This is a genomic window from Paenibacillus sophorae (assembly GCF_018966525.1).
GTDB lineage: Bacteria > Bacillota > Bacilli > Paenibacillales > Paenibacillaceae > Paenibacillus_AQ > Paenibacillus_AQ sophorae.
The window spans coordinates 4,602,245-4,716,581 of record NZ_CP076607.1 but is presented as its reverse complement, the minus strand read 5'-3'; the positions used below and the strand labels follow the sequence as shown (position 1 = coordinate 4,716,581).

The following is a 114,337-nucleotide window of genomic DNA, read 5'->3' as shown; positions in this document are numbered from 1 at the left end:
GCTGTGGGGCGGCATATTGGCTGCAAGCGCAGCTTTGGCATTTACCGCCGGCATTCTCAGTTCTTTTTTCGCCTCGCATGCCAGCCAGGGATTCGGGTTCGATCTAAGAGACAAGCTGTATACGAAGGTGCAGTCTTTTTCATATGAAGCGTTTAATCGCTTTACCGCGTCCACGCTGATTACGCGCCTGACGGGAGACGTGACACAGCTGCAGGATATGGTCTTTATGGGCCTGCGGTTTATGTCCCGCATTCCGCTTATGGTGGTTGGCAGCGTCATTATGGGTCTGGTCGTGCAGTGGAGACTTGGGCTTATTCTGGCGGTGACCGTGCCGGTTATGATCGCCTTCCTGTTTGTACTGATGAGAAGATCTTCAAGAATGTTCCGTACGGTCCAGAGCAAGCTGGACGGGGTGAACGGCGCCTTGCAGGAGAATTTGACAGGTATCCGGCTGATACGGGTATTTGTGCGGATGGCCCATGAGATTGGACGGTTTGCCGGCTACAGCAAGGATCTTATGCGCAGTACGGTGTCTGCACTGCGGCTTACGGAGACGACAATGCCGTTCATATTGCTGATGATGAATGGCGGCATTCTGGTGCTGCTGTGGCTGGGCAGAATTCAAATCACTGCGGGGGCGGCCACGCAGGGGCAGACCGTCGCGGTGATCAATTACTCGCTGCGGACGATCGGAGGATTGTCGGCTTTGTCCGGGGTTGTGGCGGCCTATTCCAGATCGCTCGCTTCTGGAATGCGTATCTCGGAAGTGCTCACGGTGACCGCCACGGAAGAGACGGAGAACCGGCAGGAGCCTGCGATACCAGAACGCATCCGGGGCGACGTGCGATTCGAGGGAGTGGGATTCCGCTATCCGGGCAGTGATATCGCTGCCTTGTTGGAAGTGTCTTTTGCCGCCCGGCCGGGAGAACGGATTGCCATTATGGGTGCGACCGGCTCCGGCAAATCGTCGCTGGTCTGCCTGATTCCAAGGTTGTATGAACAGACGAACGGTACAATCACGGTCGACGGGAAGGATACGCGGCAGATGGATTTGGCTCTGCTGCGCGGCACCATCGGCTATGTTCCTCAGGAGGTGCTGCTCTTCTCAGGGACGGTCCGCGAGAATATTGCCTGGGGCAATGAACGCGCAAGCCAGGATGAGATTGAAGCTGCGGCGCGGGCGGCGCAGATTCACGAAACGGTACAAAGTCTGCCAGGCGGCTACGACACCATGCTTGGACAGCGGGGAGTCAATCTTTCGGGCGGACAGAAGCAGCGGCTAAGCATCGCCAGAGCTCTTGTCCGGAAGCCATCCATCCTGATTCTTGACGACAGCACAAGCGCCCTTGACGCGGTGACCGAAGGCGCGCTGCTGGATGCCCTGCGAAGCATGTCATGCACGACATTTATGATCACGCAGAAGATTAGCTCGACTGTGGGTGCCGACCTGATTCTGCTGCTGGATGAAGGGCGGCTGATCGCAAAAGGCAGTCACGAGGAGCTATATGCCGGCTCCGGATTATACCGGAGCATATGCGAGTCGCAGAGCGGGAGGGGGATGACCCATGTTCAAAGCCTTACTTGAGCCGTTCCGCCATCCGCGTCCCGTCATCGAGCTTGGTGAAAGCAGGGGATTATCGTCGGGACGGAAGCCCAAAGCGGCTGGTGCGAAGGACTGGTCCAGCACGCTTCGGCGGCTGTGGAGCTATCTGGCCGAGCGCAGAATCAAGCTGATTCTGGTGCTGGTCATGGTCGTGTTCAGCTCGGGCCTCTCGCTGCTTGGGCCGTTTATGATCGGCAGGGCGGTGGACCGCTACCTGGAAGGGGGCGGGAGCCATTGGGGGCTCTTTTTGACGGGACTGGGTGCGGTTTATGTACTGTATTCCCTTACGAGCTGGCTGCAAAATATATGGATGATCGAAATTTCCCAGGAAACGGTGTACCGGATGCGGACCGAACTGTTCTCCCATCTGCACAGCCTGCCTATTTCCTTCTTCAATCGGCGTCAGCAGGGCGAAATCATGAGCCGCCTGACCAACGACATTGAGAATGTCAGCTCCAACCTGAACAGCTCGGCCATCGACATCTTCTCCGGCGTTCTTACCTTGGCAGGTACGTTGACTGTCATGCTGTGGCTTAGTCCTCTGTTGACTCTTCTTACCTTCATAGTAGTGCCGATTATGGCCCTTGGAATGCGCTGGATTACACGGCGGACGGGGCCACTGTTCAAGCAGCGGCAGCGGAATATGGGGGAACTTAACGGCTATATCGAAGAGACGCTGTCGGGTCAGCGGGTGATCAAGGCGTTCGGGCAGGAACATCGGGTCATCTCCGGCTTTCAGGATCGCAACAACCGGATTATGCTCTCCGGGTTCTGGGCGCAATCGATCTCCGGGTTTATTCCGAAGCTGATGAATGGGCTTAATGATCTGAGCTTCGCCATCGTTGCCGGGTTCGGTGGGATTTTGGCGGTGCGCGGTTCAATTACGGTCGGGGTGATCCTTGTCTTTGTGGAATATACACGCCAATTTACCCGGCCTCTGAACGATCTGGCGAATCAATGGAACAGCGTGCTGTCCGCCATTGCCGGAGCCGAGCGGGTATTTGAAGTCCTTGACGAGAGGGCGGAGGCCGAGGATGAGAGTGACGCGGCTGCGGTTGAACATATCCGGGGAGAGGTGCGGTTCCGCGAGGTATCCTTTTCCTATAATGGAGAAAGCGATAATCTAAAGGACATCAGCTTCGAGGCGAAGCCCGGCGAGATGATCGCGCTGGTCGGCCCTACCGGAGCGGGCAAGACAACGCTGATCGGTCTGCTGTCCCGGTTCTACAATCCGTCCAAAGGAATCATTACGATTGACGGAAGGGATCTGGCATCCATCCGCAGGGAAAGTCTGCGCAGCCAAATGGCGTTCGTGCTGCAGGACACCTTCTTGTTCAAGGGGAGCATACGAGACAATATCCGCTATGGACGGCTGGACGCTTCAGACGAAGAGGTGGAGCGGGCCGCCAGATTGGCCAATGCCCATTCCTTCATCATGCGTCTGCCGGGAGGGTATGACCGGATGCTGTCGGTTGAAGGAGGAGGAATCAGCCAGGGGCAGAAGCAGCTGCTTGCCATCGCCAGGGCGATCCTGGCCGATCCGGCCATGCTGGTGCTGGATGAAGCGACCAGCAGCATCGACACGGTAACTGAACTAAAAATTCAGGAAGGTCTGCAATCCTTGATGAAAGGGCGCACCAGCTTTGTCATCGCCCACAGGCTGAATACGATTCGCCAAGCCGACCGGATCCTTGTGCTTCAGGATGGCAGGCTTGTTCAACAGGGCAGCCATGAGGAGCTGCTGGACAAGGGCGGGTTATACAGCGAGCTGGTTAAGGGCGCGGTGAAGGTCTAGGAGAAACATCCGTCGCCATAATCCGCCCTTAGCAGGGCTCATTCATATGCGCCTTACTTTTCCGGATAAGTCTCCCTCAGAAATGATACCGATTGGTTAATCAGCGCTTCTAACACTTCAACCTTAATATCAGCGATTTTATTGATGTAGACGCAGCCTTTTCCTGCTGTATATTTTCCCAAATCCGCGAGCAAAGCTTCCCGTTCCGGATTATAAGCCGCTAAATAGAGGCTGATCTTGGCCTTTCGGGGTGAAAAACCGACGAGCGGCGCATCGCCCTCATGGCCCGTGGCATATTTATAGTGATAGGACCCGAATCCGATAATGCTCGTTCCCCACATTTTTGCCGGGAAGCCGGTCGTTTCCGTAAAAATATCGAGCAGCTTGTACGCGTCTTCACGCTTCTGGGGATGCTCCACATTTTCTATAAACTCGATAACACTGCTGTCGTTTTCTTTCGTCTTCAATTCATACATAGCAGAAACTCCTTTCGCCTTCGGAACTGGAACCGGCAGTCCAATTAAACGGCTTCTTTCGCTTCCTTCAGCTTGCGGAGGGGGCCGCTTGTCCATTTTTTCCCCAGTTCAATTGAAGGCTTCTCGATAAAATAGTACGACAGGCTGGAAGCCAGAAGCGACAGACACACAGCGATGGAGAGTGTCGCCCACATGGGCAGCAGATTGTGAAAAGCGTAAATGCAGGAGAACAGTGCCACCGAATGGTAAAGATAAAGGCTGTAAGAGATCGCCCCCAAAAATTTGACCGGCTTTTTCTCGAGCAGATTTGAAATCTTGGGTGAAGACAAGGTCGACGTAATCAGGATACACACGCCAACCGCGATTCCCCAATCAGCGGCCAGAGACAGCCAAACCCCGCTTACGGAGAACAACCGTTTGAATACAGCATCGCCGATCCCGGCGTAGGTATACACGATCAGACCCGACAACAATAAAGCATATTTCATTGTAACACTTAAACCTAGCACTTTTGAAATGAGAATTACCCGGTTTTTGGCAAGCAGGGCACCCAGGATAAAGAATGAAATGTAGTGGAGGGTAAAGTAGAGGTTGGAGGAAATGGGATGTGAATTAGCCGGATGCGCCAGATTGTTAAGCAAGAGGGCCGTACCCGACAAGAGTATGCCCAGAGCCACATTTGACTTCCAACCGAATCTCTTGATGAAGAGCATGATGAAGGGGAAGACGAGGGAGACTCGTAGTTCGACGGACAATGACCACAGGACGGGGTCCAATGCGTAATCCTTAAAGCTGCCGATCAGAATAATATGATCCACAATCAGCCCTAAGGACAAAGGCGTGCTCCATACATCATGAAAAAAAGAGCTGGACCCGGAGCCCAGTCCCGGATGATAAAAGGCCAGATAAGCCAAAATTGAGCACCCGACGGCCACGATATAAGGAATATAGATTCTGCACAGCCTCTTGATAAAAAAATGCGGGATATTCACTTTTTTTCCATCGGAATAAAAGGGCAGCGACAGGACAAAACCGCTTAAGACAAAGAAAAAGATGACCGCCTCATGCCCCGCTTTGAAGATTCGCAAAGGTGTGTAATTTAACGCATCCAGCCACAGCAATCCTGTAAAAATAAATACAAAATGATGGACAACTACAGTCAGCGCCGCCAGCCCTCTTAAAGAGTCCAACTGATGGTATCTTGTCAACCCAGCACCTCCGCGATATTCATTATTGAAATTATTATCCGGAATATAGGCCTGTGATTTGCCGGAAATGGGATCAGGAAGCGGGTTTGGAAGGTTGTCTTGGTCCGGCCCTATGTTTCTCCTTGAAGCGGGGTCCGACATAATTCCGCTTGCGGTCCCGGGTCAGAATCCAGCCGCCCAGAAAGCTCATGCCCGCCGCGAACATGACAAGTCCTCCGGCAAAATGAAGCCAGGCGAAAGCAGGAGCCGCCGTCATGTCGCCGTGCATCGCAAGATAGTCGAACAGATCGTCTTTCATCATGAGGAAGCCCTTCATGGCCAGCAGACCGGGCAGAACCAGAATAAGGATGGCAATAAAGCGGGAGAGCAGCAGTTTCATAACCGTTTCCTTCCTCTCTATAACCTATTTCTGGGGATGAGCGGAACGTTTTAGCCTCTTCTTAATTAACAGCATTTTGCAAAATACTCATTTTTATGATAACGCTTCGAATTTTAAATGTCCATGGCGCAAAGGCATTTTGTGATATGGGAAAAAGGGAGTACAATAGAATGGATTATGCGAATGATGCGTAAAGAACTGGGGGATACATATTTATGACCATTTCATGTGATGTCGCGGTGCTCGGGGGAGGAACCGGGGGCTATGTGGCGGCGATTCGGGCCGCTCAGCTCGGCAAGTCGGTTGTCATCATCGAACAGGACAAACTGGGCGGAACGTGCCTGCATCGCGGCTGCATTCCAAGCAAGTCGCTCCTGCGCAGCGCGGAGGTCTACGCGGATATTGCGGGAAGCGAGGAATACGGGATTGAAATTTCCGGTGTCAAGCTGGCGTTCGGCAAAGTGCAGCGCCGCAAGGAAGCGGTTGTAGAGCAGCTGCATCAGGGCGTCCAGTATTTGATGCGTAAAAATAAAATTCAGGTGCTTAAAGGGAAGGGACGCGTTATCGGTCCTTCGATCTTTTCTCCGCGCAGCGGGGCTGTCGCGGTGGAGCTTGAGGACGGTGAGATGGAGACGGTAGTGTCGGTCAACCTTATCATCGCTACCGGGTCGCGCCCCCGGTTCATTCCGGGGCTTGAGCCGGATGGGCAGTATATTCTAAGCAGTGAAGAAGCGCTTCGGATGGAGGAGCTGCCGGCATCAATGCTGATCGTTGGCGGCGGAGTTATCGGCGTGGAATGGGCGTCGATGCTGGCTGATTTCGGCGTACGGGTCACTGTCGTCGAAGCTGCTGAGCAGCTGCTTCCCCGGGAAGACATCGAGGTAGCCCGGGAACTACAGCGCCTGCTGAAAAAACGCGGAGTAACCGTAATGACGGGCGTAACGGTGAACGCAGGCACATGCCAGGTGACTGGAGAAGGCGTCAGCGTAGAAGTGACCAAGGGCGGCAAAACCGAGGTGCTGACCGCCGGCAAGCTGCTGGTATCGGTGGGAAGAGAGGCCAATATCCACAATATCGGCCTGGAGAACACGGATATCCGCTTTGATAAGGGCGTCATCGAAGTGAACGCCAGCATGCAGACGAACGAACCGCATATTTATGCGATCGGAGACTGCATCGGGGGACTGCAGCTGGCTCATGCCGCCAGCCATGAAGGCATTATGGCGGTCAATCATCTGGCCGGAGAGCGGCTGCATCCATACCATACCCACCTTGTCCCGCGCTGCGTGTACACTCGGCCGGAGGTGGCGAGCGTAGGCTACACGGAGAAGGAGGCCAAAGAGCTTGGCCGCGATGTCGCAACCGGAAAATTTCCGTTCTCGGCAATTGGCAAAGCGCTTGTGTACGGTTCGAAAGACGGCTTCGTGAAGGTTGTCGCCGATAAGACAAGCGGAGACATTCTTGGTGTGCAAATGATCGGGCCCCATGTGACCGATCTGATCGGCGAGGCCGCATTAGCCCAGCTGCTGGATGCGACGCCTTGGGAAATCGGCGAGGCGATACATGCGCATCCCACGCTCTCTGAAATTGTCGGCGAAGCGATGCTTGCCGTGGATGGCAAGGCCATCGGCATTTGACAGGGGCCGAAGTTAAATCACGGAAAAGTCCTGCAGCGCCCGCATACGGGCCGAAGCGGGGGACTGCTTCACCCGGTCCCGCGTCATTCGGTGTAAACGGGCGCTGATCGGCTTTTCTTTTTGAAGTCAAACGCTATATAATAGACTTATACCCGATTAGTACCAGGTTTTAAGATCAGATCAATAAACGGTCTGCCTGTGGCGGGATCGGGCAAGAACTAAGGAGGTACCTCTACTATGGATACGCAAGGTACTGCAAATAAAGTGAACAGGCATGAACCGCTTGGATTGACCGACGGCCAAGTGATCGACATGTACCGACATATGATGCTTGCGCGCAAATACGACGAGCGCAGTCTGCTGCTCCAGCGGGCCGGGAAGATCAACTTCCACGTCTCGGGCATCGGCCAGGAAGCGGCGCAGGTGGCGGCCGCCTTCGCGCTCGACCGGGAGAACGATTATTTTTTGCCCTACTACCGTGATTATGCATTCGTACTGACTGTCGGTATGACGACCCGCGAGCTGCTGCTGTCGGTATTCGCCAAGGCGGAGGACCCGAACAGCGGCGGACGGCAGATGCCCGGCCATTTCGGCAGTAAGCGGCTGCGTATCGTTACCGGCTCAAGCCCCGTTACAACGCAGGTTCCTCATGCGGTCGGCTTTGCGCTGGCAGCCAAGATGCAGAAGAAGAAATTCGTCTCTTTCGTCACGTTCGGTGAAGGCTCCAGCAATCAGGGGGATTTTCATGAAGCGTGCAACTTTGCCGGAGTGAATAAGCTTCCGGTCATTATTATGTGCGAGAACAACCAGTACGCGATCTCGATTCCGGCTCACCGCCAGCTTGGCGGCAAGGTTAGCGACCGTGCGCTCGGCTACGGATTTCCGGGCGTCCGCGTGGATGGCAACGATCCGCTGGAAGTATACCGAGTCGTCAAGGAAGCCCGCGAACGGGCGATAGCGGGCGAAGGCCCGACGCTGATTGAAGCGATGATGTACCGCCTTTCCCCGCATTCCACCTCTGATAACGACCTTGCATACCGTACCAAAGAAGAGGTCGAGGAGAACTGGAAAAAAGACGGCGTAGCCCGTTTCCGGGATTATTTAACGGAGCTTGGCCTGTGGAGCGAGGAACAAGAACGCGATCTCGCCGCCCAGTACAATCTGGAGCTCAAAGAAGCAATCGAATACGCCGACAATGCGCCGTTCCCGAAACCGGAAGATACGCTGCTGCATGTGTACAGCGAATCCGAAGGAGGGGTGTAATTTATGGCAATGATGGAATATATCGATGCCATCCGGCTGGCGATGAAGGAAGAAATGGAACGCGACGACTCCGTCTTCGTACTTGGCGAGGATGTCGGCGTTAAAGGCGGCGTGTTCACCACGACCAAGGGGCTGCAAGAGCAGTTCGGCGCAGAGCGCGTGCTTGATACGCCGCTTGCGGAATCGGCGATTGCGGGCGTGGCGATCGGCGCGGCAATGTATGGCATGAAGCCGATTGCGGAAATGCAATATTCCGATTTCATGCTTCCGGCGACTAACCAGATTATTAGCGAAGCGGCCAAAATCCGCTACCGCTCCAATAACGATTGGAGCTGTCCGGTTGTCATCCGTGCGCCGATTGGCGGCGGCATTTTCGGCGGTCTGTACCATTCACAGTGTACTGAATCGATATTCTTCGGCACACCGGGACTAAAGATCGTCGCGCCTTATTCGGCATATGACGCGAAAGGGCTGCTGAAAGCCGCCGTCCGCGACCCGGACCCGGTTCTGTTCTTCGAGAACAAGAAATGCTACAAGCTGATCAAAGAGGACGTTCCGGAGAGCGACTATACCGTTCCGATCGGCGAAGCGAACCTGCTGCGCGAGGGTGATGATATCACAGTCATCGGCTACAGCCTGCCGCTGCATTTTGCGATGCAGGCGGCGGAGGAATTGGAGCGCGAGCAGGGCATTACAGCGCATATTCTCGATCTGCGCACGCTGCAGCCGCTGGACCGCGAGGCGATCAAGGCAGCCGTGCGGCGGACAGGCAAGGTGCTGATTGTGCATGAGGACAACAAGACGGGCGGCGTAGGCGCCGAGGTTGCGGCGATTATCGCCGAGGAGTGCCTGTTCGAGCTGGACGCGCCGATCTTCCGCCTGTGCGGGCCTGATGTTCCGGCAATGCCGATCAGCCCGCCGATGGAGAAGTTTTTTATGCTCAGCAAGGACAAATTGAAAGCGGAAATGCTGCGCCTTGCGCAGTATTAGGACCCGGAAATGGTGGTAATTAAGAAACCATCTTGCGAGTACAGCACGTTTAAGGAGTGAAAGTATGACCGACAACAAGAAGTTGACGGATGTTGCGATGCCGCAGCTCGCGGAATCGCTGGTATCGGCAACAATCGGCAAGTGGCTGAAGAAGCCGGGTGATCCGGTGGAGCAGTATGAGCCGCTGTGCGAAGTGATTACGGATAAGGTCAACGCCGAGCTGCCGTCCACGGTGGACGGAGTCATGGGCGACATTTTGGCGGAGGAGGGGCAGACGGTCGCGGTCGGCGAAGTGATTTGCCGGATCGAGGTATCCGTTCCGGCGGCCCCCGCCGAAGCCGCCGCTCCCGCGCGCGCCGAGGCGCCGCAGCGCGCGGCCGTAGCCGCCGCGCCTTTAGCGGCGGCGCAGCCTGCGGCATCCGGCGCAGCCTATGCCGCGCAAGACCCTAACGCGCCGATGCGGGCGCGTTATTCCCCTGCTGTGCAGAGCCTCGCGGCGCAGCACAGCATTGATCTGTCCGCCGTGCCGGGCACCGGCCTCGGCGGACGCGTCACGCGCAAGGACGTGCTGGCGTTCCTTGCGAGCGGACCTGCGGCGGTGACTGCGCCGCAGAGCAGCCCCGCGCCGCAGCAGCCGGCGGCTGGCGCAGCCGCGCAGCCGCAGGGCGCGGCGTCCATCACGCAGGCGGTAAGCGCGCCTGCGCCGGTGGAGACGCTGCCGCCCGTCCGGCATTCCGGGCTGCATCTATCGGAGCTGCCGCGCATCCCCGAAATTGAGGTGGAGAGCGGGCGTTCCGAGTATTTGATCGACGTAACGCCGATCCGCAATACGATCGCTTCACGGATGCGCCAGAGCGTCTCGGAAATTCCGCATGCCTGGACGATGATCGAGGTGGACGTGACGAACCTTGTGCTTCTTCGCAATAAGCTGAAGGATGAATTCAAGCGCAGAGAAGGGATCAACCTGACGTATCTCGCTTTCTTGATGAAGGCCGTCGTCAGCGCGATCAAGGATTACCCGATTATGAACTCCGTCTGGGCGGTTGACAAAATCATTGTCAAGCGGGACATTAATATATCGCTGGCGGTCGGCACCGAGGATTCGGTCTGGACCCCGGTTATCAAGAAGGCGGACCAGAAGAACGTGGCGGGTCTTGCCCGCGAAATCGAAGAACTGGCGATGAAGACGCGCGAAGGCAAGCTGCGTGTGGAGGATATGCAGGGCGGAACCTTCACCGTTAACAATACCGGCTCGTTCGGCTCGATTCTGTCTTATCCGATCATCAACTATCCGCAGGCAGCCATTTTGACTTTTGAATCGATTGTGAAAAAGCCTGTCGTCATCAACGATATGATTGCTGTCCGTTCGATGGCCAACATTTGCCTCTCGCTGGACCACCGGATTCTCGACGGCGTTATCTGCGGACGCTTCCTGCAGCGGGTGAAGGATAATATCGAGAGCTACAGCCTGGATACGAACGTCTATTAAGCGCGCGTGCCGATACGAATGCCGGCCTGACCGGGGTCCGGATAACCGCCGGGTCACAGGATAGGCCGGCTTTAAGGGCTTCGTAAGAATCAAGGGCAAAGGAGATGTTTAAGCATGGACAGCACAGAACCTCGGAAGCTGGAAATATCCTATGTTCCCATGATCGAATACAGCCAAGCCTGGGATATGCAAAAAGAGTCGGTCCGCGCCATTGACGCCGGTGAGCGTCCGGAACGGCTGATTCTTTTGCAGCACCCGCCAACCTATACGATCGGATCGCAGAACCATCCCGAGCATCTTCTGCTAAACGCCGAGCAGCTGCGGGAGGAGGGAATCTCCTTGTTTGAAATCGACCGCGGCGGGGATATCACCTATCACGGACCGGGACAACTGGTCGGTTACCCGCTGCTAAGAATCGGCGAGCAGGGCAGAGTCGACCTTCACGGATATCTGCGGTCACTGGAGCAGGTGATCATCGATTACCTTGCCACCTTCGGCATCGAGGGCGGAAGAAAGCCGGAATATACGGGAGTTTGGGTAGGCGATGTGAAGATTTGCGCCATCGGCGTGAAGTTCAATAAGAGCCGCACGCGCAAAGGCTTCTTGACCAGTCACGGCTTCGCCTTTAACATTCGGGAGGGCATCGCGGAGGAAGGGTTCCGGGGAATCATCCCCTGCGGCATTGCCGAGTACGGCGTAACCTCGCTGGAAGAATGCACCGGCCGCCGGTTCGAAATCGAAGAGGTTGCAGCGGAACTCGTTCCCCATTTTCTAAACCGGTTCCCTTATGACGGGATCGTGTCGGATTGGGAGAAGGCCCTGGCCGAACAATAAACGAAGAGCAGCGCAAAACAGCGGCCCGGAATATCCGGACCGCTGTGTAATTAGCGGGGAAAGCCGCCAAGTTTCGTTATCCGGCTAGAAAAGGCTCAATAACAATCATCAGCGTGGAAGCTACCATTGCGATCAGCATTACATAAATAAAGATGCGGAACCATTTTTGACGTTGCATGTGTGACTCCTTTGGAATTAGTTTAAGTTTAGGGCATACAGCGCTTTTGCCGGGGAACCGGCTACAACTTATTGTAACGTATACTTGAAAGCGAGGGAAGTCCGGTGGTAGTACAAGACCGATTGATTCAGGAATTTATAGAACTTGTCCAGATCGACAGCGAGACGAAGAATGAACGGAACATCGCCGATCACCTGATCGGCAAATTCAAGGAGCTGGGACTTAAAGCCGTAGAAGACGATTCACAAGAAAGAACCGGGCACGGCGCGGGCAATCTGATTGTCACATGGCCTGCGGAGAATGCGGAAGACGCTCCCAAGCTGCTGTTCACCTGCCATATGGATACGGTTGTTCCGGGTCAGGGAATCAAGCCAACGCTCGGAGAAGACGGCTGGATCACGAGCGATGGCACGACCATCCTCGGGGCGGACGACAAAGCGGGTCTGGCCGCGCTCTTTGAAGGGATTCGCGTAATCAAGGAGCAGAACCTTCCGCATGGGCAAATTCAGTTCGTCATCACGGCGGGCGAGGAGTCCGGGCTGGTCGGCTCGCGTTCGCTCGACCCGAAATATTTGGACGCGGATTTCGGCTTTGCGCTTGATTCCAACGGCGAAATCGGCGCCATCGCGGTAGCCGCTCCGACTCAGGCGAAGATCTCGATGCAGATCTTCGGCAAATCAGCTCATGCCGGCGTCAATCCCGAAGACGGCATCAGCGCCATCCAGGTGGCAGGCAAAGCGATTGCCGCGATGAAGCTTGGCCGCATCGACAGCGAGACGACCGCCAATATCGGCAGATTTGCAGGCGGCGGCCCGACGAACGTCGTCTGCGATCATGTGCAGCTGGATGCGGAAGCGCGGAGCATTGTCCAGGAAAAGGTGGATCTGCAGCTGGCGCAGATGCGCGAAGCGCTTGAAACTACAGTGCGCGAATATGGGGCGGAATGCGAATTCCGCAGCGAGATCATCTACCCGGCCTTCAGCTTTAACGAGCATGACCCCATTGTGAAGCTGGCTGAGCGGTCCATATCCTCGATCGGGCTGACACCAAGGCGTTTCCCGTCGGGCGGCGGCAGTGACGCCAATGTGTTCAACGGACTGAACGTGCCGACGCTCAACCTGGCCATTGGATATGAGAATATTCATACGACCAAAGAGCGGATCAAGGCGGCTGATATCGTCAAGGCGGCCGAGCTGGTAGTGGCGATTGTCAAAGAAAGCGTAAATCAATAACTCTGGGAGCTGAACAACCTCCTTTCGGCGGTAATCCCGACGGAGAAAAACGGCTGACGAAGTAATTGTCGGCAAGGAAAACGATCAGCTGCGGAAAATCTCTGCACGCAAAAGCGCTCTGCCGGGGCAAGCATCCGAGTCGTTCCGGACGCTTGTCCGGCGCAGGTTCCCGCGGATATTTCAAAAATTAAAGCCGATCTTGCCTGTTCCAGGCATGGAGATCGGCTTATTCCCGTTATTGCTCTTCATCCTGCTCAAACTTAACTCTTCTTCGTCAGCCCTATTTATGCACTATAGATATGCTTGATGACCTGCTCGATTGGGATATTGGTGATGTTAATGTCGGCCACTTGGAACCTGTCAAGGATTTCGTAAACGGAACGCTTAATATCATTCTTCGTCAGATCAATCTCGATTTGAGCGGACTGCTGCCCCCATGCAATCACGTTGTATCCTTCCAGTTTTGATGGATCGAGCGGTTTGTTGAATTTTACTTCAATGATCTTGCTGTTGGCAAAATAAGTGCTTAGGGTTTCCATGCTGTCGTCGAAAACGACCTTCCCCTTGTTTATGATCGTTACGTTGTCACACAGGTTCTCGAGATCGGCCAGGTCATGCGTTGTGACCAGGAAAGTCGTACCCTGCTCTTTGTTCATTTGCTTAATGAAACGGCGGATCGTTTCCTTGGAGACGATGTCCAGGCCAATTGTTGGTTCATCTAAGAAGATCAACGCGGGCTCATGCAGAAGCGCGCACACCAGCTCGCATTTCATGCGTTCGCCAAGCGACAGGGTACGGACGGGCTGGTTCACGACATGGCCAATTTGCAGCAGTTCCTTGAAGTAAGCCATTCGCTCTTTGTATTTTTCATCCGGTATCCGATACATTTCCTTGTTCAGCGCAAAGGTATCTATTGGCGGTAAATCCCACCACAGCTGCGACTTTTGGCCGAACAGTACTCCTAGATGCCGCACGAACCGTTCCCGTTCCAACCAAGGAGTAAAGCCAAGTACGTTGACCGTACCCTCAGACGGGTGGAGAATGCCTGACATCATCTTGATCGTTGTCGATTTGCCAGCGCCGTTCGGGCCGATAAGCCCTCTGATTTCTCCTTTCCGGATGCTCAGATTCACATCGCTCACACTGTTTACATGCTCGACTTCCCGGCTGACCAGTGATCGGATGGATGACAGGAAACCTTCCTTTTTCTTTATTTTCTTGAAGGTCTTTGTCAAACCCCGTACCTCTATGATTGTGTCGTTCAACCCGTTATCCTCCCGCACTCGTGTAATTGCGCAGACAACGGTTCCATGCTGCGATGCTCAGCCAGAACAGCGCCACACAGCAAACCGAAGCCGCCCATATCAAGCTGTCCAACCTGCCCAGCAGAATCTGTGCCGGATAATACGTCCAAATGGCAAATGGCAGAAAAGTAACCATCACCATGCGAAGTGCGACAGGAAAAATGTTGGTTGGGTAGTTCCCGAAATCGGTAATCCGGTCGAACATTTCATCAATCCTCCCCATCTGCACAATCATGATGACGATAGCGCTGTAGAAGATGTTGACAGCCATGAACAAAATGACGCCGCATACCAAGCTGACCATCATCATCAGTAGCTTGGTAAAAGTCAAATCAATATGCAGCCGGTGAAAGGCCAGGCTGGTAACGGTCAAACCGGCAATACAAGAGCCGATGCCGTTCAACTGAAAGCCGCTGCAAAGCAGCACGCCGATCGGCGGATACGGCTTAAGCAGCAGCCGGTCGAACTCGCCTTTCCAGACCATTTGCATGACCGAATGGCGAAGATCTCCGAATAGCAGTTCGCGAATACCGAACCAAAGGAGCAGGATGCCTTGGAACAGCAGGATTTGATCCAGCGTCCAGCCAGGGTAACCGCGCGTCTGTGTAAAGAAAATATACTGGACGAGCGGCCCCAGACCCGAGACGATAATAGATATCAATAAGTTAGTCAAGAAGTCAAAGCGGTAGATCATGGCGCGTGACAAGCTAAGCTTCATGTGCCAAATGTACAATCGCATAAGTCCAGATAAAGTTGCCACCTGCTACCCTCCCGCCACGACGACTTTTTTGATTAGAACTGCCCAGATTATGCGAATTGCAGCATAAAAGATGGCTATCCATAGCAGTTGCATCAAGAGCACATGCAGCCATATACCCAAAGGGGCGGTATCCGGGTGGTTAATAAAGATACGGATCGGTTCATAAAATATGTACTGGAAAGGAAGCGCATCGCAGATATGTCTCAGCCATTCCGGGAAAAATTCAAGAGGAATCAGCGTACCGCCAAGAAGCTGGAGCAACGCATATTTGAGCCGATGGATGCCCTCGTTGTTATGGGTTAGAATCGCGGTCATGCCGATAAGATAGTTCATAAGGAAGTGAAGTATGAAAGCAGGCGCGATAATGGATAGAAATTTGCCGAACGAAGCAAGCGTCATGAACGTCGGAGGCAGAATCAACGAATAAATAATCATATCGGGAATAAATTCGAATAAAACACCCGCGGTGCGCAATGCAATCGCGTTCGCAAGTTCGAAGCGGAACAGAGAGACTGGCCTAAGCAATAGCGGACCTATATCGCCAGATAAAATGTAATTTGACATTCGCCTGTCCGTAAAGTTGAATGTGAAGATCCAAACGAAAGTGCCGACCGCATAGTACCAGATCATCTGTGTGAGGTCATAGCCCTTGATATGAGAGCTGCCATTATAAGCGTAAATGCTGTGGAACAGATAAATGTTCAGAATGAGCATAAACGGATGGATCACAATGGAAATCAGAAATCCCCTGGGGTAAGCCAGGAAAACTTTCAGATTCAGAAGAATCATTTTCAAAAATAGGCGCAAGGCATTCCTTCCTTTCCATTGGATTAGAAAAAAAGTGTGAGTGTTAACCATATTACTTTAATGTTTAATTTTTAGCAATTACAATTTGAACATTTTGCTTCACCCCAACTCGGCGAAGTTTTTTTGGCAACGCCACTAAAACTACTCAAGAGAAGAACGTACTTTTTTGTATATTATCTTCTTCAGGAAAGTTTTTCGTAGAATGTGGGGGAGTTACAATGAAAACGGGCCTTGGCAAATAGACAGTTTATCACCAAATAGAAAAGAAGCGCTCCCTTGAATCCGCGGGGCGCTTCCAGCTTGAAACGAATATGAAGCAATCCTGATACGAATAAAATGGAGCACAGCAGCCTCATTCAATATGAAGCGCTTTCATTCGATTCGAACCGTTAGCGCATCTATCCCGCCTGGGAGGTTTCGGACGGTTTGATCCGGTTCTCCGCGCCGATTTCGAGACGGAGAGCCATTTGCAGCGACAGTACATATTTTAGCGGCATATCGGGACCGAACCGCTTCTGCAAAGCGAGCAGCCCTTGACGAATTTGTTCCGGTTTTCCCGCGATCAACAACCCCGTACGGCCTACCCTGTTATTCATGACGATTTCCTTCTTTCTCTTGAAGTTTGCTATAATACACCGTATGCAGACCAGAGACAAAGGAGACCTGAAAAATATGGAAAATCAAGGAACTGAAGTGAAGAAAGTATGGCCGGCCAATCCGGCGCTGGACGAGACTACGGTATCCACCCAGCCTATTTTTGAAGGCAAAATCATTACGCTTCAGGTGGACACGGTGACGTTGCCGGACGGTAATACTGCAACCCGGGAAGTGGTTAAGCATCCGGGAGCGGTCGCGGTTCTGGCCCTGAATAAGGGCAAAATGCTCGTTGTCGAGCAGTTCCGTCAGCCGATGGGACGAACGGAAGTGGAGATTCCAGCAGGTAAACTGGACCCCGGCGAAGATCCGCTGGCAGCCGCCGGGCGGGAATTGCAGGAAGAGACGGGCTTTCACGGCGGCGATCTGTTCCTGCTGAAATCGTTCTACACCTCTCCGGGTTTCGCCAACGAGATTATTCATCTGTATGTGACGGAGAATGCGCAGAGCGGAGAGATGGCGCTTGACGAGGACGAGTTCCTTGTTGTGACGGAGCTGACTCTCGAAGAAGCGTACGAATACATTGCCGACGGGCGGATTGCCGACGCGAAGACCATGATGGCGGTTTATGCCTGGCATCTGTACACGCTCACCGGGAAATGGAACTAGAACGCACGGAGGCTCTTATGGGCCGGAATGCTTCTGCGGAGGAGCCGGATGTTAAGGCGTACGGTTCGAAATCCGCCGGGGAACCGGAGCTTGTCCGCTGCTATTGCGACCTGCATGTCCATATCGGCAGAACGTCCGAGGGACAGCCGGTCAAGATCAGTGGCAGCCGCGATCTGACCTTTGCGGGAATCGCCAAGGAAGCGGCGGAGCGCAAGGGAATCGGCTTAATCGGCATTATCGACAGCCACTCCCCTGCCGTTCAGCGGGATATTCTGAACTGTCTCCATGATGGAGAGATGACGGAGGCCGAAGGCGGCGGCATCGCGTACCGCGGAACGGCAATCATACTCGGTACAGAGATCGAAATCCGCGAGCCCGGGCGCAAAGAATGCCATGTGCTGGCCTTCATGCCCGATCTTAAGACGATGACCGAATTCAGCCTCTGGATGGGGCGCCATATGCGGAACGTTAACTTAAGCTCCCAGCGTATCTATGTTCCCTCCCGGGAGCTTCAGGACGAGATATACGGGCGCGGAGGGATATTGATACCCGCCCACATCTTCACGCCGCATAAAGGCTTGTATGGCTGTGCCGCCGAGCGGATGGCCGAGCTGTTCGACCTCCGGCGGATCGCCGCCGTGGAACTCGGTCTCAGCGCGGATTCGGAAATGGCCGGCTATATTTCCGAACTCGATCCGTACACGTTTCTGACGAATTCGGATGCTCATTCGCTGGGCAAGATCGGACGCGAATACAATGAAATGGAGCTCGCCGCCCCTTCGTTTGCGGAGCTGCGGCTTGCGCTTGAAGGCCGCGAAGGCCGCCGGGTTACGGCCAATTACGGGCTGAACCCCCGGCTTGGCAAGTACCACCGCACGTACTGCGCCGGCTGCGGCAGCATTATCGACGAAGCTTATGCGACCTCGCAGCGCTGTCCGTACTGCGGCAGCGTAAAGCTGGTGCAGGGTGTGCTGGACCGGATTCTGAATATCGCGGACAGGAAGGAACCGGTCGTTCCGGCTCGCCGCCCGCCTTACCGTTATCAGGTTCCGCTGGAGTTTATTCCGGGCCTCGGCAAGGCGAAGATGAATCTTCTGCTTCAGGCCTTCGGCACCGAGATGAATATCCTTCACGAAGCCGGCGAGGAGGAACTGGCTGCGGTAGCCGGAGCGGAGCTTGCCGCGAAGATCGCCGCCGCCCGCTCCGGAAGCCTGGAGCTTACCGCCGGCGGGGGCGGAACTTACGGCAGAGTAGCCCTTACGCCTAAGGACAAGTCATAGAGCGGGGCATTTCTTCATATGGTGTAACATGTGACCATGAGAGGAGAACGTCCCCGATGCGGAACTTCCGTCATATGATTAAGGAGCAGACGCCGCTTTATATTTTTGTCGCCGTATTATTCTTGGTTGGGGTCGTCTTCGGTGCCCTGATCATCAGCGCGCTGACGATGGACCAGCAGCAGGAGCTCAGCGACTATCTGGGCAATTTCTTTATGACCGTGGATCAGCACGGGCTTCCCGCAGCGCCGGAATCGTTCTGGAGCATTGCGGGTCTTCATCTGAAATGGATCGGCCTGATCTGGATTCTCGGCCTGTCGGTTATCGGGCTTCCCGGCATACTTGTTCTGGATTTCCTCAAGGGTGTGCTCATCGGCTTCACGGTCGGCTGCCTGGTAAGCCAATATTCATGGCATGGTCTGCTGTTCGCGCTTGTGTCCGTCGCTCCGCATAACCTTGTGGTGATCCCGGCGCTTCTCGTATGCAGCGCTGCGGCCATCGCGTTCTCGCTGCTCATGATCCGCAGCAGGGTGACCGCGCGTCGTCCGCTTCGCGTCGGGCGTCCTTTTGCCATGTACACGCTGCTGTCCTTTGTTATGGCCCTCCTGATTCTCGGCATATCCTCCTTCGAGACATGGGTTACGCCGACGATGATGCGCTGGGTGACTCCATCTTTGGTGCAGGCGACGGCGGAATATAACGGCCAGTAAAAGCGTTTGACTTCTCAAGTTTACTCCCCCTATAATGAAAGAAGTGACTTTAAGAGAACGCAGAGCTATTTTCCTGGGGGGAGGGAGAATGATTATGGAAGACAAGATCGATAAAATTAAGCAGCAACTGCAATCCCAAGGATACAAGCTTACACCCCAACGGGAAGCGACCGTACGTGTACTGCTGGAGAATGAGGAAGACCATCTCAGTGCCGAAGACGTGTTCATGCTCGTAAAGGAGAAGGCTCCCGAGATCGGTCTCGCCACCGTATATCGTACCCTTGAACTCCTCAGCGAGCTTCATATCGTGGAGAAGATCAACTTCGGCGACGGCGTCGCGAGATATGATCTGCGCACGGATACCTCCAAGCACCATCATCATCATATGATATGCGTGCAATGCGGCAGCATGGATGAGATCCGCGAAGACTGGCTTGGATCACTGGAAGAGAAGCTGGAGAAGGAATTCAATTTCGCGGTAATCGACCACAGACTCGATTTTCACGGGATTTGCTACCGCTGCAGGGAGAAGAACAATTCGGAAGGCAACCGTACCGAGTAAATTCATAGACTAATTAAGTTAATAGAATCAAGTTAATAGAAGATACACCCAGCAGCTCTCCCCGGCACTTTGCCGGAGAGAGCTTTTTGGTGGCGTCAGCAAGCGTGTTCATAGCGCCGGGATATACATAAGCGAGCCTGAAGTTGCATAGAGTGAAGGAAAGGGATTGTCCGTATCAGCGGCAAAGCATACGGGCATCGGATTTTGCACGGGTCAAAAGTTCTTCACGGGAGGCATGCAAAATGATCTTTTCCGTACCCAAAGCGCTTCGACGGCTCTGTTACATTGTGATATTTGTCGCATTGAGCTGCCTGTTCTATAATATAATGGACCTGCTTCACAGCTGGATCAATCCCGTACCCGATCCGGACATACCGGAAGGCTCGGCGGTTCGGGCGTTTCACGAGATTCAGCCCGGGGGAGAGGCAATGAATCCGGGAGAAAGGCTTCGCCTGTACTATTGGTACGGGGAGTGAATCCGCTTCGGGCAGGAATAGTTACAAATTATGTCGAATGAAATGTTTAGAACGGGAGTTATTCCGGTGACTGTAAGTTTGCGCGGCGTGGCGCCTTTTGCGCCGAATCTTTGACCGCATCTATGCGGCGTGCTGTGGTGGGAGCGTGGACTAATGAAGTCACACTTGCAGGCCTTTTTGCAGTACCTTTCCCGTGAAAAAAACGTGTCGCCCAGCACCCTGGAATCCTACGGACGCGATGTTTCACAGTTTTTGGACTATGCCGCAGGGCGGGGCGTCCTAACTGCGGACGATATCCGAAAGCCGCTGATTACGCTCTATCTCGGCGGGCTTAAAGCGGCGGGCCGGGCGGCGGCGACCATTAACCGGAACAAGGTCTCGCTCCGCGCCTTTTTTCAATTTCTGCTAAAAGAAAGGCTGATCACCGTGGATCCGACGCTTGAAATGGAAGCGGTGAGGTCTGAGAAGAAGGCTCCGATGGTACTGAGCGTTGAAGAGGTGGAGCGGCTGCTGGCAGCGCCCGATCTCTTGACTCCGCACGGGCTGCGTGACAAGGCGATGCTGGAACTGCTGTATGCGGCCGGAATCCGGGTATCCGAGCTGATTATGCTTGATGTTGGCGATGTGAAGCCCAGCCTGGGATTTGCACGGTGCTCCGGCTTCGGCGGCAAGGAACGGGTGGTGCCGATTGGGGTCATCGCGTCGGAATGCGTGGAGGCTTATACCAGGGACAGCCGGGACAAGCTGCTGCGCGAAGACAAGGACCAACCGGCGCTGTTTCTAAATAGTCTAGGCGGCAGGCTTACCCGGCAGGGCTTCTGGAAAATAATTAAAAAATACGCGAGGGAGACGAATATCCGGCAGGATATTACGCCGCATACGCTGCGGCATTCGTTCGCCGCCCATCTGCTGGAAAGAGGGGCCGATCTGCGCTCCGTGCAGCAGATGCTCGGACATGCCGATATCTCTACGACGCAGATGTATAGCGGCATCGCCCGCGCAAATATGAAGGAAGTTTATGAAAAGCATCATCCCCGGGCGCGGTAATGTCTTTTTCCGGGGAAACATATCAATCATTACCATTACTTACGCTAAAGGGAGCGTGGACGAAAGTGTCCTCTTTTAAACGGATTTGCTTTATTGTACTTGACAGCGTCGGCATCGGGGAGGCTCCGGACGCCGCCGGCTTCGGCGATGCGGGCGCGCATACGCTCGGCCATATTCTGGAGCGGAACCCCGGGCTGAAGCTGCCGAATATGCAGCGTTTGGGCCTGGCGAATATCGCCCCGCTGCCGCCGCTAGAGCCGGCTTCGGCACCGGAAGCCTATTATGGAAAGATGCAGGAGGTTTCCGTTGGCAAAGATACGATGACCGGCCACTGGGAACTGATGGGCCTGAAGATCGAGACGCCGTTCAATACGTATCCGGACGGATTTCCGGCGGAGCTGATACAGAAGTTCGAAGCTGCCACAGGCCGCAAGGTGCTTGGCAACAAACCGGCCTCTGGCACCGAAATTCTTGTGGAATACGGCGAAGAGCAGATGAAGACGGGAGCATGGATCGTCTATACCTCGGCGGACAGCGTATTTCAGCTGGCTGCGCATGAGGAGATCATTCCGCTGGACGAGCTGTACCATGCTTGTCATATCGCCCGCGAGCTGACGATGGCGCCGGAATTCTCAGTGGGCCGCGTTATTGCCCGGCCCTATGTCGGTGAGCCCGGAAGCTTTACCCGGACGCCGAACCGGCATGATTATGCAGTGAAGCCGCCGGAGCCGACAGTGATGAACGCGCTGGCAGATATCGGCAAAGATGTAATCGCCGTTGGCAAGATCAACGATATTTTTACGGGCGAGGGCGTGACGGCTTCTTATCCGACCAAGAGCAATGAACATGGTATCGAAGTGACGATTGAACAGCTTCGTGAGCCTTTTGACGGGCTGCTGTTTACGAATCTGGTCGATTTCGATTCCCTCTACGGACACCGGCGCGATCCGGAAGGCTACGGCCGTGCTCTTGAGGTGTTCGATAAGGCACTGCCGGATATTATGTCCGCCTTGGGCGAGGATGATCTGCTGATTGTGTCCGCCGACCACGGCAATGATCCCGTACACAGCGGAACCGACCATACCCGTGAATACGTGCCTCTGCTCGTATATGGTCCGAAGCTTAAGACCCCAAGCAGTCTTGGCGTTCGCGCAACCTTCTCCGATGTGGCGGCGACAATCGCCGAGAATTTCGGAGCGGCGGCGCCGCAGTACGGGACCAGCTTCCTTGGAGAGCTGAAGTAATCCGCCGGACGGGCGGCATCGATTTTTTTGGAATCTGCATCATAATTACGCACACGCCTACATTTAAGGAGGAGCATACATGACGAACACAGTAAGCCTCAGCGCGATTCAGGAAGCAGCAGGGTACATCAAGAGCAAAGGGGCGGAAGCGCCGGAAATCGGGCTGATTCTCGGCTCCGGCCTCGGCATTCTGGCTGATTTGATCCAGGACGGGATTAGCATTCCTTATCAGGACATCCCCCATTTTCCGGTGTCCACTGTGGAAGGACATGAAGGGGAACTCTTGATCGGCACGATTGAAGGCCGCAAGGTCGTGATGATGAAAGGCCGCTTTCATATGTATGAGGGCTACGGACCGGAGACGACGGCGTTTCCTGTCCGCGTGATGAAGGAGCTAGGCGTGACCAGCCTGCTCGTGACCAACGCCGCCGGCGGAGTGAATACGGATTTCTCGGCGGGAGATTTGATGCTCCTCACCGACCATCTTAACTTGACCGGCCGCAATCCGCTGATCGGACCGAATGATGCCAAGCTTGGCGTGCGCTTCCCTGATATGTCCGAGTCGTACAGCCGCCGGCTGATCGCTGTGGCGCGCGAAACGGCGAAGGCCCAGAACTTCACGTTCAAGGAAGGCATCTATGCGGGCCTGCTCGGGCCGTGCTATGAGACGCCTGCCGAGATTGTCATGCTGCGCCGCCTGGGCGCCGATGCGGTCGGCATGTCCACCGTATCCGAGACAATCGTCGCCCGCCATGCCGGTATCGAAGTACTCGGCATCTCCTGTATTACGAACATGGCCGCGGGCATTCTGGACCAGCCCTTGTCCCATGATGAGGTCATGGAGACGGCTGAGCGTGTGCGTGAGCGCTTCTTGAGCCTTGTGCTTGCTCTAATTCCGAATATGTAAAAGGAGGAATCTACAATGACACAATCCGCAAACAACGCATCAGAGGCCGCTTACGGCGTACAAGTAAAGGAAGCCGCCGCCTATGTCGAGTCCAAGCTGGGGGCTTATAAGCCGGTCATCGGCCTGATCCTCGGTTCCGGCCTTGGCGATCTGGGCGACCAGATTGAGGATGCCGTATACTTGCCTTACGAAGAGATTCCTCATTTTCCGCGCTCGACGGTGGAAGGACATGCCGGACGATTCGTCATCGGCAAGCTGGAAGGCAAGGACGTTATCATCATGCAGGGACGTTTCCACTATTATGAAGGCTATGCGATGCGCAAGGTTGTGCTGCCCGTATACGTTCTGGCCAAGCTCGGCATCGGCACGCTCGTTATCACCAATGCGGGCGGCGGCATGAACCGGGCGTTCAAAGCAGGCGACCTGATGCTGATCACCGATCATCTGAATATGACGGGTGACAATCCGCTGATCGGACCGAATGATCCGGAGCTTGGCGTGCGTTTCCCGGACATGTCCCGCGCCTACGACCCGGAATATATCGCGCTTGCCAAGAAGCTGGCGCCGGAAATCAAGGGAGAGGACGGAGACAGCCTGAAGCTTCAGGAAGGGGTATACGCAGGCATTAGCGGCCCGACCTATGAGACGCCTTCCGAGCTTAATATGCTCGCGCTTCTCGGCGGCGACGCCGTCGGCATGTCGACTGTTCCCGAAGTGATCGCCGCGAGTCACAGCAGACTGAAAGTGCTGGGCATTACCTGTATTACCGACATGGCGATCGGCGACGAATTGGAGCCCTTGACGCATGAGCAGGTAGTCAAGGTTGCGAATCTGACCAAACCGAAGTTTATCGGCCTCGTCCGCGCTTTCGTGCGCGAGGTACAGATTTAATATGCGGGCGATCGACATTATCCATAAGAAAAGAGACGGAGGCGAGCTGAGCCGCGAGGAAATCTCTTTCCTCATCCAAGGCTACAGCCGCGGGGAAATACCTGACTATCAAATGTCCGCTTGGGCGATGGCCGTCTATTTCCAAGGTATGAACGCCCGCGAGACCGGTGATTTGACCCTGGAAATGGCCAAGTCCGGCGACCAGGTCGACCTTAGTCCGATCGCGGGCATCAAGGTGGACAAGCACTCTACCGGAGGCGTGGGGGATAAGACGACCGTCGTTCTAGCTCCCCTAGTGGCATCGGCTGGCGTGCCGGTCGCAAAAATGTCCGGGCGCGGCCTCGGCCACACCGGCGGCACGCTGGACAAGCTGGAGTCCATCTCCGGCTTCTCCGTCGAGATGGACCGCGAGCGCTTTTTCGCCCAGGTCGGCGAAATTGGCGCGGCGGTTATCGGCCAGTCCGGCAATATTACCCCGGCTGACAAGAAGCTGTACGCCCTGCGGGATGTGACAGCTACAGTGGAATCCATTCCGCTCATCGCCAGCTCCGTCATGAGCAAGAAAATCGCCGCCGGCGCGGACGCGATCGTGCTTGATGTCAAGACCGGCAGCGGCGCGTTCATGAAGACGCTGGATGATTCCATCGCGCTGGCGCAGGCGATGGTCGATATCGGAACCCAGCTTGGCCGCAACACGGTCGCCGTCATCAGCGACATGGACCAGCCGCTTGGGTACGGCATCGGCAACGCGCTGGAAATCAAGGAAGGCATCGAAACGCTGCGCGGCAATGGTCCGAAGGACCTCACTGAAGTATGCCTTATCCTTGGCAGCCAGATGCTGGTTCTCGGCGGCAAGGCGAAGGATACGGAGGAAGCTCGCGCGATCCTTCGTGAGCACATCGCGGACGGCAGCGCGTTTGAGAAGCTGAAGGAGATCGTCGCGGCCCAGGGCGGGGATGCGGCCCAGATTGAATCGCCTTCGATGCTGCCCGCCGCCCGGAAGCAGGTAGAGGTTAAAGCGGCAGCAGATGGCCATATCGAAGCGATCCAGGCCGAGGAAATCGGCATCGCCGCCATGCTGCTCGGCGCGGGACGGGAGACTAAGGAATCCGTCATCGACTTGGCCGTCGGCATCGTGCTGTCGAAGAAGGTTGGGGACGCCGTCTCCGCCGGAGACATATTGGCCGTCCTGCATGTGAACGACGCTTCCGAGAGCAAGGTAAAGGAAGCCGAGGACAAGGTGCTTGAAGCCTACCGCATTACGGCTCAGCCGGTAACGCCGCCGCCACTCGTTTATGCCATCGTTACAAAGGATGGCGTAACCCGGTATTAATGGAGTATACTGGGATTGATTGTATTTCATGTGGTGGAGGAGAAGGAATGAGCCAAGCGTTTAAATTGTTGGATCCGCAAGAACTGACGGATAATGTGTTCAAGTTAATTGGGCAAGACTGGATGCTGATCACGGCTGGAGGAGCGCAGCGGTATAACACGATGACAGCCAGCTGGGGCGGACTCGGCATCCTCTGGCACAAAAACATCGCTTTTTGCGTAGTAAGGCCAACCCGCTATACTTACGAATTCATGGAAGCCGCCGACACGTTCTCTCTGTCGTTTTTTACGGAGGAATACCGGAGTGCGCTGGAAATCTGCGGAAGCGCTTCGGGAAGAGATACGGATAAAGCCGAGGCTGCGGACATCACTCCTGTGGAAGACACGCCGGGGATTGTATATTTCCAGGAAGCCAGACTTGTGCTCGAATGCCGCAAGCTCTACTATCAGGACTTGGACCCGGCTAAGTTTCTGGATGAAAGCATTCATCAGATGTACCCCAAAAAAGATTACCATCGTTTGTATGTTGGAGAGATTACGCAGGTCCGGATCAAGGAATAAATTCGATTGACGGATTATTCTTGACCCGGCAAGGACGGGGGTATCCCATAAGTCATTTCTACTATGGCTTATGGGATACCCCCGTTTTTTCATAGGTCAATCATTGGAACTTCTGCCTTCCAAGCCAGTTCCTCTGTAAGCAGTTCCTCTTCAACCATCCGCATCATACGGTACGCTCCCATGCTTTTGTTGCAGGTTACGGCCAGCGCGAGGCCGGGCCCGGGATAGAAGGCGGAGCGAAAGGAGACGCCCGGATCGGATCCCATAATATGGTATTTTACTGATATGTCGTCCCGTTTCGTAATCCAGATGCCATAGCCGTAATATTCACAATCTTTATCGGCGATCTGCGGGGACAACAGGCATCCGAGCAGATCCGCCCCCAGCAGGCCGCCGTTCATTAAAGCATCCCAGAATTTAAGCATATCCGGGGCTGCCAGGAATACGCCGCCATCCGCGCCCCCTTTGACGGGAATAGAGTAGATATTGCTTCTCCACGTACCGTCCTCCTCATCAATGTAGCCTGTTGCCGTATCCGCCGGCAGCCTATCCAATGGATAGTAACCTGATCTTGTCATCCCGCAAGGCTGGAAAATCCGGCTTTCTACATAATCGGCAAATGGCATGCCCGATTCCCGCTCAATAACAAGCCCAAGCACGATGTACCCCGCATTATTATAGTGAAACCGCCCGCCCGGAGTGAATTTTATCGGCAGATCCCGGATTAGTGGTACAAAATCCCCGAGCGTCCTAAGCCTATACATCGGGTGCTTCTCCCACAACTGCTCGAAATCGTCCATTACTTCTTCATCGAAATAGTCGCTGATCCCGGAGGAGTGGGTGAGCAGATGGTGGATCGTAATCTCTTTATTGAAATGGGGAAAATCTTCCTTCAGATTGAGGTAGTCCCCGATCCGTCCGTCAAGCTTCAATTCGCCTTGTTCCGCAAGCTGACAAATGGAAAGCGCCGTAAACAGCTTGCCGCCGGAAGCGGTCCCGAACGAAGTGCAGGCTTTATTCGGAATCAGGTTCTCTCTTTGTGCGAAGCCATACGGCAGTACAAGCGGGTCGCACCAGGGCATTTTTAGCGCAACGGTCCCCGAAAAACCGATTTCCTCCGCCGCCTTGTTCAGTGTGTCCGTTAATTTGTGAGTCTTCAACATTTTTCCTCCATACTATTTTTTTCAATCAATGTATATAACAGGATCGAGCTGGTTTTCCTTAAAAAAATTCCGCCTGTACAGCAAATAATCCTGCTTGCCAGCAAAATTATGGAATATTTCCGCCCTTTTCTGACGAAACTGGAACACAGTACCTGCGATAAGAAGGTTAACGTTCAGGAGGGGAACTTTGATGACAAAATTTCGCTTATGTTTGCTGGCGTTGTGCATCGTCTTTAGCGCTGTGAGCCCGGTCACCGCGGCGTTCGCGGAGGAAAAGGGGCAGAAGTCCGGCGGTGCCGCCAAGGCGGCCGATCTGGCGCCGCAGGCGCGCTCGGCCATTCTGATGGATTCCGGGACCGGCACCGTCATTTACGAGAAGAACAGCCATGATAAGCTGCCTCCGGCGAGCATCACGAAGATTATGACGATGCTGCTCACCGTTGAAGCGCTGGATGACGGACGGCTGAAGCTGACCGACAAGGTCCGGACAAGCGATTACGCCGCGTCGATGGGGGGCTCGCAGATTTTTCTGGAGCCGGGTGAAGAGATGACTGTGGACGAGATGCTGAAGGGCATCGCGATGGCTTCCGGCAACGACGCGTCCGTGGCGATGGCGGAGAAGCTCGCCGGTTCGGAGAGCGCTTTTGTCGACCTGATGAACAAACGGGCGGAGGAGCTCGGCCTGAAGGATACGCATTTTGCCAACTGCAATGGGCTTCCTGCCGAGAACCACTATTCCTCTGCCCATGACATCGCGGTCATGAGCCGCGAGCTCCTGAAGCATGACCGGATTATCAAATATACCGGTTCCTACCAGGATTATCTTCGTAAGGACTCGGAGAAGCCGTTCTGGCTCGTAAATACGAACAAGCTGGTGCGCTTCTATACCGGGGCGGACGGGCTGAAGACCGGATATACTTCGGAGGCCAAATTCTGTCTGTCGGCAACCGCGTCAAGAGACGGGCTGCGGGCAGTCGCCGTTGTGCTGGGAGAGCCCAATACAAAGACGCGCAACAGCGAGGTCTCGGGCATGTTCGACTTCCTGTTCTCGCAGTACAAAGTCCATACGATTCATAAGGCCGGTGACAAGCTGGGCACGCTCAAGATCGGGAAGGGCGTCAAGGCCGAACTGCCGATCACAGCGCAAGAGAACTATACTATTTTACTGAAAAAAGGAATTACCCAGGAAGGTGTCCGTCATGAAGCCGTCATTCTGGACAATGTCAAGGCTCCAATATCCAAAGGCCAGACGATCGGCAAGCTGGTCGTTTACCAGGGCAATACGGTAGTGAAGCAGTATGAACTGAAGGCGCCCGAGGAGATTGCCAAGGCCGGCTGGTGGAAGCTGTTCAAGCGGACGGCGGGCTCAATGTTCAAGGTGAACTGACGGACGAGCAGCGCGTAACACTGCGGAACTCGTCTTCCCATGCTTAACCGGACATGAGGCGGTTTTTGCCGGCTTGTCCCGATCCTTTTGTAGAACGATGAGAGTTTTCTTCTAGTTTTGTCGTGAGGCAGGAATCGCTCTCCACCGCGTAGAAATCGTTGTCCTTGAAGACGTTGTAAGCTGCCAAAGGCCGTTTCAAAGCAACGAAGAGGAGAGTGGCGAAATGAATTCTCATGTGCAGTTGGAACATCACAGGGGTGTGCTGGTCGTTCGTCTGACCGGGGAGCTGGACCATCACGCAGCCGATTTTGTGAGAATGGACTTGGATGAAGCGATTCTGCGGAAGCAGGTGGAGCATCTTGTACTGAACTTGAAGGATCTTCAGTTCATGGACAGCTCGGGGCTGGGCGTTATTCTGGGACGGTACAAGCTGATTCGCGGCAAAGGCGGAAAAATGGTCATCTGCGATGCCAATCCGCCGGTCAAGCGGCTCCTGGAAATGTCGGGTCTGCTGAAAATCATGCCGCTGTATGAGGATGAGAGCGCAGCGCTTTCGGATTTGGAGGTGGCGTTATGACACAGGAACAATCGGAAAATTACATGAGCGTCCAGTTTGCGGCGCTGTCGGAGAATGAGTCGTTCGCGCGCGTAGTCGTCGCGGCTTTCGTCTCCAGGCTCGATCCGACTCTGGATGAGCTGAACGATCTGAAGACGGTTGTGTCGGAGGCGGTCACCAACTGCATTATTCACGGCTATGACAGCGATCCGTCGGGGATTGTATACATCTCTGCGGTTATCAAAGGGGAGACGGTGCATCTTGTGATCGAGGACAAGGGTAAGGGCATCGACGATCTGGAGCTGGCGCAGCAGCCGCTGTACACATCCAAGCCGGAGCTGGAGCGTTCGGGCATGGGCTTTACCATCATGGAGAACTTCATGGACGAATTTGAAGTCACCAGCGAACCCGGACAAGGGACCTCAATCCATATGAAGAAGACGATCGTCTCAAAAAAAGCTTTATATAATTAGGGGATGGAGCCATGGATGCAGAATCAAAAAAAGCTCCGCAGACCTATTTGGACGATGCGGAGGTCAAACGGCTGATCGCGCTCAGCCAAGCCGGTGACACGACTGCCCGCGACACGCTGGTAAGCTGCAATATCCGGCTTGTCTGGTCGGTGGTGCAGCGGTTTATGAACCGGGGATACGAGCCTGACGACCTGTTCCAGATCGGTTGTATCGGTCTGCTGAAGTCCGTGGACAAGTTCGATCTCAGCTATGACGTCAAGTTCTCGACCTACGCCGTGCCGATGATTATCGGCGAGATCCAACGGTTCCTGCGCGATGACGGTACCCTGAAGGTCAGCCGGTCGCTTAAGGAAATGGCCAACAAGGTTCGCAAAATGAAGGACGAGATGTCTAAAACGCATGGCCGTCTGCCGACAATCGGCGAGGTGGCGGAGGCGCTGGGCGTCACGCCCGAAGAAATCGTCTTCGCCCAGGAGGCCAACAAGCCGCCGACCTCGATCCACGAGACCGTGTTCGAGAATGACGGCGACCCGATTACCCTGATCGATCAGATCGCTGACGAGTCCCAGGAGAAATGGTTCGACAAGCTTGCGCTGAATGAAGCCATCGGTTCCCTGACCGAGCGTGAACGGTTGATCGTCTACCTTCGCTACTACCGCGACCAGACCCAGTCCGAGGTTGCAAGCCGCCTTGGCATTTCCCAGGTCCAGGTGTCGCGGCTGGAGAAGAAGATTTTGCAAAGTATCAAGGAGCAGATTGCGCAGTGAATGGTTACCGAACGGACAACCCGTAAGAAGAAGCCTTGGCTAAGGCTGCTTTTTGCGGGTTTTGTTTTTCTGATGCTGAATTTAGTAGTGGACAGTCGCAAAAACATAATTTACAATGGGTGCATATTTGAAAATATAGGATAAATTATAAATATTTTATCAATATTTTTAAGGAGATGAGGGTGTTGGTCGGTATTTATGGCGTGAAAATCCCCAAGTCACCAGGAACAGATTATCATGAGGTACTGAATCGTCTGTCGGAAGAGAGGAGAAACCGTACGCTCCGCTTTTCCAGAAAGGATGACCGTATCCGAAGCGTAGTAGCGGAAGCCTTGATTCGAACCTTGTTCCTTCGAGAACATAGAGTTGACAACGAATCTCTTCGGTTCACGGTTAATCGGTACGGCAAACCTTTTCTTGTCGCATATCCGGATTATCATTATAATCTATCGCATTCCGGAGACTATGTTCTTTGCGCCGTTGACCAGCATCCTATAGGAATCGACATAGAAGAGATCAAGCCTATAGACCTAACTATAGCCGACCGCTTCTTTTCCGGCAGGGAGAACAAAGAAATAAAGGAAATACCCGAAGATAGGCGTAACGATTATTTCTATCAATTGTGGACCGCCAAGGAGAGCTATATCAAGTTTAGAGGTAAAGGACTGTCCATGCCGCTCAATTCTTTCTCTATCCGGATTGACGATAACGGTATTGAGCTGTCCGAAAAAGACGGCTTTCCGGTCAAAGAACCGGATTGCTATTTCAAAGCGTTCCATCTCTTCCCCCAATACAAGGTCACACTATGCTCTGAAAACCCAAATCATCCCGAAGAGATACAAAGGATCGATTGCCTTGAACTATTCAAGGAATTTGTTGAGGTATCGGGAGGGAATTATGCAACGCGTTAAACTGCTGTGTTTTCCTTATGCTGGAGGCTCAGCCTCATCGTTTAACACTTGGCGCAAATTTATTGATCCTTCCATCGAATTGATTCCAGTCGAGTTGGCGGGAAGGGGAAGAAGATTCAAGGAACCGTTCTATGAAACTTTCGATGAGGCGGTTCAGGATGTTTACCAGCAAATCAAGGCTTACATAGAGGATGGCTGCTATGCATTATTCGGACATAGTATGGGCAGTTGGCTGGCCTATGAAGTTTATTACGCAATTCGGCGCGCAGGAGGAAAGCATCCGCTGCACCTCTTTGTGTCAGGCAGACAAGCGCCCCAACTAGAATCAGAAACGAATTATTCAGGTATGGCTGACAGTGACTTTATTAATGTCCTTAGGGCATTTGGGGGGACACCCGATGATATTCTTGATAATCCCCTTATTCTTGATGTAATTCTGCCTATAATAAAAAACGATTTTCAAATTATTGAGAACTATAAATTTGTAGAGAAAGATGAGTCTATTGCCTGTGACATGACGATATTAACGGGCAGAAGCGATAGTAACATCAGATTCGAGGATTTGCTTTTATGGAAAAATCTCACTGATTGTTCCTCTCCTATTTACGAAATGAACGGAGGACACTTCTTCATTACTGAATATCCGGAAGAAGTGACAAAGGTCATTAATCAGGTTCTATCAGCTAAATCCTTTAACTCTTCCGTGGGTCGTACTGTCTGAATATTTTTCTCGCATTCGTCATGTTTTTCCTCTCCCATGTCAGGCATTGAAAATAGACTTCATGATATGATAGAGGGGAAAATATAAAAAAGGATGGAGTGTGGTTACATGCAAGAGGAACTGGCAAAAGCGCTAAATGAGCAAATGAATTTTGAGTTTTATTCGGCGCATGTGTACTTGGCGATGGCGGCGTATTGTTCCGGCGAAAGTCTGGACGGGTTCGCGAACTTTTTTCTGATTCAGGCGGAAGAAGAACGTTTCCATGCGATGAAGATCTACAAATTCCTGAACGACCGGGATATCCGGGCTACGCTGGCGGCACTGCCGGAGCCGAAGAATGAATATGCTTCCGTTCTGGAAGCTTTTGAGGCAAGTTATGCTCATGAGCAGAAGAACACCAGCAAATTCTACCATCTGGCCGATCTGGCGCTCGATGCGCGCGAGCATGCCACGATCTATTTCCTGAAATGGTTCATTGACGAGCAGGTCGAGGAAGAGGCGCTGTTCAGCAGCATTATTCAAAAGCTGAAGCGGATCGAGAACGACAGCAATGCTTTCTTTATGATGGATGCGGAGTTTGCTGCCCGCACATTTACTCCTCCGGCCGAGTAAATCCGGCGACCCAATATCTGAGGGGTACATACTTAAATCAATCAAGCCCGAGCCCGAGTGCTCGGGCTTTTTGTGTTGCCACAAGGGGCTGTTTTCGGATACAATTCTAACGATAATGATTATCAATATCAAATATTTAGAGGAATTTATATATGTACTCACTGGAGGAGAGCGATGGGACATCAACCGGACTTATACGATGTAACGATTATCGGCGGGGGGCCTGCCGGTATGTATACGGCTTTTTATAGCGGCATGCGTGACCTGAAGACCAAATTAATTGATGCAAATCCAGAGTTGGGCGGTAAAATGCTCATATATCCCGAGAAGGTCATTTGGGACGTAGGCGGTGTCACGCCTGTACTTTGCAGACAGCTAATCGATCGGCTTAAGCAGCAGGCGGCTACCTTCGATCCGGCCATTGTGCTGGGGGAGCAAATTATCGCGATGGACCGGCAGGAGGATGGGACTTATCTATTGACCTCCTCGGGGGGTAACCTCCATTGGACCCGTACGGTAATTCTGTGTATCGGATACGGGATTCTGAAGATGGACAAGCTGGAGATTGAAGGAGCGGACCGATATGAGATCTCGAACCTGCATTATACCGTTCAGGAATTGGAGCCATTCAGAGGCAAGCATGTGCTGATATCCGGCGGCGGCGATTCTGCGGTGGACTGGGCAAACGCGCTGGAGCCGGTGGCGCAGCGGGTTACCATCGTGCATCGGCGCGAGCAGTTCGGCGGACATGAGAAAAATATTGCCAACATTAAAGAGTCCTCGGTAAATGTGCGCACGCCTTATTTGGTGAGCCAACTGCACAGCGCCGGGGGTGAACGTATAGAGGAGGTTACCATCTGTCATGTGGATACCGGAGAAACCGAACGGCTTAAGGTGGACGCCGTCATCGTCAATCACGGGATGAGATCCGATTTCGGACCCGTGCGGGACTGGGGGCTGGACATGGGGGAATGGACTGCGAATGTCAACGAAAAGCTCGAAACGAATCTGCCCGGCGTGTTCGCCGCGGGGGATTTTGTCAGCTATGGCAGCAAGGTGAGGCTGATTGCCGGTGCATTTACGGACGCGGTATTGGCTCTGAACAGCGCCAAGCTGTACCTTGATCCGGAAGCCCCGAAGGTCGCCTACGTCTCTTCGCACAACGAACGCTTCAAAGAGAAGAACAAGGCGCTGGGCCCACTGGAATAATCGGCATAGGTTGACAGCCCGCAGGTTATTCGCTAAGTGAGAGGAAGGCTGCACTGCCCTTATTGGGGAGGTACAGCCTTCCACCTTATTGCAGCCTGTTCGCCTGGGGCGGAAGTTCCGGGGGGGAGATACAGCATTCTAACGGGCAGGATTCTGCAATAACCCTTCCAATTCGCGTTGTAATTCTTTGCTTATTGGTCTCATCGGTAAACGAAGGGTGTCCGACGACAGGATACCTTGATTAGAAAGGACCCATTTTAAGGGGGAGGGGTTTGACTCTTGAAAAAGTCCTTTGATCAAAGGAACCAAGGAGTCGAACGCCTTTTTCGCCTGGCCAAACTCACCCTGATTGGCAAGCTGGTACACTTGCAAGAAATGGTCTGTTTGGATATTCGCTGAAGCCAAAATGCCACCCGAGGCCCCATGTTCTAACATGGAATAAAAATGAAGGTCATCCCCGCATAGTATAGGTTTTGTATCAGATATGGCAAGTTCGGAGATAAGATCGATGCCACCGGAACTGTCTTTTAATCCGATAACGCCATTCAAATCCAAAATTCTTCTTACCGTATCCGTGGATAAACGAATGCTCGTGCGCGAGGGGATCTCATAAGCTATTACTGGGACTCCGACTTGTGCCGCCCTACGGAAATGTTCAAGTACACCGTCTTGTGGGGGTCGATTATAATAGGGCGTTACAACGAGGACAGCATCCGCCCCCAGCTCTCCCGCCAGTTCCGTCCGTTTCACAGTAGATGCGGTGCTATTTGTTCCTGTGCCTATGACTACGGGTATCCGTTTATGAAGTTTGTTCAAGCAATCTTTCGTCATTTGCACAAGAGCCGTTACTTCTTCCCAAGATAAAGTCGGAGATTCACCCGTGGTACCATTGATCACCAAGCCTTGGATGTTATGGCTCAATAGCTTTTCCAAATAATGCTGGTATGAATCCAAATCTAACTCTTCGTTAGGTAAAAAAGGTGTAACGGTTGGCACATAAATCCCCAATAAATCTCGTTCATGCAGCATTGCCTTATCCCTCCCAATATTCCTTATGATTTTACTTATGCTCAGTCCAGCGTAACGATGCAAATTCAGAAATTAGAGCAAGTTTATGGAGTAAAGCTGTTTGAACGTTATGGAAAAAGTCTTCGCCTTACTTCCGCAGGGGAAGAACTACTGAAAATTGCTGTTCAGATGCTCAATCTTTATCAGCAGTCGAAGGAAGCTCTGACCCTCCAGGGAGGAGGCACTCTTACTATAGGAACAATTGATTCGCTGGCTTCTTACTATCTCCCCTCTTTGATTCAACATATTCGCCAGCAATATCCCACTCTTACTATTAGGCTTCAGCCGGATCGCGAAACATCCATTATAGATAAGGTCAAGGAAGGTGAATTTGATATTGGGCTTCTGCTTGAAAGTAAGCCATCTGATCCGGCTTTACAGTGGGTAAAAATCAGAGAAGAACCACTGGTTCTAATTGCAAGTCCCCAGCATCCTTTATCAACTCTCGATACAATAAAACTCGACCAACTTCATGATGTGGAATGGATTATGACTGAGACAAGCTGTAACTACCGGATTATGTTAGAAAGGGTTCTTCGGGATCAAAAAATTCCGTATAGGGTCGGTTTGGAATTAGGGAACCCTGAAGCGATTAAACGTTGCTTGATGGCAGGCTCCGGTATTTCATTACTTCCACGAATGGCAGCTCACGAAGAGATTCAACGAGGGGAATTAGCCGTCCTTCCATTTACTCATCCAGACATTAGGCTGGACTTGCAAATGGTTATTCACCCTAAGAAATGGATTTCCCATTCACTAAAAGATTTTATTGAACTGTTAAAATAACGGAACACGAAAGCTGAACAACTTAAGACCACGAGGCTAACGCGGAAAAGAATCGGTAGCCTCGTTCCGTTAACATCAGCGGTTGGGCGCGGGGATCTAAGCGGAAGCAGCCAGCGCATGAGATTCCGGACTCGGGCGCTGCACCATCGACAATTGACGTTATTCGCTTGGAAGGGGGGGATTGGAGCTTGGCCTCTTCCTCAGGATTAAGCCAAAAATGCCCGTCTCCTAAATCCAGGAAACGGGCATTTATATGGGCGTACGTGTTAGTCATTACTTTAGCGCGCCGTAATATATCCTTCAGCTTTCAGCAGCTCGGCGATCAGCACGGCGCCTCCGGCGGCGCCTCTAAGCGTATTGTGGGATAGTCCGACGAATTTGAAGTCGTACAGCGAATCTTCGCGCAGACGGCCGGCGGAAATGCCCATGCCTTTCTCGAGGTCACGGTCCAGGTTCGTCTGCGGCCGGTTCTCCTCTTCAAAATAGGTGATGAACTGCTTCGGCGCGCTCGGCAGCTCCAGTTCCTGCGGGCGACCTTTGTAGTTCTTCCAGCTTTCCAGAATCTCTTCCTTGGAAGGCTTGTTCTCGAAAGAGACAAATACAGTGGCCAGATGGCCGTCCGTAACCGGGACGCGGATACATTGGGTAGTGATTTGCGGAGCGGACGCTTTTACAATCTCTCCATCTTCAACGGTTCCCCAGATGCGGAGCGGCTCCTGCTCGCTCTTTTCTTCTTCTCCGCCAATATAAGGAATAACGTTGTCCAGCATTTCCGGCCAGTCGGTGAATGTCTTGCCCGCCCCGGAAAGCGCCTGGTAGGTGCTGGCAACAACCTGCGTCGGTTTGAAGCCGCGCAGGGCGGTCAGCATCGGCACATAGCTCTGAATGGAGCAGTTAGGCTTGACGGCAATGAAGCCGGTTTCGGTTCCGAGACGCTTGCGCTGGCTGGAGATAACCTCCAGATGTTCGGGATTGATCTCCGGAACGACCATCGGGACGTCCGGCGTCCAGCGGTGGGCCGAGTTATTCGAAATAACGGGAACACCCGCTTTAGCGTAGGCTTCTTCGAGGGCCTGGATTTCATTCTTCTTCATATCGACGGCGCAAAAAATCAGGTCGACCCCGGAGGCTACTTCCTCAACATGCGAAGCGTCCAATACGGGAATATTCTTAACACTTTCGGGCATCGGTGTGGAGAGCTTCCATCTGCCCTTTACTGATTCTTCGTACGTTTTGCCCGCAGAGTTCGCGCTGGCGGCGATTGCTGCAATCTGAAACCACGGATGATTTTCCAAAAGAGCGATGAAGCGCTGGCCGACCATGCCGGTTCCGCCGACAATACCGGCTCTAAGCTTTTGTGTCATGACGTTTTTCAGTTCCTTTCGAAGGCCGTAAAATAGCGGCATATAATGTACTGAATTATAAAGGATATGCCGGGAACGTTCAATATGAGAATGCACCCAAGCGGCATAATTATTTCATAATGTGTAAGGATTATGACGGATTTTTAGATGCCAATTGCATGAAGGGTTTGGGTGACGAACCATCTGTGTTTTTCATACATCGAGTCCTCGGTGACTTGATCCAGTCCCCAATCGGGAAATTTGGACAGACGTAATGCGGCGCATAAATCCCAGTAAGGAAGATTGGTGAAATCAATGTTCGTCATCATGGATTGATATTGCCCGGTGAATGCATTCATGGCCTCTAATCCAAAATGAAACAGGACTTCGAGCCGGCTGTTGGCAAGATCCGCCAAAGGATCGCCTATTGCCGCGTCTTCCCAATCGATCATGCTGGCAAGCCTGCCGTCCTTCCACAAAATATTTCCCGGCCAATAATCTCCATGCAGGATGACATCTTTATTGGTCCGAGGTAAGGGCCAAACGGATTTCAACATATCCCGGATCAAGCCCTCGTTCAATGATTTGTCCATTTTCACAGGAATATCCAGCATTTCCGTGATTATTTCTTCTTGTTTAGGCAGAAAATCCAACTGAAGTTTTGAGCAATCTACGCTGTGGATATAGGTCAGATGGGTTGATAATTGGGACAGATACTGATTTAAGTTGGAAGGATTGAAATCCGTCTTGCCTTCCATAAACTCCATGACTAAATAAGGCTTCTGGAATATCTCGCAGGATAGGTCGAGAAAGTAAGGCGCCGGCACAAGCAGTCCTTCGGACTTCAGAAGTTGTAAAAGCTTGTATTCGTCAGCCGCAATCTGCGGATTTCGCCTAAGATCAGCCTCGCCGTGCTGACGGATAATCATTGTTGCAACTTGCCCGTCGCTCAGTAAAATCTCAAGCGCTGTCACCTGAGCGGATACTCCGCCTTCCATCTCCCTTATGCCAAGCAGTTCGCCTTCGGTATCGATCCGGTGCACCACTTGCTCAAACTTTGTATCTTTACCGGATTTAGCCATAAGTCCCTCCAAGTAAGCTTGCCATTGCTGCTCATTCGTTTTTCCCTCTATAATAAAAGAGTATAGCATAGTGTGGTACATTGCTTTTCCCTCGTCTAAGGGACATCAGGGTTATTAAGGGGTATTAATAGATATAGAGAGGAGTGAAGGTTATGACGACATGGAATTTGCAGGGTACGGCATGCCATTTGCTTGTCTGCGGGGGGAGCAGCTGCAAGAAACGCAAAAGCGGGGAGATTGCCCAGGCGATCAAAAAAGAAATTGAGAAGCAGGGCGGGGAGGCTCTGATTCATACGACGTTTACCTCCTGCGCCGGACGGTGCGGAGATGCGCCGGTCGTTATTTCCTATCCCGAAGGGATCTGGTACGGGGATATGTCGCCAAAGCGGGTCAAGATGCTTGTCAGAAAATCGCTGCTGGGCAAGCGGTTCAAAAAAAATATGCTGTACACGTTCGGGAAGAATGGCATGAGAGCTTCAGCCAAAGAGGGAATGAAGGGAAAGAAAAAGGGGAAAAATTAGAGTATTACAGGTCTTCGGCCTTACCCGCACTCGGCAAAATAGCCGTCTGCGGGTTATTTCTTTTTGCCGCGCGGGGCATTATCATCGAGTTGTTGGAAAAAAAAGAAAAGAATAGAGGTGAACGAACCGGATGTTCGTAAAGCTTGCCGACCGTGATCCCGTCCTAAACGGAAAAGTGTTCTTGAAAGACGAGATCCGTTTTAATCTGCTGCATCTGATTTGTGGGAGTCCGGAAGCCCTGCGAATCAAGACCAAGAGCGAAGATCTGATATTTGCCCAGACTCCGGGCTTCAATCCCTGGCTGTGGATTTCCCCAGAGCTAACTGAAGAGCGACAGGATGAAATGCTCCGGAAGCTGGCGGAGCATGTGCGCTCCCAAGCGTTTCCGGGGATATCCTCCGATTCCGGGACCGCATTGTCTTTTGCACGTTATTATGCCGAAGGCCGCGGGCTTAAGGTTGAGCCATATATGATACTGGAAGCGTACATATGTCCCCAGGTTAGGCCCCCGGCAGATGTGAATGGATATATCGAACGGGCGAATGCGCGGCATACGGAAATGGTTGCGGCGAATATGTCCGCTTTTTCAAAGGAAGTATTCGGTGTCACGCCCATGCCGGACGAGGTGTATAAAGCGGCCACAGCGGCTATTGGAACAGGAGGGTTATATCTGTGGAATGTAGACGGCGTACCGGTCGCTATGGCGAGAATCGCTCACCGTACGGCCCGGCATGCCCGGATTAACGATGTGTATACGCAGCCGGGCGAGAGGAAGAAAGGATATGCCAGCGCCATTGTGGCTGCCATTTGCGGTTACTGCATACGGGACGGCTTGACTCCGCTGCTGTATGCGGACGCCAAAAACCCGGACTCCAATAAGGTGTATCAGTCGATCGGCTTTGTGGGCGCAGGAAGGATCGCGGATATAAGGTTTCGGTAATTTGGCTGCTGGATTTGACTTGTCTGCCGCATGTTGACTATGCTATTAAAAAACCCGACTTACACTTACTTGATCGCCGCAATGGGAGGCTTCAATATGCAAAGATTCCAAATCTGGCCGGAAAGATTCCGCAAATTTTTTCTGAACAATAAATTCGTCGTTTTTCTACTTGTGCTGCTGCTTATCGGACTTAATGTACTTGTATTCGCGAGGATACCGTTCATCTTCATACCGTTATCGGTGCTGCTTCATACGGTGGCGCTGCCTCTTATTTTGTCGGGTGTCGCCTATTACCTGTTGAATCCGCTGGTGGACCGGCTGGAGCATAAGAGCAGGGTTAAGCGCGCCTATGGGATAGTGATTTTGTATCTTCTTATTATCGGCGTCATTACCATTATTCTGCTGACGGTCATTCCGATTATCCGGGATCAGCTCATGGATCTTATCGACAACTTCCCCCACTACAGCGCCCAAATCCAGGAGGAATTCAGGGATTTAACGGGCAGCCGGCTATTCGATCAGCTTCAGCAGAACATGGGAACAGACGTCAGTTCGCTGACGGGGCGAGTGACCGAATGGCTCACCACCTTTCTACATAACGCTCTAAATGGTGTGGGCAGCTTCGTCGGAACGCTTACCGAGATCATTCTGGGGATTGTAACGACGCCGTTTATCCTTTTTTACATGCTCAGGGACGGCAAACGTTTACCCGACTACATTCTGCGTCTGGTGCCTACCGCGCTGAAGCCGCAGACCCGGATGGTCATGTCCGAGATGAACCAGCAGATTTCTTCCTATATCCGCGGGCAGATTATCGTTAGCTGTTGTATCGGAGCGCTGCTCTACATCGGCTATCTGATCATCGGCCTTAAATATTCGCTTGTGCTCGCAATTGCTGCAGCTTGTACGGCAGTTGTTCCTTATCTGGGTCCGGCCATCGCAATTACGCCTGCGCTTGTCGTGGCACTGGTCACCTCGCCATTCATGCTGCTGAAGATGATTATTGTCTGGACGGCCGTTCAACTGATTGAAGGCAAGTTCATCTCTCCGCAGATCATGGGCAAGACGCTGAAGATTCATCCGATTACGATCATTTTCGTGATTGTTTTTGCCGGAAAAATGTTCGGTGTGATCGGCATTGTTCTGGCCGTGCCCGGTTACGCCGTGCTGAAGGTAGTGGTCACGCATATTTTTCAGTGGTTCCGTTTTCGTTCCGGACTGTATGCCCCGTCCGAGGACGGCAAAGAACAGCCATAAGACAACTGAGGAAAGGATGAACGCTTGTGAGACAGCCTGAAGCTGCAACGATGTACGGAAAAGTGCGGGGCATACAAGATCAAGGCATTAACGTCTGGCGCGGTATTCCTTTCGCCGCTCCTCCTACCGGCGAACTGCGTTTCAGAGCGCCACAGCCTCCGGTAAGCTGGAACGGGGTGCGGGACGCCTTCGCCTTCGGCCCGGTATGCCACCAGCCGCCTGACCGGAAAGGCACCCGCTTTCCCGGAGGAGCGCCGGTCTACGATGAGGACTGCTTATACCTGAATGTATGGGCGCCTGCCGCGGCAGAGTCTCTACCTGTAATGGTATGGATTCACGGCGGGACGTTTCTGACCGGAGCGGGCAGCCAGCCGCTGTTCGACGGAACCGCTCTTGCCTTGAGCGGGAATGTCGTTGTCGTATCGGTCAATTACCGTCTGGGACCGTTCGGATTTCTTCATTTGGCGCCGCTGGGCGATGACTACTCATCCAATGCGGGATTGCTGGATCAGATCGCCGCGCTGGAATGGACGCGCGGCAATATTGCCGGTTTTGGCGGCGACCCGCAGCAGGTAACGGTATTCGGCGAGTCGGCGGGGAGCATGAGCATCGCCGCGCTGCTGGCGATGCCGGCCGCGCGCGGCCTGTTCGCGGGAGCAATTATGCAGAGCGGCGCATCCCAGGCGTTTCGTCCCGAGCAGGGCGAGGCAGTTGCCTTAGGGCTGCTCGCCGAGCTGGGCATAGACCGGGCGAACGCAGCCTGCTTACGGGAACTTCCGGCCGAGGCCATTATGGAGGCGGCGGGAAGTTTAGTGCAGCGGCTGACCGGAGGTTCGCCCGCCATGATCTTTCAGCCGGTGGTCGATCCCCTGACACTGCCGGAAGAGCCGCTTCGGGCCGTCGCGAACGGTTCTGCGGCGGGCATTCCGCTGCTGATCGGAACGAACCGCCATGAAGGCCACTATTTTTTCCGTGAAGGAGCGCAGGTACCGGCAATCGAGGAGTCGCTGAAGGCGCTCCAGCAAGCGTTGGGTACTCCGGATCTGTCAGGGTTTGCCTCACATTATCCTGCGAACTGGGAGGGGCCTGCCGGGATCTTGACCGATCTGTTCTTCTGGGGCGGTGCGATTGCGTTTGCGGAGAGCCAATTGGAACACGGACCGGTCTGGATGTACCGCTTCGATTGGGGGGTGGAGGAGCATCCGCTGCTTTCCAGAGCGGTACACACCGCGGAGATCCCCTATGTCTTCGGCAATATGTCGCATTTGCGGCGCTTGGGACTTGCAATCAGCCCGTCGATGAAGTCGCTTTCGAGTGCGATGCAGAGTGCATGGATCGCATTTGCCTATGGCGGAAGTCCGGATACCGGAGAGCTCGCGTGGCCGGAGTACCGGCTTACGGAGCGCGCTACCCTTATTTTTGACGAAATCGCATTCGTGATAAAGGACCCTGACCCGGAGAAACGCCGGCTGGTGTTCAAATATATTTCGTAAGAAGCATATCGTTTGCACAAAACTCTTTACGAATCAGGGAAAAAGGAATATGCTGGGTTTGTGAAAAAAATTACGGAATACAAGATTCTCGGGGTAAGGTGAAATTCCTGACCGGCGGTGAGGTTCGCGAGGGCGAGCCGCAGCCCGCGACTCCCTTGTTCCAAGCTGGAAAGAAGGGACTGATCTGGTGGAAATCCAGAGCCGACGGTAAAGTCCGGAGGAGAGAGGATCAAAGGATAGGAACGACTTTTTTGCTATGGACGTTTTTATCGGTATAACCCCCGAGATGGCCTGAAAATGGCACTCCGGGGGTTTTTGGTCTTAATCGGGATTTTGTATCGACAAGGAGAAATGATCGATGAGTAATGTAACTGCTTCTTCCCACACGGTACGTACGGCGCCGCTGCGCGGCGGATTCTGGCTGGTGGCTCTTGGCGCGGCCCTATGGGGCGTTGATCCGCTGTTCCGCATACTGCTGCTGAAGTCCCTGACTTCGTCGCAAATTGTGCTGCTGGAGCATGTGGTGCTCTTTCTGGCGGCCGCTCCCGTGTTATGGCGCCGCCGGGCGGAGCTAAAGGGAATACGCCTTCGGCATGCGGCTGCCTTGATCTTTGTATCCTGGGGTGGATCGGCCGTGGCGACCATCCTGTTCACAAAGGCGCTCTCAAGCGGTGACATTAACGCTGTGGTGCTGCTTCAGAAGCTGCAGCCGCTGTTCGCTATCGGCCTTGCCGCCCTGCTGCTGAAGGAACGGCTGCCCCGCTATTTCGGCCCGCTCGTTCTGCTTGCGCTCCTTGGCACCTATTTGCTGACCTTTGGCTGGAGCATGCCATTCGGGCAGGCCGCCAGCTTCATCGGAATCGGCGGCATAATGGCTCTTGGAGCAGCTGCGCTGTGGGGCGGGTCGACCGTCATGGGCCGCTATCTGCTCGGCACAATGAAGTACGAGACCGTTACTTCGCTGCGTTTTGTTCTCGCGCTGCCGTTTCTATTCGTCCTTACGTCGATGGAAGGAGCGCCTTGGCAGCTGCATGGCGGACTTGGTTCCTCCGCCGCCGTGGCGGTCAATCTGCTGCTGCAGGCGCTGCTTCCCGGGCTGCTCAGCATGCTGCTGTACTACAAAGGACTGAGTACAACCAAGGCCTCCTTTGCCACACTGGCAGAGCTAAGCTTCCCGATGACCAGCCTTGTACTGAACTGGATCGTCTACCGCCAGCTTGTCACCTTGCCGCAGGTTCTGGGCTTTGCGATGATCTGGACCGCGCTGTTCTTCATCTCCAGCCAGCAAAGCGAATCGCTTGAGGCGGCGAGCCAGCCGAATTCATGAGAGATGATTTGGAACGCCTGAGGGGACAGCCCCAGGGCAATTGTTCGAATACAGAAACGTCCAAGCCCGGTTATCGCCGCCGGCTTGGACGTTTTTTTCTGCTCTTTGAAAAGTCAGTTGGTATGGGGAACCAGCTTTATGGACCCGTGGCCAAGCGCTGCCAATTGGCCCGGGGTCATGAACAGCCCGCCGCCAGTGCTGAAGCTGTTTGAAGGTGTGAGGGTGATTTTTGCCTCTCCCTTCGAAATTGTATATTGATAATTCGAGGCTTTATAGGATGTTCCCGGCTGATCCAAGAGCTCCACCCTCCAACCCAGAGCTTTCGCGAGAGGCCGTACAGGAATCCAGCGTTTGCCGTCCGCCTCAAATACTGTACTTACCGGGATGCTAAGGCCGTTGATTTCCGCCGTAAACTCATATTCTTCTATAACGGGAACCGGGACGACGGGTAGTTCTGCAGGGTTAATGCCAGTAGGAAGGGCCGATGCCGGTCTGGAAAGGAAAGAAGGATAGATGGCCGACCGTTCTGCTTCACTCGTGAGAAGATGGGAGGTAGACGTCTTCAGATCGTACACCCGCAGCAGCCGGCGCGGCTCGTTTTCCACATACAGCAGTTTGGAGATGGAATTGTTGAAGGCATACATTCGGCCTGCAAGGACGGTTGATCTTTTGTTAGTTTCGGGATTGTAGGCAGTAATCATACTCTGCCTGGCCTGGTTGTCATACCCGGACTCCAGCAGCGTGTGTTGATCATACCAACCCGTAAGAAAGCTTGTCCGCGTAGTTTTGTACAATGAAACATCGCCTGTCTTCATATTTTTTAAATAATAATCGTTAAGCTTGGCAATGTAGTCGCTGTATGGCGATAGACTCTTTACATAAAGATAGCGGGAACGCTCCAAAAGTCCCCATTTCCCGTCAGGAGACAGCGAATAGATATTTTTATGGACAATGGCTTGGCGATCCGGATCGTATACGTAGCCGCCTTCGGGATCATCCGAACCTCCGATTATCAGTGAGCCGTCCTCAGCTGTTCTGAAAAAACGGAATGGTTCCTGCCATTTGGCAAAAGTACCGTCCTGCCGTTTGTAGACCACCGCATGTTGATAATTCCCGTCCACTGAGTAGCTGATCGAGTAAAGCTCGACTCCTTTGGTGGCATCTACCACGTAATCCTGCACGCTGTTTTCGGATTCAGCGTGTACGGAAGGCAGGACTTGTACACTAAGGGTCAGCAGCACCGCGGCGGCCAGGATCGATCGGAAAAAGGCTTGGGATGATAACTTCATTTTTTTGACTGTTCCTCCTTCTTTTTCAATATTGAAGTATAGACTCATTCAACCACGATAAGTTTCGGGAAATTCCGCATATAAGTATTGTCAGTCTGATGAATGCCCATGAATAAGAGTAAAAATAAGCCTTTTTATCCATACTACCGTTAATCTGGCATACTGCGTTAGTTTGAACTAGGAGGACAAGCGGATGAAGACCCATTCTGGCTCCGCCATCTATATACAACTGAAGAATCGGGTGACGCTTCCTCAAGGTAAGGGTGTGAAGCTTGGCGACATTGCATACCTGATCGCCCCACCGGAGTGGGAGGAGCCGCTGAAATCGCTGCTTCTGATCCAGCCGGAGTACAGTGACGGCAACCTGATTCTCATCGATCTGCTGAAGGTCATTCCCCTGGTAAAGAAGCTGGTGCCGGATGCCGATATCGAGCCGATTGGAGAAGGCAGGACGATTGTCCAGATCAGCGAATCCAAGGGCGGGAAGAAGCCGTCGTATGCGATGTTCGCGCTTGTCTGGCTGCTGCTGTTCTTCGGCGCGGCGCTGACAATTATGAATTTCCATGCGGACGTTAGCATGCAGGAGGTCCAAATCCGGATTGTGGAGATGCTGACCGGCCGCAGGGACGAGCATCCTTATCTGTTCCAACTGGCTTATTCAATCGGTATCGGGTTTGGCATGGTCATCTTTTTCAATCATCTTTTTAAGAAAAAATGGAATGAAGAGCCGACCCCTCTTGAGGTGGAAATGTTCCTGTATCAGAAAAATATCGACCAGTACGTCATTCATGAGGAATACCGGAAAATGAAGCTGGGCGAAGGTGGAACAAGCGAAAGGGAGGAAGTGTAAATGACGGCTCCGATCGAAGTGGGCCTGAATTTAATCCTTGGCATTGCGGGAGGCATCGCCGTCGGCGGCGGGGTGATCGCCCTGTTTGTCGTACTCGACATGATTCCGCGGTTGGCGCAGCTGACGAAATCTTATGATAAGGTTCACTGGTATGAGGGCGCAATGGTCAGCGGATCGCTGCTTGGCACGGTGAGCGATTTCTGGAACTGGCAAATTGCAGCGGGCCCGGTGGCCGAAGCGGCGGTCGGCCTGTTCGGGGGAATCTTTGTCGGCATGCTTGCCGCCGCCTTGACGGAAGTTCTTAACGTGCTGCCGATTTTGGCCAAACGCCTTCATATGACTTCACACCTGTTCGGTCTGCTGATGGCGATGGTATTTGGCAAAGTGGCGGGTTCCTTATTTGATTGGTTTGTGTATCGACAGTAAACGGAGGGCTAGAGATGAGCAAATACATTCATAGCGGTGATTACTTGGACAGCGAAGGACCGAAGCAGCCTCTTTCGGATGTAGAGAACGCCGGGACCACCAGCGGGGCGTCCGATCCTGTTGTGGAGCAGGGAGCCATGGAAGATGGCGCGGTGGTAGGTGTTGGGGAGGAGCAGAGTGCTGGTGCTGTGTTGGCGGCAGGTTCAGGCGGGGAGCAAGACGCCGAGGATACCGTTGCGGCGGCTGACACCGACGCTGAGCAAAGTGCCGTGGATACCGTTACGGCGGTTGACACCGACGCTGAGCAGGGTGTTGTGGAAAGCGGCACGGCGAGCGGTGCCAGTGAAGGGGTGAGCGCTGGAGCAGTTGACTTGGCGACGGGCTTCGTAGTGAAGCAGAGTACCGAAGCGGACGACATGGAAGCATCACGGGAGCTTGGAGCTCCGGATGAGAGTTCCGAAGGAGGAATATCCGGCTTTATCAAGAGTATTTTGCCTGGTGAAGACGGTAGTGAGGAATCTTCTTCGGAGCAGGCTCAGGCAGGTTCGAACAATGCCCCGGACGAAGACCAATCAGCAGAGCAAACCGGTGATGAACCGCAAAAGAGTGAGGCAAAGCAGGGTGCGGAGAGCCTTCAAGAAAAGGAGGCAGCTTCTGGGCAGCCTAAAGATCCCAAACAGGAGAAAAGGGATAAGGAACTGTCTAATTCCGTGAAAGAATCCATTCTGTACTGGCATGGCGATGACAAGATTCCGGAATCGCTTGATCAGACAAAAGAAATTCTGACCGAAGTTATGGGTCTTGGAGCGTCATTCGATGTAGTATTCCGGGAAATGTTCTTAGGAGGAAGAAAGACGGGTCTTTTATTAATCAGCGGCTTTGCCAAGGACGTCGTTCTGGATGAGATTCTAAAAAGGCTTACCTACTTGACCCCTAACGACATGTCTTCCGATGCCTTAGCCGCATTTATGAATGAGTACATCCCTCATATCCAGGTTGAAAAGGCAGAGGAGCTAAGCGTGGCGATCAACCAGGCGTTGGCGGGGATGAGCGTTCTGTTTATCGAGGGAGAATCCCGGGTCATTATCATGGATACGCGGCTTTATCCGGTTCGGGGGCCGGAGGAGCCATCCATCGAGCGGGTGGTGCGGGGGGCGCGCGACGGGTTCACGGAGACGCTGCTGAGCAATATCGCCCTTGTGCGGCGCAGGCTGCGCGATCCGGGACTGAAATTCGAGCTCCACAAGGTGGGCCGGAGGACACAAACGGATGTGTCCATCGCCTATATCGACGATATTGTGGATAAAACGCAGGTCAAAGCGGTTGTAGACAAAATCAAGAGCGTGAACATCGATGGTATTCCGCTGGCCGACAAGCAGTTGGAGGAGGCGATTATAGGAAAAAATTGGAATCCATATCCTATGGTCCGCTATTCCGAGCGGCCGGACATTGTTGCCTCCCACCTGCTTGAAGGCAGGGTAGTCTTATTCGTAGATACGTCCCCCAGCGTAATGGTTATCCCGACGACGTTTTTCGATTTGTGCCAGCATGCTGAAGAGAACCGCCAGACACCGCTCATGGGCTCTTATTTGCGGTGGGTGCGGCTCGCCGGCATCTTCGCTTCGATCTTCCTGCTGCCGCTCTGGATGCTGATGGTAATCCATCCCGAGTTGAAGCCCCCGATGCTCGAATTTATCGGTCCGCAGAAGAACGCCAAAATTCCGCTGCTCGCCCAGTTTCTGATCATCGAGTTCGGTGTGGATCTGCTGCGCATGGCCGCGGTGCATACGCCGTCACCGCTAGGTTCGGCCATGGGTCTGATTGCTGCGATTCTGATCGGAGACATTGCCGTAAAGACGGGGCTGTTCGTCAATGAGGTTGTCCTGTATATGGCCGTGGCTGCTATCGGCATGTTTGCTACGCCAAGCTATGAGCTTGGTCTGGCCAACCGGATTGTGCGGCTGCTCCTGCTTTTGGCCACAGGCTTCTTCCATGTTTCCGGACTTGTGGTCGCCTCGACCCTGTTCATCGTTCTGCTGACGGTCAACCGTTCCTACAACTCATCGTATCTGTGGCCATTCATACCATTTAATGCAAAGGCCATGGGGGCGATTCTGTTCCGCATGCCGGTGCTTTCTGCCAAAACAAGGCCGTCTTTCGATAAAACGAGGGATAATACGCGGATGTCGTTATCCGCCGGCAAGAAGGACAAATCGTAGGATAATACAAATCAACTGCGTATTTGTCCATTCTATGGCGTTCCCTTCCTCTGCTATACTGAATAGCATAAAAGTATGGGATGGATATTCCACAGAAATCGGAGGATTGCGAATATGTATTTACACGGGACGAGCCGGATTAACGATGCCGGTCATTTGGAAATCGGCGGATGCGACGTTACGGAACTCAAAGCCGAATACGGAACTCCGCTATATATCATGGATGAACAGCTGATCCGCCGCCGCTGCCGCGAATATATGGACGCTTTTGCCGCCAGCGGGCTGGGCTTTCAAGTAGCCTATGCCAGCAAGGCGTTCTCGGTAATGGCGATGTGCCGGCTTGCGGACGAAGAGGGGCTTTCTCTTGATGTTGTCTCCGACGGTGAGCTTTACACAGCTTTGCAGGCCGGATTTCCGGCGGAGCGGATTCATTTTCATGGAAACAACAAGACGCCATTTGAAATCGAGATGGCACTGGACGCGGGAATTGGCTGCTTCGTCGTCGACAACTTCGTCGAGCTCGAGCTTCTGCAAGCCATCGCGGCGAGCAAGCATGTAAACGTCAATATTCTGCTGCGCGTAACGCCAGGTGTCGAGGCGCATGCGCATCACGCCTACGCCGCCACCGGCCAGACCGATTCGAAGTTCGGCTTCGATATTGGCAACGGCACCGCCTTTGAAGCGGTAAAGCAGTCATCCGCCAAGGACAATCTGACGCTGCTGGGCGTACATTCGCATATCGGCTCCCAGATTTTTGAGACGGAGGGCTTTGAAATGGCAGTTGAGCGTGTAGCCGACTTTGCCCGCCGCGTGAAGGAAGAACTGAACACCGAGTTCCGTGTGGTCAACCTCGGCGGAGGCTTCGGCATCCGTTATACCGAAGGCGACACGCCGCTGCAGGTATCTGAATATGTCTCCGCCATCACTGGCGCGGTGAAGAAGTATTTTGCGGGAATCGGCACGAAGCTGCCTGAAATTTGGGTGGAGCCGGGCCGCAGTATTGTCGGCGACGCAGGAACGACTCTGTATACGGTCGGTACGAACAAGACAATCCCGGGCGTACGCAAGTATGTCGCGGTTGACGGAGGAATGGGCGACAATCCGCGTCCTGCGCTCTATGAATCGAAGTATGAAGCGCTGCTGGCAAACCGCGCAAATGACCCGGCCGTGGAGACGGTATCCATCGCGGGCAAATGCTGCGAAAGCGGCGATATGCTGATTTGGGATGTGGAGCTGCCGGAAACGAAGAGTGGAGATCTGCTCGCCGTAGCTTGCACAGGCGCCTATAACTATTCCATGGCCAGCAACTACAACCGTATCGCCCGTCCGGCCGTTGTATTCGTGCAGAACGGACAAAGCGATCTTGTGGTCAAGCGCGAAAGCCATAACGATCTGATTGCCAATGACATTATTCCGGCGCGGATCGCTAAACAGACGGTAACAAAATAACGCGGGTAGCGCGGGCTGGAAGGCCATCATGCACATCATGTGCAGTGATGGCTTTTTGCCGTGATTGGAGCCGGCCGAAACTGCGTGAAATTCCTGGCTTTGGTTACGCATTGGTGATCCACTGCTAATGTGCCGCCTGCAAGGACCTGGAAGAAACGGCAGGCATCAGAAGCGGATTTACATGCTTTGCTTTGGGAAGACTTTCATAGTAAACTGTAAAAGTATTGCACATTTTGTCCAACGTGAAAGGGGTATTTATATATGGCAAAACAAGCGAAAATCACACTTGAAAACGGCGGCGAAGTCCTGTTGGACCTGTTCGATCAGGACGCACCCAATACCGTAGCTAACTTTGAAAAGCTGGCGAATGACGGTTTCTATAACGGTCTTGTGTTCCACCGCGTTATTCCGGGCTTCGTGGCCCAAGGCGGCTGTCCGAACGGAACAGGCACCGGCGGACCGGGATACACGATCAACTGCGAGATCAACCCGAACAAGCATGAGCGCGGAACGCTCGCGATGGCGCATGCCGGACGCAACACAGGCGGCAGCCAGTTCTACATCAGTTATGCTCCGCAGCCGCATCTTGACGGCCAGCATACCGTGTTCGGCAAAGTTGTAAAGGGCATGGAGTATGTCGACGCCTTCCAAGGCCGCGACAAAATGACTTCCGTGGAAGTTTACGAAGCGTAAGAACACTTTTAGCCAAAGCTCAATCAGTAACCATAAAGCCCGGCCGCATGATCCGATTTATTCGGAGTGCGGCCGGGCTTTTTTTTTTCAAAAAAGACGATTAAACGCTCTCTTAGAAATTTTCCCGTCATTTTCCACGCAGCGGCTTCTTGTGCAGATCACGTTCTTTATAGTAGACTATAGTTATTCCTTATTAAGAACAGTTATAGGCTGCTATGATACTTAAGACAGACGCCCAAATAATTCCACCTTCAGAAAATAAAAAAACCAAGATCGAAAGTGAAAAAGTGGGTAATACAAATTAGGGATAAAAGGTGCTGTCGCCGCTCCTGGCATACCGGCAAAGAACAAGAAGGAGTGAGATACTTGATGCGTACAATTAACATAATGCCGGCAGAAGAAGCGTGATGAGATATACATAAGCACGCAAATATGAAAAATGGTTCTTTTATAGTCAGTTCTGCTGTATTAATTGTAACGGACAATTCCCCTGATTCACTAGCAATCCAATTTATATAGATTTGAACGCGGTACTTTACCGTCAATTGACATGGGAGAGGGGAAAAAAGGGATGACGTTGCGGAAATTGATGAGGAAAAGAATCGCCTTGTGGCTCGTGATCCTAATGCTGGTTGCCGAATACAGCTATGGTCTCGGGTTTACGACTGAAGTCAAGGCGGGAGCTATCGAGAACGACACAAATATTATCACCAGTGTTACAATGGCGGTCTATGGTCCCGGAGGGGAGACGGTTACGGGCGATGTCTACGAGCAGGGCTCCGAGGTAACGTTGAATTATACTTGGGCCTTGCCGGATGGGCATAGTTATAAGGCCGGGGACACGTTTACTTTCCATCTGCCCGACCAGTTCAAGCTGTTCAATGATATCAGCGGTCCGCTGGTTTCCGATGAAGGCGACGTGGGCAGCTTTACCGTTAACAAAGATGATCATCTTGTTGTCATGACATTCAACAGCTTTATTGAAGACCATGACAATGTACATGGAACGCTGAGCTTCCGTACCAAGTTCGATAAAGAGGTTATCAAAGGAAGCACGGTTCAAGAGATCCTGTTCCCGGTCAACGGGGATACCCAAGTGGTCACCCTTCGTTTCAAGCCAAATGTCGCGTCCACCATCGAGAAAAAAGGAACGCCGGAGGGCTACAACGCGGAGAGCATTCAGTGGTCGGTCGATGTGAACAAGACACTGGAATCGGTCTATGGCGCGGAGATGAACGATCCCATTCCGGCAGGCTTGACCGTTGATACGGTAACTGCCGCTGTCTATCAGCTTGATGTTCAGCTGGATGGAACGGTGAGTCAAGGCCCTCTTGTTGATTCAGCAAAATACACCCTGGATGTTCAGGATGGAACGCTTAAGCTGAAGTTTGCCGATTCTCCGATCACGGGCGCATACCGTATTGTGTTTTCCACAGTGATTAATGATCTGACCAAAACGAAATTTACAAATAAGGCGTCTTTCTCAGGCGATAATTTGCCTCCGGTGATCGCTTCGGCAACGGTAGCGGTTCAACGCGCGCCGAGCCTGCAGAAATATGCAATTCGATATGAACCCTCAACCCAGACTGTCACCTGGGGTATCAATTACAATTATAACTATGGTACGATTCCGCAGGCTGATGCGATGTTGAAGGATTTATTCAATGACAGTCAGGAATTGGTTCCAGAGTCCGTTAAAGTCTACAATGTGAGCGTGGATTCCGATGGAAAAGTGGCGGTTGGCTCACAGCTGGCGGAAGGAACGGATTATACGGCAACATCGGCTTCCGCAGTTGGAAAAACCGGGTTTAAGCTTCAGTTTATGCGGGATGTGACCACGCCTTATTTTATCGAATACAAGACCAAGAACAAGGGGCGTCTGTTTGACTCCAAAAGAATATACAACACGGTAACCTCCGGCACTTATAACGCGGAATACAATCAGGATATTCACCCCGTCATTATTTATAAAACGGTTGATGCCGCCGGAGCTGATTACCGCAACAAAACCGTAGACTGGAAAATTACGATCAATGAGGACAATTATCTGATGGACGACGTTGTCGTCAAAGATACTTTTCCTTCCGGCGGCCTTACATTTATTCCAGAGTCGCTGGTAGTCAAGAGCGCCTCGGGAACCGTGGTTCCTGCTTCGGAATATACATTGGAGTACGCCCAGCCCGTTGTGCAAGGGGAAGGATTCACCGTAACTTTCAAAAAACCGATTACCGGAAAATATACGATCAGCTATAAGCTGCGCTTTGACTATTATGGCATCAAGGACGGCGGGGATAAATTCTATAATACGGCAACCGTTACCTGGGACGAAGGGACCGCCTCGGCAAAAGCTGTATTTAATCCCCGGATTGAGGTTAAGAACAACGGATTCAAATATGGGCAGTACAATGCGGCGTCCAAGGAAATAACATGGTCGATTGGAGCCAACTATAACGGCAAGCAGCTGCAAAATGCGGAGATTGTTGACGCCATTGAGGCGCCGCAGCAGCTGGTGCCCGGATCGGTGAAGATCAAGCAGTTATATTTATGGCCGAATGGCCTGACCTGGAAAATGTCCGACCTGAATGTGAAATACTCGGTTACACTAGGCAACGACAATGTGCTGAGAGTGAAATTCGACGAACCGGTGAATTACCCTTTCTATGTCGAGTTTAAAACGACTCTGGAAGGACAACTGATCAACAGCGCGAAAGTCTACAATACGGCAAGCATTTATGACGGAAATAAGAAGGTATCGGGAGATCTGACTGGCGCTGTGACCATTCCATATGGCGGAGAGTATGTCGTCAAGAGCGGAGCGCAGGTTGGCGACAAGATTAACTGGACGATTAATATCAACCGGGGCCAATCTTTCATAAGGAATGCGAAGATTACGGACGTCGGAAGCGCGAATCAAATGCTCCTGACTGATTCGTTCCATCTGTATCCTACGACGGTTGCTCAAGACGGAACGCCGACCAAAGCAACTCCGGAGCTTGTAAAGGGAACGGATTATACCCTCGACATCACCACAACGAATGAAGGCAAGCAGACATTCGTCTTAAGCTTCGTGAAAGACATTAAATCGGCGTATATCCTGGAGTACCAGTCGCTGATTGCGGCCCGAAGCGGAGAAACAGTGACGAATGGCGTTACGCTCAGCGGCAACAATGTGGTGGAAGTGACGAAGGAAACTTCGACTGAGATTATCGTCGGCGTGTCCAGCGGCTTTGGAACAGGCAGCGGTTCAAGAAGCATGCTGACGATCAAGAAGCTGGACGACAACGATCACATGAAGCTTCTCATTGGAGCGACCTTTGATTTGTATCGTCTGAACGGAAGCGAACGCTTGTTAATCGGAACGAAAACGACAGGGGCGGACGGTACGGTCATATTTAACGGTATATTGTCTGGAAGCTATGTATTGGTAGAGACGAAGGCCCCCGAAGGCTATGTTCTCGATGCCGCCGAGCATCCGGTGACCGTTGGTGCAGGGGCATATATTGTACTGCCAATAACCAATCATAAGCTCCCTTCGCCAACACCGTCCGTAACACCGTCGCCAACGCCGTCAGCCACACCGTCCGCGAATCCGTCGGTCGTACCATCGGTGTCGCCGTCCGCGAATCCGTCGGTTGCGCCATCGGTGCCGCCGTCCGTGAACCCGTCGGTTGCACCATCAGTGCCGCCATCCGCGAACCCGTCGGTTGCGCCATCGGTGCCGCCGTCCGCGAACCCGTCGGTTGCGCCATCGGTGCCGCCGTCCGCGAATCCGTCGGTTGCGCCATCGGTGCCGCCATCCGCGAATCCGTCGGTTGCGCCATCAGAGCCGCCGATCGTGACACCGCCCTCAGCATCATCTGAGTCGCCGTCCGTAACACCGTCGCCAACGCCGTCAGCCACACCTACGGCTTCGAGCGTTACGGGTGTAATCATCCCGGATGAGCAAATTCCGGCAGGACCGGCGAACTCGAGTGAGCCGCAGCCTTCACCGGTACCAAGTGTGACGGCGACGGAAGTGCCTGCGGATGACGAGGTTCCGCTCGGCGGGGTAGACATTGACGATGATGACGTCCCCAAAGGCGGTCCTTCCGATCCGGCTCCAAGTCCCGCCACCGGCAACCTGCCGAAGACCGGTGAAGGAAGTTCGCTTCCGATGTACATGGGCGGTCTGGGTCTTATCCTGGTCGGACTTATCCTCAACCGTTGGTTGACCCATAACAAGAAAACGAAATAACGGCCGGTCAATCATTCAGCAAGCCGGCTGAGCAGGTAAGCGCCCGGGATGGCTCCCGGGCGCTTTGTACTAACATCCAAGCAGAACCAGCTGGGCGCATATATCCTGTTTTTGAGACATTGAGTGCATCATGATAAGCTATACTGATAAAGAAGTGCAAGAGAATCCAAAGAGCGGGGAGGAAGGGTATGCTGCAGGAACAGGTGATATACAGAGTGCTGACTGCCGCACTTGAAACCGGCGCTGATTTTGCGGAAATCTTCGCCGAGGATAAGACAAGCGGACGGCTCGAAATGGTCGGAGGGACGCTGGAAAGCTCCCTTTCCGGCCGTGATTACGGGGTAGGCATCCGGATTTTGCAGGAGAACTTTTCCGTCTATGCATACACGAACGACAGCAGCGAGCAGAATCTGATCGCTACGGCCCGTTCGGCAGCGGCAGCTATTCGTGGCGGCGCAGCCGGCAGTCAGGTAATGGATCTCCGGCGGACGGTCATTGATAATCGCCATGTCATCGGAATTATGCCGGACAGCTCGCAGAAAAAGCGTAATATCGAACTGATGCGGCGCGCCCACACGGTTGCGTCGGGATACGATTCCAGCATTGCCCAGACGAAAATCTATGCGACTAATCAACTGCAAAATGTGCTGATCGCAAACACTGAGGGCCTGTTGGTTCAGGACACGCGGGTCTATACGAGGCTGGGAATCAGCGCGGTGGCGGAGGATGGGGACCAGAAGCAATCCGGCTTCAGCGGTCCGGGCTCCTATGCCGGTCACGAGTTTCTGGAAAGCCTGGACATCGAAGATCATGCCCGGACGGCTTCCCGGATTGCTGTCACGATGGTCAAAGCGGGCTATGCCCCCAGCGGAAGGCTTCCCGTCATTATCGACAACGGTTTTGGCGGCGTTTTGTTCCACGAAGCCTGCGGCCATGGGCTGGAGTCGACCGCCGTCGCTCCAGGATCGTCAGTCTTCGCTGGTAAAATCGGCGAGCAGGTCGCTTCGCCGCTTGTAACCGCGGTCGACGACGGCACGATTGCCAATGCTTGGGGCTCGCTGAATATCGACGACGAGGGCGCCACGACGCAGCGCAACGTCCTGATCGAGAACGGCATACTGAAGGGCTATTTGATCGACCGGATGGGCTCCCGCAGAATGGGCGTGCCTTCCACGGGCTCCGGCCGCCGGCAATCCTATAAATTCGCTCCGGCATCGCGGATGAATAATACGTTTATTTGCAATGGAGCTTCGACCCGCGAGGAGATTATCGCAAATACCGAATACGGCATTTATGCCAAGTCTATGGGAGGCGGCTCGGTAAACACAGCCACGAGCGATTTCAATTTTGCCGTTCAGGAAGCCTATATTATACGTAATGGCAAAATAGCGGAACCGGTCAAAGGCGCGACCCTGATCGGCAAAGGAATCGACTGTCTAAGCAAAATCGATATGGTCGGCAACAATCTCGAACATGGACAGGGCATGTGCGGGTCTGTCAGCGGAAGTCTGCCGGTTAACTGCGGACAGCCTACGATCCGGGTATCGGAAATGACTGTCGGGGGAAGAAAGGGGGAGTAGCGCGTTGAAGATTGAAGAGTTTCAGGAGGTTCTTTTCGCCAAAGGCAGGGAAGCGGGATTCACCGAAATGGAGATTTATTATGCCAACGGTCGATCGATCTCGGTGTCGGTGCTTAAAGGCGAAATTGATGCGTATAAAATAGTCGAGAGCGGCGGTCTGTCGTTCCGCGGCCTCATCGGCGGCAAAATGGGCTATTCATCCACCGAGCGGCTGGATAATGAATCCATAGCCTATTTGCTTGATGAAGCGGGAAGCAATGCCGAAGTGCTGGAGAACGAGGAGCCGGAAGAATTGTTTGCCGGTTCCGGGCACTACAACTCCGTTAATACCTATTCGGCTTCTCTAATTAAGACTTCCCCCGACCAATTGATCGAAGCCGCCCTTGCGATGGAACGCATTGCCCTGAGCGCCGATCACCGCATTGATATGGTTAGACGTTCTGCCGCCTCGGTCAGCGAAAGTGAAGTGCGGATCGTAAATACGAAAGGTCTGAATTGCCACAGAAAGCACAGCTCCGCCTCTGCGAGCATTTATGTGCTGGCCAAAGAATCCAAGGATGCGAAGGAGACCGTGACCGGAGGCTGGTTCGATTTCTCTCTTCGCAGCTTTGACGATATCGATCTGGAAGCGGTGGCGCTGACAGGCGTCCGGGAGGCCGTTTCCAAGCTGGGAGGAGCGACAGTACAGTCGGACAATTATCCCATTATTCTTAGAAATGACGCTGCGACCTCTTTGCTGTCAAGCTTCACTTCGGTGTTCTCCGCGGAGTCGGTGGACAAAGGATTTTCCCGTCTGAAAGGCAAGCTTGGCGAACAAGTGGCTGGGAGCAATATATCGATCATCGATGACCCGCTGATGGAAAATGTGCCGTCGAGCAAGTCGTTCGATGCGGAAGGCAGCGCCACCGAACGCCATGAGCTGATCAAGGACGGCAGACTGCTTACCTTTTTGCATAACCGCAAAACGGCCCGAAAGGCCGGGGTCCCGAGTACAGCCAATGCCGCAAAGGGCGGATACAAAGGCATGGTCGAAGTTTCGCATCATAACCTGTATATTGCACCCGGAACCGCCTCCCTTACGGAAATCATCCGCGGCACAGAACGGGGAATTCTGATCGTGGAGCTTCAGGGTCTGCATGCCGGGACGAATGCGACTTCGGGGAGCTTTTCCCTGGCGGCAATAGGCTATTTGATCGAGCACGGTGAAATCGTAAGACCGGTAAACCAGATTACGGTATCCGGCAACTTTTTTGAGCTGCTTAATGGGATCGAGACGATTGGAAATGATCCGCGGTTTATCGGCAGCTGCACCTCTCCGACGCTCAAGATCGGCTCGTTGTCCGTGTCGGGAGCCTGATTCAAAACCGATTCAAAACCGAACACCGTGTCAAATATCAAGGCAGACGGCGAACACCGCCATCTGCTTTTTTAGTGTACGCCCAGCATGGCCTTCATCTCTTTGTACCTCTGTCAATAAACTCCCCCTTCCTTGTTCCTATCTTTCAAATCGAAGCATCTTCAGCTTAAGACAATTTTCCTGTCAGAGCGGCTCTCGTGGTCTTTAGTTATCCATTTCTTTATTTGTTTCGATGTCTAACCAATGCTTCAGCTTTGCTTCGCTTTCGGTTCCTTTGATCTGTTTCAGACCGTTTATAAATAAACTAAGGGAGCTTTTGTTATGAAAAAGATCAGGTTGGCCGGAATTTTAATGCTGATTCACGGTTCATTGGATTTTAGCGCATTTTTTATGCTGTACCTTCCACTAGAAGACGTAGAGCGGCGTATTTCGTTTGCGCTTCCACTTTTTCAGGAGAATATGCGGCTCATGCTCATGATGAGCAGTATTGTTGGACTATGCAGAATCATCGGGGCAATTGGGGTGCTAATCAATCGAAAATGGGGATGGGTTCTGTCTCTCATTAACTGCACGGTTACGATCGTTTTGATGTTCGCTATGCTGCCGGCAGGCGTGTTAAACGGGTTGCTTACCTGTTCTGCGCTAGTGTTATTACTGATTGGCCGTTATGGTGCTGAAAAAATAGAACTTACATTAATAAAGTAAATTTAAATATGTGATTTAGTAATGATTGATTTTTGTGCGATAAAATGATAAGATACCGTCATAAACGTCGGTATTTATACTGACGCAAATGAATATAACAATCCTTCAGGGCAGGGTGAAATTCCCTACCGGCGGTGATGATTCGGATGACGCAGCAGCGGCATGCGAAAGACAAGTCCGCTACCCGGAACGCGCATGCCGCGCGGACGGTGGACCCGGTGAGATTCCGGGACCGACAGTATAGTCTGGATGGAAGAAGGAGAGAAAGCTGCTTGCTCTTGTCTTATAGGGCAGGCCCAATGAATCGGTTTCCGATATTATGTGCGATAATTCACAAGAACGTGCCGTTCGGCTACTTGTCCGCATATGGTTTTGGATGCTTTCATACTCTCAAACTGCCCATTCAAGGCTCCTTTCAGGAGTACTGAATGGGTTTTTTAGATTGATGACAATGGACGATGTGCAGGGGATCGGAGGTTAGGCATGAATGTAATGAATGACGAGTTCTATATGTCGCTTGCGCTTGACATGGCTGAGCGCGCCCAGGGGCAGACAGGGATTAATCCGGTTGTCGGCTGCGTTGTCGTTAAAGACGGGGCGGTCATCGGCCTGGGCACCCACCTTAAGCGGGGTACGGGCCATGCGGAGGTGCATGCGCTGAATATGGCTGCCGGACAGGCGGCGGGAAGCACTGCTTATGTGACGCTGGAGCCCTGCAGTCATTACGGCAAGACGCCCCCTTGCAGCGAGCGGCTGATTGCCGAAGGCGTGGCAAGGGTCGTAATTTCCTGCGAAGACCCGAACCCCCAGGTGGCAGGACGTGGAATCGCGATGCTCCGGGGGGCTGGAATCGAGGTTGAGGTCGGGCTGCTGCGCGAACGGGCCCTGCGGCTCAATGAGAAGTTCATTAAATATATACTGACGCAGCAGCCTTTCGTCACATTGAAAAGCGCCAGCACGCTGGACGGCAAAATTGCTACTCGCACCGGCGACAGCAAGTGGATTTCGAACGAGGCGGCGCGGGGAATCGTACATACGATGAGGCATCGTCATCAGGGCATCATGGTTGGCGTAGGCACGGTCATTGCCGACAATCCCTCGCTCACGACCCGGACCGAAGTTCCAGGCATCAATCCGGTGCGGATTATTATTGATTCGAACCTCCGCACGCCGCTTGAATCGTTGGTTGTGACCGACAAGCAGGCGCAGACGATTATTGTTGCGGCGGAAACCGCCGACGCTGTGAAGGAAGAAGCGCTGATGGCGGCCGGGGTGCAGGTGCTGCGCTGCGGCGCGGGGCCGCGTGTCGACCTGAATGCCGCCATGTCCAGGCTCGGCGAACTGGAGATCGGTTCCATCTTGCTGGAAGGCGGAGGCCAACTGAATGGGGCGATGCTGGAGCAGGGGCTAGTGGACCGTGTGGTGCTTTTTTTCGCTCCGAAGATTGTCGGAGGCGGCGCTGCGGCGCCGGCTGCGTTTTCTTTTGACGGGGTGGAACTGATGAAGAATGCCGTTACGCTGCGGGGTGTGGAAGTTGAGGTTCTCGGAGATAATGTGTGCATCAGCGGCATACCCGAGCTTGCATAGAAGGAGAGGGGAAGCAGGATGTTTACAGGATTGATCGAAGAAGTGGGCGTGCTGCGCGGCGTTTCCTCGGGCGGCGAGGTGATGGTGCTGCATATTAACGCTTCCGTCATCATGGATGATCTCAAAATCGGAGACAGCGTATCGGTCAATGGCGTCTGTCTGACGGCGACCTCCATTAGCGATCACGGATTTACCGCCGATGTCATGCCGCAGACATACCGTAACAGCACGCTTAAGGAGCTGCGGGTCGGCGGCCGGATTAATCTGGAGCGGGCGATGTCGGCCGGCGGGCGTTTCGGCGGGCATATCGTACAGGGGCATGTCGACGGAACGGGAACGATCCGAAGCGTAAAGCGTGATCAGAACGCTGTTGTATTCGAGATTGCGCCGGGCCGCGGGTCCCTGTTCAAGTTCATTATTCCAAAAGGCTCGATCACGATTGACGGAATCAGCTTAACGGTGGCGGGTACGGCGGCTTCATCGTTCACGGTGTCCATTATCCCGCATACGCTCAGTGAAACCGTGCTTGCCGACAAGCGCGCCGGAGATACTGTCAATATCGAATGCGATGTGCTAGGCAAGTATGTGGATCATCTGCTCCGCTACGGCTCCTCCCCGCAAAATGCTGAGGATGAGGAAGAGGCTCGGGGTTCCCGAATCAGCAGCGAATTTTTGGCGGCGAACGGTTTTTTATAAGAATCGGAAAGTATACAGCGAACCAGGAGGTTAAAGAAATGAGCCAATATAATAACGAAGATATTCGCCTGGACCCGATTGAAGAAGCCATCTACGATTTGATGCGCGGCAAAGTCGTCATCGTTGTCGATGACGAAGACCGCGAGAATGAGGGAGACTTTATCGCTTTGGCGGAACGGGCGACGCCAGAAGTCATCAATTTCATGATTACCGAGGGACGAGGGCTTGTCTGCCTGCCGATTACGGCGGAGCGGGCGGCGGAGCTGGATCTGAAGCCGATGGTCAGCCAAAATACCGATTTTCACGGGACGGCCTTCACTGTTTCAATCGACCACAAGGATACAACGACCGGCATCTCGGCTTATGAGCGGTCGCTGACCGCCAAGGCGATTATGGACCCGAAAGCCGGCCCGATGGATTTCCGCAGACCGGGCCATATGTTCCCGCTGATCGCCAAAAAAGGCGGCGTGCTGCGCAGAAGCGGCCATACGGAAGCCGCCGTCGATCTGGCCCGCATGTGCGGCGCTTATCCCGCTGCGGTGATTTGTGAGGTCGTTAAGGAAGACGGCACGATGGCCCGTCTGCCCGATCTGCACGAAATCGCCATGAAGCATGATCTGAAGCTCATCAGCATCGCGGACCTGATCCATTACCGCAATGAGAAAGAGAAGCTGGTCACCCGCGAAGTGTCGGTTCGTCTGCCCACCGATTTCGGTGAATTTCAGACGATTGCCTATACGAACGAGGTGGATGATAAAGAGCATGTCGCTCTCGTCAAAGGGGATATTTCCGGAGACGAGCCGGTGCTTGTCCGCGTGCATTCGGAATGCCTTACCGGCGATGTGTTCCACTCCCACCGCTGCGACTGCGGCCCGCAATTCGAGGCGGCGCTGCGTCAGATCGAAGCTGCGGGAAAAGGCGTTCTGCTCTACATGCGCCAAGAGGGCCGGGGCATCGGCCTGATCAACAAGCTGCGCGCGTATAAGCTTCAAGAACAAGGTCTCGACACCGTGGATGCGAATCTGGAGCTTGGTTTCCCGGCAGATTTGCGCGATTACGGAATCGGCGCGCAAATTCTGAAGGATTTGGGCGTTCGCCGGATCAAGCTGATGACGAATAATCCGCGCAAAATCAAAGGGCTGGAAGGTTACGGCCTTGAAGTCGTGGAGCGCGTTCCGATCCAGATGCCGGAAAACGAAGACAATACCAATTATTTGCATACTAAGCAGTCCAAGCTCGGCCACCTGTTGAAGTTCGATGATATTGAGCAGAACGAAAGCTCGAAGGCGTAAGCCGGTATTCAATTCTATAAGCAGATTCTTAACATAAGCTGACTAATTTGCTGACTAATTTATGGAAGGGTTGTTGATGAGTATGCCACAGATTTTTGAAGGACATTTAGTTTCGGAAGGTTTGAAATACGGGATTGTAGTGGGACGTTTCAATGAATTTATTACGAGCAAGCTGCTGTCCGGGGCACTCGACGCTTTCAAGCGTCACGGTGTTAAGGATGACGAAATCTCCGTAGCCTGGGTGCCGGGAGTGTTCGAAATTCCGCTGATTGCACAAAAAATGGCCGAAAGCGGCAAATACGACGCAGTCGTTACGCTGGGCACCGTGATCCGCGGTTCCACGACCCATTACGATTATGTGTGCAACGAGGTTTCCAAAGGAGTGGCCGCCATTAATCTCAAGACGGGCGTTCCGACAATCTTCGGCGTGCTGACGACTGAGAATATTGAGCAGGCAGTCGAGCGCGCCGGCACGAAAGCTGGCAACAAGGGATGGGACGCGGCGGTATCCGCCATTGAGATGGCTAATCTTTCCAAACTTATTTAAAGGAAACGGGAATTCAGGCAAGTCCGCTATTGACGAACCTGTCCAAAACGTGATTATTTATATGTATAAGGAAGAAAGCGAATCTAATCTTTGAGTTTTCGACTTGTGTAGCGCCCTCACTTTAGGCGCTGCACTTTACTTTTTTGCGGGAGGTTGGCTCGTGACTGTATTGTACAAGCTGGAGACGTTTGAGGGCCCGCTTGATTTATTGCTGCATTTGATCGACAAAGCGGAAATCGACATCCAGGACATTCCGGTCAGCGAGATCACCGAGCAGTACATGGAATATTTGCGGAACATGCAGGAGCTTGAGCTGGAAATAACAAGCGAGTTCCTGGTGATGGCCGCGACTTTGCTCTCCATCAAGAGTAAGATGCTGCTACCCAAGCCGCCCGTGATCGAGATCGACGATTTCGAATATTACGAGGAGGACGGCTTCGATCCACGGGCGGAGCTGGTGCAGCGTCTGATCGAATACCGCAAAATCAAGAGCATTGCCACCCAACTGATGGATATGGAGAGCGAACGCAGCCTTATTTTTACGAAGGAGCCGGAGGATTTGGCTCCCTTTGTGCCATCCCAGGTCGACAACACCCTGAAAGGCCTTCATACGTCGGATTTGATCGCCGCATTTCGCAAGGCGCTCGGCAAGGCGGCCAGACGCTCCTCCTATGCGCGGATTACCAGAGATGAAATCTCGGTCAAAGACCGCATCCGCGATGTATCCGAGGCGCTCCGGCGAACCGGAAAGGGAGGACGGCTGCGCTTCTCGTCGCTGCTGCATGAACGTATGGAGAGGCATGAAATCGTTGCGACCTTTCTGGCTATTCTGGAGCTGATGAAGATGAAGGCGATTTTGTGCTACCAGGAGAACTTATTTGACGACATTGTGATGGAATGGAGAGGAGCAGAAGACTTCAATGGATTACAAGAGTCTGAAATCGATTATTGAGGGATTGCTGTTTCTAGCCGGAGAGGACGGACTGTCCGCCCGGCAAATTGCCGAGATTACAGAGCAGCGGACGGAACTGGTTGCAGGGGCTATGGAGGAGCTGCGCGAGGAGCTGGCCTTACAGGGGCGCGGCCTTCAGGTCGTGCAGATAGCCGGCAACTACCGGCTCGCGACTTTGCCGGAGCATGCGCCGTATTTCGAGCGGCTGGCCTACTCACCTTCCCGCGCGTCCTTGTCGCAGGCGGCGCTGGAGACGCTGTCTATCGTCGCATACAGGCAGCCGATAACGCGGGTGGAGATTGAGGAGATCCGCGGGGTGAAATCCGAGCGGGCGATTCATACGCTGACCAATAAGGATCTTATTCAAGAGGTCGGCAGGGCGGAAGCTGTGGGGCGTCCGATTCTGTACGGAACGACGAAATCTTTCCTGGAGACCTTTGGGCTGGCCAGCCTGAAGGAACTGCCGGAGCCTGCCACACTGGAAAGCGGAGATAATCTGGAGGAAGAAACACAGCTATTGTTTGACAAGCTGGATACCCGCCAGCTGACAATTGATGAAGTGGAGCAATCCTAAAATGAAGTTTAAAGAGTCATAGACGCAATTGGTCTATGATTTTTTTATGTGAATTTTTCCAGTCCGAAAATGCCATACTAATCCAAGAAGTCCTTATTAAAGGTTGCTTGGAGGTTAACACGTGAAGCTATGGCTGTTGATTGGCGCCCTGCTGCTGCTGGCGGTCTCGATCTTGCTGCTCTCTTCCCGCATTCATATTCATTTCAGTTTGAACAGAACAGGACAGGATGACCGGGTCGTGCTTGATATCACCGCCCTTTTTGGATTGGTTAAGCTTCATTACTCGCTTCCGGCGCTCGCGTTCGTAGGATTTAAGCGCGGGCTTCATGTCAAGCTGGAAGAGACCGGTATCGCGCCTATGAAATCGTCGAAGGATGAAGAGACGGATATCAACAAGGATGACGTCATCGAATGGATGGAATATGGAAAAAAAGCGCTGCGCGCCACACAAGGGCTGAAACGCTGGACCGCCGATACGCTGTCCCATCTGCAGATTACGAAGCTGGACTGGTCCACCAATTTTTCGCTTGGCGACGCAGCGGGAACGGCAACTGCGGCCGGGGCGCTCTGGGGGCTGAAGTGGAGCCTGATCGGCTGGGCCTCACAGCGGGTGAAGCTGCTGCACCGTCCGCGCCTGTTCGTGGTTCCTGTGTTCGATGACGACGTGAAATTCTCCACCGAGGTCGATTGCGCCGGAAGAATATCGGCGGGCTACGCGCTGTATGCGGGATTCAGGCTGCTGGTGCGGGCCATGCAGGCGGATGAAGGCATCAGACAGTGGAAGGAGCTTGTCCGCGAAATACAGTCCCATAAACGGGGAAAAAGAGCCGCATGACCCTGGTGGGTTACATAGTAACGCCTCATTCGGGGGAATATACGTTGTGAAGGAATTCTATTCCCTAGAAGCCGAAGGAGGATACCAATATGAGTGACCACCCCATTCAAGGTCTGATGCAGACCGCGATGGAAAACATTAAAGGCATGATTGACGTCAACACCATCGTCGGCGAGCCGGTTCAGACGTCGGACGGCAGCACTATTTTGCCCATTAGTAAAGTTGCATTCGGATTTGCCGCAGGGGGCAGTGACTTCAGTGTGGAAGATGTTGACAAGTCTGCGCCTGGCCAAAACGGCGTGAAGCTGCTCCCATTCGGAGGCGGCAGCGGGGGCGGGGTTTCCATCCGGCCGATCGCTTTTCTTGTCGTCGGCCAGCAAGGCGTGCATATCGTGCCGCTCGACAACCAAACTCATATTTTTGAGAAAATTATCGATGCTACCCCAGGGCTGATCGACAAAATCCAGTCGATGTTTCCCGCTCAAGGCGGTCAAGGCACAAGTGCGGCTGCACCGCAGTCTGCTCAGTCGCCCGCAGAACCGGTAACCGTTACGCAGTAACCGAAAGGGAGTTCGGCAGACTGGCCCCCGTGAATCCGGTTCATGCCGGGGCATGCCGTAAAGACCGGTGCGGTCTGCCGCAAACATAAGGATATCGCTAGCTGCGGTATCCTTTTTTGCGCATCATGAAAGGAAGGGACATACCGTTCCCGAAACAAGCATACACTTGTACAAAATGCCGATAGGAACCCGGAGGATGAACATGAAGAGAGTAAATTTCGGATCATCTCTAGCCCTGGTCTGCATCAGCCTGCTCCTGCTCTTCACTCCGATTGCGGCGGCTGAAACTGAAACGGAGCAAGAGAGCGTATCTACCCATGCCAAGGCGTCAGCGCTGATTGATGTGGAGTCCGGGCGGATACTCTACAGCAGCCACGGCGATGAGCCGATGCTGATCGCCAGCCTGACCAAGATCATGACGGCCATCGTAGCCATTGAGAACGGCGATTTAAGCAGCAAGGTCAAGGTCGGGAAGAATGCTTTTGCCAAAGAAGGATCGTCCCTGTTTCTTAAGCAAGGTGAGGAGATGACGCTGGAGAACATGTTGTACGGTCTGATGCTGCGTTCGGGCAACGATGCGGCGACGGCCATCGCTGAGCATGTCGGCGGCTCTGAGGAAGGTTTTGTCCATCTTATGAATGCCAAGGCGGAGGAGCTGGGACTCGCCCATACTCAGTTTGCCAATCCACACGGCCTTGATGCCAAAGGACACTACTCCACCGCCAATGACCTTGCCGAGCTGACGGCCTATGCGCTGCATAATCCCGTATTCAAGGAAATTGTGAAGACGCAGGTGAAAACGGCGGATAATCCGTACGATAAATGGGACTACAAATGGAGCAACAAAAATAAAATGCTGCGGCTCTATGATGGAGCGGACGGAGTGAAGACTGGGTATACGAAAAAAGCGCTCCGCTGCCTGGTCAGCTCCGCTACCCGGGGAGAACAGCAGCTTGTTGCGGTAACGCTTAATGACGGCAATGATTGGAACGACCACGCCGCGCTGCTCGATTTCGGCTTTAACCGGTTCCCGCTGAAGACGATTATCGAACGGGGGGAGCAACTGAAGGGCTATAAGCTCGCGGCAGGCCTGAACTTCGCGTACCCGTTCAGGCAGGGAGAACAGGAGCATGTCGTCACGGAGCTGGTTCTGAATCCGAAGCGGGTGACCAAAGACGGCGCCGATAAGAACTTCGGGCTGCGGGGAACGCTCGTGCTGAAACTGGGCGGTGAGCCAATCGGCCAAGTGCCTGTCTATGAACCTGGCCGCCTGCCGCCGAAAAAGTCTCCGTATATGGAAAAATACGCATCTACCTCAGCCTACCCGGCAGATACATGGCTTCAGGCTGCCTATAGTGCGCTTCGTGCCCTGTTCCGGATCGGGGCGGAAGGAGGCGTCTCCCATGATTAACGTCATATGGCTGGGCATGATCGTCATTGGCTTTGTGTTCGCCGCCGTAAATGGCCGGATGGACGCCTTTACTGCCGCCGTGTTTGACGGAGCGAAGAATGGAGTAACGGTCAGCTTCGGGCTGATCAGCGTCCTGGTTTTCTGGCTTGGCGTCATGAAGATTGCGGAAGATGCCGGACTGCTGCGCACCATCGCCAGACTGCTTGGGCCGATTGTCAGCTTCCTGTTCCCGGATGTGCCGAAAGGGCATCCGGCGATTGGTTATATTCTATCCAATATGAGCGCCAACCTGCTCGGCCTGGGCAATGCGGCGACGCCGATGGGCATCAAGGCGATGCAGGAGCTTCAGACCCTGAATCCCGACAAGGATACGGCCACCCCCGCGATGTGCACCCTGCTGGCGCTGAACACCGCCAGCATTACGCTGATTCCGGCGACGCTGATCGCGATCCGCCTGAACTACGGCTCCTCCGATCCGGCGGACATCGTCGGGACGACACTCGCGGCGACCTTCGTTGCAACGCTCGCCGCCATTTTCGCGGACCGGCTGTGCCGCCGGATGCATCTGCTGCGAAGGCCGCCGGGGCCGCCTGCGGAGAGCAGCTCCCCCGCCAGGGGCGGATCGGCTTCACCACATTATCAAGTGAAAGGGTGACCGCCCTTGTACCAGATCATCAGCCTGATTTCAACCTGGGCCATACCCGTCATGATCGCATTCATTCCATTATACGCTTATGCCCGGAAGGTTCCCGTCTACGAATCGTTTGTAGACGGAGCCAAGGAGGGCTTCGGAACGGCAATCGGGATCATTCCCCATCTGGTCGGCATGATGGTGGCGATTAGCGTGTTCCGCGCTTCCGGCGCGCTTGATTTTCTCATGGGATTCATCTCGCCGCTGCTGCGCGGTCTGGGAGTTCCGCCGGAGGTGCTGCCGCTCGGATTGCTGCGCCCCCTTACCGGCACCGGGTCGCTGGCCTACGCTACCGAACTGATCCGCGTTCACGGCCCCGACTCGCTGATCGGCCGTATCGCCTCCACGATCCAGGGCAGCACGGACACTACCTTGTATGTGCTGACCGTCTACTTCGGCGCCGTCGGCATACGCAACGGACGCTATGCGCTCAAGGTAGGGCTCTTCTCAGACCTCGTAGGCTTTGTCGCCGCCATCGCGATCTGCCTGCTGGTGTTCGGCTGACGCCAAGCCTGCCTGGACGCGTAACGCCGGCTTCCTCTTTTTCATATGCTATTGAAGCAATGAAAAAGGGAGGAGACGCGGCATGTCGTATCAAGGGTTCATCATTCACACTTCCGTCTGTCCGTCTATCAATGGCAAGGGATTTGATTTCTGGATCGATGCTTCGGGCACAACCTATGCGGCGCCGCTTCTGACCGATCCCGAATATATCCACCTCTGTCTGGAGGGCGATTTCGGGAAGCCTTTGGCAGCTTCGTCGCCAGCCGAGACCAAGGAGCAAATTTTTGCGGCATGCCGGCTCATTCTTGATCTGGCCGCGCTGTACAAAATATCTCCGGTGATTGTCAAGCCCCACAACGATTCATGCCCCGGCCCCTATTTTCCCTGGAATGAACTTGTGCTTTATCCCGGCGATGGTTATCATTAGTCTGAGGTGACCAATCGACAATGGAAAGATTACAGAAAATACTGGCACAGGCCGGAGTGGCGTCCAGACGAAAATGCGAAGAGCTGATTCTGGCCGGCAAAGTGGAAGTGAACGGCGAGGTCGTGACAACGCTCGGAACGAAAGCCGATCCGGATACAGATATCATCAAGGTGTTGGGCAAAAGGATTTCGGGAGAGAATAAAATCTATATTTTGTTCAACAAGCCAAAGGGCGTTATTACAAGCGCTTCCGATCCGAAGGGCCGCAAAATCGTGACGGATTACATGAAGGGCATCAAGGAACGCGTGTATCCGATCGGAAGACTTGATTACGATACGGAAGGTCTGCTGCTGCTGACCAACGACGGGGAGTTTGCCAATCTGCTGACCCATCCGAAGCATCATGTGCCCAAGACGTATCTGGCTACGGTCAAAGGGATTCCGCACGGCACGTCGCTGGACAAGCTGAAGGACGGCATCAAGCTGGAAGACGGCATGACCGCCCCTGCGGAAGTGGAGTACAAGGATATTGACGAGGACAGCAAGGAGTCGGTCATCAGCATCACGATCCACGAGGGCCGCAACCGCCAGGTGCGCCGCATGTTCGAGGCGATCTCCCATCCCGTTATCCGGCTCAAGCGGATTTCGTTCGGCGATATTCTGCTGCAGAATCTGAAGCGCGGCTCGTACCGCCATCTAACCAAGGATGAGATCAACGGGCTGAAGCAGCTCGCTATGGCCGGACTGGCCAAAGGAAATAACACCCGCAAAGACACATAATGTTCACAAGTGCCGCAAAGACCCCACGGAAAAATGTGACCGTATTCGTTATAATGTTCATAGGATGTTCACACTTCTTGTTAACGATATGAACGGTATCATAGAAGGGGGCAATCTGTGTGGGCAAAGCGAGAAAACCGGTACAAATCATCATTTTGGTTCTGATCGTCCTGCTTGGCGGGTATGCGGTCGGAACCACTGCATTCGGAGGAGACGGCAAGCCCGAGGAGGGCAGCCGCGCTCCGTCCTTTGAGCTGCTAGGGTTGGACGGTAAGACCCATAAGCTGGACGAATATAAAGGTAAGCCGATTGTCCTGAATTTCTGGGGCTCCTGGTGCGCTCCGTGTGTAAAGGAAATGCCTGCTCTCCAGGCCCAGTGGGAGAAATGGAAAGCCCAGGGGGTCGTTGTCGTCGGCATCAATGTCGGCGAGGATCAAATGACGATCCAGAACTTTGTAAACGGTATCGGCGTCAACTTCCCGATTCTGATGGACCCGGATAGGGATGCGGTTCGCAGCTATGGGATCTCTCCTCTGCCGACGACCTTTTTTATCAACGCCAATGGGAACATCGATACGATCCATATCGGACAGCTTGATCTGAGTACGCTCGATGCGCAAATCGGAAAGCTGGTGAGCCGATGAGCGGACGTACACCCCTTTTCGTCAATACGAAATGCGAATGCGGACACCAGAATCCCGTCGGTACGGTGCTGTGCGAAGCGTGCGGCAAGCCGCTGCAGGGTAACGCGGACTCGGGTGATCCCCTTGAAATGCGCTATGACGGCATGGCCCGCCGTTCCCAAAAAGCCAATCCGGGCGTCATCGATCAGGTGTGGAACTTTTTTTCCTCGGTCAAAATCGCGATCTACTTGATCGTGCTGACGCTTCTCGGCTCCACGCTGGGAACCGTCTTTCCGCAGGAAAGCACCTTTCTCAATATCGATCCTTCCACCTATTACAAGCAGCGTTACGGCACAGCCGGCGAAATCTATTACAGACTCGGCCTATCCCATACGTATGAATCCTGGTGGTTCATCACTCTCCTGGTCATGATCGGGGCATCGCTTGTCATTTGCAGCCTTGACCGTGTGCTTCCTCTGTACAAAGCTCTCAGTAGGCAAAAAGTCCGCAAGCACCGCCGGTTTCTAACAAGGCAGAAGGTCGTACTGGTAAGAAAGATCGCGGAGGATTCGGATGCCTGGGTGGCAGGAGCCGTTCAGCCTCTGAAGAAACAGGGTTACCGGGTTATAACAGACGGCAGCGCACTGCTGGCGGAGAAGCACCGGTTCAGCCGCTGGGGGCCTTACATTATCCATATCGGCCTGATTATCTTTCTGCTTGCCGTGCTGGCAAGAGGGCTGCCGGGGCTTAATATGGATCAGCATCTTGCCTTTCCGCAGGGAGACATCATCCATATTCCGGACACCTCCTATTATTTGAAGAATGAGAAATTCACGGTAGAGTTCTACAAGGACGAGGAGATGCCTGAGGAATTCCGCGGCAAAAAAGTGCTGCCTAAGCTGTACGAAACGAAGGCGGTTCTATACGAATGCACGGCGGACTGCGGCGACCCATCCAAGGAACCAAAGCTAACGAAAGTGGCTTCGCATGCGATCCAGGTTAACGATCCTTTGAGCTACAAAGGAATGAAAGCGTATCAGTTTGATTATGACCTTACCCCTGTGCTGCGTTCGGTGACCCCGAAGCTGGTCAATTCCGCGACAGGAGAATCGTATGGATCGTTCAAGCTGGAGATGAAAAATCCGCAGCGCAGCTTTGCCGCCGGTCCGTATACGCTGGAGCTGAAAGAGAAGTATATGGAATTCGGACTGAATGAGGAAGGCCAGCCGATCTCCAAATCACCGTATCCGAACGCGCCCGCCTTTCTTTTTCTAATCAAGGGCCCGAACCTGCCGCCGGACGGCGAGCAGTATTTCTATTTTCCGAAGCAGAATGACAAGGCTGAATTCCAGCAGGACGCGATCAATAACAAGCTCGGAGGAGAGGACCGCTTTCTGGAGCTTGAGGTGGGTGATATGAGCGGCGTCGATTTCTCAGAGTCAACCAGCTATCTCAACATCCGCGTGGATCGTGCGATGCCGTTCGTCTGGGTCGGCGCCGGAATTGTCATGCTCGGCCTGGTGCTTGGATTTTACTGGCAGCATAGACGGATTTGGCTGACTGTGGACGGGGGAGAGCTGACGCTTGGGGCGCATACGAACAAGAACTGGTTCGGACTTCGGCGGGAAGTGAAGTCTTTCTTGGAGAAAATGAATATTTCCGTGGATGAAAAATCATTGGAAAATGGGGGAGGTCAAGCATGAGTCTGCTCGATTTCAGCAATGCTGCATTTATCGCAGCCTTTTTCCTGTACAGCGGAGCGTTCATGTTGTTTACCATCGCCATCATGGGGCGCAGATGGTCCGGCCGGAGTCCCAAGGAGCATACCGCGCGCTGGGGCAGAATCGCTTTTATCACCTCATCCCTCGGACTCTTGTGCCATCTTGCGTATTTCTTCACCCGCTGGGCGGGCGGGGGGCATATTCCCGTCAGCAACATGTATGAGTTCATGACCTTCTTATCCATGATGGTGATGGTCGCGTTTACCGTCATCTTCTCCATTTACCGCAAAATCCTGCTCGGTCTTTTCTCCGTTCCGATTTCCATCATTGTTATGGCCTATGCTGCCGTGTTCCCGCAGGAAGTGCAGCCGCTGATTCCGTCTTTAAGATCGATCTATTTGAATATCCATGTGACGCTGGCGGCTCTTGGAGAATCCTTTTTTGCGGTAGGATTTGCGGCTGGCCTGATGTATCTGCTGCGAACGGTCGATTTTAAAAGCTCGTCAAAAAGCGACAAACGCCAGCAGCGAGGAGTCGAATTTACGCTGTTCATCATCATCGTCATTATCGGATTTCTGGTTTCGGTATTCGCATTTCGGGAGGCGGGGTACGAGACGGTTTTTACCAGAAGCAACGTTACCGTTGACAATCCCGGGCAGAATGATAGTACAATAGAGAAAGTCATTTATAAAATGCCGCCCATTGTGGCACCTTACCATAGCGAAATTGAGAGCTTCCAGTCGATTCTTGGCGTAAAGAAACCGCTAACCGAAGCGCCGTTCTGGATGAAGGGTGTCAATGCCGGAAGGAAATTCAATACGGTGATCTGGTCGCTCCTGACTGGAGCTATGATCTACGGCGCATTGCGCCTCATTGTCCGGAAGCCGCTTGGCAAAGCGCTTCAACCCGTATTGGACGGAATCGACGAGGGCGATCTCGATGAGATTACATACCGGGCAATCGCCATCGGTTTCCCTATTTTTACGCTGGGGGCTTTGATTTTTGCCATGATATGGGCCCAGGTGGCATGGGGAAGATTTTGGGGCTGGGATCCGAAGGAAGTATGGGCTCTTGTGACTTGGCTGTTTTACAGCGCCTATCTCCATCTTCGGCTGGCGCGCGGATGGCAGGGCCGTAAATCCGCATGGCTGGCCGTACTTGGTTTTCTGGTTGTCATGTTTACTCTGGTTGGCGTCAATCTGGTTATCGCCGGACTCCATTCATATGCCGGAACAGACTAAGTTCTTAAGCCGGGATAACGCGAACGGGGGCGCCATTCTCAGTGTATCTTCTACTGTATCGATGAAGGGGTTGTTGTGAAATGGCAGAACATCTGAATAGAATTCTGGTGGTAGACGATGAGGAACGTATTCGCCGTCTGCTGAAAATGTATCTTGAGAAGGAAGGCTATGAAATCGACGAAGCAGAAGACGGAGAAATCGCGCTGCGCAAAGCAACCGCCGCCGATTATGGATTAATTCTGCTGGATGTCATGCTGCCCGGTATTGACGGCATCGAGGTGCTGACCCGGCTCAGAGACGTAAAGTCCACTCCGGTTCTCATGCTGACCGCCAAGGGCGAGGAGATCAACCGTGTGCAGGGCTTTGAAATGGGAGCGGACGATTATGTTGTCAAACCGTTCAGCCCGCGGGAGGTCATCTACCGGGTGAAGGCGATTATGCGCCGTTCCTCAGCGACCGCCTTTCTGTCGAAGGAGACGAATTCCAGCAACAATATCGTATTCACGCATCTGGTCATCGAGCATGACGCGCACCGCGTTACGGCTGGAGGGCAGGAGGTCAGCCTGACGCCGAAGGAGTACGAACTGCTGCATTATTTGGCGGTATCGCCGGACAAAGTGTTCTCGCGGGAGGAACTGCTGAAGGATGTGTGGAATTACGAATTTTTCGGCGATTTGCGCACGGTGGATACCCATGTGAAGCGTCTCCGCGAAAAGCTGAATAAGGTGTCGCCGGAATCTGCTGCGATGATCACGACGGTGTGGGGCGTAGGCTACAAGCTTGAGGTCCCGAAATAAGTGAACTTCTGGAGAAGCCTTGTCGGCAAGCTGTGGGTGACGATCATCTGTCTCGTTGCTGTCGTGCTTATGACACTGGGGCTGTTCCTGCTGCCATACATTGACAGCAACTTCGCCAATTCCGGCGCAATCAAACGGTTATTCATGTATACGGCCATGATCGGTTTTTCCATGACGACCTTCTTCGCACTGTTTCTGTTCACCAAGATTACGCAGCCGATGCATCAGGTTATCGAAGCGGCGGATGCTATCCGCAGGGGTGAGTACGGCAAGAGGCTAAAGCTTGTCACAAGCGATGAAATCGGAGAGCTGGCGACATCCTTCAATCATATGGCTGCTGAGCTGGAGGGTACAATCCGAAGTCTGAATCATGAAAAAGGGCTTCTATCCAGCGTACTTCGCAGCATGAGCGATCCCGTGATTACATTCGATAACGAAGGGCAGATCGTACTCACCAATCCGCACGGCCAGTCCCTGCTGGAAAGTTGGAGTGATTTGAAATGGGAGCAGGAAGGCGAAGACGATTTCGAATGCGTAAGCGGAGAGGCTCAGGGTGTTCCGCGTCCGCTGCGCCTGCTGTTCCGGCGCACGCTTCATGAAGGCGGCGACCACAGCTCCAATGTGCATGTGCGTCAGGATGTATGGTCGGTGCATATGGCGCCGCTCTATTCAGATAACCAAATTCAAGGCACCGTAGCCGTACTGCGCGATGTGACCGAAGAAGTCCGGCTTGAGAAAATGCGCCGCGATTTTCTGGCCAATGTATCCCATGAAATTCGCACTCCTCTGTCGATGATGCAGGGATACAGCGAAGCGCTGCTGGACGGCATGGCTTCTTCGCCGGAGGAGAGCAGCGAGCTTGTTCAGGTGATTCACGACGAATCGCTGCGGATGGGCCGGCTGGTGAAGGATCTGCTTGATTTGGCTCGGATGGACGCCGGACACACGGATTTGCACAAGGCTCCGGTCGACATGAACGAGCTGCTGGAACGGATATTCCGTAAATTCTCCGTGCGCGCCAAGGAGCGGGAAATTGAACTGCGCTGCATTAAAAAGAGCAGAGATCTATGGCTTCATGACGCAGACGAAGATAAGTTAGAGCAGGTTCTGACGAATCTGCTGGACAATGCCTTCCGGCATACTCCCGCCGGCAAAAGGATCGATATCGTAGCCGACTGGATTATTTATGCGAATCGGTCGGAGATTGAGGTCGAGGTTCGGGACGAAGGCGCGGGCATCCCTTCCGAAGATCTTCCTTTTATTTTTGAGCGATTCTATAAAGCGGATAAAGCCCGGGTCCGTGGGGAATCCGGAGGCACCGGCCTGGGCCTGGCTATCGTCAAGAATATCGTCGAATCCCACGGCGGACATATCTCGGCTGCCAGCAAACTAGGCGAAGGAACCTGTTTTACGCTTCGACTGCCTGTCGAAAAACAATAAATTTTAAACATTTCTTGATAGCACCTCTTGTCTTAGAGGTGCTTTTTGTTGAATGTAGCCGATAAATCTTGTTCTTCGTGGAACAAGCAGTATTAAGATGGGTATCCATATAACAGGAGGATTTTCCATGAGAAAAATGAGAATCATTGTTCGTTTCTATAATTCTTCGGCAATCATCCTGTTTCCAGACATGCCTCTGTGCGGAGCCGCGCGATGAGCCGCTACATTTTGTCACTGGATCAGGGCACGACCAGTTCGCGGGCGATTCTGTTCGATGAAGAGGCCCGAATGGTCACTCAGGGCCAATATGAGCTTACCCAGTATTTCCCCCGCCCAGGCTGGGTAGAGCATGACCCGGAGCAGATCTGGAATATGCAGCTCAAATCGGCAAGAGAGGCGATCGCGCAGAGCGGTATCGATGCCTCGCAAATCGCCGCAATCGGCATTACGAACCAGCGTGAGACGGCGCTGGTCTGGGACAAGGCGACAGGCAGAGCGGTATACCCGGCCATCGTATGGCAGGACCGGAGAACCGCGGAAATGTGCGAGGAGCTTAAGCGAAGGGGGCTGGAGCGGGAAATCGGGGAGAAAACAGGCCTCGTGGCCGACGCTTATTTCTCGGCGACGAAGATCGCCTGGATACTCGATCATGTGGAAGGTGCGCGGGAAAGAGCCGAGCGGGGCGAACTGCTGGCCGGAACAGTGGATACCTGGCTGATCTGGAAGCTCACCGGCGGCGCTGTGCACGCCACGGACGTCACCAATGCGTCGCGGACGATGCTGTTTGATCTGCACCGGAGGGTCTGGGACGGGAAGCTGATGGCCGAGCTGAACATTCCGGCGGGTATGCTGCCCGAGGTGCGGATGTCGGGCGGGTCCTTCGGAACGGCGCTTAAGCAGTGGTTCGGAGCGGAGATCTCCATTGCTTCCGTACTGGGGGACCAGCAGGCGGCGCTCTTTGGGCACACCTGTCTGGAAGCCGGGAGTGCCAAGAATACGTACGGCACCGGCTGCTTTATTCTGATGAATACGGGAAGCGAAGCGGTAGCCTCACGGCACGGACTGCTGACGACTGTGGCATGGGGAATAGGCGATGAGCTGTATTATGCGCTTGAGGGCAGTGTATTCGTCGCGGGCGCGGCGGTGCAGTGGCTGGAGGAGGGTCTCGGCCTGATTGAAAATCCGGGGCAATCCGAGGAAAAGGCGCGGGAGGTTGAGGACAGCGGCGGGGTCGTCGTCGTGCCGGCTTTTACCGGACTGGGCGCGCCGTATTGGGATATGTATGCCCGTGGAGCAGTGTTCGGCTTAACACGCGGAACGACCTCCGCCCACCTTGTTCGCGCCACACTGGAATCACTTGCATTCCAATCAAGGGATGTAATCGGGGCAATGGAGAAGGACGCCGGCATGCCGCTTTCCGACCTGCGGGTGGACGGCGGAGCGGTGCGCAACGATCTGCTGATGCAGTTTCAGGCAGATATTCTGGGCAGAGAAGTAACGCGCACGACATACTCGGAGACAACGGCGCTGGGGGCGGCTCTGCTGGCTGGTCTTATCGCGGGCTTTTGGAACCGTGAAGAGCTGCGGAATTTCAATAAGGCCGAGAAGACTTTTACGCCTGCCATGCCGCAGGAGGAACGGGAGAACAGTTACCGTATTTGGCAGGACGCCGTCACACGGACAATGGGATGGGATAAGCATGTGCGCCCGTGAGGGTCACATCGGCCCATACAATAGAATAGGCTTATTAACAAGAAGATGCGGATCGCGATCCTTTAAGAGAGGCGCGGTCCGCTTTCCGGTGTCTGGTAGAGGGAGACAATGGCGCAGGCCGTATTCTCAACTTCCTGTCTAAGCTCAGGCGGTGTGGTAACAATCACATCCGCTCCGTAAGACAAAATGATGCGTTTTGCCGATTCAAACGTTTGGAACTCCGCCTTTATTGCAAGCCATACGGGGTCAGGTGAAATGGCGGAAGACAACACCTTCACATACCGCTCTTTTTCAAGCTCCGGGAGGGCGGAATCCCGAATCCGCAGCTCGGCGGGGTAGCGGGGCAATGAAGCCTTGAAGTCCCGGGTAGACTGCTCCCAGTACGCCTGAAGATCGAAGCCCGGAGGCCGCTGGAAATGCTCCTCCGTAATCTCGGCTTGAGTGATTCGGGACACCCGATATGTCCGAAGTTCGCCCTCGCAGCAAGCAACCGCATACCATACCCCTTTTTTCGCCACCAGTCCAAGAGGTTCGATTATCCGTTCCTTAGTCTCTGTACTCTGACCGTAGCTGATTCTGACCCTACGCTTCTCCTGCATAGCGTGCTGGAGCAGAACCAGATAGGGGACCGATTCATCAATAGGATGCCACGAGACCCCGTCAATATGGATTTGTCCGGCCAGGCTGTACCCGGCTTCCGGGCTGAGCGTTCTGGATACGGCCTCGAGCTTGCGGGCTGCCGCGGCAAAATCCTCTTTTATACCTAGATCGTCAAGAATCGCCGGATCTGCGGTTAAGAGCAGCGCTCCGATCTCCCGGGGCTTCATGCCCGTAAGTCTCGTGCGGTAGCCCTCTGCAAGCATCCAGCCTCCTTCGCGGCCCCGCTCCGCCAGTACGGGAATGCCCGCGGCCGATAGAGCCTCCATATCCCGGTGCACCGTCCGTTCGGATATTTCAAGCATGCCTGATAATTGACGGGTCGTAAGTTTGCCGCGATTCTGAAGCAGCAGCAGAATGGACAGCAGACGATCGGCTCTCATCTCCGTGATACCTCCTAACTTAATAACCATAACTATATAAGATGAACTTGAAAAATAACATCAGGGGATGAAGGAACGAAGGGGAAGTTTGGAACTGTAGGAGCGATAGCGACCGCCTTTGTCTCCGGATTTCATCCGCGAAGAGCGGTTTCAATCAAGAAATCTGGGGACAACAGCGGCCGGAAGTCCAAACATTCCTCGTAGTTACGAATGATACCTTATGGAAAATCTTAAGTTCATCTTAACTATAAAATAACTATATCTATAATATACGACAATCCATGACATATATAAGGGCTAAGCTTAATATACAGCCTGTGGTAATCCAGTAAAGGCCGGAAAAGCTGAAGTCTGGAGAAGCTAAATGGAGCAGGCGAGTTCTGGTCTCAGGGAGGCACCTTAATATGAAAACGCTGCAGGGAAAGATTACGCTTGTCACCGGAGCAAGCAGAGGAGCGGGAAAGGGTATAGCGCTGGAATTGGCCGCCGCCGGGGCTTACGTCTATGTGACAGGCAGAAGCGTTAATGGAAACCGCACGAAAAATAGACCAGGAGATATTGATGCCACGGTGGAAGAAATCGAAAAGGCGGGAGGGCGCGGAGCGGCGGTAAGATGCGATCATACCGATACCCGTGATACGGAAAGCTTAATTTCGCGCATTGCTTCCGAACAAGGCAGGCTGGACATAATGGTGAACAATGTATGGGGAGGCAACGCGCTGCGGATTGATGAGCGGCCTTTCTGGGAGCAGCCGCTGGAGCATTGGAACCATATGTTCGATTCCGGCGTACGCGCACAGCTGATAACGAATTACTATGCGATTCCGCTGATGCGCATCCAAAAGAACGGACTGATCATTCACACTACTTTTTGGGACCGGTATAGGCACATCAGCAACTTCTACTATGATTTGTCCAAGAATGCGCTGGTACGTATGGCCTGCGGATTATCCAAGGAAATTGCGGCTGACGGAATCGCCGTCATTCCGCTGTCTCCGGGCTGGATGCGGACAGAACTTGTTCTGGACGCCTTTCATACGGATGAAGCACATTGGCAGGAAGTAGAAGAACTGAAAGCAACCGAATCCACCCGTTATATCGGGCGGGCCGTATGCGCTTTGGCAGCCGATCCGAAGATTATTGAAAGGTCGGGCGTGCCCCAGCAGGTGGGGTGTTTGGCGGAACAATACGGTTTTACCGATATTGACGGCCGGGTGGTGCCCGCATTCCTAATCTCTGAATAATAAAGCGCCGGCTGCCCATTCCAATGGCAGCCGGCGCTCTGTTATACAGTGCAATTTCGGATATTAAAGTCTACTGCAGCACGACTTCTTTAGCCGTATTAATCTCCGATAAAGCGGCCAGCTTCACCAGCACATCATCCGGAACTTCCTTGTCGACGGTCAGCAGCATAATGGCTTCGCCGCCGACAACGATACGTCCCACCTGCATCGACGCGATGTTGACGTCGTTCTGGCCGAGCAGCGTACCTACGTTGCCGATAATGCCGGGTTTATCGTTATGGGAGATCAGGATTTGATTGCCTTCCGGAGCGATATCAACCGGGAATTTACCCAACTGCACGATCCGTTCTCCGTATCCTTGCAGAAGCGTACCGGCCACAAGGCGCTCTTCGCCTCCCTCGGCAATGAGCTTCACTGTGATCAGGTTTGTGAAGCCTTTAGTTTTCGAGGCTTTAGTCACGACCACATTTACTTCGCGTGTCTTGGCCAAGTGCATGGAATTGACGATGTTGACGTCGCCGCCGAAGTGGCGGGACAGTACGCCTTTGACAATGTACCGGTTCAGCGGTTGAGTGTCGACATCCGAAAGGTCGCCGGCAAATTCCACATGAATTTCGTTGATGGCGCCATTCGTAATCTGCGATGCGAAGCTGCCAAGCTTCTCCCCGAGATTGAAGTAAGGCTGCAGCTTGTTCATGACACTTGGAGCAACCGGAGGGATGTTAACCGCATTGATGAATGGCTCATTCCGCAAAATATGCAGCACCTGCTCGGATACGTCGATCGCCACATTCTCCTGTGCTTCCACAGTCGATGCGCCAAGGTGCGGAGTGACGATGATTTTCGGATGCGACAGGAAAGGGTGATCCGCTTGCGGCGGTTCTTTCTCGAATACGTCAAAAGCCGCTCCGGCCACGATCCCTGCATCGATAGCTTCTACCAGTGCCATTTCATCAATGACGCCGCCACGCGCACAGTTGACGATGCGCATGCCTTTTTTCATAACCTCGAACTGAGGGCGGGAAATCATGTGGCGCGTTTGTGGAGTCAGCGGTGTGTGAACAGTGATGAAGTCCGCACCCTGTACGATGTCATCAACAGAAGCCAGCGTTACTTCCAGCTTTTCCGCACGGTCAGCCGTCAGAAACGGGTCATAGGCTAAAATGTTCATGCCGAATGCCTTGGCGCGCTTCGCAACTTCGCTGCCGATCCGGCCCATGCCGAGAACGCCAAGCGTTTTGCCGCGGAGCTCAACGCCGAGGAATGATTTTTTGTCCCATACGCCGGTGGTTGTCTTCGCATAGGCTTGGGGAATATGGCGAGCCAGAGCCATCATCATCGCAAAGGCATGCTCACAAGTAGTGATGGTGTTGCCGTCCGGAGCGTTAATCACGACAACTCCGCGCTTCGTGGCGGCTTCCAGATTGATATTGTCCACGCCGACGCCTGCACGTCCGATTACTTTCAGATTGGACCCCGCTTCGATAATTTTCTCGGTGACAGTGGTTTGGGACCGTACAAGCAGACCGTCGTATTCGCCGATAATCGCAATGAGTTCATCCTCGCTGAGACCCGTTTTTTTGTCTACCGTTACGTCGCTTGCTTCCGTCAGCTGCTGAATGCCCAGATCGCTGATCGGGTCCGATACCAAAATTTTAAACATGATTTCTTTTTCCTCCTTAGATGTGTGAACACTTTATTTTTGAGGAGGCCCTTTTAGGCTCTCCGGATTACCTGCAACAGCTTTTCCATAGAAGAAGGCGATCATACCGCATTTTCAGCCAAGCGTCAACGCGGTGTCGCAGCAGAGAATAGGTCTAAAGCAGGGCCTGATTCATGAGATGTTCTTCCGGGCGGGCGCAGTCAAGCAGGCAGTCAACAAAAAAACTCCCGATCTCATACTGCTTCCGCAGTAAGGGACGAGAGTTGTCGTGGTACCACCCTAATTCACCGCATCCTTTACAGACACAGTCTCATTATCCTGTAAACAGGAACACTGGTAACGGAGATGATCCGATTGTGCCTACTATAAGTTCAACACAATAACTCAGGAGCGCTAAAGTAAACTGTCCGCCACCGGCTTGCACCATCCGCCGGCTCTCTGAAGACCTTCAGTATCTTTGTTCCATCATCGGTTTTGCTTGATTAATTTTTTCATAATGTAACATGGCTGTGCTACATGTGTCAATAGGATTTTGCCGGATGATTGTGGTATGATGCATTTGCCGATATCAGTTGGCGAAGAAAGGAAGCTGCGGCACCGTTTCCTTGCTGTAGTACTGTTGGCGCCATTTGGAGAAATCCCGTCCCCCAAGGGCTCCGGTGGATACAAGCAGGGAGGTGGCGCTCTGGATATCCTTAAGTTTCAGGGATGCCGCCGTACCGGAATGGATCAGATTATCGATCTTAGCCGTTACATCCTGCGGTTCGTAATCCTCGAAAATGCTGCGGTTTAGCATGATTTCCGCGATAGCGGCGTTCTTGAGCAGCAGGGGCATTTTGTTCCACATTGCCAGCGTGATTATCTTCAGATCACCCGTCTCGGAAGGAATGGAAGAATTCTTCTGGGAACCCCATTTAAGCATTGAGGCATAATAATTGCTTTGGGCCAAAAGTCCGTATCTAACTGCGCCAGCCGCTAACTCCCCATTTTTCAGCGCCTTTGCCGCCTGCGCTTTCCCGGAGGCCGAAGATGCCTTGTCGGCAGCTTCAGAGAAGAGGCGAAGGCTTTTCAGGATATTAAGCTGGCCCTGCTTCAGAAGCGGGGACTCGTCGAAGATGGATGTCTGGGTCACTTGCGAGTAAGCGCCATCCGCGAGATTGCGGAGATTTTTGAGTATTACCGAACTGTCAGCGCCGCTTCCCCGGGTTAGAAGGTCAACCTGCTCGTTCCAGTTCTGCTTGAATTCCCGATAGGGCAAAAATACGTTATGATAGAAAGTAACGAGATCTGTTTGGCGGTAATACGCGAAGGATTCCGCGGATTGTCCATTGGCGTTCAGTTTCTCATATTTGGCCTCGACCTTATCGGCACCAACCTTCACTCCAGTGAAAAAGACAGCAAAAGCAGAGATCAGGCAGAACAAGAATCCAAGGGTGTACAGCATTGGTTTGCTGGATGAACGGTGATTCATAATAAGGGCTCCTTTTTCTATGAGGATTGAATTGGATATGAATGTTAGGATTTGAAATTATTTAAGAACAGGTAGGTAATTAATGAAAAAATTTAAATTCGGCGACATAAAACTACAAAAAGCAACACCGGAGCAGTTAACCGAACGGCTGCTATTAGTTAATCTTTATTTTACACAGGGTCTTACCCTTATTATCGGTTTGATCTGGGTATTATTTCAGAAAAGAAATCCTATTCACGTACTAAATTTTCCCGAAAGCATCAATTTTGCAGCTTGGGGACTAGGTCTCGCGGTCATTATGCTCGTAGTGGACTTCGTGTTAACCTATATTGTCCCTGAGCAAACTATGGATGATGGAGGGATCAACGAGCTGTTGTTCCGCAAACGGCCGCTTTGGCATATCGTGCTGATCGCCGCCATCGTGTCCATTTGCGAAGAGCTGCTGTTCCGAGGCGCCATACAGTATGCTTTCGGGCCATATTGGACGAGCATCCTGTTTGCAATTATCCATGTGCGCTACTTAAGGCACTGGATTCCTACGGGCTGGGTATTTGCCAGCAGTTACGGCCTCGGTCTTATCTACATCTATTCCGGTACGATCTGGGCGCCTATTTTATGTCATTTCATCATCGACCTGTTCTCTGGGCTGGTGATCCGCTACAGGAGGGAGTCATGAGTGAGGAGCTCAGCCGGGTAAAGTCCCGCCAGAACAAAAGAAACCGCGAGGGCATTTCCGGCGTCAAAGCAAGCAATCCGCGCAAAGCGGAAGCTTCATCACCAAGGAAAAAAGAATCATCCTCACAAACCCTGTCCCGGTCGCGCAAAAAGAATACTGAGGGCGGCAAGTCCGCAGCGGTAAGGCAGAAAGCCGGAACCGGGCGGGGCGGGAGAAGAGCGGACCGGCCCAAACCGGGAGAAAAAGAGGAGCAATCCCCCCCGTCCCGCTCCTCGACTTATCGTTCGGAACGGATCAGGCTTAGTAAGTTGTTCGTCAATTCGCTTAATGTTCTGTTTATGATGCTGCTGATCTTTCTGCTGTGGTGGGGGATAAAAGGCGCTCCGCCTCTTAGGACGTTATGGTAGCGGGCTTGGCCGGTCTGCTGGCCGCCGCAGGGGTTGTCGCATTTGGCGCAGCCATGCTGTCAGGAGCCTGCCGGAGCCGGCTTGCCGAAACGGATATCGAGCTGGAAACCCTTCCCCGGGCGTTTGAAGGATATCGGATTTTGCTCGTCACCGATATCCACAGGCGAATCCTGCCGCGGAAGAGACTTTCCAGTTTAAAGGGACAAATAGATATCGTGCTGTTAGGCGGCGATATGACGGAGAAGAACAGCCCGCTTAAACGTTTGGACGATAATATGGCGCTTCTTGCCTCTATTGGTCCTGTCTATGCCGTGCACGGCAACCACGACTACAAGGCGGACATTGTTGAGGTTGACCGTATTCTCGAACAGAATGGAGTTCGGCTGCTGACGGATGAGAACGTTGCTTTAGAACGGGAAAGGACAACGCTGTGGCTCACAGGCGTAGACCATCCAAGGAAAGGCGGCAGACTTGGGTTTGCTCCTCTGCCGGATTTGCCTGCCGGAGCTGAGAAGGAATGCCGGATTATTCTTGTGCATGATCCGATGTGGCTGATGCGCCTCTCGAACGTCCCTGCCGATCTCATCCTGTCGGGCCACACTCACGGAGGGCAGGTTGTTCTGCCCATTATCGGCCTCAGGCATGTCGAAGACTTCTACCGCACTTACTCGGCCGGGATGTACCGATGGCCCAAAGGAGATGATACGGACAGGGAGGCCATGCTGCTGATCAGCCGGGGGTTTGGCACCGCTCATTTGCCGCTGCGCTTCCGGAGTCCCGCTGAGCTGCACATCCTTACACTGCGCCGGCCGGCGTCCGGTGTATCAGAAATACGGCTTATCCCGTAACTGCACTATGACCGGCATTTCAGCATCGGATAATCAGGTAAAAGGCCCCGCTCATCCTCCACAGGATGGGTCGGGGCCTCTTCGTTTACTTTCGGCTTACCGCATTTTCAGTTCGATACTGCGCGGATCGACAAAGCCGTAGCCCTTGCTCTCCAGCGTGGTCAGCAGTTTGTCCAGCGCTTCGGTAGTCCACGGCAGTTCGTGCATCAGAATATTGCTGCCGGAATGGAGCTGCTCGGTAACGTTTTTGATCAGCTTTTCTGTCTTGCCTGTGTCCTTTTCCTTCATTGTCCAATCAAGGGAGCCGTTGGACCAAGTCATGTAGAGCATGCCGTTCTCTGCGGCAACCTTTTTGCCGACATCTCCGCCTGCCCCGTGTGGTGGCCGGAAGAATACCGGCGCTTCCCCCGTGACTTCCTTTACGATCTTTTGCACATCTTCAATCTGCTTCTTGACGGCGGTGTACGGCTTATCCTTGAGAACGATATGATCCCAGCTGTGATTGCCGATGATTCCGCCGCGTTCATGAATCAACTTCAGCAGCTCCGGGTGCTCCTTGATGCGGTAACCATTGACGAAGAAGATCGCTTTGGCTTTATGTTTATCCAGCGTGTCGATGATTGAATTGATCAGCTTCGCTTCCTTGGGGCCGTCGTCGAACGTCAGCAGTACGACCTTTTTGTTCGTGCCTTCTTCATTGGGCTTAATGTCGTAGTTCTTGTTCATATGATACAGCAGCGGTACTTTCACTTCCGTTCCAAGCCCGGTCTGTTCTTCCGAATTTGTGTTGCCGTTAACCGATCCGGCGGCCGGCGAAGCGGAAGCTCCCGGTGATGCAGATGCATCCTCACTGCCGGTGGCGGCAGCGGAAGGCTGTATGGAGGGACTTGCTGTAGAAGTTCCGGTCGCGGCCGCTGAAGGTGAAGCCTTGGCGCTTGGCGTCGCAGCCGTCGTTCCATCCGGAGCAGTGTTCTCCGCGCTGCTGCACGATGTCAGCAAAAAGGCGGCAAGCAACAGCGCTGCTGTCTGTTTACCCACTTATTTCAACTCGCTTTCCTGTGATTAAGCTGTATGAGGCGGAAATCTTCTGCGAACACTAGAGATGATTTTATCATACAAGGAGGTAATAAATGTGAAGACTTCGTCATTTTTTTACGGAGTGATGTTGGGTGCCGCCGCCAGTATGTTCATGTCCAAAAAGCGGAACATGTTTACTCCCATGCTGGGGCAATCCGGGGCCGCCGAAAAAGCCAAAAATAAAATCATCAACATGGCGACTGCAGGCTTCGGCAGCACTTCCGCAAATCAGCAGCCGTCCCAAACGGAAAGCTTGGGATCAGAGGGACATAAGGGGGCTTCGCCTGTCCGTTCCAAGGAAGCAAACCTGAGCATGCTTAAGGATTTTATCCGCAGCAATCCCGAAGTCAAACACGACGTGGAAAAGATCCTCAAAGAAACACATACAGCCATCCCGGGCTTGTAACCGCAGCAGAGGCCGACAGAATCATTTTGGAGATCTTCTTTTCTCCAGAATGATTCTTTTTTTCGTATAGGAAGCAGCGGTATCAACTGCTCTTTTGAAAAAATAGGGTTTCCCGTTTATAATATATTTACGTGCATTTATCGCGGCAAAATGGTAACATACATACATATCAATTACGATAGCAACCATTTTTGGCTCATTACTCGGGACTCATCATACACTATAATAAACCTGAGTTTTCAAAAGGAGGATCCTGTCATGAGAATAGAACGTTTAAGTCAAGATAAGATACGGATTTTCCTCACTTTTGACGACCTGAGCGAGCGGGGAATCCAGAAGGAAGACATGTGGCAGGAAGTCCCCAAAGTTCATGACCTTTTTACGGAAATGATGGACCAGGCATATAACGAACTCGGATTTGACGCTACCGGTCCTCTTGCCGTGGAAGTGTTCGCTCTGCCCGCACAAGGCATGGTCGTCATCGTCACCCGGGGCAAATACGATCATCAGTACGGGGCGTCAGGGGAAGAAGAATTGCCAGATGAGATTTACGAAATGGAAGTCACTCTTGAACAAGCGGACTCCATTGTCTACGCTTTCCGTGATTTTGAAGTCGTGGTTGAAGCGGCGCATGTGCTCATTGGCAATATTACTTCCGCAGGCAAGCTGTACTCTTATCAGGATAAATGGTACCTCTATTTCGATCCGAAAGAATTCGAGGAACCCGCACTGTCGGCTCTTGTGGCTGTACTCGCGGAATTCGGGGATTCATCTCCGGTGACCGAGGCGGTGCTTGACGAATACGGCAAGACGGTTATGGCGGAGAATGCCGTTCAGCAGCTTTGCGCCTTTTTCAAACGCCAGGAATAATGAGGAAGGGGTGGATCTTCGGTGGCCCTTTACCTATTTTACGACAACGCCGGCTGGTCCTGCCTGTTACATAGGGGATAGGCCGGCTGTTCTTTTATTTTGACAAGCGGGGAGGTACGTTCGGTGCTTTTGTTATCGGTGGTTTCGTCGGCAGTGGCACCGGGGCTTGCTCTGCTGATTTATTTTTACCTGAAGGACAAGTATGACCAGGAGCCGCTCCATATGGTGCTTAAAGTTTTTTTGCTGGGCCTGCTGATTGTCTTCCCGGTCATGATTATTCAGAGGGGACTGACGCTGGGGCTGGAAGCCGGTCCTTACACGGAATCATTTCTGATCTCCGCCGGAGTGGAAGAGTGCTTGAAATGGTTTGTGATGTATCACATCATCTACAATCATACTGAGTTCGACGAACCGTATGACGGTATACTCTATGCTGTGGCGATTTCGCTCGGTTTTGCGACGATTGAGAATGTGATGTACGCCTGGTACAGCCATGCTTCGCTTGGCTCCATGTTTCTTCGAGCGCTTCTTCCGGTATCGGGGCATGCCATGTTCGGTGTTGTAATGGGGTATCACCTTGGCAGAGCCAAATTCTCGAACGGGGTCAGAAGGCGGGGCATCCTGGCCGTATCGCTGCTCCTTCCTTGGATCTGGCACGGAATTTACGACTTTATTCTGAACACAACGCCAAACTATTGGATTTGGTATATCGTTCCGTTGATGGCCTTCCTATGGTATGGAGGCATGATCAAGGTGGCGCGGGCCAATAACCTTTCGCCTTTTCGCCTGCTGAAACGGGAGGAAGAGGTTAATCTGTAGAGCAGATGGAGACACTGTTACGGGTAGATTTTCCACAGAGAAAATTACACTGTAAAGCGAGGTGTCTTTTTTTGCGTGTAAAGGTGCGAATCGTGTGCAAGCAGTGCGGTGAAAGCTATATTCTGCGCGGCATAAAATATCATGGCATTATCCAGACGGGATTCAAGCAATGTCTGTGCAACTGCACCGAAGGATTTCTGGTTGAAGAGCAGGCCTAATAAGGCATTGCTCTTTTTTCGTTCGTGTACAGTTCCTATACCGATTCTCTATGCGGATGGTGCATAAGACCTCCTTACTTTAGTCAAACTAACGGCAATAAGCTACCAGAAGGGAGTCTTCAAGCCATATGTATAAAAGAATGAGTGCCGTTTTATTCCCGTTGACTTTGATCTTGCTCATCGGGGCGCTTGTATGGGGCTATCAGGAGAATCAAGAGAAAAACGCGGTTCTGCTGAAAGCGGAGAACCAATACCAGCGATCCTTCCACGATCTGTCCTATCATGTAGAGCGGCTGCATGGCGAATTGGGCAATGTCCTTGCCGTCAGCTCGACCTCCGATGGGATGCATCGCAAGTTCCTCACGAATGTGTGGCGAATAACCAGCGAGGCGCAAAACGAGATCAACCAGCTACCGCTGACACTGCTGCCTTTCAGCAAGACGGAGGAGTTCCTTTCCAAGATTTCCAACTTCTCATACAAGGCGGCGGTGCGCGACTACACTACTAAGCCTTTGACCGATGGCGAAATGAAAAACTTGATGGCTTTATATAAAAACTCCGGCGAGATATCGAAGGATCTTCAGGATGTGCAGAACAAAGTCATTACGAATCATCTGCGGTGGATGGACGTCGAGTCAGCTCTGGCAACGGAGAAAAAAGCCGAGGACAACACGATTATCGACGGTTTCAAAACAGTTGATAAAAGGGTGAGCGCCTATCCGGAGCTGGATTGGGGGCCATCCGTGGCCAGCGTCTACGATAAACGTTCCGTCAGAAAGCTGAATGGTCCGCCCGTCTCGCAGGATGATATCCACCGGAAGGCGCTGAAGTATGCAGACCCTGGCAGCGGGGCCAAGGTGCATGTTACCGAGAACGGAAAAGGTACGGAATGGGAAACGTACACAGCGACGGTTAGCGGAGAGAAAGAAACGGTAAGTATGGATTTTACGAAAAAAGGCGGGCTGCTGATTTCTTATAACAATAACCGCGAGGTTGGCGCCCCGAAGGTATCGATGGAGGATGCGGCCGTCAAGGCCGGCGAATTCCTGAAACGCAAGGGATATCCGGATATGACGCCCGTCAGCGCGGACCGTTACGGCAATATGGGTAATTTCACATTTGTGACGAAGCAGAACGGCGTGCTGATCTATCCCGAAAAGATAACGGTGCGCTGTGGCCTCGATACCGGCGATACCACCGGTTTTCAGTCCAGTGACTATGTCAATGAGCACCAGACGAGCCGCGAAATTGCGAAGCCCGGAATGAGCATTGCCAAAGCGCGGAAAAAGCTAAACCCGGATTTCCGGGAGATCTACAACCGACAGGCCTTGATTGAGAATGACGACGGTGAAAAAGTGCTCACTTATGAATTTGGCGGCCGGATTAACGGCTCCCAGTACCGAATTTATCTGAATGCGGACTCTGGCATCGAAGAATCGGTCGAGGAGATCCGGACCGCTTCCGGTGCCCAGAAACAATAACAATTTTGAAGAGTTTCGTTTGGTGCCGAATGAAGGCTGTCCGCTTGCGGATAGCCTTTTTTCGTTATAAATGGTTATAGTCTCTGGCACCCCTTCAAGAATTCGTACTGGAGCGCCTTTGTAATATTTTCTCACCCTGGTGCCGCAACACATGGTATAATCGCCATTAGAATATCTTACTAATTTCAATGGCGGTGACATGTTTGTATCCCAAAATCAATGACCAACTGTTCATCCAGGTAGCATCCAGCGACGCCTCCGAAGCGGAAGTCGAATACCGATCCAGAATAGCTGAACTGGAAGACGAAGCATTTCTGATTGAAATTCCGATTCAAGAAAGCAACGGACGACTTAAGAAACTGCATATCGGGGATGAGCTGTCGGTTTATTTTATGAGCGAGGGCGGAATCAAAAATTATTTTTACACGCATGTGCTCGGTTTCAAGGAAGACGTCATCCGAATGGTGCGTGTGCATAAGCCTACGAAGGATGAGATTCTAAAAATACAAAGACGAAGCTTCCTGCGTGTCAGCGCAGAGCTGGAACTGGCTGTCAGAACAGGGGCGGGCATTCGCTTCCTGGTTCGCACGGAAGATATCGGCGGCGGCGGAACTTCGTTCTGGACAGACGTAAGCGTTCCGCTTGAATTGGGTGATCAGCTGGAGTGCTGGCTCCTTATCCCTTACCGTAACGGATCGAACGAACATGCTAACTTTGAAGCCGAGGTTGTACGGATGAAAGAGCTGGAGAACGGGCGGAGTTTGGCCATGCTCAAGTTCGTGAACATCATGGATGGCGAGCGTCAGAAAATTATCCGCTTCTGCTTCGAGCGGCAGTTTGATTTCCGCAACCGTTAAAGCGAGTCAGGCTATAGTTTCACGCGGGATTCGCGCAAAGAGTTCTAAAATACGCTGAAATTTGCTGCCATTTCCCGATTTGTGTGCTGTATTTTGAGTCTATGCGATTTTGCACTGCCGTACAAACTGTGGTATAATTTTATAAGTCGCAGGCAATGCCTGCTTTTTTCTTGAAGATATCAGAAAGTATGAATTTATGTTCGTGCTTTCCGGTATGTCAAGTGGAACAACCGCCAAGCGCGGTCTTGGCATTATTTTGAGGAGGAATGCCCCTTTGGTTAGGCAGGGGACACATATCGTTGACAAAATTAACGTCGCCATCGACGGACCTGCCGGGGCAGGCAAGAGTACAGTAGCCCGAATGGTAGCACAGAAGCTTTCTTACATTTATGTCGATACGGGAGCCATGTACCGGGCAGTGACCTGGTATATGATCCACAAAGACATTATGCCGGAAGATCATGATAACGTGCTTCAAACAGTACGAAATATGGTGATTGAATTAGTACCCGGAGAAGAAGTGCAGAAAGTGATAATCAACGGGGAAGACGCGACTCCTTATATCCGCAGTCTGCAGGTCAGTGGCATGGTATCGCAGTATGCCAAGATTGAGTCCATCCGAACAAGGCTGAGTCAGCTGCAGCGCGAGATGGCGCTTGGCAAAGGGGTCGTAATGGACGGCCGCGATATCGGCACAACCGTACTGCCGGATGCCGAAGTGAAAATTTTCATGACGGCAAGTGTGGAGGAGCGGGCGCTCCGCCGCTACAAAGAGCTGAAAGATGCGGAACAGGTGACTCTGGAGCAGCTTGAAAACGATATTGCGCAGCGTGATCTTCTTGATCAGAGTCGGGAAATTTCGCCGCTGCGGCGCGCGGATGACAGCATTCTGCTCGATACGACGTCGATGGATATCGTACAGGTTGTGGAGACAATCGTGTCCCACTGCAGATCTTATGTTGGCGGGGAGAGAAATCATTAATGATTTATGTCATTTGCCGAGGATTGCTTCGCTTGATTTATTCCGTTCTGTTTCCGCTAAAGACGGTGGGAATTGAAAATATTCCGAAAGAGGGCGGAGTGCTGCTATGCGGCAACCACACCAGCAATCTTGATCCTTTTACTATGGGCATCAAGCTGGAGCGCAAAGTGAACTATATGGCGAAGGCTGAGCTGTTCAAGGTTCCTGTTCTCGGCCGGCTAGTCAGACAGCTGGGCGCTTTTCCGGTTAAACGCGGCGGTGTAAGCAAAGAATCCATTAAAACGGCGCTTAATTTGCTCCGAAGCGGGCAGGTAATGGGCATTTTCCCGGAAGGAACACGGAACAGCGATGTCGGGATTGCGAAAAAAGGAGCGGCAACCTTTGCTCTCCGCAGCGGCGCGGCAGTTGTTCCAGCGGGGATAATCGGCCACTACAAGCCTTTTCGCCGGATGGTCGTCGTTTACGGCGCTCCGATTGATCTGAGCGAATATGCCGCAGGCGGCAGCGATTCGGCTGAAGCGGTTACCAATCTAATTATGGCACGGATTCGCGAGATGCTGGAAACCGGCAAGCCAAGCGGAAAATAAAGCGGCATAGCCGTTATTATTTGGAACATAATAGGATAGTAACATCTATAGCGGGGCATTCGTTAAAGATGTATGTTTTGAACCCTGCTCTAGTGCGGGTTTAAATAAATGGGGTTTTGAATCGAGGAGGGTAATCACATGTCTGAAGAAATAAGAAATCAGGAAGCTGCGGAGAACAACGAATCCGTAGAGGCGGTAGATTCCGCTGTTAGCAATCAAGAGGAAATCGCAAGCCAGGATGAGCTGGAGCAAATCATTTCCTTGAAAAAAGGCGACACCGTGAAAGGAACGATCGTCAAAATCGAAGATAACCAAGCTTATGTGAGCATTGGATATAAATATGACGGCGTCATTCCGATTCGCGAATTGTCCTCCGTTCAACTCGACAATGCCGCTTCGGCAGTTGAGGTCGGACAAGAAGTAGAGTGCAAGGTTGTCAGCATCAATGACAACAAGGAAAGCCTTGTTCTTTCCAAACGCGCTGTGGACAGCGAGAAATCCTGGGACGATCTGGAGAAATACTACAATTCCCAAGAACCTTTCGAAGTCACTGTGGCTGACGTTGTCAAAGGCGGTCTGGTTGCCGACGTGGGTGCCCGCGGATTTATCCCTGCTTCTATGGTTGAGCGTCATTTCGTTGAAGATTTCAGCGATTACAAAGGACGTACGCTGCGCGTAAAAGTGAAAGAGCTTGACCGTGAGAACGGAAAGGTTATTCTTTCCGCCAAGGAAGTGCTCGAAGAGGAATTCGAAGCTAACAAGCAAAGAATTATGTCCGAGCTCTCCGAAGGCCAAATCATCGAAGGTACGGTACAGCGTCTGACCCAATTTGGCGCGTTTGTTGATGTAGGTGGCGTTGATGGACTCGTTCACGTCTCCGAAATCGCTTGGAGCCATGTCGACAAGCCTTCCGATGTGATTTCCGAAGGTGACAAGGTACGTGTGAAAGTGCTGAAAGTCGATCCGGAAAAAGGCAAAATCAGCTTGAGCATCAAAGCGGCAATGCCGGGTCCTTGGGATACGGCTGCCGACAAAATCCATATCGGCGATGTGGTAACAGGCGAAGTAAAACGTCTTGTCAACTTTGGCGCGTTCGTTGAGCTGTTCCCTGGCGTAGAAGGTCTTGTGCATATTTCGCAAATTTCCCATAAGCATATCGGCACACCGCATGAAGTGCTTAAGGAAGGACAAGAAGTTCAAGTCAAGGTTCTGGATTTCAATCCATCCGAGAAGCGCGTGTCCTTAAGCATCAAGGAAACGGAAGAAGCTCCGGCACCTACTGCCAAGCCGGAAAGAAGCAGAGACCGGGCTCCTAAAGAAGTGCTCGACAACCCCAATGTTTCGCTTAGCAACCAAGGACTCAGCTTTACACTGGCCGAACGTTTCGGCGACAAGCTGGACAAATTCAAGGGGAAATAATACCTTTTTTTGTCTGACATAATGGGTATACTTATCGGCGAACCCTTTTATTTGAGGGTTCGCCGATTGTGTTTTTAGGCGTTAGCCAAGCGAAGGCTTTTTTGCTATGATGGGAAACGTAAGGCAGACAGGAGGAATGAAACATGGCAAGACCCGTTGTGGCCATCGTAGGAAGGCCCAATGTAGGGAAATCAACCATTTTTAACCGGTTGATCGGTGATCGGCTGGCTATTGTAGAGGATAAACCCGGAATCACTCGCGACCGGATATACGGCGTATCGGAATGGAACGGCAAGGCATTCAGTGTAATTGATACGGGCGGTATCGAGATCGATGGCGAGGATATGATTCTGAAATCCATCCGTATTCAGGCGGAGCTGGCGATTGAGGAAGCGGATCTTATCGTATTTATGTGTGAGGCGAAGAGCGGACTGACCAATGCGGACGAAGAAGTGGCTCAGCTGCTGTTCCGGTCAGGCAAGCCGGTCGTACTCGCAATCAACAAAGTGGACAATATGAAGCGGGCCGAGGATATCTATGAATTCTACAGCCTGGGATTCGGAGATCCGATCGGTATCTCCGGCAGCCACGGCACCGGAATCGGCGACCTGCTGGATGAGGTTACGGAGCGGCTTCCGGAGCCGCAGGACGAGGAATATGACGAGGATGTGATCCGCGTTGCGCTGATCGGGCGCCCCAATGTGGGCAAGTCGTCCTTGGTCAATGCGATTCTCGGCGAGGAGCGCGTTATTGTCAGTGATGTTGCGGGAACAACACGTGATGCAATCGATACGCCATTTGAACGTGACGGACAGCGCTATGTGCTGATCGACACCGCTGGTATGCGAAAGCGTGGAAAAGTGTATGAAACGACCGAGAAATACAGCGTCATGCGCGCCATGCGGGCCATTGAACGAGCGGATGTCGTGCTCGTCGTTATTAACGGCGAGGAGGGCATCATCGATCAGGATAAGCATATCGCCGGTTATGCGCATGATGCCGGCAAGGCATCGATGTTCGTGGTTAATAAGTGGGATGCCGTCGAGAAGGACGATAAGACGATGCAGCACTTCGAGAACAAGATCCGCGACCATTTCTTGTTCATGACCTATGCGCCGGTTGTCTTTCTGTCCGCGCTAACGAAACAGCGCTTGCATAAGCTACTGCCCATTGTGCAGCATGTCGCGCAGCAGCATTCGCTGCGCATTGCGACCCATCTTCTCAACGATGTCGTCTCGGATGCCGTTGCGATCAATCCGCCGCCGACCGATAAGGGACGCCGTCTGCGCATCAATTATGTGACACAGGTGGCCGTGAAACCGCCGACAATTGTGGTATTCGTCAACGATCCTTCGCTGATGCACTTCTCCTATGAACGTTACCTGGAGAATAAAATCCGCGGTGCGTTTAATTTTGAGGGGACGCCGATCCGAATCTTTACACGGCGCAAATCCGACGATGAATAGGGGAGAAGAAGCGTGGCGTTTGAAATTTTGGTAATTGTGATTAGTTATCTGCTTGGGTCCGTCAGCTTTAGCGTTCTGCTGGCAAGGCTGATTAAGGGCATTGATATCCGCCATTACGGCAGCGGCAACGCCGGAGCAACCAATACGCTGCGGGTTCTCGGTACAGGACCCGCCATACTGGTGCTGATCCTGGATGTGCTTAAAGGCATTATCGCCGTTTGGCTCGGGGTATGGGCGGACGGATGGGGAGGCTGGGTCTCCGCAGCCTGCGGTATTGCGGCGATTATCGGGCATAACTGGCCGCTTTACTTTCATTTCAAAGGCGGGAAAGGTATCGCGACCACGATTGGCGTAATGGCGACACTAGCCTTGGTGCCTGCGCTGTACGCCGGTGTTATCGCCATTCTGTCCATCTTTGTCACCCGTTACGTCTCGCTCGGTTCACTTCTGTTCGTTGCATTGACGCCGGTGTTCCTGCTGTTCACCGGGTTTACATATCCGGTGCTGTGGACTAGCCTTATCATCGCCGTGTTTGCATTCTGGCGGCACCGGACGAATATAATTAAAATCGCGCAGCGGCGCGAGAACAAAATCGGTTCCAAGTCCAAAGGAGGGAAGCGAGTTGTCTGACAAAGTCGCCGTACTCGTCGCGGGCAGTTGGGGCACGGCGCTGGCAAGCGTTCTGGCGGCGAACCATCCGGAGGTTTATCTATGGACGCGCAACGCATCCCAGTCGGAGGAGATCAACGCCAAGCATACCAATGAGCGTTATTTGCCGGGAGCGGTTCTTCCCGATAACATAATCGCCACAACCGATATGGCAGAGGCGGTCGCGGATGCCAAAGCGGTCGTCATCGTGGCTCCTTCATCGGGCATGCGTCAGGTCGCCCGCAGCCTGAAGGCTCACTGGAAGGAAGAGATGCTATGCGTTCATGCGACCAAAGGCTTTGAGACGGAGACCATGAAACGGATGTCCACGGTTATATCCGAGGAGCTTGGCTGTGATGAAGGACGCGTCGTTGTCCTCTCCGGTCCGAGCCATGCGGAGGAGGTTGTCCGCCATTGTCCGACAACGGTTGTCGTCGCTTCTTTGGATGAGAAAGCCGCGATACGGGCTCAGGATTTGTTTATGAACAATGACTTCCGGGTGTACACGAATCGGGATATGCTCGGCGTGGAATTAGCGGGAGCGCTCAAGAACATCATTGCGCTCGGCGCAGGGATGTCCGACGGCCTCGGATACGGCGATAACGCCAAGGCAGCGCTGATTACCCGGGGCATTGCGGAAATCTCCCGTGTCGGCGTGGAGCTCGGGGCGAACCCTCTGACGTTCGCCGGTCTCGCCGGAATCGGCGACCTTGTCGTAACGGCGACAAGCAAGCACAGCCGCAACTGGCGGGCAGGCTCGCTGCTCGGACAGGGCAAGCCGCTGAATGAGGTGCTGGAGTCGATGGGCATGGTTGTAGAAGGTATACGTACAACCCAGGCAGCCTATGCCATCTCCGCCAAATTGGGCGTGCAAATGCCGATTACAGACCAAATTTATCATGTGCTGTTCCTTGGCCGGAGTCCGCGGGAAGCGGTCGAGGCTCTTATGGGACGCGATCCAAAGGCCGAACTCGAGTCCATTTCCCAGGAAACCTGGGAGCAATGGCATACGTGAAGTAACCTTGGAGGGCCCTCACCTTTTACCGGATCTCCTCATATGCTGTATCGGGGATTGACGGAGGAGGGATGACAAATGAGCCGAAATTTTTCCAAGGACGCCTTGAACGCCATCAATAAAAAGGCGGGCAAAAATATCTCGGAAGGCGCCGTTAAAAGGCTGGCCGGTACGGTAAAGCCGGGAACGCTGCAGAGTGAAGCCCAGCTCCGCCAATTGATCAAGCAGGTATCTGCGATGGCCAATGTGCCGGTCAGCGAAGCAACGATTAAGGAAATTATTAGTGCTGTGAAGAAGACCGGGGCGAATCCGAGCAGTATGGAAACCTTAATGAAAATGATGCTTAAAAAATAGGAACTTTCTTATCGAAAAGAGCAAAAGAACCGAAGCGGTTCCGATGCTCTTTTTTTTGTAATCGTGTTATAATATGCCTATAATATCCAGCTGAATGGGGGCATACGAATGGACCCGATGACTAAAATGTGGATGTCCCTGATTGCCATTTTGATTATGGGTCTGTCCGTATTTCTCATTACGTTTGCCCGCAGCAGGACGAAAGGCCTGCTCCGCGGAGTGTTGTCCGTCATCGCTTTTGTCATCATGCTTATCGGATTGCTTGGCGGCGTGGCCTCAATTATGTAAGCCATTACATATGGCTGCTGCGGTAGGGCCGAAGATATGGAGCGAATATTTGAAGGAAGGCTGCAGCACTGGTCTGCCAGGCAATACTGGGAATAACAGGTAACCTTACAGCGTCGAACTGAACATATTTCTGATTGAATCGTAGCACGATTTTTGAAGGAATGGGGCGTGAAGGAATGTTAGCCGGTGATACTATGCCGCAGGGGCTGTGTAAGGCTCTTGTACAGGCTGCTGATGCATTATGCTTTGGGAAAGAGGAAGACCCGCCATTATGGCTTCTGGGAGGAAGCTGCGGGCTGCTTCTGCACGATGTGCCGCTCGCGGCGCCTCCTCACGATATCGATCTGTACGCGGATCTGGAGGCTGTGGACAGGCTCCATACGGCTCTTGGACGATATGCTTGCGGGAAACCAGCCGAAGACTGGAGCCGCGGATGCTTTTCGCTAATTGGCCATTACCGGCTGGATGATTATCATTTGGAGCTCGTATGCGGGTTCAAAGTATGCAGCGGCCCATCGAAGTACAATGTGGAGACCCGCCTTCTGCAGACGGGTGCGCCCGCAAGGGATTACCCCGGTATCGGAAGGCTGCGGCTCATGCCGCTGGCTCATGAGTTCGTATTCAACGTGCTTCGCGGACGTAGAGACCGTTATGAGGCGATCGCCTCTGTCATGAGGAGAAATTTGCCTGCTCACCTTCCGTTGGTTCAGACGCTGATCCGGCACAATTCGCTGGAAATTTCCCATATTGGGCTGCTTGGAGAATTGCTGGGCGTAACCGCGCTCTGTTCATAATATTGCTGTACGTACTTGGAGCGCTAAGAGGAGGATACGACATCGATGAAACCACATAGAGGATATAAGGTTGTCTTTTTGCCGGAGGGGAGACAGATCGAGATTGCCGGAGGCATATCGCTGCTCAAGGCGGCGCGCAAGGCGGGCGTTACAATAGCTACCCGCTGCGACGGAAAAGCCGGCTGCCTGATGTGCAAGGTCAAGATTGAGGAAGAGACTGCAGGTGCGGTTAAGCCCCCTGGAGATATCGAACGGCGCAAGCTTGGCAGCCAGTTGAACGATGGCGTCCGTCTGGCCTGTCAGGCCGTAGTACGGGGGGACGTCCGTGTGACCGTGCCTGAAGACCCTTTGAAAGCTGCCGTACGGCGCAGGCTGGAAGAGGCGCGGCGCGGCCACGAGGATGAATTGTGGTAAGTATGCTGAAGGAGAGGCCGCCAAGCAGGGTGGGAATCATTAGAGGAGTCACTCTGCCGCCTGTACGCGCCGCGGGCGTGCTGGTAACGCTGCTCCTAACTCTTTTCCTGTCCGGCTGCCTGTATACCGGCAGGGAGGAAGGAAGGATCGCCGTCAGCTACCGTGAAGAAGTGAGTCGGGTTCAGTCCGCTGTCGACGATTTCTATCAGGAGGAGGGCCTGCTTCCGATCTTGAACGCTGACAGGGCGACGCCAAGGTTCGAGAAATTCCGGATTGATCTGGACAAGCTGAACAAAAAGGGATATTTGGACGATATTCCGGCGGTGGCCTTCGAGAAAGGAGGCAGCGCCTACTTTTTGCTGCTGGATGAGGAGAGAAGTCCGACGGTTAAGGTGATGGATCTCGTTACGGTTCAGGCCGTGAACGATGTTCAGCGGAAGGTGAATCTGTACCGTTCGGTCAATAACGAGGAACTACCCGCCGCCGGTGAGCGGTATCCAGATCTCTACAAGATCGACGGCAACAAGGCCGGGACGGAGAATCAGAAGCTGACAAGCGTATACTCCGGCGTGGCGATGGATTTTATAATGGATAAGACCGGCGTTGTATACGCTGATTACGCATTCGACATTATGTCAGCGATAGACAAGACGGGCGTGCAGCCAGCCCCGGACGAGGATCTGCGCTCGCTGCTGCTGGGAAGTTCCTGGTTCGTCCCTGTCAAATCGCTCCCGTATTACTGGGTGGGGGGCCAACCTGTTCCCCGAGCATCATCCGAAGAGCAAGGAGCGGAGTAACAGAATACACGTGTCTTATAAGAATGGGCAGTTGTCCGTGGGATGACTGTCTTTTTGCGTGCTATCAAAGATTAATAGATATGTCCGGTCTATGCTTCTTTCAAGAGTTCTATTTCGGCCGGCCTGCTCATATTCATGATGAGAAAGCTTCCGTGTATCAGTAACGCGTGCAGTGCTTCTACTCTGAGAAACAACCTTCAAATTGCGTGAAAGCAGGTCATAAATCCGCAGCGGGTACATATGATGATACTAGTCCAAATGCATGTCCGAGCGTCCGAGTTTACCGCGGGGCAAAGCTTACGGACCTTACGGACCAAGCTTCAGCCGGGCAGTGAGTGCAGAGTCCGGTTCATGCCGTGAAGTCGGTGAACACCGGCGGCAAGCGCGAAGTCGATGCTCTTCAAGCATTTTTTCTTCGGAAGTATATGAGGAGGGGATCTCTTTTGGAAAAAGTGGATATTTTCAAGGACATTGCCGAACGTACCGGCGGGGACATCTATCTGGGAGTCGTCGGCGCGGTCCGCACGGGGAAATCGACATTTATCAAGCGCTTTATGGAAACGATCGTACTGCCTAACATAACGAGTGAGGCGGACCGCGTGCGTGCCGTGGATGAGCTTCCGCAGAGCGCCGCGGGCAAGACGATTATGACGACCGAACCTAAGTTCGTTCCGAACAACGCGGTACAGATCAAGGTTGCCGAGGGGCTTGAGGTTAACGTCAGACTCGTGGATTGTGTCGGCTATGCGGTCGATGGCGCTAAGGGCTATGAGGACGAGAACGGTCCTCGGATGATCTCCACACCTTGGTTCGAAGAGCCGATCCCATTCCAGGAGGCGGCGGAAATCGGCACCCGCAAAGTGATCCAAGAGCATTCGACGCTTGGAGTCGTCGTCACCACGGACGGCACCGTTGCGGAAATTCCGCGCAGCTCGTACGTAGATTCGGAAGAGCGCGTTATTGCGGAACTTAAGGAGGTCGGCAAGCCGTTCGTAGTTGTCATCAACTCCACCCGGCCGAGAAGCGAGGAGACCCAGCAGCTCCGCAGCGAGTTGGCCGCCAAATACGATATTCCGGTCATGGCGCTTAGCGCCGCCACAATGTCCGAGGATGACGTGACCGGCGTGCTGCGTGAAGTATTGTACGAATTCCCCGTGCATGAAGTGAATGTCAATCTGCCGAGCTGGGTGATGGTGCTCCCCGAGAATCACTGGCTGCGCAGCAATTACGAGAATTCCGTTCGCGACACCGTTAAGGATATCCGCCGTCTGCGTGATGTCGACCGGCTGGTTTCCCAGTTTACGGAATATGACTTTATCGACAGAGCCGGACTCAGCGGCATGAATATGGGTCAGGGCGTCGCGGAAATCGACCTGTACGCGCCTGAAGAGCTGTACGACCAGGTGCTGATGGAAGTCGTCGGCGTCGAAATCCGCGGCAAGGACCATCTGCTGCAGCTGATGCAGGAATTCTCCCATGCCAAGCGGGAATACGACCGGTTCGCGGAAGCGCTCGAAATGGTCAAGACGACAGGCTACGGCATCGCCGCTCCTTCCCTGGCCGAAATGGCGCTCGACGAGCCAGAGCTGATTCGTCAGGGCACACGTTTTGGGGTGCGGTTGAAAGCGACGGCTCCGTCTATCCATATGATCCGCGTCGATGTTGAATCTGAATTCTCGCCGATCATCGGCACGGAGAAGCAGAGCGAAGAGCTTGTCCGCTATCTGATGCAGGATTTTGAGAAAGACCCGATCAAGATCTGGGAGTCGGATATTTTCGGCCGGTCGCTGCACAGCATCGTCCGGGAGGGCATTCAGGGCAAGATCGCCATGATGCCGGACAACGCCCGCTACAAGCTGCAGGAAACGCTGGGCCGCATTATTAACGAAGGGTCCGGCGGTTTGATTGCCATTATCCTTTAAGGCGCGCGAAAAGCGCAAAAAAGCGAAGAAAAAAGAGCGGGACGCCGAGGTCTCGCTCTTTTTGTGCGCGTTTTGATGGAACAGGAAATCATTTCAGCTTGTTTTTTTAGGAACGCCTTGAAATTATGGATGGCCTGTATTACTATAAATTTGTTGCGCATCCGGGGAAAGATGCCGGCAATGTTTCACTTTATGAAATAATCACGTATATTTTGCGTTGAAACGGAAACAGTGAACAATAACGGAGAACTTGCCAGGGAGGTGAGAAGAAATGAATAAATCTGATTTGATCAACCAAGTAACGGAAGCAACTGAACTTCCCAAGAAAGATGTTACCAAAGCAGTAGACGCCGTATTCGAGGCGATTACGGAAGCTTTGCAGGGCGGTGACAAAGTGCAGCTGGTCGGATTTGGAAACTTCGAAGTCCGCGAACGTTCCGCACGTAAAGGCCGCAATCCGCAAACCGGTGAAGAAATCGAAATTCCTTCGAGCAAAGTTCCGGCTTTCAAACCGGGAAAGGCGCTTAAAGACGGAATTAAATAATGATTTCTACATAGCCGATCTATTACTATGACTTGCATCAAACATGCCGCCCTTCCAGGCGGCATTTATTTTTAAGAGCGGGAAGCGACAGATTACGAAGAGAGGGGATTAGAGATGAGCGACAGCAAAAACGCAGCCGTCCCGGATGTGGCGGCAAGCGATTATATCGTGGTCAAGGCGAAAGAGAACGGCGTGCAGGTGATTGGACTTACGAGAGGCCTGGATACCCGTTTTCATCATACCGAAAAGCTAGACAAAGGCGAGGTGATGATTGCCCAGTTTACCGATCTTACCTCTGCGATGAAGATCCGCGGCAAGGCGGAGATTATGACCAAGCACGGACAATTGGAAAGCGGGATCTGAACCAGCAGGCATAGCCTGCTTTTTTTTGCATATAAAAAAGTATAGGTTTCACGCTTATTCCAGGTCTTCTGAGCGCGGACAATGCTGTGAGGCGTAAAGGGGGATGAACGATGAACCGTACATGGTGGATTGGGGCGGCGATGCTGGTTACGGCGGTTTCCGCCGCTTTACTTCCGCAGATGGAGAGCCTTCATTCTTCCATGCTGGGCGAACATAGGACGGTGGAGACCCTCTTGTCAGCCAAAGATGGCATCATTCTTGGCGACGCCAATTTGGTGGATTCGGTCGGCAGCCTTCCTTTCTCCATGTCCATCGGCAGCGTCGGCTTAGAGGATGGAGTGCTGTCGCTGGATTTGAAGATAACTGACAGCAGGCTTGAGCCCAGAGAGGTATACGCCGATATGGCCAAGGCTTTCCTCTTCGCTTTCCGGGATACGGAAAATGTCGATCAGGTTATGCTGAGAGTCATAGCGGAAGACAAATGGCTGGGTACGGCCCGTCTGCTGCTGGCAGCGGACGCCAGGCGCCAGGAGCTGTCCGGCGAACTGCTGAGCGAGCTTCAAACGGCCGGCAATCCGCCGCTTCCAGGCCGTCTCAAGGCTGCTTTTCGAATCAGTGAAACCAGCCTTTGGAAAAATCAATTCATTCCTCCCTCATCCGGGTAAAAGTAACTAAGCAGCTTGGAACGGCTGGAAGCCTGGTTGTGCGCGACCCAAAAACATGTGATATAATAGACAAGATTGAGACAAGATTGTGAACAAATGAACGGCATAATTTTTATTGGCTCGGAGGCTGAAATGAAACCGTACCGCATACCGCAACTGGCTAAAACTTATACGGACTACGATATGATTCAGCGGCATACGGACCTGCCGCCATTTCCGGATGCCCGGGTATCATTGTTATATATATTTCTGAACCATGGCGCCGTCAGGAAGCCTGACGCGGAGCTGTGCGGGCTCGTTACCGCACTCGTGCAGCTTGGACTGGATACCCATGAGTCGATTGATCTTTCGGCAGACCCTCCCGGGGAGGATGCTATGCGCTCACGGCAGTTGAAGGTGCTGGCGGGAGATTATTTCAGCAGTTGGTTTTATCATATTTTAGCCAAGAGCGGGGAAATAGGAATCGTTGGTTCCTTAAGCGCGGCAATCGCCGATTTTAATGTACTTAAGGCGCAGCTGTACCTCAAGGCGAAAGAGATGATTCTTTCGGCTGAAACTTATTTGCAGGCCGCGGTGCAGCTGAACATGCGGCTCTTTCTGTCTTTTACCCCCCTGATCGACCGTCCTTTTGCCGAGGCGTGGCAGAATCTGCTGTATGAATTCAGCCGGTGCGAGACCATAGCGGTAGAACTGAAGCGGGGAGCTTCGACTGCCGAAGCGCTGCATGGCTACTGCTTCTGGCATTTGCTGGAGGCGGCTAACGATGAGGAGAGACGGCAGCTGCGGGAACGGAAGCTCGGACCCAAAGAATGGAAGAAGCTGAAAATGAAGTATAAATGCGAATCCCTGTTGACGGACAAGCTGCACCAGGCGATGGATTCCATTCAGAAGATCTTTCTGGATCTCAGGGACGAAAGCCTGGCCCGCGAGCTGCGGGGGACGCTTGACCGTTTCCATCTGCAGTTGAAACTGTCGGGACAAGCTGCGGGGGAGGCATAGGATCATACATGAATAAGTCAACAGCGGCCGGTGATAATGGGATTAAGCCGAAGGAACAGTTTGTGCATTCCGTATTTGAGAAAATCGCCGGAAAGTACGATACAATGAACGATATACTCAGCTTCCGGCGTCACAAGGCCTGGAGGCGGTTTGCCATGGTCAAGATGGCGATGCGCCGCGGGGATACCGCCGTCGATCTATGCTGCGGCACCTGCGACTGGAGCATCGCGCTGGCTGAGAGCAGCGAGACCGGAGGCGTCATGGGACTCGACTTCAGCGAGGGTATGCTCGCCGTAGGCCGCCGCAAGGTGGAAGAGCGGGGGCTCGGCGACCGGATCTCCCTCGTACAGGGCAACGCGATGAATCTTCCGTTCGGTGACTGCTCCTTCGATTACGCTACCATCGGCTTCGGTCTGCGTAATGTGCCTGATCCCGTTCAGGTGCTTAGCGAAATGAAGCGCGTGGTGAAGCCCGGCGGGATGGTTGTCTGCCTGGAATTGTCCAAACCTACAGTCCAGCCATTCAAAGGCATTTATTATTTCTACCTCACACGGATGCTGCCGCTGATCGGCAAGCTGTTCGCGAAAAGCTACGAGCAGTACAAATGGCTTCCCGAATCGCTTGCGATGTTTCCGGACCGAAGGCAGCTGGAGCAGATCTTCCGTGAAACCGGTCTGGAGCACGTGGAATCCTTCCCCTTGACTGGAGGCATCGCGGCATTACACATTGGGCTCAAGGAGAATGTGGATGTTTAAGAAAATTAGTATTTTTCTGCAAATGATTAAGTTTGAACACACGTTATTCGCTCTTCCGTTTGCATTTATGGGCGCATTGCTCGGCTCGATGGTGATGTCCGGCTCGCTTCCTTCCTGGAGGGATATCGGCTGGATCATCATTGCCATGTTCGGCGCCCGCAGCGCCGCGATGGGACTGAACCGGTTAATTGACCGCGTAAGCGACGCCAAGAATCCGCGTACGGCAGGTAGAGCCATTCCAGCGGGATTGTTGAAGGCGGGAGAAGTGATTGTCTTTGTCGCCATTTCCTTCTTCCTGTTGTTCTGGGCCGCGTTCAAGCTGAACCCGCTGTCAGCGAAATTGCTGCCGATTGCGGTGTTCCTGCTTGTGTTTTATTCATTTACGAAGCGTTTTACCTGGGCCTGCCACCTGATTCTGGGCCTCACGATTGCGCTGGCCCCGCTCGGGGGATGGGTCGCGGTCACCGGCAAGGTGGACTGGACCGCTATGGTATTTTATTTTACCATCATGTTCTGGACGGCCGGGTTTGACGTTATTTATTCCTGTCAGGATGTGGAGTTCGACAAGAAGGAAGGGCTTCACTCCATACCGGTCCGCTTCGGTGTTGCGGGAGCGCTTAAGATCGCCAAGGTATTTCATGTCTTGACCGGCATAGGCTTCATATCCTTGCTGTTCATGGCCCATCTGAGCTGGTGGTATATCGCAGGCATGCTGATTGCCTACATTATTTTGTTCTATGAGCATCATATCGTTTCCCCGAACGATCTGAGCCGTCTGCAAACGGCATTTTTCACGATGAACGGGGTGCTCAGCATCGTCGTGTTCTCTTTTACCTTGATTGACCTGGTGGTGCAGACCAACAAATGAGCAATTCAAGATCGAAGGGCTTTATAGTCGGCATTACGGGGGCCAGCGGCGCGATATACGGGGTACGACTGACGGAAACGCTGCTGTCTCTAGGGCTTACGGTGCATCTCGTTATTAGCAATGCGGGCTGGCGGGTTCTGAAAGAAGAGCTGGGCTGGAACGTCTCGGACCGGGAGGGCGTTCTGAATGATCATTTCAGAGGCCGTCCCGGTTCTCTGCTCTATCACCCCGTCGCCGATATCGGAGCTTCCATCGCGAGCGGCTCCTTCCGGACGGAAGGGATGATTATCATGCCCTGTTCCATGGGAACGCTGTCGGCCGTAGCGAACGGCTCCTCCGACAATTTGATGACCCGCGCCGCAGATGTGATGCTGAAGGAGGGGCGTCCGCTAGTGCTCGTCCCCCGGGAGACGCCGCTGCATGCGATACATTTGGAAAATATGCTGAAGCTGTCCCGGCTCGGCGTTCGAATCATTCCGGCCATGCCGGCTTTTTATTTCGGGCCGCAAAGCATGGATGATCTGGTCAACTTTATGGTCGGGAAGGTGTTGGACAGCTTCGGAATTGATCACGCTTTATTTCGCAGATGGGGGGATTAAGATGAAGAGCGGTCCTGCCGTAATCGGCAAAATCAGCTATACCAATTCATGGCCCGTTTTTTTTAACTTTGATCCTTCTGCTCTATCTTTTCCTGCGCGGATGGTTAGCGAGGTCCCTTCCGTGCTGAATCGCGGCATGGCCCGCGGCGATATTGATATTGGGGCGCTGTCTTCTTTTGCATTTGCCGAAGCGAGCGACAGGCTGCTGGTGCTGCCGGGCCTGTCCGTCAGCTCGGACGGTCCCGTGAGGTCGATTCTTTTGTTCTCGAATGGAACGGTGGAAGAAGCGGCGAATGGAACGGTCGCCGTGACGAACACATCGGCTACATCGGTGAATCTGCTGAAAATTTTGCTGGAGAAGGCTGTGGGCGGAAATCCGGAATACATAAGCGCTGAGCCTAATCTGGAGAAGATGATGGAACAGGCGGATGCCTGTCTGTTGATTGGCGATCATGCGATCCGGGCAATGTGGCAGAATAAGAAGTATAGAGTTACCGACCTGGGCGAGATGTGGAAACGGTGGACGGGACTTGGGATGACCTTTGCGGTATGGGCCGTAAGCCGTAAATCGGCGCTGGATATACCAGAGGCGGTCGCTGAGATCTGCCAAGCCTTAATCGAGAGCAAGCGTCGGGGACTGAGGAATCTGGCGCCGATTGTCTCGGAGGCCTGCAATCGAATCGGTGGCGATCCCGGATACTGGTCTGGTTATTTCCAGAATTTGTGTTATGATTTTGGAGAAAGGCAGCAGGAAGGTTTGAATCTCTATTTCCGTTATGCCAATGAAATGGGGCTGCTGCCGCAGAAGGTGAAAATGGAGTTTTGGAGCGATAATCTGCTGACACGGGTGAAGGAATGAAACGACTGCAAATGTTCGGCCTGCTAAATAAAGATATGGATACTCTTGAGAAGGAGCTGTACCGGAGCGTCCAGGGTGATGATGCTCTGCTAACGGAAACGTCACTCCACCTGCTGAAGGCCGGCGGCAAGCGGCTGCGCCCGGTATTTGTGCTCATGGGCGGTAAATTCGGCACATACGATCTGGATAAGCTGAAGCGGGTTGCCATTCCCCTGGAGCTGATTCACAGCGCTTCCCTCGTCCACGACGATGTCATCGACGATGCCGATACGCGGCGCGGCGAGCCGACCGTCAAGGCCAAATGGGGCGACAAAATCGCAATGTACACGGGCGATTATATCTATGCCAAGGCGCTGGCCATAACGGCGGAGCTGCCGAACCCGCGCATCCATCAGATTCTGTCTAGGGCGATGGTGGAGATGACGATTGGCGAGATGGAGCAGATCCGCGATTTCTTCAACAGTGAACAGAGTGTGCGCCATTATTTGCGGCGCATCCGGCGCAAAACCGCGCTGCTCATTGCCATCAGCTGCCAGCTTGGGGCGCTCGCCGCCGATGCTGAACCGGAGAATGCCCAGCTGCTCTACAATTATGGCTATAATGTGGGAATGGCTTTCCAAATCGGCGACGATCTGCTTGATCTGAGGGGAACGGAGAAGCAGATCGGCAAACCGCCGGGCAGCGACATGCGGCAGGGCAATATCACCTTGCCGGTCATCTACACCCTGGAGGACGACCGTCTGCGCGGCGCCCTGCTGGATGAACTGGAGCAGATCCGCGAAGGCCGGGCGGGAGCTGGCCGCGCCATCGATCTGATTCTTTCCGGGGACGGCATTTCCCGAGCGGAGGAATTGGCCACGCGTTACATCGACAAGGCGCTCACCGCGCTGGATAAGCTGCCGAACAACCGCACAAAAGGCAATTTGCGCGACATTGCCTATTTTGTGACCGGCAGGGCATACTGATAATGCTGCGCGGTCCTATTTAATAAATTAACAGACAGCGGCGATTTTGGTAAGATAGCTTAATAGACCATCATTCATAAGGGAGAATGGAGAGTGACCCTATGGAAAGAACGTATTTGATGATCAAGCCTGACGGTGTGCAGCGTGGTCTGATTGGCCGCATTGTAGCCCGTTTTGAGGACAAAGGTTTTAAGCTGGTCGCCGCCAAGCTCATCACGGTAACGGAGGAGCAGGCCAAGATTCATTATGCGGAGCATGAGGGCAAAGATTTTTTTCCGGAGCTCATCTCGTTTATCACGTCCGGTCCCGTCTTTTCAATGATCTGGGAAGGCGATGACGTGATTGCTCTGTCCAGACTGCTGATCGGGAAGACGAAGGTGGGCGAAGCGCTTCCTGGAACCATCCGCGGGGATTTCGCCAGCCACACCCCACTCAATCTGATTCACGGTTCCGACTCTTCCGAGAGCGCTGCCAAAGAAATTGCCAACTTTTTCGCTCCCGAGGAACTGAACAAGTATAATAAAGATATTGCGGCCTGGATCTGATCCGGTCATAAAGACAGGGGTAGATGAAGATGATGCCTGAACGTGAAGCGGCGGCAGCGGATCCCGATTACACAGGGTTTATTCAAAATGTCAATAAAAGTACGGGCATTGATCTGTCACAGTACAAGGAAGCCCAGATGAAACGGCGTCTGACGACACTCCGGACGAAGAACGGATACCATACCTTTTCCGACTTTTTTGCCGCGATGATGACAGACAAGGGTCTGTTTTACGAGTTCCTGGACCGGATGACGATTAACGTTTCCGAATTTTGGCGTAATCCGAATCGCTGGGAAGTGCTTCGCGATATTATTTTGCCCGAACTCCAGGGAAGCGGCAAGGGGCTGAAACTGTGGAGCGCGGCTTGTTCCACCGGAGAAGAGCCTTACACGCTCACCATGATTCTATCCGATAAAAAAATTCTGCGTGAGAGCAGCATTCTGGCGACCGATATCGATGAAGGCGCACTGGCCAAGGCCAATAAGGGAATATATCTTGAGCGTTCGCTGAAGGATGTGCCGAGGGATGTGGCCGCACGGTATTTCACGCCTGAGGGGCCGATGTACAAGATCAGCGATGAGTTGAAGAAAAATATCAACTTTCGCAAACAGAATCTGCTGCTGGACAAATTCGACACCGGGTTCGATCTCATCGTTTGCCGGAACGTAATGATCTATTTCACGGAGGAAGCCAAGGATAAGCTGTATCGCAAGTTCTCGGCAAGTCTCCGCCCCGGCGGTTATTTGTTCGTAGGAAGCACGGAGCAGATTTTTACACCTTCCAAATACGGGTTCGAATCTACGGAAACGTTCTTTTACCGCAAAAAATAATGCCGCTTCTCCGTTGTCGTCCTGTAATAGGTATACTTTCGACTGCATGCAGAGATACTGAATGATAGAGTCAGTATGCCAAGCGAAAGGTCGTAAAGAAATGGATAAAAGCAAGGTAATCGACGCATACCGCCGGGGGTTCATTACGGTAAAGGAATGCGGACAAATTCTCGGTGTGGAGGATGTGCAGCTTCAGCTCCTGCTCCGGCAGGAACTGAGCAAAGTGTCCTGCATGCGGAAGAGCCGGCATGTCGGCGGCTAAAGTCCCGTTTCAGTGCAGTCGGTGAAGGCGCCGCCCGCTCCTATAAAATGGAGTTCGGGCGGCGCTTTTTGATGTGCGTAGACCAGGACCTCACTTTGTGCGGCTATCTTGATGTTACTTTCTTGTCAAAAGTGATTTCCCTATACTATAATGAGCAAAGGTCATAACGGATTTTAGCAGTTTACAGTTTGAAAGCGCGAAGGGGGAACGCAGCATGAGTTTACGTTATTTAACGGCCGGGGAGACGCACGGTCCCCAGCTTACGGCGATTATAGAGGGTATGCCCAGCAATCTTACGCTGGATTTTGAACAGCTTAACTTTCAACTGCAGCGGCGTCAAAAAGGATACGGCCGCGGCCGCCGCATGCAAATCGAGAAAGATACCGCCCAGATTGTCGGCGGAGTTCGCCACGGAGTCACGACCGGAGCTCCCATTGCGCTGGTTGTAGAGAATAATGACTGGACGCACTGGAAGAACATTATGAATGTTGAGCCGATTCCGGGCGCAGAAGAGGATAAGCGCCGGGTGAACCGTCCTCGTCCCGGGCATGCGGACCTGAACGGGGGGCTTAAATATAATCTGACGGATTTGCGCAACGTCTTGGAGCGCTCCAGCGCCCGGGAAACGGCGGCGCGAGTGGCCTGCGGCGCGGTGGCGCGTCAGCTGCTCGAAGCATTCGGAGTGAAGATTGCCGGACAGGTCATCCGTATCGGTGAAATCGAGGCTCCTGCGAATGATCTGCCCATTGACGAACTGATTGCCCGTACAGAAGAATCCTCGGTTAGAGTAGTGGACAAGGAAACTGAGAAGAAAATGGAGGCCTACATAGACCAGATCAAGGAAGAAGGCGACTCCATCGGCGGAATCGTGGAATGTATCGTCGAAGGACTTCCGGTCGGCCTTGGCACCTATGTGCAGTACGACCGTAAGCTGGACGCCGCCATCGCCGGAGCGGTTATGTCGATCAACGCCTTCAAAGGCGTGGAGATCGGGATCGGCTTTGAAGCGGGCAAGCTGCGCGGCTCGAAGGTTCATGACGAGATTATGTACGATCCTGCCCGAGGATACCACCGGGCAAGCAACCGGCTTGGCGGCTTCGAAGGCGGAATGACGAACGGCATGCCGGTGTTGGTTCGAGGTGTGATGAAGCCGATTCCGACGCTCTACAAGCCTTTGCAGAGCGTGGATATCGATACCAAGGAGCCGTTTACCGCACAGGTGGAGCGCTCCGATGCATGCGCGGTACCCGCAGCATGCGTTGTTATGGAGAATGTGGTAGCCTGGGAAGTCGCCAAGGCGTTCCTGGAGAAATTCGGCGGTGATTCCTTGGAAGAAATCAGAGCTAATTATAATAACTATCTCGCTCAATTGGAGAGTTATTGATATGCGGAGGATACATGTGGATTTGGACAAACGCTCCTATCCGATTGTAATCGGCAGCGGAATACTGGAGGGCATTGCCGGACTATGCGCGGAAGCCGGATTTCCGGTGCGCAGCCCGCTGCTGATCGTCAGCGACAGCGCTGTAGCCCCGCTGTACCTCTCTGATCTGGAATCGAGGCTAAAGGCCGGGGGCTATACGGTGGTCAGCCATGTCATTCCGTCAGGAGAAGCGTCAAAGTCCCTGGCTGTGTACGAGGAAGTGATGACGACAGCAATCTCGGCCGGGCTAGACCGCAGTTCCGCTGTTCTGGCGCTCGGAGGCGGGGTTGTCGGCGATTTAGCGGGCTTCGTGGCCGCTACTTATATGCGCGGCATTGGCTTCTTGCAGATTCCGACGACGATACTGGCGCATGACAGCAGTGTCGGCGGCAAGGTGGCGGTGAACCACCCGCTCGCGAAAAATATGATCGGCGCCTTCTATCAGCCGAAAATGGTCGTGTACGACTTGAACACGCTGAAGTCGCTTCCTCCGCGCCAGGTTCGATCCGGTCTGGCTGAAGTGATCAAGCACGGACTTATCCTGGACCGCGACTTCGCTTACTGGTGCCGGGATCATGCGGCCGAACTGCTCGCTCTGGAGCCGGAGGCGCTGGGCTATGCGCTGGAGCGCGGCTGCGCTATTAAGGCGGACGTAGTGGGCGAGGATGAAAGGGAGCATGGGCTTCGTGCTATTCTAAACCTGGGTCATACGATCGGACATGCCGTCGAAGCGGTGGGAGGCTACGGAACCTTCCTGCATGGCGAAGCCATATCCATCGGAATGGCGGGCTCGGCGCTTCTGGCCGCCAAGCTGGGACGTTCCCGTTCTCTCTACGAAGAGACGGTTTCCATGCTGAGCTCACTTGAGCTTCCGACCAGACTGCCGGCGGAATACGGTGAGGAAGACATCATCGATGCGATGATGCATGACAAGAAATTCAAAGAAGGCCTTATAACATTCATCGTTCCCGACGAGATTGGAGCCGTCAGCATTGTGAACGGCGTTGAGGAGTCCACGATACGCGAGGTTATCAGGCAGCTTAAAGAGGAGGGAAACCCATGGTAAACCGTGGCATTCGCGGAGCGACAACCGTCACACGCAACGACGAAGCGGAAATTCTGCGGGAAACCGTCCTGCTGCTTCGGGAAATGGTTGAACGCAATGAGATTATTGCCGAAGATATTTGCAGTGTGTGGATCACGATGACTACCGATCTGGATGCGACTTTTCCGGCGCGGGCTATTCGAGAAATCGAGGGCTGGGAGCTGGTGCCCCTCATGTGCTCGACCGAAATTCCGGTTAAGGGCAGTCTACTGAAATGCATCCGCCTAATGGTGCAGGTTAACACCGATAAGAGTCAGCGCGAAATCCGCCATGTATACCTGAACGAAGCGCAGAAGCTGCGTCCCGATTTATCCGAAAGCAAATAGCGCGGCTTAACTAAAAGATAAATGACAGTTTACCGAGTGCTTGCCAAGGGAACGCTTTAAATATAGAAGCAAATCTCCCTCATATTAAAGTTGTCTAGGGGTTGTCAATAAGCGTTTGTATCATGTATAGTGTAAACAGACGAGTGAAGCAGAGCCTAAACCCGAGATTAGATGAGCTGAGAAGAGCAGAGTGTAAGGGATTTTCAGGGTACATACAAGGCGCGAGATATGCAAGTACAGGGACTGCGGATTAGCAGGTTTACACGTGCATGGATATCTGATTATAGATTGCCGCCCGTTATGTATATTCCGAACTTTATCGCCCTTATGTGTGGGTAGCGTTTTTTTCGGAAATCGTATTTGCGTTGTTCCGATGTGCGGAGTTTTCTTCATGAATGACCCGCCGTGGAAGCCAGTGCATTTCCCTGAAGCCGGAATCCCGCTCTGTATACGCTTGTTTAACATAACCTCTACTTCGGTGGAGGTTTTTCTGCATTTTGGGCCCCTGTTTTTGAAGCTAAAGACCCGACGACGTGTTATGTGCTAACCCTTTCTAAGTCCAAGGAGGAACGACAAATGACCAGTCCCAGTGTAGAACAAGTGGTGTCGCTCTCGCGGCAGTATAATCTGATTCCCGTAGTCAAGCGGCTGCTGGCCGATATGGAAACCCCGATCCGGATATTCCAGCGGTTCGCAGGCCGGAAGAATGCCTTTCTGCTGGAAAGCGTGGAGGGCGGCATCCAATGGGCCCGGTATTCATTCATCGGCAGCGATCCGTTTCTGCTTATCTCCGGCAAAAAGGGCGCGATCAACGTGGAAATTGGCGGCGAGAAAAAACAGCTCAAGGGAAAACCGATCGAAGAGCTGAAAGCCCTTCTGCGTTCGTACCGCAGCCCCAAGCTTGCGGAAATGCCGCCATTTACCGGCGGGGCGATCGGATTCTTCGGTTATGACCTGCTGCAGTATTACGAGAAGCTGCCGGCTCATGCCAGCGACGATTTAAATATGGATGATATCCGCTTCATGTTCTGCGACCGGATTATCGTGTTCGACCATGTCAAACAGCAGATTCTGCTGGTCGGCAACCTTCATGTCAAGGATGGCGACACAGATTCCGATATCCGGGCGAATTACGAGAAACTGAACACCAAGCTGGATGAAGTAGCGGAAGAGCTGTGCAAGGAAGCGCCGAAGGAAAATATGAACCGGAGGAGCATCCCGCAGGATATCGAGCTTGGGGACATTCACTCCAACCTGACGAAGGAACAGTTTATCGGTAATGTGGAGCAGGCCAAGGAATATATTCGGGCCGGCGATATTTTTCAGGTGGTGCTGTCGCAGCGGTTCCACATCAATACCGAGGTGTCGCCGCTCCATGTCTACCGGCTGCTGCGCACATTGAACCCGTCCCCGTACATGTATTATCTCAAAATGGATGAGGAGATCATCGTCGGAACATCGCCGGAGGCGCTGGTGAAGGTTGACGGTGACCGAGTGGAGACCCGCCCGATTGCCGGAACGAGACCCAGAGGCGAGAACGAGGCTCGGGACCGCGCGCTGGCGGCTGAACTGCTGGAGGATGAAAAAGAGAGAGCCGAGCATCTGATGCTCGTCGATCTTGGCCGCAACGATATTGGCCGGGTGTCCAGGTTTGGAACCGTCAAATGCGATTCCTTCATGGAAATCGAGAAATACTCCCATGTCATGCATATGGTGTCGAATGTCTCGGGCACGCTTCGCGAGGATAAAGACTTCTTCGACGCTTTCCTTTCCTGTCTGCCGGCGGGCACCGTATCCGGGGCGCCGAAGCTGCGGGCGATGGAGATTATCGCTGAGCTTGAGCGTGAAGCAAGAGGGGCGTATGCGGGAGCAATCGGTTATCTTGGTTTCTCCGGAAATATGGATTCCTGCATTACGATTCGGACGATTATTTTCCGCAAAGGCCGGGCCTATGTTCAGGCGGGAGCGGGAATTGTATGGGATTCGGTGCCGGAGAAGGAGTACGAGGAGACCGTAAACAAGGCGAAGGGAATGCTTAAAGCGATCCGGATGGCAGAGGCGATGTTCCCGGCAAAGGCGAAAGCCAGCGGCAGCATTAATCAGGACTATATGTACGAGTACACTCCTTGACGCAAAGAGCGCGGGAAGCGCTTGGAGCGGGCAATAATCTAATATAAGCGGGAGGAGAAAAAGGATGAACAGCAATGCTAATCTATTGATCCAGTCCGGAATCGCCGGATTGATCGAAGGCAAGAATTTAACCCGGGAGCAGGCGCGGGATATCATGGGCGCGATCATGGAAGGAGCGGCGACGCAGGCCCAAATCGGCTCCCTGCTGACCGCTCTGCGGATCAAGGGGGAAACGGTGGAGGAAATAACCGGCTTCGCGGAAGCGATGAAGGGCTTTGGCACCACGGTTGCGACGGAAAACTC

Annotated in this window: 117 protein-coding genes, 2 riboswitches and 1 other annotated feature (2 of these 120 cut by a window edge); of the genes, 100 read left to right on the top strand and 17 right to left on the bottom strand. The window is 53.1% G+C overall.

The window, feature by feature from the left end:
• A protein-coding gene (locus KP014_RS22860) for an ABC transporter ATP-binding protein (protein WP_036601184.1) crosses the window boundary here: on the top strand, positions 1-1,585 show its 3' portion. It extends 158 nt beyond the left edge of the window; the window shows 1,585 of its 1,743 coding nt (coding positions 159-1,743); its start codon lies beyond the left edge, outside the window; the stop codon is at positions 1,583-1,585.
• Positions 1,566-3,398: an ABC transporter ATP-binding protein gene (locus KP014_RS22855; RefSeq protein WP_036601182.1), complete on the top strand. Its 1,833-nt coding sequence runs from the start codon at positions 1,566-1,568 to the stop codon at positions 3,396-3,398. The genes KP014_RS22860 and KP014_RS22855 overlap by 20 nt, the downstream gene beginning before the upstream one ends.
• Positions 3,399-3,451: 53 nt before the next feature.
• On the opposite strand, the gene KP014_RS22850 is transcribed toward KP014_RS22855, so the two are convergent.
• The 3 genes from KP014_RS22850 to KP014_RS22840 form a co-directional block, all read right to left on the bottom strand.
• Positions 3,452-3,874, bottom strand: a complete 423-nt coding sequence (locus KP014_RS22850; protein ID WP_036601180.1) for a DUF1801 domain-containing protein — start codon at positions 3,872-3,874, stop codon at positions 3,452-3,454.
• Between the two features lie 44 nt (positions 3,875-3,918).
• Positions 3,919-5,082: an acyltransferase family protein gene (locus tag KP014_RS22845; RefSeq protein ID WP_051500469.1), complete on the bottom strand. Its 1,164-nt coding sequence runs from the start codon at positions 5,080-5,082 to the stop codon at positions 3,919-3,921.
• Between the two features lie 73 nt (positions 5,083-5,155).
• Positions 5,156-5,461: a DUF2627 domain-containing protein gene (locus tag KP014_RS22840; protein ID WP_036601178.1), complete on the bottom strand. Its 306-nt coding sequence runs from the start codon at positions 5,459-5,461 to the stop codon at positions 5,156-5,158.
• A 215-nt stretch (positions 5,462-5,676) separates the two neighbouring features.
• On the opposite strand from KP014_RS22840, the gene lpdA reads away from it, so the two are divergent.
• The 5 genes from lpdA to lipB all read left to right on the top strand — a co-directional run bounded on the left by lpdA (position 5,677) and on the right by lipB (position 11,674).
• A complete protein-coding gene (gene lpdA, locus KP014_RS22835; RefSeq protein WP_090834157.1) occupies positions 5,677-7,098 on the top strand; it encodes a dihydrolipoyl dehydrogenase in 1,422 nt (473 codons plus the stop codon).
• Between the two features lie 237 nt (positions 7,099-7,335).
• Positions 7,336-8,361 carry a thiamine pyrophosphate-dependent dehydrogenase E1 component subunit alpha gene (locus KP014_RS22830; protein WP_036599765.1) on the top strand — a complete coding sequence of 342 codons (1,026 nt, stop codon included), beginning with the start codon at positions 7,336-7,338 and terminating at the stop codon, positions 8,359-8,361.
• Positions 8,362-8,364: 3 nt separating this feature from the next.
• Positions 8,365-9,351 (top strand): alpha-ketoacid dehydrogenase subunit beta, encoded by a 987-nt coding sequence (locus KP014_RS22825; protein WP_036599763.1) that lies wholly within the window; start codon positions 8,365-8,367, stop codon positions 9,349-9,351.
• Positions 9,352-9,415: 64 nt separating this feature from the next.
• Positions 9,416-10,840, top strand: coding sequence for a dihydrolipoamide acetyltransferase family protein (locus tag KP014_RS22820; protein ID WP_090834158.1), 1,425 nt, complete (start codon positions 9,416-9,418; stop codon positions 10,838-10,840).
• Positions 10,841-10,954: 114 nt separating this feature from the next.
• Complete coding sequence (gene lipB, locus KP014_RS22815; RefSeq protein ID WP_036591904.1) at positions 10,955-11,674, top strand: lipoyl(octanoyl) transferase LipB; 720 nt, start codon at positions 10,955-10,957, stop codon at positions 11,672-11,674.
• Positions 11,675-11,750: 76 nt separating this feature from the next.
• Here the strand turns inward: lipB and prli42 are convergent, their stop codons facing one another.
• The gene (prli42, locus tag KP014_RS22810) at positions 11,751-11,852 is read right to left on the bottom strand and encodes a stressosome-associated protein Prli42 (protein WP_090834159.1); all 102 of its coding nucleotides are present in this window, start codon (positions 11,850-11,852) and stop codon (positions 11,751-11,753) included.
• A 104-nt stretch (positions 11,853-11,956) separates the two neighbouring features.
• On the opposite strand from prli42, the gene KP014_RS22805 reads away from it, so the two are divergent.
• Positions 11,957-13,084, top strand: coding sequence for a M20/M25/M40 family metallo-hydrolase (locus KP014_RS22805; protein WP_090834160.1), 1,128 nt, complete (start codon positions 11,957-11,959; stop codon positions 13,082-13,084).
• Between the two features lie 284 nt (positions 13,085-13,368).
• Here the strand turns inward: KP014_RS22805 and KP014_RS22800 are convergent, their stop codons facing one another.
• The 4 genes from KP014_RS22800 to KP014_RS22785 form a co-directional block, all read right to left on the bottom strand.
• Positions 13,369-14,349, bottom strand: coding sequence for an ABC transporter ATP-binding protein (locus tag KP014_RS22800; protein ID WP_051500139.1), 981 nt, complete (start codon positions 14,347-14,349; stop codon positions 13,369-13,371).
• A gap of 4 nt (positions 14,350-14,353) precedes the next feature.
• On the bottom strand, positions 14,354-15,148 hold the full coding sequence (locus KP014_RS22795; RefSeq protein ID WP_139210590.1) for an ABC transporter permease: 795 nt from the start codon (positions 15,146-15,148) through the stop codon (positions 14,354-14,356).
• A gap of 3 nt (positions 15,149-15,151) precedes the next feature.
• Positions 15,152-15,937, bottom strand: a complete 786-nt coding sequence (locus tag KP014_RS22790; protein WP_139210591.1) for an ABC transporter permease — start codon at positions 15,935-15,937, stop codon at positions 15,152-15,154.
• A gap of 416 nt (positions 15,938-16,353) precedes the next feature.
• Complete coding sequence (locus tag KP014_RS22785; protein ID WP_036601089.1) at positions 16,354-16,551, bottom strand: hypothetical protein; 198 nt, start codon at positions 16,549-16,551, stop codon at positions 16,354-16,356.
• Between the two features lie 76 nt (positions 16,552-16,627).
• Here KP014_RS22785 and KP014_RS22780 point away from each other — a divergent pair, with 76 nt between their 5' ends.
• From KP014_RS22780 to KP014_RS22730, 11 genes are all read left to right on the top strand, one after another.
• Positions 16,628-17,218, top strand: a complete 591-nt coding sequence (locus KP014_RS22780; RefSeq protein WP_036601086.1) for an NUDIX hydrolase — start codon at positions 16,628-16,630, stop codon at positions 17,216-17,218.
• A gap of 17 nt (positions 17,219-17,235) precedes the next feature.
• The gene (locus KP014_RS22775) at positions 17,236-18,498 is read left to right on the top strand and encodes an endonuclease Q family protein (RefSeq protein WP_090834162.1); all 1,263 of its coding nucleotides are present in this window, start codon (positions 17,236-17,238) and stop codon (positions 18,496-18,498) included.
• A 56-nt stretch (positions 18,499-18,554) separates the two neighbouring features.
• Positions 18,555-19,205 (top strand): stage II sporulation protein M, encoded by a 651-nt coding sequence (spoIIM, locus tag KP014_RS22770; protein WP_036594988.1) that lies wholly within the window; start codon positions 18,555-18,557, stop codon positions 19,203-19,205.
• A 94-nt stretch (positions 19,206-19,299) separates the two neighbouring features.
• Complete coding sequence (fur, locus tag KP014_RS22765) at positions 19,300-19,767, top strand: ferric iron uptake transcriptional regulator (protein WP_036594994.1); 468 nt, start codon at positions 19,300-19,302, stop codon at positions 19,765-19,767.
• Between the two features lie 242 nt (positions 19,768-20,009).
• Positions 20,010-20,243, top strand: coding sequence for a DUF4227 family protein (locus tag KP014_RS22760; RefSeq protein WP_036594985.1), 234 nt, complete (start codon positions 20,010-20,012; stop codon positions 20,241-20,243).
• A 153-nt stretch (positions 20,244-20,396) separates the two neighbouring features.
• Positions 20,397-21,290, top strand: coding sequence for a site-specific tyrosine recombinase XerD (gene xerD, locus KP014_RS22755; RefSeq protein ID WP_036594983.1), 894 nt, complete (start codon positions 20,397-20,399; stop codon positions 21,288-21,290).
• A 65-nt stretch (positions 21,291-21,355) separates the two neighbouring features.
• Complete coding sequence (gene deoB, locus KP014_RS22750) at positions 21,356-22,534, top strand: phosphopentomutase (protein ID WP_036594992.1); 1,179 nt, start codon at positions 21,356-21,358, stop codon at positions 22,532-22,534.
• Positions 22,535-22,613: 79 nt separating this feature from the next.
• Positions 22,614-23,441, top strand: a complete 828-nt coding sequence (locus KP014_RS22745; RefSeq protein ID WP_090834164.1) for a purine-nucleoside phosphorylase — start codon at positions 22,614-22,616, stop codon at positions 23,439-23,441.
• Between the two features lie 15 nt (positions 23,442-23,456).
• The gene (locus KP014_RS22740) at positions 23,457-24,332 is read left to right on the top strand and encodes a purine-nucleoside phosphorylase (protein ID WP_036602004.1); all 876 of its coding nucleotides are present in this window, start codon (positions 23,457-23,459) and stop codon (positions 24,330-24,332) included.
• A 1-nt stretch (position 24,333) separates the two neighbouring features.
• On the top strand, positions 24,334-25,665 hold the full coding sequence (locus tag KP014_RS22735) for a pyrimidine-nucleoside phosphorylase (RefSeq protein ID WP_036602002.1): 1,332 nt from the start codon (positions 24,334-24,336) through the stop codon (positions 25,663-25,665).
• Positions 25,666-25,712: 47 nt separating this feature from the next.
• Positions 25,713-26,225 (top strand): flavin reductase family protein, encoded by a 513-nt coding sequence (locus KP014_RS22730; protein WP_036602000.1) that lies wholly within the window; start codon positions 25,713-25,715, stop codon positions 26,223-26,225.
• Between the two features lie 89 nt (positions 26,226-26,314).
• Here the strand turns inward: KP014_RS22730 and KP014_RS22725 are convergent, their stop codons facing one another.
• Complete coding sequence (locus KP014_RS22725) at positions 26,315-27,388, bottom strand: serine hydrolase domain-containing protein (protein WP_051500520.1); 1,074 nt, start codon at positions 27,386-27,388, stop codon at positions 26,315-26,317.
• A gap of 190 nt (positions 27,389-27,578) precedes the next feature.
• Here KP014_RS22725 and KP014_RS22720 point away from each other — a divergent pair, with 190 nt between their 5' ends.
• The 8 genes from KP014_RS22720 (at position 27,579) to KP014_RS22685 (ending at position 34,024) form a co-directional block, all read left to right on the top strand.
• The gene (locus tag KP014_RS22720; protein WP_036601998.1) at positions 27,579-28,775 is read left to right on the top strand and encodes a D-alanyl-D-alanine carboxypeptidase family protein; all 1,197 of its coding nucleotides are present in this window, start codon (positions 27,579-27,581) and stop codon (positions 28,773-28,775) included.
• 223 nt (positions 28,776-28,998) lie between these two features.
• Complete coding sequence (gene spoIIAA, locus KP014_RS22715; RefSeq protein ID WP_036601996.1) at positions 28,999-29,352, top strand: anti-sigma F factor antagonist; 354 nt, start codon at positions 28,999-29,001, stop codon at positions 29,350-29,352.
• Entirely contained in the window at positions 29,349-29,804 is a 456-nt protein-coding gene (gene spoIIAB / locus KP014_RS22710) for an anti-sigma F factor (RefSeq protein WP_036601994.1), read from the top strand. The genes spoIIAA and spoIIAB overlap by 4 nt, the downstream gene beginning before the upstream one ends.
• 11 nt (positions 29,805-29,815) lie before the next feature.
• Positions 29,816-30,571 (top strand): RNA polymerase sporulation sigma factor SigF, encoded by a 756-nt coding sequence (sigF, locus tag KP014_RS22705; protein WP_036601992.1) that lies wholly within the window; start codon positions 29,816-29,818, stop codon positions 30,569-30,571.
• 185 nt (positions 30,572-30,756) lie between these two features.
• Positions 30,757-31,482 carry a 4'-phosphopantetheinyl transferase family protein gene (locus KP014_RS22700; RefSeq protein WP_051500519.1) on the top strand — a complete coding sequence of 242 codons (726 nt, stop codon included), beginning with the start codon at positions 30,757-30,759 and terminating at the stop codon, positions 31,480-31,482.
• Complete coding sequence (locus KP014_RS22695) at positions 31,469-32,203, top strand: thioesterase II family protein (protein WP_051500518.1); 735 nt, start codon at positions 31,469-31,471, stop codon at positions 32,201-32,203. The genes KP014_RS22700 and KP014_RS22695 overlap by 14 nt, the downstream gene beginning before the upstream one ends.
• 108 nt (positions 32,204-32,311) lie before the next feature.
• Positions 32,312-32,815 (top strand): ferritin, encoded by a 504-nt coding sequence (locus KP014_RS22690; protein ID WP_036601990.1) that lies wholly within the window; start codon positions 32,312-32,314, stop codon positions 32,813-32,815.
• Positions 32,816-32,989: 174 nt separating this feature from the next.
• Positions 32,990-34,024, top strand: coding sequence for an NAD(P)/FAD-dependent oxidoreductase (locus KP014_RS22685; RefSeq protein ID WP_036601988.1), 1,035 nt, complete (start codon positions 32,990-32,992; stop codon positions 34,022-34,024).
• Positions 34,025-34,162: 138 nt separating this feature from the next.
• Here KP014_RS22685 and dapA read toward each other — a convergent pair whose 3' ends face one another.
• Complete coding sequence (gene dapA / locus KP014_RS22680; protein ID WP_036602023.1) at positions 34,163-35,053, bottom strand: 4-hydroxy-tetrahydrodipicolinate synthase; 891 nt, start codon at positions 35,051-35,053, stop codon at positions 34,163-34,165.
• On the opposite strand from dapA, the gene KP014_RS22675 reads away from it, so the two are divergent.
• Complete coding sequence (locus KP014_RS22675; RefSeq protein WP_090834166.1) at positions 35,045-35,878, top strand: LysR family transcriptional regulator; 834 nt, start codon at positions 35,045-35,047, stop codon at positions 35,876-35,878. The two genes, dapA and KP014_RS22675, sit on opposite strands and share 9 nt — an antisense overlap.
• Positions 35,879-36,156: 278 nt before the next feature.
• Here the strand turns inward: KP014_RS22675 and asd are convergent, their stop codons facing one another.
• Both asd and KP014_RS22665 read right to left on the bottom strand, forming a co-directional pair.
• A complete protein-coding gene (gene asd / locus KP014_RS22670) occupies positions 36,157-37,242 on the bottom strand; it encodes an aspartate-semialdehyde dehydrogenase (RefSeq protein ID WP_090834167.1) in 1,086 nt (361 codons plus the stop codon).
• Positions 37,243-37,385: 143 nt separating this feature from the next.
• Positions 37,386-38,303, bottom strand: a complete 918-nt coding sequence (locus KP014_RS22665) for a phosphotransferase family protein (protein ID WP_036602015.1) — start codon at positions 38,301-38,303, stop codon at positions 37,386-37,388.
• 152 nt (positions 38,304-38,455) lie between these two features.
• On the opposite strand from KP014_RS22665, the gene KP014_RS22660 reads away from it, so the two are divergent.
• The 5 genes from KP014_RS22660 to KP014_RS22640 all read left to right on the top strand — a co-directional run bounded on the left by KP014_RS22660 (position 38,456) and on the right by KP014_RS22640 (position 43,841).
• Positions 38,456-38,824, top strand: coding sequence for a (2Fe-2S) ferredoxin domain-containing protein (locus KP014_RS22660; protein WP_036601986.1), 369 nt, complete (start codon positions 38,456-38,458; stop codon positions 38,822-38,824).
• Between the two features lie 130 nt (positions 38,825-38,954).
• Positions 38,955-39,764 carry a GNAT family N-acetyltransferase gene (locus tag KP014_RS22655; protein WP_036601985.1) on the top strand — a complete coding sequence of 270 codons (810 nt, stop codon included), beginning with the start codon at positions 38,955-38,957 and terminating at the stop codon, positions 39,762-39,764.
• Between the two features lie 96 nt (positions 39,765-39,860).
• Positions 39,861-41,021, top strand: a complete 1,161-nt coding sequence (locus tag KP014_RS22650; RefSeq protein ID WP_036601983.1) for an AI-2E family transporter — start codon at positions 39,861-39,863, stop codon at positions 41,019-41,021.
• Positions 41,022-41,047: 26 nt separating this feature from the next.
• A complete protein-coding gene (locus tag KP014_RS22645; RefSeq protein WP_090834168.1) occupies positions 41,048-42,514 on the top strand; it encodes a carboxylesterase/lipase family protein in 1,467 nt (488 codons plus the stop codon).
• Between the two features lie 80 nt (positions 42,515-42,594).
• Positions 42,595-42,748: riboswitch (FMN riboswitch) on the top strand.
• 124 nt (positions 42,749-42,872) lie between these two features.
• The gene (locus KP014_RS22640) at positions 42,873-43,841 is read left to right on the top strand and encodes a DMT family transporter (RefSeq protein ID WP_036601980.1); all 969 of its coding nucleotides are present in this window, start codon (positions 42,873-42,875) and stop codon (positions 43,839-43,841) included.
• Between the two features lie 113 nt (positions 43,842-43,954).
• On the opposite strand, the gene KP014_RS22635 is transcribed toward KP014_RS22640, so the two are convergent.
• Entirely contained in the window at positions 43,955-45,130 is a 1,176-nt protein-coding gene (locus tag KP014_RS22635; protein WP_036601978.1) for a stalk domain-containing protein, read from the bottom strand.
• Positions 45,131-45,323: 193 nt separating this feature from the next.
• On the opposite strand from KP014_RS22635, the gene KP014_RS22630 reads away from it, so the two are divergent.
• The 28 genes from KP014_RS22630 to glpK all read left to right on the top strand — a co-directional run bounded on the left by KP014_RS22630 (position 45,324) and on the right by glpK (position 77,033).
• The gene (locus KP014_RS22630; RefSeq protein WP_036601976.1) at positions 45,324-45,980 is read left to right on the top strand and encodes a stage V sporulation protein AA; all 657 of its coding nucleotides are present in this window, start codon (positions 45,324-45,326) and stop codon (positions 45,978-45,980) included.
• Positions 45,981-46,406, top strand: coding sequence for a stage V sporulation protein AB (locus KP014_RS22625; RefSeq protein WP_036601974.1), 426 nt, complete (start codon positions 45,981-45,983; stop codon positions 46,404-46,406).
• A gap of 491 nt (positions 46,407-46,897) precedes the next feature.
• Positions 46,898-48,625 (top strand): spore germination protein, encoded by a 1,728-nt coding sequence (locus KP014_RS22620; RefSeq protein WP_425517287.1) that lies wholly within the window; start codon positions 46,898-46,900, stop codon positions 48,623-48,625.
• Positions 48,626-48,739: 114 nt separating this feature from the next.
• Positions 48,740-50,074 (top strand): diaminopimelate decarboxylase, encoded by a 1,335-nt coding sequence (lysA, locus tag KP014_RS22615; RefSeq protein WP_036601973.1) that lies wholly within the window; start codon positions 48,740-48,742, stop codon positions 50,072-50,074.
• Positions 50,075-50,335: 261 nt separating this feature from the next.
• The gene (locus tag KP014_RS22610) at positions 50,336-50,767 is read left to right on the top strand and encodes a peptidylprolyl isomerase (RefSeq protein WP_036601971.1); all 432 of its coding nucleotides are present in this window, start codon (positions 50,336-50,338) and stop codon (positions 50,765-50,767) included.
• A 589-nt stretch (positions 50,768-51,356) separates the two neighbouring features.
• Positions 51,357-55,001, top strand: coding sequence for a collagen binding domain-containing protein (locus tag KP014_RS22605; protein ID WP_216700409.1), 3,645 nt, complete (start codon positions 51,357-51,359; stop codon positions 54,999-55,001).
• A 188-nt stretch (positions 55,002-55,189) separates the two neighbouring features.
• Positions 55,190-56,581 (top strand): TldD/PmbA family protein, encoded by a 1,392-nt coding sequence (locus tag KP014_RS22600; RefSeq protein ID WP_036592090.1) that lies wholly within the window; start codon positions 55,190-55,192, stop codon positions 56,579-56,581.
• A 4-nt stretch (positions 56,582-56,585) separates the two neighbouring features.
• Complete coding sequence (locus tag KP014_RS22595; protein ID WP_036592089.1) at positions 56,586-57,938, top strand: TldD/PmbA family protein; 1,353 nt, start codon at positions 56,586-56,588, stop codon at positions 57,936-57,938.
• 321 nt (positions 57,939-58,259) lie between these two features.
• Positions 58,260-58,643, top strand: a complete 384-nt coding sequence (locus tag KP014_RS22590) for a hypothetical protein (RefSeq protein WP_051499675.1) — start codon at positions 58,260-58,262, stop codon at positions 58,641-58,643.
• Between the two features lie 97 nt (positions 58,644-58,740).
• Positions 58,741-58,908: riboswitch (FMN riboswitch) on the top strand.
• A gap of 218 nt (positions 58,909-59,126) precedes the next feature.
• The gene (gene ribD / locus KP014_RS22585; protein WP_036592087.1) at positions 59,127-60,230 is read left to right on the top strand and encodes a bifunctional diaminohydroxyphosphoribosylaminopyrimidine deaminase/5-amino-6-(5-phosphoribosylamino)uracil reductase RibD; all 1,104 of its coding nucleotides are present in this window, start codon (positions 59,127-59,129) and stop codon (positions 60,228-60,230) included.
• A gap of 18 nt (positions 60,231-60,248) precedes the next feature.
• A complete protein-coding gene (locus KP014_RS22580) occupies positions 60,249-60,926 on the top strand; it encodes a riboflavin synthase (RefSeq protein ID WP_036592085.1) in 678 nt (225 codons plus the stop codon).
• A 38-nt stretch (positions 60,927-60,964) separates the two neighbouring features.
• Positions 60,965-62,218 carry a bifunctional 3,4-dihydroxy-2-butanone-4-phosphate synthase/GTP cyclohydrolase II gene (locus KP014_RS22575; RefSeq protein WP_051499673.1) on the top strand — a complete coding sequence of 418 codons (1,254 nt, stop codon included), beginning with the start codon at positions 60,965-60,967 and terminating at the stop codon, positions 62,216-62,218.
• 82 nt (positions 62,219-62,300) lie between these two features.
• Positions 62,301-62,765 (top strand): 6,7-dimethyl-8-ribityllumazine synthase, encoded by a 465-nt coding sequence (gene ribH / locus KP014_RS22570; RefSeq protein ID WP_025696978.1) that lies wholly within the window; start codon positions 62,301-62,303, stop codon positions 62,763-62,765.
• A gap of 160 nt (positions 62,766-62,925) precedes the next feature.
• Positions 62,926-63,717 carry a segregation and condensation protein A gene (locus KP014_RS22565; protein ID WP_036592083.1) on the top strand — a complete coding sequence of 264 codons (792 nt, stop codon included), beginning with the start codon at positions 62,926-62,928 and terminating at the stop codon, positions 63,715-63,717.
• Positions 63,686-64,291, top strand: a complete 606-nt coding sequence (gene scpB / locus KP014_RS22560) for an SMC-Scp complex subunit ScpB (RefSeq protein WP_036592081.1) — start codon at positions 63,686-63,688, stop codon at positions 64,289-64,291. Before KP014_RS22565 ends, scpB begins: the two co-directional genes overlap by 32 nt.
• Before the next feature lie 121 nt (positions 64,292-64,412).
• Entirely contained in the window at positions 64,413-65,126 is a 714-nt protein-coding gene (locus tag KP014_RS22555) for a DUF2953 domain-containing protein (protein ID WP_051499672.1), read from the top strand.
• 89 nt (positions 65,127-65,215) lie between these two features.
• Entirely contained in the window at positions 65,216-65,686 is a 471-nt protein-coding gene (gene ytfJ / locus KP014_RS22550) for a GerW family sporulation protein (protein ID WP_036592080.1), read from the top strand.
• Between the two features lie 196 nt (positions 65,687-65,882).
• Positions 65,883-67,097, top strand: coding sequence for a D-alanyl-D-alanine carboxypeptidase family protein (locus KP014_RS22545; RefSeq protein WP_036592078.1), 1,215 nt, complete (start codon positions 65,883-65,885; stop codon positions 67,095-67,097).
• Positions 67,090-67,752: a nucleoside recognition domain-containing protein gene (locus tag KP014_RS22540; RefSeq protein WP_090834170.1), complete on the top strand. Its 663-nt coding sequence runs from the start codon at positions 67,090-67,092 to the stop codon at positions 67,750-67,752. The genes KP014_RS22545 and KP014_RS22540 overlap by 8 nt, the downstream gene beginning before the upstream one ends.
• A 51-nt stretch (positions 67,753-67,803) precedes the next feature.
• Positions 67,804-68,292 (top strand): spore maturation protein, encoded by a 489-nt coding sequence (locus tag KP014_RS22535; protein ID WP_051500371.1) that lies wholly within the window; start codon positions 67,804-67,806, stop codon positions 68,290-68,292.
• 82 nt (positions 68,293-68,374) lie between these two features.
• Positions 68,375-68,719, top strand: coding sequence for an N-acetylmuramoyl-L-alanine amidase (locus tag KP014_RS22530; protein WP_036599359.1), 345 nt, complete (start codon positions 68,375-68,377; stop codon positions 68,717-68,719).
• Between the two features lie 20 nt (positions 68,720-68,739).
• Positions 68,740-69,498, top strand: a complete 759-nt coding sequence (locus KP014_RS22525; RefSeq protein WP_036599357.1) for a pseudouridine synthase — start codon at positions 68,740-68,742, stop codon at positions 69,496-69,498.
• Between the two features lie 119 nt (positions 69,499-69,617).
• Positions 69,618-70,142 carry a redoxin domain-containing protein gene (locus KP014_RS22520; protein WP_036599355.1) on the top strand — a complete coding sequence of 175 codons (525 nt, stop codon included), beginning with the start codon at positions 69,618-69,620 and terminating at the stop codon, positions 70,140-70,142.
• Positions 70,139-71,824 carry a cytochrome c biogenesis protein ResB gene (resB, locus tag KP014_RS22515; protein ID WP_036599353.1) on the top strand — a complete coding sequence of 562 codons (1,686 nt, stop codon included), beginning with the start codon at positions 70,139-70,141 and terminating at the stop codon, positions 71,822-71,824. The genes KP014_RS22520 and resB overlap by 4 nt, the downstream gene beginning before the upstream one ends.
• Positions 71,821-73,083, top strand: coding sequence for a cytochrome c biogenesis protein CcsA (gene ccsA, locus KP014_RS22510; RefSeq protein WP_036599351.1), 1,263 nt, complete (start codon positions 71,821-71,823; stop codon positions 73,081-73,083). The genes resB and ccsA overlap by 4 nt, the downstream gene beginning before the upstream one ends.
• Before the next feature lie 80 nt (positions 73,084-73,163).
• Positions 73,164-73,880 (top strand): response regulator transcription factor, encoded by a 717-nt coding sequence (locus KP014_RS22505; RefSeq protein WP_025689300.1) that lies wholly within the window; start codon positions 73,164-73,166, stop codon positions 73,878-73,880.
• Complete coding sequence (locus KP014_RS22500; protein ID WP_036599349.1) at positions 73,881-75,320, top strand: ATP-binding protein; 1,440 nt, start codon at positions 73,881-73,883, stop codon at positions 75,318-75,320.
• A 213-nt stretch (positions 75,321-75,533) separates the two neighbouring features.
• Positions 75,534-77,033 carry a glycerol kinase GlpK gene (gene glpK, locus KP014_RS22495; protein WP_036599347.1) on the top strand — a complete coding sequence of 500 codons (1,500 nt, stop codon included), beginning with the start codon at positions 75,534-75,536 and terminating at the stop codon, positions 77,031-77,033.
• 62 nt (positions 77,034-77,095) lie between these two features.
• On the opposite strand, the gene KP014_RS22490 is transcribed toward glpK, so the two are convergent.
• Complete coding sequence (locus tag KP014_RS22490; RefSeq protein WP_036599345.1) at positions 77,096-78,073, bottom strand: helix-turn-helix transcriptional regulator; 978 nt, start codon at positions 78,071-78,073, stop codon at positions 77,096-77,098.
• Between the two features lie 404 nt (positions 78,074-78,477).
• Here KP014_RS22490 and KP014_RS22485 point away from each other — a divergent pair, with 404 nt between their 5' ends.
• Positions 78,478-79,317: an SDR family NAD(P)-dependent oxidoreductase gene (locus KP014_RS22485; protein ID WP_090834171.1), complete on the top strand. Its 840-nt coding sequence runs from the start codon at positions 78,478-78,480 to the stop codon at positions 79,315-79,317.
• Between the two features lie 70 nt (positions 79,318-79,387).
• Here KP014_RS22485 and serA read toward each other — a convergent pair whose 3' ends face one another.
• Together serA and KP014_RS22475 are read right to left on the bottom strand one after the other, a co-directional pair.
• Entirely contained in the window at positions 79,388-80,980 is a 1,593-nt protein-coding gene (serA, locus tag KP014_RS22480) for a phosphoglycerate dehydrogenase (protein WP_036596983.1), read from the bottom strand.
• 249 nt (positions 80,981-81,229) lie between these two features.
• Positions 81,230-81,458: a binding site (T-box leader), on the bottom strand.
• Positions 81,459-81,548: 90 nt separating this feature from the next.
• A complete protein-coding gene (locus KP014_RS22475; protein ID WP_036596984.1) occupies positions 81,549-82,451 on the bottom strand; it encodes a hypothetical protein in 903 nt (300 codons plus the stop codon).
• A gap of 82 nt (positions 82,452-82,533) precedes the next feature.
• On the opposite strand from KP014_RS22475, the gene KP014_RS22470 reads away from it, so the two are divergent.
• From KP014_RS22470 to KP014_RS22460, 3 genes are read left to right on the top strand one after another with little or no spacing between them, the layout of a single operon-like run.
• Positions 82,534-83,127, top strand: a complete 594-nt coding sequence (locus KP014_RS22470; protein WP_036596985.1) for a CPBP family intramembrane glutamic endopeptidase — start codon at positions 82,534-82,536, stop codon at positions 83,125-83,127.
• A complete protein-coding gene (locus KP014_RS22465; RefSeq protein ID WP_036596986.1) occupies positions 83,124-83,534 on the top strand; it encodes a hypothetical protein in 411 nt (136 codons plus the stop codon). Before KP014_RS22470 ends, KP014_RS22465 begins: the two co-directional genes overlap by 4 nt.
• A complete protein-coding gene (locus tag KP014_RS22460) occupies positions 83,528-84,382 on the top strand; it encodes a metallophosphoesterase (RefSeq protein ID WP_036596987.1) in 855 nt (284 codons plus the stop codon). The genes KP014_RS22465 and KP014_RS22460 overlap by 7 nt, the downstream gene beginning before the upstream one ends.
• 96 nt (positions 84,383-84,478) lie before the next feature.
• Here KP014_RS22460 and KP014_RS22455 read toward each other — a convergent pair whose 3' ends face one another.
• On the bottom strand, positions 84,479-85,420 hold the full coding sequence (locus KP014_RS22455; protein ID WP_036596988.1) for a polysaccharide deacetylase family protein: 942 nt from the start codon (positions 85,418-85,420) through the stop codon (positions 84,479-84,481).
• Between the two features lie 94 nt (positions 85,421-85,514).
• On the opposite strand from KP014_RS22455, the gene KP014_RS22450 reads away from it, so the two are divergent.
• The 35 genes from KP014_RS22450 to trpD form a co-directional block, all read left to right on the top strand.
• Entirely contained in the window at positions 85,515-85,865 is a 351-nt protein-coding gene (locus KP014_RS22450) for a hypothetical protein (RefSeq protein ID WP_036596989.1), read from the top strand.
• Between the two features lie 258 nt (positions 85,866-86,123).
• Positions 86,124-86,735, top strand: a complete 612-nt coding sequence (locus KP014_RS22445) for a genetic competence negative regulator (protein WP_036596990.1) — start codon at positions 86,124-86,126, stop codon at positions 86,733-86,735.
• Positions 86,736-86,858: 123 nt separating this feature from the next.
• On the top strand, positions 86,859-87,554 hold the full coding sequence (gene prsW, locus KP014_RS22440) for a glutamic-type intramembrane protease PrsW (RefSeq protein ID WP_036596991.1): 696 nt from the start codon (positions 86,859-86,861) through the stop codon (positions 87,552-87,554).
• A gap of 71 nt (positions 87,555-87,625) precedes the next feature.
• Complete coding sequence (locus KP014_RS22435; RefSeq protein ID WP_175491851.1) at positions 87,626-87,772, top strand: hypothetical protein; 147 nt, start codon at positions 87,626-87,628, stop codon at positions 87,770-87,772.
• Positions 87,773-87,900: 128 nt separating this feature from the next.
• Positions 87,901-89,253 carry a germination protein YpeB gene (gene ypeB, locus KP014_RS22430; protein WP_036596992.1) on the top strand — a complete coding sequence of 451 codons (1,353 nt, stop codon included), beginning with the start codon at positions 87,901-87,903 and terminating at the stop codon, positions 89,251-89,253.
• Between the two features lie 203 nt (positions 89,254-89,456).
• The gene (locus KP014_RS22425; protein WP_036596994.1) at positions 89,457-90,110 is read left to right on the top strand and encodes a flagellar brake protein; all 654 of its coding nucleotides are present in this window, start codon (positions 89,457-89,459) and stop codon (positions 90,108-90,110) included.
• Between the two features lie 274 nt (positions 90,111-90,384).
• Positions 90,385-91,092, top strand: coding sequence for a (d)CMP kinase (gene cmk / locus KP014_RS22420; RefSeq protein ID WP_036596996.1), 708 nt, complete (start codon positions 90,385-90,387; stop codon positions 91,090-91,092).
• Positions 91,092-91,679, top strand: a complete 588-nt coding sequence (locus KP014_RS22415; protein WP_036596997.1) for a lysophospholipid acyltransferase family protein — start codon at positions 91,092-91,094, stop codon at positions 91,677-91,679. Before cmk ends, KP014_RS22415 begins: the two co-directional genes overlap by 1 nt.
• Positions 91,680-91,817: 138 nt before the next feature.
• A complete protein-coding gene (gene rpsA, locus KP014_RS22410) occupies positions 91,818-93,098 on the top strand; it encodes a 30S ribosomal protein S1 (protein WP_216700408.1) in 1,281 nt (426 codons plus the stop codon).
• A gap of 143 nt (positions 93,099-93,241) precedes the next feature.
• The gene (gene der, locus KP014_RS22405; RefSeq protein ID WP_036597000.1) at positions 93,242-94,564 is read left to right on the top strand and encodes a ribosome biogenesis GTPase Der; all 1,323 of its coding nucleotides are present in this window, start codon (positions 93,242-93,244) and stop codon (positions 94,562-94,564) included.
• A gap of 12 nt (positions 94,565-94,576) precedes the next feature.
• Positions 94,577-95,194, top strand: a complete 618-nt coding sequence (plsY, locus tag KP014_RS22400) for a glycerol-3-phosphate 1-O-acyltransferase PlsY (RefSeq protein ID WP_036597002.1) — start codon at positions 94,577-94,579, stop codon at positions 95,192-95,194.
• Complete coding sequence (locus tag KP014_RS22395; protein ID WP_090834173.1) at positions 95,187-96,227, top strand: NAD(P)H-dependent glycerol-3-phosphate dehydrogenase; 1,041 nt, start codon at positions 95,187-95,189, stop codon at positions 96,225-96,227. The genes plsY and KP014_RS22395 overlap by 8 nt, the downstream gene beginning before the upstream one ends.
• Positions 96,228-96,305: 78 nt before the next feature.
• Positions 96,306-96,581, top strand: coding sequence for a stage VI sporulation protein F (locus KP014_RS22390; RefSeq protein ID WP_036596201.1), 276 nt, complete (start codon positions 96,306-96,308; stop codon positions 96,579-96,581).
• A 108-nt stretch (positions 96,582-96,689) separates the two neighbouring features.
• On the top strand, positions 96,690-96,869 hold the full coding sequence (locus tag KP014_RS22385; protein WP_036596203.1) for a DUF2768 family protein: 180 nt from the start codon (positions 96,690-96,692) through the stop codon (positions 96,867-96,869).
• A gap of 176 nt (positions 96,870-97,045) precedes the next feature.
• On the top strand, positions 97,046-97,663 hold the full coding sequence (locus KP014_RS22380) for a hypothetical protein (RefSeq protein WP_090834174.1): 618 nt from the start codon (positions 97,046-97,048) through the stop codon (positions 97,661-97,663).
• 45 nt (positions 97,664-97,708) lie between these two features.
• A complete protein-coding gene (locus KP014_RS22375; RefSeq protein ID WP_036604200.1) occupies positions 97,709-98,077 on the top strand; it encodes a 2Fe-2S iron-sulfur cluster-binding protein in 369 nt (122 codons plus the stop codon).
• Between the two features lie 29 nt (positions 98,078-98,106).
• Entirely contained in the window at positions 98,107-98,874 is a 768-nt protein-coding gene (locus tag KP014_RS22370) for a DUF3939 domain-containing protein (protein ID WP_246590567.1), read from the top strand.
• 443 nt (positions 98,875-99,317) lie between these two features.
• Positions 99,318-100,796: a stage IV sporulation protein A gene (spoIVA, locus tag KP014_RS22365; protein ID WP_036604201.1), complete on the top strand. Its 1,479-nt coding sequence runs from the start codon at positions 99,318-99,320 to the stop codon at positions 100,794-100,796.
• 271 nt (positions 100,797-101,067) lie between these two features.
• Positions 101,068-101,340, top strand: coding sequence for an HU family DNA-binding protein (locus tag KP014_RS22360; RefSeq protein ID WP_025691450.1), 273 nt, complete (start codon positions 101,068-101,070; stop codon positions 101,338-101,340).
• Between the two features lie 114 nt (positions 101,341-101,454).
• Positions 101,455-101,703, top strand: a complete 249-nt coding sequence (gene mtrB / locus KP014_RS22355) for a trp RNA-binding attenuation protein MtrB (RefSeq protein WP_036604202.1) — start codon at positions 101,455-101,457, stop codon at positions 101,701-101,703.
• Between the two features lie 110 nt (positions 101,704-101,813).
• On the top strand, positions 101,814-102,368 hold the full coding sequence (locus tag KP014_RS22350; RefSeq protein ID WP_036604203.1) for a hypothetical protein: 555 nt from the start codon (positions 101,814-101,816) through the stop codon (positions 102,366-102,368).
• Positions 102,369-102,500: 132 nt separating this feature from the next.
• Positions 102,501-103,367: a heptaprenyl diphosphate synthase component 1 gene (locus tag KP014_RS22345; protein ID WP_036604216.1), complete on the top strand. Its 867-nt coding sequence runs from the start codon at positions 102,501-102,503 to the stop codon at positions 103,365-103,367.
• A gap of 8 nt (positions 103,368-103,375) precedes the next feature.
• Positions 103,376-104,122, top strand: a complete 747-nt coding sequence (locus KP014_RS22340) for a demethylmenaquinone methyltransferase (RefSeq protein WP_036604205.1) — start codon at positions 103,376-103,378, stop codon at positions 104,120-104,122.
• On the top strand, positions 104,115-104,990 hold the full coding sequence (locus tag KP014_RS22335; RefSeq protein ID WP_036604207.1) for a UbiA-like polyprenyltransferase: 876 nt from the start codon (positions 104,115-104,117) through the stop codon (positions 104,988-104,990). Before KP014_RS22340 ends, KP014_RS22335 begins: the two co-directional genes overlap by 8 nt.
• A complete protein-coding gene (locus KP014_RS22330) occupies positions 104,987-105,589 on the top strand; it encodes a UbiX family flavin prenyltransferase (protein WP_036604208.1) in 603 nt (200 codons plus the stop codon). The genes KP014_RS22335 and KP014_RS22330 overlap by 4 nt, the downstream gene beginning before the upstream one ends.
• Before the next feature lies 1 nt (position 105,590).
• Positions 105,591-106,448: a menaquinone biosynthetic enzyme MqnA/MqnD family protein gene (locus tag KP014_RS22325; protein ID WP_036604209.1), complete on the top strand. Its 858-nt coding sequence runs from the start codon at positions 105,591-105,593 to the stop codon at positions 106,446-106,448.
• The gene (locus KP014_RS22320; RefSeq protein WP_036604210.1) at positions 106,445-107,413 is read left to right on the top strand and encodes a polyprenyl synthetase family protein; all 969 of its coding nucleotides are present in this window, start codon (positions 106,445-106,447) and stop codon (positions 107,411-107,413) included. Before KP014_RS22325 ends, KP014_RS22320 begins: the two co-directional genes overlap by 4 nt.
• A 101-nt stretch (positions 107,414-107,514) precedes the next feature.
• Positions 107,515-107,958 (top strand): nucleoside-diphosphate kinase, encoded by a 444-nt coding sequence (gene ndk, locus KP014_RS22315; RefSeq protein ID WP_036604211.1) that lies wholly within the window; start codon positions 107,515-107,517, stop codon positions 107,956-107,958.
• Between the two features lie 32 nt (positions 107,959-107,990).
• Positions 107,991-108,788, top strand: a complete 798-nt coding sequence (locus tag KP014_RS22310) for a CheR family methyltransferase (RefSeq protein WP_036604217.1) — start codon at positions 107,991-107,993, stop codon at positions 108,786-108,788.
• A 100-nt stretch (positions 108,789-108,888) separates the two neighbouring features.
• On the top strand, positions 108,889-109,050 hold the full coding sequence (locus KP014_RS22305) for a hypothetical protein (protein ID WP_175491852.1): 162 nt from the start codon (positions 108,889-108,891) through the stop codon (positions 109,048-109,050).
• 214 nt (positions 109,051-109,264) lie between these two features.
• Positions 109,265-110,434: a chorismate synthase gene (gene aroC / locus KP014_RS22300; RefSeq protein WP_036604213.1), complete on the top strand. Its 1,170-nt coding sequence runs from the start codon at positions 109,265-109,267 to the stop codon at positions 110,432-110,434.
• A gap of 1 nt (position 110,435) precedes the next feature.
• Positions 110,436-111,539, top strand: coding sequence for a 3-dehydroquinate synthase (aroB, locus tag KP014_RS22295; RefSeq protein WP_090834175.1), 1,104 nt, complete (start codon positions 110,436-110,438; stop codon positions 111,537-111,539).
• A complete protein-coding gene (gene aroH / locus KP014_RS22290; RefSeq protein WP_036598632.1) occupies positions 111,533-111,904 on the top strand; it encodes a chorismate mutase in 372 nt (123 codons plus the stop codon). The genes aroB and aroH overlap by 7 nt, the downstream gene beginning before the upstream one ends.
• A gap of 576 nt (positions 111,905-112,480) precedes the next feature.
• On the top strand, positions 112,481-114,034 hold the full coding sequence (gene trpE, locus KP014_RS22285; protein WP_036598634.1) for an anthranilate synthase component I: 1,554 nt from the start codon (positions 112,481-112,483) through the stop codon (positions 114,032-114,034).
• Positions 114,035-114,098: 64 nt separating this feature from the next.
• A protein-coding gene (trpD, locus tag KP014_RS22280; RefSeq protein WP_036598636.1) for an anthranilate phosphoribosyltransferase crosses the window boundary here: on the top strand, positions 114,099-114,337 show its start. 811 nt of this gene lie beyond the right edge of the window; only the first 239 of its 1,050 coding nucleotides appear in the window; its start codon is at positions 114,099-114,101; the stop codon falls past the right edge of the window.

What these genes read in the sequence shown, in the direction of transcription:
- KP014_RS22855 (WP_036601182.1), top strand. Translation starts at nt 1,566, where the DNA reads ATGTTCAAAGCCTTACTTGAGCCGTTCCGCCATCCGCGTCCCGTCATC.
- KP014_RS22850 (WP_036601180.1), bottom strand. Translation starts at nt 3,874, where the DNA reads ATGTATGAATTGAAGACGAAAGAAAACGACAGCAGTGTTATCGAGTTT.
- KP014_RS22840 (WP_036601178.1), bottom strand. Translation starts at nt 5,461, where the DNA reads ATGAAACTGCTGCTCTCCCGCTTTATTGCCATCCTTATTCTGGTTCTG.
- lpdA (WP_090834157.1), top strand. Translation starts at nt 5,677, where the DNA reads ATGACCATTTCATGTGATGTCGCGGTGCTCGGGGGAGGAACCGGGGGC.
- KP014_RS22830 (WP_036599765.1), top strand. Translation starts at nt 7,336, where the DNA reads ATGGATACGCAAGGTACTGCAAATAAAGTGAACAGGCATGAACCGCTT.
- KP014_RS22825 (WP_036599763.1), top strand. Translation starts at nt 8,365, where the DNA reads ATGGCAATGATGGAATATATCGATGCCATCCGGCTGGCGATGAAGGAA.
- KP014_RS22820 (WP_090834158.1), top strand. Translation starts at nt 9,416, where the DNA reads ATGACCGACAACAAGAAGTTGACGGATGTTGCGATGCCGCAGCTCGCG.
- lipB (WP_036591904.1), top strand. Translation starts at nt 10,955, where the DNA reads ATGGACAGCACAGAACCTCGGAAGCTGGAAATATCCTATGTTCCCATG.
- prli42 (WP_090834159.1), bottom strand. Translation starts at nt 11,852, where the DNA reads ATGCAACGTCAAAAATGGTTCCGCATCTTTATTTATGTAATGCTGATC.
- KP014_RS22790 (WP_139210591.1), bottom strand. Translation starts at nt 15,937, where the DNA reads ATGATTCTTCTGAATCTGAAAGTTTTCCTGGCTTACCCCAGGGGATTT.
- KP014_RS22785 (WP_036601089.1), bottom strand. Translation starts at nt 16,551, where the DNA reads ATGAATAACAGGGTAGGCCGTACGGGGTTGTTGATCGCGGGAAAACCG.
- KP014_RS22780 (WP_036601086.1), top strand. Translation starts at nt 16,628, where the DNA reads ATGGAAAATCAAGGAACTGAAGTGAAGAAAGTATGGCCGGCCAATCCG.
- KP014_RS22775 (WP_090834162.1), top strand. Translation starts at nt 17,236, where the DNA reads ATGGGCCGGAATGCTTCTGCGGAGGAGCCGGATGTTAAGGCGTACGGT.
- spoIIM (WP_036594988.1), top strand. Translation starts at nt 18,555, where the DNA reads ATGCGGAACTTCCGTCATATGATTAAGGAGCAGACGCCGCTTTATATT.
- fur (WP_036594994.1), top strand. Translation starts at nt 19,300, where the DNA reads ATGGAAGACAAGATCGATAAAATTAAGCAGCAACTGCAATCCCAAGGA.
- KP014_RS22760 (WP_036594985.1), top strand. Translation starts at nt 20,010, where the DNA reads ATGATCTTTTCCGTACCCAAAGCGCTTCGACGGCTCTGTTACATTGTG.
- xerD (WP_036594983.1), top strand. Translation starts at nt 20,397, where the DNA reads ATGAAGTCACACTTGCAGGCCTTTTTGCAGTACCTTTCCCGTGAAAAA.
- KP014_RS22745 (WP_090834164.1), top strand. Translation starts at nt 22,614, where the DNA reads ATGACGAACACAGTAAGCCTCAGCGCGATTCAGGAAGCAGCAGGGTAC.
- KP014_RS22740 (WP_036602004.1), top strand. Translation starts at nt 23,457, where the DNA reads ATGACACAATCCGCAAACAACGCATCAGAGGCCGCTTACGGCGTACAA.
- KP014_RS22735 (WP_036602002.1), top strand. Translation starts at nt 24,334, where the DNA reads ATGCGGGCGATCGACATTATCCATAAGAAAAGAGACGGAGGCGAGCTG.
- KP014_RS22730 (WP_036602000.1), top strand. Translation starts at nt 25,713, where the DNA reads ATGAGCCAAGCGTTTAAATTGTTGGATCCGCAAGAACTGACGGATAAT.
- KP014_RS22725 (WP_051500520.1), bottom strand. Translation starts at nt 27,388, where the DNA reads ATGTTGAAGACTCACAAATTAACGGACACACTGAACAAGGCGGCGGAG.
- KP014_RS22720 (WP_036601998.1), top strand. Translation starts at nt 27,579, where the DNA reads ATGACAAAATTTCGCTTATGTTTGCTGGCGTTGTGCATCGTCTTTAGC.
- spoIIAA (WP_036601996.1), top strand. Translation starts at nt 28,999, where the DNA reads ATGAATTCTCATGTGCAGTTGGAACATCACAGGGGTGTGCTGGTCGTT.
- spoIIAB (WP_036601994.1), top strand. Translation starts at nt 29,349, where the DNA reads ATGACACAGGAACAATCGGAAAATTACATGAGCGTCCAGTTTGCGGCG.
- sigF (WP_036601992.1), top strand. Translation starts at nt 29,816, where the DNA reads ATGGATGCAGAATCAAAAAAAGCTCCGCAGACCTATTTGGACGATGCG.
- KP014_RS22695 (WP_051500518.1), top strand. Translation starts at nt 31,469, where the DNA reads ATGCAACGCGTTAAACTGCTGTGTTTTCCTTATGCTGGAGGCTCAGCC.
- KP014_RS22690 (WP_036601990.1), top strand. Translation starts at nt 32,312, where the DNA reads ATGCAAGAGGAACTGGCAAAAGCGCTAAATGAGCAAATGAATTTTGAG.
- KP014_RS22685 (WP_036601988.1), top strand. Translation starts at nt 32,990, where the DNA reads ATGGGACATCAACCGGACTTATACGATGTAACGATTATCGGCGGGGGG.
- KP014_RS22675 (WP_090834166.1), top strand. Translation starts at nt 35,045, where the DNA reads ATGCAGCATTGCCTTATCCCTCCCAATATTCCTTATGATTTTACTTAT.
- dapA (WP_036602023.1), bottom strand. Translation starts at nt 35,053, where the DNA reads ATGCTGCATGAACGAGATTTATTGGGGATTTATGTGCCAACCGTTACA.
- asd (WP_090834167.1), bottom strand. Translation starts at nt 37,242, where the DNA reads ATGACACAAAAGCTTAGAGCCGGTATTGTCGGCGGAACCGGCATGGTC.
- KP014_RS22665 (WP_036602015.1), bottom strand. Translation starts at nt 38,303, where the DNA reads ATGGCTAAATCCGGTAAAGATACAAAGTTTGAGCAAGTGGTGCACCGG.
- KP014_RS22660 (WP_036601986.1), top strand. Translation starts at nt 38,456, where the DNA reads ATGACGACATGGAATTTGCAGGGTACGGCATGCCATTTGCTTGTCTGC.
- KP014_RS22655 (WP_036601985.1), top strand. Translation starts at nt 38,955, where the DNA reads ATGTTCGTAAAGCTTGCCGACCGTGATCCCGTCCTAAACGGAAAAGTG.
- KP014_RS22650 (WP_036601983.1), top strand. Translation starts at nt 39,861, where the DNA reads ATGCAAAGATTCCAAATCTGGCCGGAAAGATTCCGCAAATTTTTTCTG.
- KP014_RS22640 (WP_036601980.1), top strand. Translation starts at nt 42,873, where the DNA reads ATGAGTAATGTAACTGCTTCTTCCCACACGGTACGTACGGCGCCGCTG.
- KP014_RS22635 (WP_036601978.1), bottom strand. Translation starts at nt 45,130, where the DNA reads ATGAAGTTATCATCCCAAGCCTTTTTCCGATCGATCCTGGCCGCCGCG.
- KP014_RS22630 (WP_036601976.1), top strand. Translation starts at nt 45,324, where the DNA reads ATGAAGACCCATTCTGGCTCCGCCATCTATATACAACTGAAGAATCGG.
- KP014_RS22625 (WP_036601974.1), top strand. Translation starts at nt 45,981, where the DNA reads ATGACGGCTCCGATCGAAGTGGGCCTGAATTTAATCCTTGGCATTGCG.
- lysA (WP_036601973.1), top strand. Translation starts at nt 48,740, where the DNA reads ATGTATTTACACGGGACGAGCCGGATTAACGATGCCGGTCATTTGGAA.
- KP014_RS22610 (WP_036601971.1), top strand. Translation starts at nt 50,336, where the DNA reads ATGGCAAAACAAGCGAAAATCACACTTGAAAACGGCGGCGAAGTCCTG.
- KP014_RS22605 (WP_216700409.1), top strand. Translation starts at nt 51,357, where the DNA reads ATGAGGAAAAGAATCGCCTTGTGGCTCGTGATCCTAATGCTGGTTGCC.
- KP014_RS22600 (WP_036592090.1), top strand. Translation starts at nt 55,190, where the DNA reads ATGCTGCAGGAACAGGTGATATACAGAGTGCTGACTGCCGCACTTGAA.
- KP014_RS22590 (WP_051499675.1), top strand. Translation starts at nt 58,260, where the DNA reads ATGAAAAAGATCAGGTTGGCCGGAATTTTAATGCTGATTCACGGTTCA.
- ribD (WP_036592087.1), top strand. Translation starts at nt 59,127, where the DNA reads ATGAATGTAATGAATGACGAGTTCTATATGTCGCTTGCGCTTGACATG.
- KP014_RS22580 (WP_036592085.1), top strand. Translation starts at nt 60,249, where the DNA reads ATGTTTACAGGATTGATCGAAGAAGTGGGCGTGCTGCGCGGCGTTTCC.
- KP014_RS22575 (WP_051499673.1), top strand. Translation starts at nt 60,965, where the DNA reads ATGAGCCAATATAATAACGAAGATATTCGCCTGGACCCGATTGAAGAA.
- ribH (WP_025696978.1), top strand. Translation starts at nt 62,301, where the DNA reads ATGCCACAGATTTTTGAAGGACATTTAGTTTCGGAAGGTTTGAAATAC.
- scpB (WP_036592081.1), top strand. Translation starts at nt 63,686, where the DNA reads ATGGATTACAAGAGTCTGAAATCGATTATTGAGGGATTGCTGTTTCTA.
- ytfJ (WP_036592080.1), top strand. Translation starts at nt 65,216, where the DNA reads ATGAGTGACCACCCCATTCAAGGTCTGATGCAGACCGCGATGGAAAAC.
- KP014_RS22545 (WP_036592078.1), top strand. Translation starts at nt 65,883, where the DNA reads ATGAACATGAAGAGAGTAAATTTCGGATCATCTCTAGCCCTGGTCTGC.
- KP014_RS22540 (WP_090834170.1), top strand. Translation starts at nt 67,090, where the DNA reads ATGATTAACGTCATATGGCTGGGCATGATCGTCATTGGCTTTGTGTTC.
- KP014_RS22535 (WP_051500371.1), top strand. Translation starts at nt 67,804, where the DNA reads ATGATCGCATTCATTCCATTATACGCTTATGCCCGGAAGGTTCCCGTC.
- KP014_RS22530 (WP_036599359.1), top strand. Translation starts at nt 68,375, where the DNA reads ATGTCGTATCAAGGGTTCATCATTCACACTTCCGTCTGTCCGTCTATC.
- KP014_RS22525 (WP_036599357.1), top strand. Translation starts at nt 68,740, where the DNA reads ATGGAAAGATTACAGAAAATACTGGCACAGGCCGGAGTGGCGTCCAGA.
- resB (WP_036599353.1), top strand. Translation starts at nt 70,139, where the DNA reads ATGAGCGGACGTACACCCCTTTTCGTCAATACGAAATGCGAATGCGGA.
- ccsA (WP_036599351.1), top strand. Translation starts at nt 71,821, where the DNA reads ATGAGTCTGCTCGATTTCAGCAATGCTGCATTTATCGCAGCCTTTTTC.
- KP014_RS22505 (WP_025689300.1), top strand. Translation starts at nt 73,164, where the DNA reads ATGGCAGAACATCTGAATAGAATTCTGGTGGTAGACGATGAGGAACGT.
- glpK (WP_036599347.1), top strand. Translation starts at nt 75,534, where the DNA reads ATGAGCCGCTACATTTTGTCACTGGATCAGGGCACGACCAGTTCGCGG.
- KP014_RS22490 (WP_036599345.1), bottom strand. Translation starts at nt 78,073, where the DNA reads ATGAGAGCCGATCGTCTGCTGTCCATTCTGCTGCTGCTTCAGAATCGC.
- KP014_RS22485 (WP_090834171.1), top strand. Translation starts at nt 78,478, where the DNA reads ATGAAAACGCTGCAGGGAAAGATTACGCTTGTCACCGGAGCAAGCAGA.
- serA (WP_036596983.1), bottom strand. Translation starts at nt 80,980, where the DNA reads ATGTTTAAAATTTTGGTATCGGACCCGATCAGCGATCTGGGCATTCAG.
- KP014_RS22475 (WP_036596984.1), bottom strand. Translation starts at nt 82,451, where the DNA reads ATGAATCACCGTTCATCCAGCAAACCAATGCTGTACACCCTTGGATTC.
- KP014_RS22470 (WP_036596985.1), top strand. Translation starts at nt 82,534, where the DNA reads ATGAAAAAATTTAAATTCGGCGACATAAAACTACAAAAAGCAACACCG.
- KP014_RS22465 (WP_036596986.1), top strand. Translation starts at nt 83,124, where the DNA reads ATGAGTGAGGAGCTCAGCCGGGTAAAGTCCCGCCAGAACAAAAGAAAC.
- KP014_RS22460 (WP_036596987.1), top strand. Translation starts at nt 83,528, where the DNA reads ATGGTAGCGGGCTTGGCCGGTCTGCTGGCCGCCGCAGGGGTTGTCGCA.
- KP014_RS22445 (WP_036596990.1), top strand. Translation starts at nt 86,124, where the DNA reads ATGAGAATAGAACGTTTAAGTCAAGATAAGATACGGATTTTCCTCACT.
- ypeB (WP_036596992.1), top strand. Translation starts at nt 87,901, where the DNA reads ATGTATAAAAGAATGAGTGCCGTTTTATTCCCGTTGACTTTGATCTTG.
- KP014_RS22415 (WP_036596997.1), top strand. Translation starts at nt 91,092, where the DNA reads ATGATTTATGTCATTTGCCGAGGATTGCTTCGCTTGATTTATTCCGTT.
- rpsA (WP_216700408.1), top strand. Translation starts at nt 91,818, where the DNA reads ATGTCTGAAGAAATAAGAAATCAGGAAGCTGCGGAGAACAACGAATCC.
- der (WP_036597000.1), top strand. Translation starts at nt 93,242, where the DNA reads ATGGCAAGACCCGTTGTGGCCATCGTAGGAAGGCCCAATGTAGGGAAA.
- KP014_RS22390 (WP_036596201.1), top strand. Translation starts at nt 96,306, where the DNA reads ATGAGCCGAAATTTTTCCAAGGACGCCTTGAACGCCATCAATAAAAAG.
- KP014_RS22385 (WP_036596203.1), top strand. Translation starts at nt 96,690, where the DNA reads ATGGACCCGATGACTAAAATGTGGATGTCCCTGATTGCCATTTTGATT.
- KP014_RS22380 (WP_090834174.1), top strand. Translation starts at nt 97,046, where the DNA reads ATGTTAGCCGGTGATACTATGCCGCAGGGGCTGTGTAAGGCTCTTGTA.
- KP014_RS22375 (WP_036604200.1), top strand. Translation starts at nt 97,709, where the DNA reads ATGAAACCACATAGAGGATATAAGGTTGTCTTTTTGCCGGAGGGGAGA.
- KP014_RS22360 (WP_025691450.1), top strand. Translation starts at nt 101,068, where the DNA reads ATGAATAAATCTGATTTGATCAACCAAGTAACGGAAGCAACTGAACTT.
- mtrB (WP_036604202.1), top strand. Translation starts at nt 101,455, where the DNA reads ATGAGCGACAGCAAAAACGCAGCCGTCCCGGATGTGGCGGCAAGCGAT.
- KP014_RS22350 (WP_036604203.1), top strand. Translation starts at nt 101,814, where the DNA reads ATGAACCGTACATGGTGGATTGGGGCGGCGATGCTGGTTACGGCGGTT.
- KP014_RS22345 (WP_036604216.1), top strand. Translation starts at nt 102,501, where the DNA reads ATGAAACCGTACCGCATACCGCAACTGGCTAAAACTTATACGGACTAC.
- KP014_RS22340 (WP_036604205.1), top strand. Translation starts at nt 103,376, where the DNA reads ATGAATAAGTCAACAGCGGCCGGTGATAATGGGATTAAGCCGAAGGAA.
- KP014_RS22335 (WP_036604207.1), top strand. Translation starts at nt 104,115, where the DNA reads ATGTTTAAGAAAATTAGTATTTTTCTGCAAATGATTAAGTTTGAACAC.
- KP014_RS22330 (WP_036604208.1), top strand. Translation starts at nt 104,987, where the DNA reads ATGAGCAATTCAAGATCGAAGGGCTTTATAGTCGGCATTACGGGGGCC.
- KP014_RS22325 (WP_036604209.1), top strand. Translation starts at nt 105,591, where the DNA reads ATGAAGAGCGGTCCTGCCGTAATCGGCAAAATCAGCTATACCAATTCA.
- KP014_RS22320 (WP_036604210.1), top strand. Translation starts at nt 106,445, where the DNA reads ATGAAACGACTGCAAATGTTCGGCCTGCTAAATAAAGATATGGATACT.
- ndk (WP_036604211.1), top strand. Translation starts at nt 107,515, where the DNA reads ATGGAAAGAACGTATTTGATGATCAAGCCTGACGGTGTGCAGCGTGGT.
- KP014_RS22310 (WP_036604217.1), top strand. Translation starts at nt 107,991, where the DNA reads ATGCCTGAACGTGAAGCGGCGGCAGCGGATCCCGATTACACAGGGTTT.
- KP014_RS22305 (WP_175491852.1), top strand. Translation starts at nt 108,889, where the DNA reads ATGGATAAAAGCAAGGTAATCGACGCATACCGCCGGGGGTTCATTACG.
- aroC (WP_036604213.1), top strand. Translation starts at nt 109,265, where the DNA reads ATGAGTTTACGTTATTTAACGGCCGGGGAGACGCACGGTCCCCAGCTT.
- aroB (WP_090834175.1), top strand. Translation starts at nt 110,436, where the DNA reads ATGCGGAGGATACATGTGGATTTGGACAAACGCTCCTATCCGATTGTA.
- aroH (WP_036598632.1), top strand. Translation starts at nt 111,533, where the DNA reads ATGGTAAACCGTGGCATTCGCGGAGCGACAACCGTCACACGCAACGAC.
- trpE (WP_036598634.1), top strand. Translation starts at nt 112,481, where the DNA reads ATGACCAGTCCCAGTGTAGAACAAGTGGTGTCGCTCTCGCGGCAGTAT.